Source organism: Paenibacillus sp. N22P23 (assembly GCF_059383735.1).
Map to the genome: position 1 here is coordinate 1,786,047 of NZ_JBXENT010000001.1, position 115,343 is coordinate 1,901,389.

101 protein-coding genes and 5 tRNA genes (1 of these 106 only partly in view) are annotated in these 115,343 nt (G+C 49.7%); 24 read left to right on the forward strand and 82 right to left on the reverse strand.

The features are described 5' to 3' along the window. The 4 genes from AC506A_RS08400 to AC506A_RS08415 form a co-directional block, all read right to left on the reverse strand. A protein-coding gene (locus AC506A_RS08400) for a glucose PTS transporter subunit IIA (RefSeq protein ID WP_495460490.1) crosses the window boundary here: on the reverse strand, positions 1 to 72 show its beginning. Its footprint begins 1,812 nt before the window's first position; only the first 72 of its 1,884 coding nucleotides appear in the window; the start codon lies at positions 70 to 72; its stop codon lies off the left edge, out of view. A 133-nt stretch (positions 73 to 205) separates the two neighbouring features. Next, positions 206 to 643: a CoA-binding protein gene (locus tag AC506A_RS08405; RefSeq protein WP_495460491.1), complete on the reverse strand. Its 438-nt coding sequence runs from the start codon at positions 641 to 643 to the stop codon at positions 206 to 208. 54 nt (positions 644 to 697) lie between these two features. Further along, entirely contained in the window at positions 698 to 1,990 is a 1,293-nt protein-coding gene (aroA, locus tag AC506A_RS08410) for a 3-phosphoshikimate 1-carboxyvinyltransferase (RefSeq protein WP_495460492.1), read from the reverse strand. Between the two features lie 29 nt (positions 1,991 to 2,019). Continuing rightward, entirely contained in the window at positions 2,020 to 2,547 is a 528-nt protein-coding gene (locus tag AC506A_RS08415) for a shikimate kinase (RefSeq protein WP_495460493.1), read from the reverse strand. A gap of 150 nt (positions 2,548 to 2,697) precedes the next feature. On the opposite strand from AC506A_RS08415, the gene AC506A_RS08420 reads away from it, so the two are divergent. Further along, a complete protein-coding gene (locus AC506A_RS08420) occupies positions 2,698 to 3,000 on the forward strand; it encodes a hypothetical protein (RefSeq protein ID WP_495460494.1) in 303 nt (100 codons plus the stop codon). Here AC506A_RS08420 and gnd read toward each other — a convergent pair. From gnd to AC506A_RS08440, 4 genes are all read right to left on the reverse strand, one after another. Beyond that, positions 2,981 to 4,393, reverse strand: a complete 1,413-nt coding sequence (gnd, locus tag AC506A_RS08425; RefSeq protein WP_495460495.1) for an NADP-dependent phosphogluconate dehydrogenase — start codon at positions 4,391 to 4,393, stop codon at positions 2,981 to 2,983. The genes AC506A_RS08420 and gnd overlap by 20 nt on opposite strands. 225 nt (positions 4,394 to 4,618) lie before the next feature. Then, the gene (locus tag AC506A_RS08430; protein WP_495460496.1) at positions 4,619 to 5,215 is read right to left on the reverse strand and encodes a YkzI domain-containing protein; all 597 of its coding nucleotides are present in this window, start codon (positions 5,213 to 5,215) and stop codon (positions 4,619 to 4,621) included. Between the two features lie 230 nt (positions 5,216 to 5,445). Next, entirely contained in the window at positions 5,446 to 5,646 is a 201-nt protein-coding gene (locus AC506A_RS08435) for a hypothetical protein (protein WP_495460497.1), read from the reverse strand. A gap of 120 nt (positions 5,647 to 5,766) precedes the next feature. Further along, positions 5,767 to 6,198, reverse strand: a complete 432-nt coding sequence (locus tag AC506A_RS08440) for a hypothetical protein (RefSeq protein ID WP_495460498.1) — start codon at positions 6,196 to 6,198, stop codon at positions 5,767 to 5,769. Between the two features lie 192 nt (positions 6,199 to 6,390). Between AC506A_RS08440 and AC506A_RS08445 the strand changes: the two genes are divergently transcribed. The 7 genes from AC506A_RS08445 to AC506A_RS08475 all read left to right on the forward strand — a co-directional run bounded on the left by AC506A_RS08445 (position 6,391) and on the right by AC506A_RS08475 (position 10,083). Further along, positions 6,391 to 6,627 carry a spore germination protein gene (locus tag AC506A_RS08445; RefSeq protein ID WP_090978156.1) on the forward strand — a complete coding sequence of 79 codons (237 nt, stop codon included), beginning with the start codon at positions 6,391 to 6,393 and terminating at the stop codon, positions 6,625 to 6,627. After that, positions 6,627 to 6,842: a spore germination protein GerPB gene (locus tag AC506A_RS08450; protein WP_091215337.1), complete on the forward strand. Its 216-nt coding sequence runs from the start codon at positions 6,627 to 6,629 to the stop codon at positions 6,840 to 6,842. The genes AC506A_RS08445 and AC506A_RS08450 overlap by 1 nt, the downstream gene beginning before the upstream one ends. 21 nt (positions 6,843 to 6,863) lie before the next feature. Further along, positions 6,864 to 7,625 (forward strand): spore germination protein GerPC, encoded by a 762-nt coding sequence (gerPC, locus tag AC506A_RS08455; RefSeq protein WP_495460499.1) that lies wholly within the window; start codon positions 6,864 to 6,866, stop codon positions 7,623 to 7,625. 17 nt (positions 7,626 to 7,642) lie between these two features. Then, positions 7,643 to 7,897, forward strand: a complete 255-nt coding sequence (locus AC506A_RS08460) for a spore germination protein GerPD (RefSeq protein ID WP_495460500.1) — start codon at positions 7,643 to 7,645, stop codon at positions 7,895 to 7,897. Further along, a complete protein-coding gene (locus AC506A_RS08465; protein ID WP_495460501.1) occupies positions 7,894 to 8,364 on the forward strand; it encodes a spore germination protein GerPE in 471 nt (156 codons plus the stop codon). Before AC506A_RS08460 ends, AC506A_RS08465 begins: the two co-directional genes overlap by 4 nt. 190 nt (positions 8,365 to 8,554) lie before the next feature. Next, complete coding sequence (locus AC506A_RS08470; protein ID WP_495461002.1) at positions 8,555 to 8,680, forward strand: YjcZ family sporulation protein; 126 nt, start codon at positions 8,555 to 8,557, stop codon at positions 8,678 to 8,680. Positions 8,681 to 9,231: 551 nt separating this feature from the next. Further along, on the forward strand, positions 9,232 to 10,083 hold the full coding sequence (locus tag AC506A_RS08475; RefSeq protein ID WP_495460502.1) for a methyltransferase domain-containing protein: 852 nt from the start codon (positions 9,232 to 9,234) through the stop codon (positions 10,081 to 10,083). Positions 10,084 to 10,175: 92 nt separating this feature from the next. On the opposite strand, the gene AC506A_RS08480 is transcribed toward AC506A_RS08475, so the two are convergent. The 8 genes from AC506A_RS08480 to AC506A_RS08515 all read right to left on the reverse strand — a co-directional run bounded on the left by AC506A_RS08480 (position 10,176) and on the right by AC506A_RS08515 (position 18,101). Next, the gene (locus AC506A_RS08480; protein ID WP_495460503.1) at positions 10,176 to 10,628 is read right to left on the reverse strand and encodes a GyrI-like domain-containing protein; all 453 of its coding nucleotides are present in this window, start codon (positions 10,626 to 10,628) and stop codon (positions 10,176 to 10,178) included. 153 nt (positions 10,629 to 10,781) lie between these two features. After that, positions 10,782 to 12,701: a threonine--tRNA ligase gene (gene thrS, locus AC506A_RS08485; RefSeq protein ID WP_495460504.1), complete on the reverse strand. Its 1,920-nt coding sequence runs from the start codon at positions 12,699 to 12,701 to the stop codon at positions 10,782 to 10,784. 375 nt (positions 12,702 to 13,076) lie between these two features. Continuing rightward, positions 13,077 to 13,916, reverse strand: coding sequence for an MBL fold metallo-hydrolase (locus AC506A_RS08490; protein WP_495460505.1), 840 nt, complete (start codon positions 13,914 to 13,916; stop codon positions 13,077 to 13,079). Beyond that, on the reverse strand, positions 13,910 to 14,182 hold the full coding sequence (locus AC506A_RS08495) for a hypothetical protein (protein ID WP_495460506.1): 273 nt from the start codon (positions 14,180 to 14,182) through the stop codon (positions 13,910 to 13,912). The genes AC506A_RS08490 and AC506A_RS08495 overlap by 7 nt, the downstream gene beginning before the upstream one ends. Before the next feature lie 14 nt (positions 14,183 to 14,196). After that, a complete protein-coding gene (locus AC506A_RS08500) occupies positions 14,197 to 14,745 on the reverse strand; it encodes an aromatic-ring-hydroxylating dioxygenase subunit beta (RefSeq protein ID WP_495460507.1) in 549 nt (182 codons plus the stop codon). A gap of 16 nt (positions 14,746 to 14,761) precedes the next feature. Continuing rightward, positions 14,762 to 16,132 carry an aromatic ring-hydroxylating oxygenase subunit alpha gene (locus tag AC506A_RS08505; protein ID WP_495460508.1) on the reverse strand — a complete coding sequence of 457 codons (1,371 nt, stop codon included), beginning with the start codon at positions 16,130 to 16,132 and terminating at the stop codon, positions 14,762 to 14,764. 27 nt (positions 16,133 to 16,159) lie between these two features. Further along, on the reverse strand, positions 16,160 to 17,077 hold the full coding sequence (locus AC506A_RS08510; RefSeq protein WP_495460509.1) for an NAD-dependent epimerase/dehydratase family protein: 918 nt from the start codon (positions 17,075 to 17,077) through the stop codon (positions 16,160 to 16,162). 13 nt (positions 17,078 to 17,090) lie between these two features. Further along, on the reverse strand, positions 17,091 to 18,101 hold the full coding sequence (locus tag AC506A_RS08515; protein ID WP_495460510.1) for an ABC transporter substrate-binding protein: 1,011 nt from the start codon (positions 18,099 to 18,101) through the stop codon (positions 17,091 to 17,093). Between the two features lie 114 nt (positions 18,102 to 18,215). Here AC506A_RS08515 and AC506A_RS08520 point away from each other — a divergent pair, with 114 nt between their 5' ends. Then, a complete protein-coding gene (locus AC506A_RS08520; RefSeq protein ID WP_495460511.1) occupies positions 18,216 to 19,073 on the forward strand; it encodes a MerR family transcriptional regulator in 858 nt (285 codons plus the stop codon). Positions 19,074 to 19,091: 18 nt separating this feature from the next. Here the strand turns inward: AC506A_RS08520 and AC506A_RS08525 are convergent, their stop codons facing one another. From AC506A_RS08525 to glgB, 5 genes are all read right to left on the reverse strand, one after another. Beyond that, entirely contained in the window at positions 19,092 to 21,059 is a 1,968-nt protein-coding gene (locus tag AC506A_RS08525; RefSeq protein WP_495460512.1) for a glycoside hydrolase family 15 protein, read from the reverse strand. Next, the gene (glgA, locus tag AC506A_RS08530) at positions 21,041 to 22,507 is read right to left on the reverse strand and encodes a glycogen synthase GlgA (RefSeq protein WP_495460513.1); all 1,467 of its coding nucleotides are present in this window, start codon (positions 22,505 to 22,507) and stop codon (positions 21,041 to 21,043) included. The genes AC506A_RS08525 and glgA overlap by 19 nt, the downstream gene beginning before the upstream one ends. 69 nt (positions 22,508 to 22,576) lie before the next feature. Then, complete coding sequence (gene glgD / locus AC506A_RS08535) at positions 22,577 to 23,689, reverse strand: glucose-1-phosphate adenylyltransferase subunit GlgD (protein ID WP_495460514.1); 1,113 nt, start codon at positions 23,687 to 23,689, stop codon at positions 22,577 to 22,579. Beyond that, complete coding sequence (locus AC506A_RS08540; RefSeq protein WP_495460515.1) at positions 23,686 to 24,852, reverse strand: glucose-1-phosphate adenylyltransferase; 1,167 nt, start codon at positions 24,850 to 24,852, stop codon at positions 23,686 to 23,688. The genes glgD and AC506A_RS08540 overlap by 4 nt, the downstream gene beginning before the upstream one ends. A gap of 67 nt (positions 24,853 to 24,919) precedes the next feature. Further along, positions 24,920 to 26,854, reverse strand: a complete 1,935-nt coding sequence (gene glgB, locus AC506A_RS08545; RefSeq protein ID WP_495460516.1) for a 1,4-alpha-glucan branching protein GlgB — start codon at positions 26,852 to 26,854, stop codon at positions 24,920 to 24,922. Positions 26,855 to 27,294: 440 nt separating this feature from the next. Here glgB and AC506A_RS08550 point away from each other — a divergent pair, with 440 nt between their 5' ends. Further along, entirely contained in the window at positions 27,295 to 28,461 is a 1,167-nt protein-coding gene (locus AC506A_RS08550; protein WP_495460517.1) for an iron-containing alcohol dehydrogenase, read from the forward strand. Between the two features lie 82 nt (positions 28,462 to 28,543). Here the strand turns inward: AC506A_RS08550 and AC506A_RS08555 are convergent, their stop codons facing one another. From AC506A_RS08555 to AC506A_RS08635, 17 genes are all read right to left on the reverse strand, one after another. Further along, on the reverse strand, positions 28,544 to 30,334 hold the full coding sequence (locus AC506A_RS08555) for an ABC transporter ATP-binding protein (RefSeq protein WP_495460518.1): 1,791 nt from the start codon (positions 30,332 to 30,334) through the stop codon (positions 28,544 to 28,546). Positions 30,335 to 30,494: 160 nt separating this feature from the next. Further along, on the reverse strand, positions 30,495 to 31,403 hold the full coding sequence (locus AC506A_RS08560) for a helix-turn-helix transcriptional regulator (RefSeq protein WP_495460519.1): 909 nt from the start codon (positions 31,401 to 31,403) through the stop codon (positions 30,495 to 30,497). An 81-nt stretch (positions 31,404 to 31,484) separates the two neighbouring features. Next, positions 31,485 to 32,096 carry a DUF4269 domain-containing protein gene (locus AC506A_RS08565; RefSeq protein ID WP_495460520.1) on the reverse strand — a complete coding sequence of 204 codons (612 nt, stop codon included), beginning with the start codon at positions 32,094 to 32,096 and terminating at the stop codon, positions 31,485 to 31,487. Continuing rightward, a complete protein-coding gene (gene lplT, locus AC506A_RS08570) occupies positions 32,086 to 33,300 on the reverse strand; it encodes a lysophospholipid transporter LplT (protein ID WP_495460521.1) in 1,215 nt (404 codons plus the stop codon). Before lplT ends, AC506A_RS08565 begins: the two co-directional genes overlap by 11 nt. Positions 33,301 to 33,448: 148 nt before the next feature. Then, positions 33,449 to 34,186, reverse strand: a complete 738-nt coding sequence (locus AC506A_RS08575; RefSeq protein ID WP_495460522.1) for a DUF4247 domain-containing protein — start codon at positions 34,184 to 34,186, stop codon at positions 33,449 to 33,451. Positions 34,187 to 34,201: 15 nt separating this feature from the next. Further along, positions 34,202 to 34,708 (reverse strand): DUF4178 domain-containing protein, encoded by a 507-nt coding sequence (locus AC506A_RS08580; protein WP_495460523.1) that lies wholly within the window; start codon positions 34,706 to 34,708, stop codon positions 34,202 to 34,204. Positions 34,709 to 34,733: 25 nt separating this feature from the next. Beyond that, on the reverse strand, positions 34,734 to 35,138 hold the full coding sequence (locus tag AC506A_RS08585; protein WP_210654515.1) for a DUF350 domain-containing protein: 405 nt from the start codon (positions 35,136 to 35,138) through the stop codon (positions 34,734 to 34,736). A 142-nt stretch (positions 35,139 to 35,280) separates the two neighbouring features. Next, positions 35,281 to 35,952, reverse strand: a complete 672-nt coding sequence (locus tag AC506A_RS08590; protein WP_495460524.1) for a PspA/IM30 family protein — start codon at positions 35,950 to 35,952, stop codon at positions 35,281 to 35,283. Positions 35,953 to 36,053: 101 nt separating this feature from the next. After that, complete coding sequence (locus tag AC506A_RS08595) at positions 36,054 to 36,833, reverse strand: helix-turn-helix domain-containing protein (protein ID WP_495461003.1); 780 nt, start codon at positions 36,831 to 36,833, stop codon at positions 36,054 to 36,056. A gap of 113 nt (positions 36,834 to 36,946) precedes the next feature. Then, the gene (locus AC506A_RS08600) at positions 36,947 to 37,834 is read right to left on the reverse strand and encodes a phytanoyl-CoA dioxygenase family protein (RefSeq protein ID WP_495460525.1); all 888 of its coding nucleotides are present in this window, start codon (positions 37,832 to 37,834) and stop codon (positions 36,947 to 36,949) included. Positions 37,835 to 37,971: 137 nt separating this feature from the next. Continuing rightward, positions 37,972 to 38,211 carry a hypothetical protein gene (locus tag AC506A_RS08605; RefSeq protein ID WP_495460526.1) on the reverse strand — a complete coding sequence of 80 codons (240 nt, stop codon included), beginning with the start codon at positions 38,209 to 38,211 and terminating at the stop codon, positions 37,972 to 37,974. Between the two features lie 132 nt (positions 38,212 to 38,343). After that, entirely contained in the window at positions 38,344 to 38,565 is a 222-nt protein-coding gene (locus tag AC506A_RS08610; RefSeq protein ID WP_495460527.1) for a hypothetical protein, read from the reverse strand. A 9-nt stretch (positions 38,566 to 38,574) separates the two neighbouring features. Next, complete coding sequence (hydA, locus tag AC506A_RS08615) at positions 38,575 to 39,984, reverse strand: dihydropyrimidinase (protein ID WP_495460528.1); 1,410 nt, start codon at positions 39,982 to 39,984, stop codon at positions 38,575 to 38,577. Positions 39,985 to 39,989: 5 nt separating this feature from the next. Then, the gene (gene preA / locus AC506A_RS08620) at positions 39,990 to 41,264 is read right to left on the reverse strand and encodes an NAD-dependent dihydropyrimidine dehydrogenase subunit PreA (protein ID WP_495460529.1); all 1,275 of its coding nucleotides are present in this window, start codon (positions 41,262 to 41,264) and stop codon (positions 39,990 to 39,992) included. A 26-nt stretch (positions 41,265 to 41,290) separates the two neighbouring features. Then, the gene (locus AC506A_RS08625) at positions 41,291 to 42,634 is read right to left on the reverse strand and encodes an NAD(P)-dependent oxidoreductase (protein WP_495460530.1); all 1,344 of its coding nucleotides are present in this window, start codon (positions 42,632 to 42,634) and stop codon (positions 41,291 to 41,293) included. A gap of 3 nt (positions 42,635 to 42,637) precedes the next feature. Further along, on the reverse strand, positions 42,638 to 43,909 hold the full coding sequence (locus AC506A_RS08630) for a M20 family metallo-hydrolase (RefSeq protein ID WP_495460531.1): 1,272 nt from the start codon (positions 43,907 to 43,909) through the stop codon (positions 42,638 to 42,640). Between the two features lie 21 nt (positions 43,910 to 43,930). After that, positions 43,931 to 45,292: an aspartate aminotransferase family protein gene (locus tag AC506A_RS08635; RefSeq protein ID WP_495460532.1), complete on the reverse strand. Its 1,362-nt coding sequence runs from the start codon at positions 45,290 to 45,292 to the stop codon at positions 43,931 to 43,933. Positions 45,293 to 45,439: 147 nt separating this feature from the next. On the opposite strand from AC506A_RS08635, the gene AC506A_RS08640 reads away from it, so the two are divergent. From AC506A_RS08640 to rbsK, 4 genes are all read left to right on the forward strand, one after another. After that, on the forward strand, positions 45,440 to 45,898 hold the full coding sequence (locus AC506A_RS08640) for an N-acetyltransferase (protein ID WP_495460533.1): 459 nt from the start codon (positions 45,440 to 45,442) through the stop codon (positions 45,896 to 45,898). A gap of 64 nt (positions 45,899 to 45,962) precedes the next feature. Beyond that, positions 45,963 to 46,038: transfer RNA gene (locus tag AC506A_RS08645), tRNA-Thr, on the forward strand. 7 nt (positions 46,039 to 46,045) lie between these two features. Beyond that, positions 46,046 to 46,122: transfer RNA gene (locus tag AC506A_RS08650), tRNA-Pro, on the forward strand. A 175-nt stretch (positions 46,123 to 46,297) separates the two neighbouring features. Then, positions 46,298 to 47,206: a ribokinase gene (rbsK, locus tag AC506A_RS08655; protein ID WP_495460534.1), complete on the forward strand. Its 909-nt coding sequence runs from the start codon at positions 46,298 to 46,300 to the stop codon at positions 47,204 to 47,206. Positions 47,207 to 47,370: 164 nt separating this feature from the next. On the opposite strand, the gene AC506A_RS08660 is transcribed toward rbsK, so the two are convergent. Together AC506A_RS08660 and AC506A_RS08665 are read right to left on the reverse strand one after the other, a co-directional pair. Continuing rightward, complete coding sequence (locus tag AC506A_RS08660; protein WP_495460535.1) at positions 47,371 to 48,828, reverse strand: amidase family protein; 1,458 nt, start codon at positions 48,826 to 48,828, stop codon at positions 47,371 to 47,373. A 554-nt stretch (positions 48,829 to 49,382) separates the two neighbouring features. Then, entirely contained in the window at positions 49,383 to 50,774 is a 1,392-nt protein-coding gene (locus AC506A_RS08665) for a HEAT repeat domain-containing protein (protein WP_495460536.1), read from the reverse strand. A 180-nt stretch (positions 50,775 to 50,954) separates the two neighbouring features. Here AC506A_RS08665 and AC506A_RS08670 point away from each other — a divergent pair, with 180 nt between their 5' ends. After that, positions 50,955 to 51,785 (forward strand): AraC family transcriptional regulator, encoded by an 831-nt coding sequence (locus tag AC506A_RS08670; RefSeq protein WP_495460537.1) that lies wholly within the window; start codon positions 50,955 to 50,957, stop codon positions 51,783 to 51,785. Between the two features lie 65 nt (positions 51,786 to 51,850). On the opposite strand, the gene AC506A_RS08675 is transcribed toward AC506A_RS08670, so the two are convergent. From AC506A_RS08675 to AC506A_RS08695, 5 genes are all read right to left on the reverse strand, one after another. Next, positions 51,851 to 53,521, reverse strand: a complete 1,671-nt coding sequence (locus tag AC506A_RS08675; RefSeq protein ID WP_495460538.1) for an ABC transporter permease family protein — start codon at positions 53,519 to 53,521, stop codon at positions 51,851 to 51,853. A 124-nt stretch (positions 53,522 to 53,645) separates the two neighbouring features. Beyond that, complete coding sequence (locus AC506A_RS08680) at positions 53,646 to 54,758, reverse strand: stalk domain-containing protein (RefSeq protein WP_495460539.1); 1,113 nt, start codon at positions 54,756 to 54,758, stop codon at positions 53,646 to 53,648. Between the two features lie 135 nt (positions 54,759 to 54,893). Next, positions 54,894 to 55,787: a cation diffusion facilitator family transporter gene (locus AC506A_RS08685; RefSeq protein ID WP_495460540.1), complete on the reverse strand. Its 894-nt coding sequence runs from the start codon at positions 55,785 to 55,787 to the stop codon at positions 54,894 to 54,896. 50 nt (positions 55,788 to 55,837) lie between these two features. Beyond that, a complete protein-coding gene (locus AC506A_RS08690; RefSeq protein WP_495461004.1) occupies positions 55,838 to 56,437 on the reverse strand; it encodes a phytanoyl-CoA dioxygenase family protein in 600 nt (199 codons plus the stop codon). Next, positions 56,430 to 57,710, reverse strand: a complete 1,281-nt coding sequence (locus AC506A_RS08695; protein ID WP_495460541.1) for an adenylosuccinate synthase — start codon at positions 57,708 to 57,710, stop codon at positions 56,430 to 56,432. Before AC506A_RS08695 ends, AC506A_RS08690 begins: the two co-directional genes overlap by 8 nt. Positions 57,711 to 57,816: 106 nt before the next feature. Between AC506A_RS08695 and AC506A_RS08700 the strand changes: the two genes are divergently transcribed. Beyond that, a complete protein-coding gene (locus tag AC506A_RS08700; RefSeq protein ID WP_495460542.1) occupies positions 57,817 to 58,704 on the forward strand; it encodes a LysR family transcriptional regulator in 888 nt (295 codons plus the stop codon). Positions 58,705 to 58,746: 42 nt separating this feature from the next. Here AC506A_RS08700 and AC506A_RS08705 read toward each other — a convergent pair whose 3' ends face one another. Continuing rightward, entirely contained in the window at positions 58,747 to 59,172 is a 426-nt protein-coding gene (locus tag AC506A_RS08705; RefSeq protein WP_495460543.1) for a DUF1284 domain-containing protein, read from the reverse strand. 21 nt (positions 59,173 to 59,193) lie between these two features. Then, positions 59,194 to 59,934, reverse strand: a complete 741-nt coding sequence (locus AC506A_RS08710; protein ID WP_495460544.1) for a GNAT family N-acetyltransferase — start codon at positions 59,932 to 59,934, stop codon at positions 59,194 to 59,196. Positions 59,935 to 60,073: 139 nt separating this feature from the next. On the opposite strand from AC506A_RS08710, the gene AC506A_RS08715 reads away from it, so the two are divergent. The 4 genes from AC506A_RS08715 to AC506A_RS08730 all read left to right on the forward strand — a co-directional run bounded on the left by AC506A_RS08715 (position 60,074) and on the right by AC506A_RS08730 (position 64,914). Beyond that, positions 60,074 to 60,862: a hypothetical protein gene (locus tag AC506A_RS08715; protein WP_495460545.1), complete on the forward strand. Its 789-nt coding sequence runs from the start codon at positions 60,074 to 60,076 to the stop codon at positions 60,860 to 60,862. A 206-nt stretch (positions 60,863 to 61,068) separates the two neighbouring features. Further along, positions 61,069 to 62,907 carry a DEAD/DEAH box helicase gene (locus AC506A_RS08720; RefSeq protein WP_495460546.1) on the forward strand — a complete coding sequence of 613 codons (1,839 nt, stop codon included), beginning with the start codon at positions 61,069 to 61,071 and terminating at the stop codon, positions 62,905 to 62,907. Further along, positions 62,904 to 63,851, forward strand: a complete 948-nt coding sequence (locus AC506A_RS08725; protein WP_495460547.1) for a YqhG family protein — start codon at positions 62,904 to 62,906, stop codon at positions 63,849 to 63,851. Before AC506A_RS08720 ends, AC506A_RS08725 begins: the two co-directional genes overlap by 4 nt. Positions 63,852 to 63,993: 142 nt before the next feature. Beyond that, positions 63,994 to 64,914: a hypothetical protein gene (locus AC506A_RS08730; RefSeq protein WP_495460548.1), complete on the forward strand. Its 921-nt coding sequence runs from the start codon at positions 63,994 to 63,996 to the stop codon at positions 64,912 to 64,914. A gap of 9 nt (positions 64,915 to 64,923) precedes the next feature. On the opposite strand, the gene AC506A_RS08735 is transcribed toward AC506A_RS08730, so the two are convergent. Continuing rightward, complete coding sequence (locus AC506A_RS08735) at positions 64,924 to 65,124, reverse strand: YqzE family protein (protein WP_495460549.1); 201 nt, start codon at positions 65,122 to 65,124, stop codon at positions 64,924 to 64,926. Between the two features lie 134 nt (positions 65,125 to 65,258). Between AC506A_RS08735 and AC506A_RS08740 the strand changes: the two genes are divergently transcribed. Then, positions 65,259 to 66,017 (forward strand): N-acetylmuramoyl-L-alanine amidase family protein, encoded by a 759-nt coding sequence (locus AC506A_RS08740; protein WP_495460550.1) that lies wholly within the window; start codon positions 65,259 to 65,261, stop codon positions 66,015 to 66,017. Here AC506A_RS08740 and AC506A_RS08745 read toward each other — a convergent pair. From AC506A_RS08745 to AC506A_RS08865, 25 genes are all read right to left on the reverse strand, one after another. Continuing rightward, positions 65,985 to 66,803 (reverse strand): divergent polysaccharide deacetylase family protein, encoded by an 819-nt coding sequence (locus tag AC506A_RS08745; protein ID WP_495460551.1) that lies wholly within the window; start codon positions 66,801 to 66,803, stop codon positions 65,985 to 65,987. The genes AC506A_RS08740 and AC506A_RS08745 overlap by 33 nt on opposite strands. Positions 66,804 to 66,936: 133 nt before the next feature. Then, the gene (locus AC506A_RS08750; protein ID WP_495460552.1) at positions 66,937 to 67,350 is read right to left on the reverse strand and encodes an exosporium protein C; all 414 of its coding nucleotides are present in this window, start codon (positions 67,348 to 67,350) and stop codon (positions 66,937 to 66,939) included. Positions 67,351 to 67,572: 222 nt separating this feature from the next. Next, positions 67,573 to 67,659: transfer RNA gene (locus AC506A_RS08755), tRNA-Leu, on the reverse strand. Between the two features lie 94 nt (positions 67,660 to 67,753). Then, positions 67,754 to 68,812 carry a glycoside hydrolase family 18 protein gene (locus AC506A_RS08760; RefSeq protein WP_495460553.1) on the reverse strand — a complete coding sequence of 353 codons (1,059 nt, stop codon included), beginning with the start codon at positions 68,810 to 68,812 and terminating at the stop codon, positions 67,754 to 67,756. A 15-nt stretch (positions 68,813 to 68,827) separates the two neighbouring features. Beyond that, complete coding sequence (locus AC506A_RS08765; protein ID WP_495460554.1) at positions 68,828 to 71,446, reverse strand: transglutaminase domain-containing protein; 2,619 nt, start codon at positions 71,444 to 71,446, stop codon at positions 68,828 to 68,830. A 6-nt stretch (positions 71,447 to 71,452) separates the two neighbouring features. Beyond that, positions 71,453 to 72,481, reverse strand: a complete 1,029-nt coding sequence (locus AC506A_RS08770) for a carbohydrate-binding family 9-like protein (protein ID WP_495461005.1) — start codon at positions 72,479 to 72,481, stop codon at positions 71,453 to 71,455. A 209-nt stretch (positions 72,482 to 72,690) separates the two neighbouring features. Continuing rightward, positions 72,691 to 73,830 (reverse strand): GntR family transcriptional regulator, encoded by a 1,140-nt coding sequence (locus AC506A_RS08775; RefSeq protein WP_495460555.1) that lies wholly within the window; start codon positions 73,828 to 73,830, stop codon positions 72,691 to 72,693. Between the two features lie 90 nt (positions 73,831 to 73,920). Then, positions 73,921 to 74,871 carry a carbohydrate ABC transporter permease gene (locus AC506A_RS08780; RefSeq protein ID WP_495460556.1) on the reverse strand — a complete coding sequence of 317 codons (951 nt, stop codon included), beginning with the start codon at positions 74,869 to 74,871 and terminating at the stop codon, positions 73,921 to 73,923. A gap of 16 nt (positions 74,872 to 74,887) precedes the next feature. After that, positions 74,888 to 75,787 carry a carbohydrate ABC transporter permease gene (locus AC506A_RS08785; RefSeq protein WP_495460557.1) on the reverse strand — a complete coding sequence of 300 codons (900 nt, stop codon included), beginning with the start codon at positions 75,785 to 75,787 and terminating at the stop codon, positions 74,888 to 74,890. A gap of 2 nt (positions 75,788 to 75,789) precedes the next feature. After that, positions 75,790 to 78,390 carry a DUF5696 domain-containing protein gene (locus AC506A_RS08790; RefSeq protein ID WP_495460558.1) on the reverse strand — a complete coding sequence of 867 codons (2,601 nt, stop codon included), beginning with the start codon at positions 78,388 to 78,390 and terminating at the stop codon, positions 75,790 to 75,792. 37 nt (positions 78,391 to 78,427) lie between these two features. Continuing rightward, a complete protein-coding gene (locus AC506A_RS08795) occupies positions 78,428 to 80,494 on the reverse strand; it encodes a YIP1 family protein (protein WP_495460559.1) in 2,067 nt (688 codons plus the stop codon). Positions 80,495 to 80,512: 18 nt separating this feature from the next. Further along, positions 80,513 to 81,385, reverse strand: coding sequence for a carbohydrate ABC transporter permease (locus AC506A_RS08800; RefSeq protein ID WP_495460560.1), 873 nt, complete (start codon positions 81,383 to 81,385; stop codon positions 80,513 to 80,515). A gap of 5 nt (positions 81,386 to 81,390) precedes the next feature. Further along, on the reverse strand, positions 81,391 to 82,299 hold the full coding sequence (locus tag AC506A_RS08805; RefSeq protein WP_495460561.1) for a carbohydrate ABC transporter permease: 909 nt from the start codon (positions 82,297 to 82,299) through the stop codon (positions 81,391 to 81,393). Between the two features lie 20 nt (positions 82,300 to 82,319). Continuing rightward, on the reverse strand, positions 82,320 to 85,271 hold the full coding sequence (locus AC506A_RS08810) for an extracellular solute-binding protein (protein ID WP_495460562.1): 2,952 nt from the start codon (positions 85,269 to 85,271) through the stop codon (positions 82,320 to 82,322). 100 nt (positions 85,272 to 85,371) lie between these two features. Beyond that, entirely contained in the window at positions 85,372 to 86,796 is a 1,425-nt protein-coding gene (locus tag AC506A_RS08815) for an ABC transporter substrate-binding protein (RefSeq protein ID WP_495460563.1), read from the reverse strand. A 455-nt stretch (positions 86,797 to 87,251) separates the two neighbouring features. Then, positions 87,252 to 87,338, reverse strand: a tRNA-Leu gene (locus tag AC506A_RS08820). A gap of 92 nt (positions 87,339 to 87,430) precedes the next feature. Continuing rightward, positions 87,431 to 88,582, reverse strand: coding sequence for an SGNH/GDSL hydrolase family protein (locus AC506A_RS08825; protein WP_495460564.1), 1,152 nt, complete (start codon positions 88,580 to 88,582; stop codon positions 87,431 to 87,433). A 55-nt stretch (positions 88,583 to 88,637) separates the two neighbouring features. After that, positions 88,638 to 91,094, reverse strand: coding sequence for a glycoside hydrolase family 27 protein (locus AC506A_RS08830; protein ID WP_495460565.1), 2,457 nt, complete (start codon positions 91,092 to 91,094; stop codon positions 88,638 to 88,640). An 81-nt stretch (positions 91,095 to 91,175) separates the two neighbouring features. Next, entirely contained in the window at positions 91,176 to 92,849 is a 1,674-nt protein-coding gene (locus AC506A_RS08835) for an extracellular solute-binding protein (RefSeq protein ID WP_495461006.1), read from the reverse strand. A 155-nt stretch (positions 92,850 to 93,004) separates the two neighbouring features. Further along, on the reverse strand, positions 93,005 to 93,904 hold the full coding sequence (locus AC506A_RS08840; RefSeq protein WP_495460566.1) for a carbohydrate ABC transporter permease: 900 nt from the start codon (positions 93,902 to 93,904) through the stop codon (positions 93,005 to 93,007). Positions 93,905 to 93,919: 15 nt separating this feature from the next. Next, positions 93,920 to 94,843: an ABC transporter permease gene (locus AC506A_RS08845; protein ID WP_495460567.1), complete on the reverse strand. Its 924-nt coding sequence runs from the start codon at positions 94,841 to 94,843 to the stop codon at positions 93,920 to 93,922. A gap of 910 nt (positions 94,844 to 95,753) precedes the next feature. Next, positions 95,754 to 96,422, reverse strand: a complete 669-nt coding sequence (locus AC506A_RS08850) for a copper resistance CopC family protein (RefSeq protein WP_495460568.1) — start codon at positions 96,420 to 96,422, stop codon at positions 95,754 to 95,756. A 132-nt stretch (positions 96,423 to 96,554) separates the two neighbouring features. After that, positions 96,555 to 98,204 carry an extracellular solute-binding protein gene (locus tag AC506A_RS08855; RefSeq protein ID WP_495460569.1) on the reverse strand — a complete coding sequence of 550 codons (1,650 nt, stop codon included), beginning with the start codon at positions 98,202 to 98,204 and terminating at the stop codon, positions 96,555 to 96,557. A 14-nt stretch (positions 98,205 to 98,218) separates the two neighbouring features. Next, a complete protein-coding gene (locus AC506A_RS08860) occupies positions 98,219 to 100,516 on the reverse strand; it encodes a helix-turn-helix domain-containing protein (RefSeq protein ID WP_495460570.1) in 2,298 nt (765 codons plus the stop codon). Between the two features lie 178 nt (positions 100,517 to 100,694). Further along, complete coding sequence (locus AC506A_RS08865) at positions 100,695 to 103,019, reverse strand: glycoside hydrolase family 95 protein (RefSeq protein ID WP_495460571.1); 2,325 nt, start codon at positions 103,017 to 103,019, stop codon at positions 100,695 to 100,697. Between the two features lie 157 nt (positions 103,020 to 103,176). Here AC506A_RS08865 and AC506A_RS08870 point away from each other — a divergent pair, with 157 nt between their 5' ends. After that, positions 103,177 to 104,040, forward strand: a complete 864-nt coding sequence (locus AC506A_RS08870; protein ID WP_495460572.1) for a helix-turn-helix domain-containing protein — start codon at positions 103,177 to 103,179, stop codon at positions 104,038 to 104,040. Between the two features lie 70 nt (positions 104,041 to 104,110). Here the strand turns inward: AC506A_RS08870 and AC506A_RS08875 are convergent. From AC506A_RS08875 to AC506A_RS08895, 5 genes are all read right to left on the reverse strand, one after another. Beyond that, a tRNA-Leu gene (locus tag AC506A_RS08875) sits at positions 104,111 to 104,197 on the reverse strand. 110 nt (positions 104,198 to 104,307) lie between these two features. Then, positions 104,308 to 104,691, reverse strand: a complete 384-nt coding sequence (locus AC506A_RS08880) for a TFIIB-type zinc ribbon-containing protein (protein ID WP_495460573.1) — start codon at positions 104,689 to 104,691, stop codon at positions 104,308 to 104,310. Between the two features lie 71 nt (positions 104,692 to 104,762). Next, positions 104,763 to 104,972, reverse strand: a complete 210-nt coding sequence (locus tag AC506A_RS08885; RefSeq protein ID WP_495460574.1) for a hypothetical protein — start codon at positions 104,970 to 104,972, stop codon at positions 104,763 to 104,765. Positions 104,973 to 105,062: 90 nt separating this feature from the next. Next, positions 105,063 to 105,383 (reverse strand): hypothetical protein, encoded by a 321-nt coding sequence (locus AC506A_RS08890; RefSeq protein WP_495460575.1) that lies wholly within the window; start codon positions 105,381 to 105,383, stop codon positions 105,063 to 105,065. Positions 105,384 to 105,472: 89 nt separating this feature from the next. Beyond that, complete coding sequence (locus tag AC506A_RS08895; protein ID WP_495460576.1) at positions 105,473 to 106,042, reverse strand: xanthine phosphoribosyltransferase; 570 nt, start codon at positions 106,040 to 106,042, stop codon at positions 105,473 to 105,475. A 190-nt stretch (positions 106,043 to 106,232) separates the two neighbouring features. On the opposite strand from AC506A_RS08895, the gene AC506A_RS08900 reads away from it, so the two are divergent. Then, on the forward strand, positions 106,233 to 106,952 hold the full coding sequence (locus AC506A_RS08900) for a hypothetical protein (RefSeq protein ID WP_495460577.1): 720 nt from the start codon (positions 106,233 to 106,235) through the stop codon (positions 106,950 to 106,952). Here AC506A_RS08900 and AC506A_RS08905 read toward each other — a convergent pair. Next, complete coding sequence (locus tag AC506A_RS08905) at positions 106,926 to 108,212, reverse strand: ArsB/NhaD family transporter (RefSeq protein WP_495460578.1); 1,287 nt, start codon at positions 108,210 to 108,212, stop codon at positions 106,926 to 106,928. The genes AC506A_RS08900 and AC506A_RS08905 overlap by 27 nt on opposite strands. A gap of 110 nt (positions 108,213 to 108,322) precedes the next feature. Here AC506A_RS08905 and AC506A_RS08910 point away from each other — a divergent pair, with 110 nt between their 5' ends. Next, positions 108,323 to 109,363 (forward strand): YkvI family membrane protein, encoded by a 1,041-nt coding sequence (locus AC506A_RS08910; RefSeq protein WP_495460579.1) that lies wholly within the window; start codon positions 108,323 to 108,325, stop codon positions 109,361 to 109,363. A 91-nt stretch (positions 109,364 to 109,454) separates the two neighbouring features. On the opposite strand, the gene AC506A_RS08915 is transcribed toward AC506A_RS08910, so the two are convergent. From AC506A_RS08915 to AC506A_RS08925, 3 genes are read right to left on the reverse strand one after another with little or no spacing between them, the layout of a single operon-like run. Continuing rightward, positions 109,455 to 112,829, reverse strand: a complete 3,375-nt coding sequence (locus AC506A_RS08915) for an AAA family ATPase (RefSeq protein ID WP_495460580.1) — start codon at positions 112,827 to 112,829, stop codon at positions 109,455 to 109,457. Next, positions 112,826 to 114,163, reverse strand: a complete 1,338-nt coding sequence (locus AC506A_RS08920; RefSeq protein WP_495460581.1) for a metallophosphoesterase family protein — start codon at positions 114,161 to 114,163, stop codon at positions 112,826 to 112,828. The genes AC506A_RS08915 and AC506A_RS08920 overlap by 4 nt, the downstream gene beginning before the upstream one ends. A gap of 17 nt (positions 114,164 to 114,180) precedes the next feature. Beyond that, the gene (locus tag AC506A_RS08925; protein ID WP_495460582.1) at positions 114,181 to 115,323 is read right to left on the reverse strand and encodes a glycosyltransferase family 4 protein; all 1,143 of its coding nucleotides are present in this window, start codon (positions 115,321 to 115,323) and stop codon (positions 114,181 to 114,183) included. Positions 115,324 to 115,343: the final 20 nt, after the last annotated feature.

Sequence of the window (115,343 nt, forward strand, 5' to 3'; positions counted from 1 at the left end):
TGCGCCGGGCAGCACGATCGTCGGAAGCATGAACGAACGGCCAAGCTGCTGCAGTTGCCCCATTATGTTCATAGGTTCCCCCCTCTCTTGAATGTGACATTTTCCGAAAAACCTCTACTCCTGATCGTAAGGGTTGCAACCGTCTTTGTCAAAATAAAACGGCAGACCCAGTGGTCCGCCGCTTCTTCTATTATGAGCCGAAAAATTATCCTTTGGACTTCCCTTGCGGCAGCAAGATGGAGTCTTCTACCTTGATGCAGCGGTCCATAATGACCTGCAAACCACCGCTCTCCGCGATTTGCGCCGCTTCATCGTTCGCGATGCCGAGCTGCAGCCATAAGGTCTTCGCCCCGATCGCCACCGCTTCTTCTGCGACTGGAGGCGTATGCTCGCTGCGACGGAAGACGTTGACGACGTCAACCGGAAACGGAATATCCTTTAGCGAAGGGTAATTCTTCTCGCCGAGAATCGTATCCGCCCCTGCAGGATTAACGGGAATGATTCGGTATCCTTTCGCTTGCATCGCTTCCGAAACCATATAAGAGGTACGGTCCGGTTTGTCGGATAAACCGACTACCGCGATAATTGAGCTTGCTTCGAGAATCCCTTTAATTTCATCTCTTGAAGGATTAGTAAAGGCCATGTGAATACCTTCCCTTCTAACATTCGTTTTTTCTTACCTTAGACTGCCAATTTCCTACTCAATCCATTCGACATTCGCGCCGAGTGCCTTCAAATGATCGAAGAAGATCGGGTAGGACTTCGCCACATGATGGGCGTCACGGATGCGAAGCGGCTGTTTGGCACGAAGACCAACGACTGTAAGAGCCATAATAACCCGATGATCGTAATGCGCGTTGATTTCTACGCCGCCTTCGACGCCTTCCGGACGACCGTGAACGATAATTTCGCTCTGACGCTCTTCCACGTTTGCGCCTGCTTTGCGCAGCTCATTCAAGTAATCCGTGATGCGGTCGCACTCTTTGTAGCGCAGATTCTCGACATCATAGAAACGAGATGTTCCCTCTGCGAATACCGCAGCAGCAACCATGGCAAGTACGGCATCTGTCGCTTTATCGCCATCGAACTCAACGGCCTTCAGCTTGCCGTTCCCTTTCACATGAACGATACCATTCTCGTGTGTAAGCGGTACTTCCATCATACGCAGCACATCCACGATCGCGCGTTCGCCTTGCTTGCTGTTCTCTTCCAAACGATGCAAGATGACATCGGATTGCGTAACCGCAGCAGCGGCAAGTACAGCGGCAGAACCGGGATAGTCGCCTTGTACGATGTATTTCTTCGCTTCATAACGTTGACCGCCTGCGATGCGATAGTGCATGAGGTCGTCGCTTGCTTCAATCACGATGCCTGCTTGTGCAAGAACTTCAAGGGTTTGTCCCACGACAACCTTGGATTTAAGGTCATGCAGCACTTCGATCTCGCTGTCTTCCTCAAGCAGCGGCGTCAAGAACAGCAATGCACTCAAGAACTGCGAGCTCACATTGCCGGAAACTTGAATCTTGCCGCCTTTGGCAGCGCCACCGCGAATCGTGATTGGCAATCTGCCATTATTATGTTGAACATCCACTCCGATTTGGCCAAGAGCGTCGATAAGATCATCATGGGGACGTTTGCCGAGTGAATCCGGGTACCGGTTGATGAACGTAACATCAGGCGCAAGCGCAGCAATCGCCATAAGGAATCGAAGCACAGCTCCTGCATTGCCTACATCAAGCTCTTTAACGTCCTTGGGATTGCGACCAAAGCCTGTAATCGTAATTTTCTCGTCATCTTCTTCAATAACTGCGCCAAGATCGCGAATACAACGGCGCATCGCATCGCTGTCCTCACTATGTGCAGGGTAATAAATCGTGCTGGTGCCTTCTGCCAGAGCGGCAACAAGCAGGTAACGCGTCGTGTAGTTCTTGGAAGATAGCGCTTGAAGCTCGCCTTGCAGCTTCGGTGTCGGGGTTACGAGTACATCCATCTTTAGTCGGTCTCCTTTATATGTAAGTGTTAGAAACGCATCTTGATGCCGTGCTCAATTTGCTCTACAACCTGATGTACGCTGAGATTCGTCGTATCGATCGTCAAATGTGCAAAGTCATACGCATGTTTCCGATCTTCGAGCAGTTTAAATACGCGTTCGCGCAGATCGCCTTGCAACAGCGGACGCGCAGTATCTTCGCTGACGCGGGCAATAATTTGTTCCGGATGGGCGGATAAAGCGACTACAAAGCTATCTTGAAGCATCATGGTACGGTTTCGCTCCGATAAGACGGCTCCGCCGCCTGTTGCGATCACAAGAGGCTCCGATCTTTCAAGTACATCTGCCAGAGCAGCTGTCTCCGCAAGCCTGAAGTCCACCTCACCGCGAGCTGCGAAAATGTCCGCAATCGCCTGGCCTTCACGCCGCACAATTTCGGCATCAATATCGGCAGTACCGCATTTCAGATGGGCTGCTAATTGTTTGCTGACCGTGGACTTACCGGTTCCCATAAATCCGATGAGTACGACATGATGAAGCGACTTTTCCTTATGCATCGAAAAAACACCATCCCAACCTTTACGTTAACAAAAAAACATTTTCCCGTGATTATATCATTATTACTGATTAACGGGTATAAAAAATTGGTTTCTTCCGTAGAGTTGATAGTACCGATGCCCACAAATCCATGAAGGAGTGACCTCGATATGGCTCCAATCCCCGAGCCCTTCTCCGTCCAGTACCGTGTGGACAGGATCTTCAATCCGGATTATCCGCTTTCCCGTGAAGATGTGCTATGGACCTTAGAGTATATGAAAAAGAAAATGGCTGACGAAGCACCTGAATTACTCAGTCTCCCTCAGCCACTCTTATTAAAAAAATTTCAAAGCTTTGCAGAAGCTTCGTTGTTCCTGCTCAAGCAGCAACGCAGCGGCTGCGGCCAAGAGTCCGACCGACTACGAAGCTGCCTGCAGGATGTTATATCGGGTCTTACGATTGAATCCAATTAAAGTGGAATGAACCTTCTTTGTCCACACGCTTGAACGTGTGTGCGCCGAAGTAGTCGCGCTGCGCTTGCAGCAGGTTCGCAGGCAAACGCTCTGTGCGATAGCTGTCGTAGTACGACAGTGCACTGGAGAATGCCGGTACCGGAATACCTTGCGTTACCGCAGTTGCGATTACTTCACGCCATGCACCTTGGTACGATTCCACGATTTCTTGGAAGTGGCCGTCAAGAAGCAGGTTAGTCAAACCTGGGTTTTTGTCATACGCATCTTTGATGTTCTGCAGGAAGCCGGCACGGATGATGCAGCCGCCGCGGAAAATCATCGCGATATCGCCGTAACGCAGGTTCCAGCCATACTCGTCGCTAGCTGCGCGCATTTGTGCGAAGCCTTGCGCATATGAGCAAATTTTACTTGCGAACAATGCTTTGCGAACTGCTTCTATGAAAGCAGCCTTGTCACCTTGGTAAGGAGCCGATTGTGGTCCTTTCAGCAATTTGCTTGCTGCGACGCGCTCGTCTTTAAGGGCAGACAAGAAACGGGAGAAGACGGATTCTGTAATGATGGAAAGCGGCACGCCAAGATCAAGCGCGCTTTGGCTTGTCCATTTACCAGTACCCTTCTGGCCAGCGGAGTCAAGGATAACATCAACCATCGGCTGTTTGGTTTCCGGATCGTATTTGGAGAAAATATCAGCTGTAATTTCGATTAGGTAGCTGTCAAGCTCACCTTTGTTCCACTCGGTGAAGATCGATTGCAATTCTTCTGTGCTTACGCCCAGAACGCGTTTGAGCAAGTCATACGCTTCGCAGATCAATTGCATATCGCCATACTCGATACCGTTATGCACCATTTTCACGTAGTGGCCGGCACCGTCTGGTCCGATGTATGTGCAGCAAGCGTCGCCGCCGACTTTCGCGGAAATCGCTGTAAGAATGGGCTCAACAAGTTTATAAGCAGACTCTTGACCGCCAGGCATGATGGACGGTCCTTTCAGTGCGCCTTCTTCACCGCCGGAAACGCCTGTGCCGATGAAACGAAGACCGCGTGCTTCAAGTGCTTTGCTGCGGCGCTGTGTATCTGGGAAATAAGCGTTGCCGCCATCAATAATAATATCGCCTTGATCTAGAAGCGGAACTAGTGCATCAATCGTTGCATCTGTACCTGCGCCAGCTTGGACCATGATAAGAATTTTGCGAGGTACTTCAAGCGATGCTACAAACTCCTCGACAGTATATGTACCGACAAGGTTTTTGCCAGCCGATTCATTCAAGAGATCGTCTGTTTTCTCACGGGAACGGTTATAGACCGATACCGTAAATCCTCTGCTCTCAATATTAAGTGCAAGGTTCTTACCCATAACGGCAAGACCGATAACGCCGATTTGCTGCTTAGACATTTGATTCTCCACACCTTTTCTCTGTTATAGTAATGACACAGTACGGCGAAGCATGAACCTTCGCTTGCGAATACAATACACATATTTTACTCCTTTTGAACAGGAATGAAAACCTTCTTCTCCAGAAAAATGTCGATTCCCCCCATATCTTGCCGCACAAACAAAATAAACCCCCGGTTTGCAAGCATCCCGGAGGTTTATTTTCTATCTTTAATCTCGGTTATTTCAAAGCTCAAGCTGTATCATCTCAGTTCTAAGGGATTGCAGTCTTTCCTTCGACTGCGTGATGTCTGCGTCTCGCTCTTCCGTAATCGCTTCATGGAGGACCGAAAGCTCATAATCAAGCTCATACCGTAGCACTGACGCTCGCTCCTCAGCCCTTTTCGACTGAAACGCCTGAATGACTTCCTCTACCGTAACAAAAGGTTTCTTCTGATAGATGATGCGATGTTCCATGCCGGACACCTCCACAAGTCGGATGATTTCACCAAACATAATGCTCTCAATGACGATTTGCCTGTCTTTGAACCGTTTGACAACTGCATGACCGCGGGAATCGTTAATCAGTTTCTCCAATAAATCCGACAGCTTCTCATCTTTAATCAGATAATCACCGACAATTTTGTAACGGTTGCGGACACGTTGAAACCGGAGCTTCACAAGCTTGCGCCCGCTGCGTACTGAGATGAGAAAATAAACGTCCGTTTCGCTCCAATAAAGCGAATATCCCTCCTGGATCAAATCCCGAATGAGATTTTGGATTTGCCGCCTGTCGAAACGCAGCTCCAAATTGCAGTATTCAACTTCATAACTTTTGTTCATCGGCAATCCCTCCCTCCGTTTGGCTTCATTGACGAAATGTTCTGAATATTCTCTCATATGATTATCTTATACTCCATCTTATGTTCTGGCAACTTGGATTATTGACTATTTTTCGCCTTTTCGAGCCCAATTGGACAAACAAACTTTTTCGCGCAAAAAAGCTGCCCCAGACTTAGTAACTAAGTCGCTGTGACAGCCCGCTTTGTACAATTATTCCACCTATTTCTAGATCAGACAAACCATTGTTTCAGAATAATTCCGAACGAAATGGCACTGACAGCCGCTCCAGCGAAGCTGTACACACCGGCGCGAATACGCTGCTCGAACATCTTCACGATGCCAAAACTCAGCAATCCAAATATCAGCATAATAAACACCGCGCCTGTAATAAACAAGGCTGCAGATATAGCACTAACGTCAACCAGAGTCACGAATAACACTCCCTATGCAAGTCTTTATTTGCATTATAGCCAAGCCTGTGACGTATAGCCAGCAGGGGAACATAGGAAGTTCAAACAAATTCGTGACATTTCTATTGGAAAAGGGCTGCTTTACAACCCTTGAATCGTTGCAGTATGCGTGCGTTTGCTGGATGGACGCTTACGGAGCTTGATCTTGAGTGCCGCGCCATCATAGACGGCATGGCATGTCTTTGGCAGCACCAGCTTCGGCAGTTTAATGCTTTCATCATTCTTGCCGGCCATACCGCTTAGCTTCACGCGATCCTCCTTCACGACCAGGCGGACAGCCGAAAGGTCAGCAGATTCGCCGAGCGGATACGTAATGATGACATATCTCTTGGTTTCTACAATATTAGATGAAGTAGGATTCAGTGCCGAGGTTGCTGCCGGCAGTGCTTTGTTCATCATGCCGCGAACGTAGTTCTCGATCCAATCGGACTGACGGAAGATGTCGAAGCCTTTAGGCAGCTGCTGCCCCTCCATCCAATCCTCTAATTCTTCCCACTTCGATTTCGTTGACATGCAAACACACCTCCGCCTAATGGCGTTATAGCATTTAGTTTATGCGGGCAGCTTTATAGGCGCTACTGCCGAATCGCGATTTCCAGCCACCAGCAGGCTAATGACGTATGCGCCGCAAAGTCACACCTAGGCATTTGCCGCATACGATGTAATAACTGCTCGCTGAAAACAGTTTAGGGAGAGTGAGACATCATGCCCGCTATAGTAGGCTTCGTCAAAGTAATCAGTGTCGGCTCCAGTGCTGTCGTTCAATTCGGTGATTCCGTTCAGATCTCTCCGTCCAGCTCATCCAAAACGTATGCGGGATCAGGCTCATTCCTCACTGGCGGTTTGACCAACTCAAACAATGCTGTCAGTTCGACGAATACAAGTGATCCGGATGTCCAAGACAATACGAATAATGAAGTTGCTAACGGAGTGAACATCTAATGCAGCTTACGGTTCATCAAACCATTACGATCCACCAGCTTCGTGTAGACAGCGTAGCAAACTCCTCCGTCCTGCAAGTTGGGACGGCTGGAGCGATTTCCTCCCTCTCGCAGATGTACAATTCAGGGGGCTTTAAAGAACCGGCACCTATGCTTAACGAAGAGCTTAGCACGGAGAATCCGCTGAACTTCGTTCCGCTGCCAAATCCGAATTAACAAGGAGGTGCCTCCGAGCGTATGCAACCGGCAAACACACCGCCTACTCCTTGGCAACTATGGACGGCGTTTAACCAGCATTTTCATAGGCTGCAATGTCAGCTCGATGAGCAGCAGGCTGTGATCAACCGGCTTAGCAAGCAGCTCGAGGCGCTGAATGTCCGTTTGGATGCTGCAGAGTCCAAGCCAAGCTATCATATTGACACGATTCAGTATCATTTTGACCAATTGAAGGTCGAGAAGCTCGATGGCACGCTGAACATTGGTCTGACGCCGCCTAACGAGGAGCAAATCAAAGAAATCGGCCAAATTGTCATGCCAAACGGCAACAGCACGGTAGTCGTCAACGATCCCGGACCTAAACCGAATAACGACAATCCGACTGTGAACAATCTCAAGCCCAATGTATTCCCAGCGCATCCTAGCAATGCTGGACCCGGAGGGGTATTACCCGATTCTCCCTATCCGGAAATCCGCTTAGTTATTGATCGCTACTTAGATCAGAATGCTCCGCAGCAGCTCAGTGAGCTTGAAGCAGAGCTCGGCCTTTCGCTCGACCCTTATCACCGCAGGCTCATCATTGAAGATATTCGCAAGCAAATGAGTGCCAGAATTCAGTTCTATATTCAAGCCGCGGATCGTGAGGGAAAAGGTGACGGTTCCTCCTCTGAAGGAGGTCACACGCTCAGCGATGCACAAATTCAAGAGACCATCATCGGGAAGACGACGCGCGACATCCACGCTGCGCTTCGCAGTTACTTGGCCCGATTGCAAAATTCGTGAGAAGGAGCCGCCTTACTATGCAGATGAATGTAGTGAACCACGTGCTTGCTGTCGGCAGTATTCAAATAACCGGGGTAGCGAGCGCAGCGATGCTTCAAATCGGCGATACCGAAGAGATTACGCTCATCTCCATGTTCGATACGCCTCCGGAATCGGTTATCGTTGGCCCGCTTGCACCGCTTGATGAACCGCAAGGTGCAAGCCGCGCAGAAGGAGAAGCCGATGTGTTCAAGAAAGAAACCATCGAGAAGCTGGAGGAGATGGGGTTATGAGAAGCCGTGCCCCGCTTCCGGCTGACAGTGGAGTAATATCGGACTACCCAGTGCGTGTATCCGAGGTTGGCGGATTGTACTTAACGAGCGTAGGCGGTGCTTCCGTAGTGCAAATCGGTGATCGCGCAGAAGTGAACGCTTCTCTTCGCGCATTAGCCGTACAGCGCGCCGCTGATCATGAGCAATCAGGTAAAGTTTATTTTGAGTCTTATTCCATATTCGATCGCAAAACGCCGACCTGGGACCCGCTTGGAACTGCGTCCGATGACGTACCAGCATTCATTCGGACAACCAACCTTGTGCCCACCATCAGTGTTGGTTGTATCGAAGTAATAGCCGTCAGCAGTGCGGCGACGGTACTAATCGGGAACGGCCTGAAAGTGCGCGGTGAATCAAGGGTCAAACATATCCGCCAATATGCCCGTGAGATGCCTGGCCGCAAACCCTTTGCTGCGCCTCCGTGTTGAGGCTATTGTAGGCTGCTGTACCGCAAGGCACATTACCCCGCATTTCCACTGCAGTCCCTTCTGGGCGAATGCGTAATTACAAACGTACCCCGTACAAACGTCCAATCGATTCCGTCTCAAAGGCATATATTACAAATGTGATATGAAACATCACAAATCAACCACTCAGGAGGTATGTACAGTGGGATATATGCAAGGTGTAGGCGGCGCAGGAGTAGGTTGCGGTGGCGGACCAGGCGTGCTTTGGACTAGTGCAGGCGTAATTCTTGTACTTTATATTTTGCTCGTTATCGTTCTTCGCGGCGGCTTTTTATGATCTCGATCTCCCAATAAACAAAAACCGGTCTTGCCTTCGGGCAGGGCCGGTTTTTGCTTTCACAGCGCTGCAGTCACTCCTTCGCCTTCTCAGACCAGACGCCGCTGCAGCAAGCACCTGCATCTGTAACGACAGCCTCAGACCGCCATCTCAATCAATGGACCGACACTGGAAGTGGTCGCCTCCGTACGTGTCATCGTGGATGAAGAGTAATTGATATCCAGTCGAAAATCCTAACCTGGATGTTGCCAAACGCAAACCTCATCTCACACTCCTCATTTTGCATGCCGCGAATATCTAACGAACCGTACGGGCGTCAGGCAGGTTTAGGCGATCTTGTTGTATGATATGCGATAACCTTCTCATTTCTTTTGGCCCGTCAACAGACAAAGCCCCAGAACTGAGGCTCTGTCAATAAATAATGCATACTGCAAATCTACTAAGTCTAGCGAACAAAGATAGGCCGCCAGAGGAGGACGAATACATAGACATGAAGTTTCCATGCGGAATACCATAATAGAATAAAAGGATTCAGGGAAAGAGGAAACGAGATGAGACTTCACCTTGGCCGTACAACTCTCAAATTCCAAGACAATAAAGCGAATGATGATAGAGTTTCGCATTCGTATAAAGAATTGGAGTGGGATGGCACCCAAAAGCTTCCATTGGAAGATGCCTCGGTAGATTTGGTGATGGCTTCGCATTGTCTTGAATATATGGAAAATCTTCAAGGCATATTGCTAGAGTTATATCGCGTTTGCCGGCATAAAGCAATCGTCTGTATCGTTGCTCCGTATGCGCAAGTGAGTTCTCATTTAGTCAATCCGCAATACAAGCAGCTATTCAACGAACATTCGCCTCGGTACTGGACCCGCTGCCTTGATAGCATCATCGATCATGAAGAGATTATGTTGTCGAAAAACGAAACTTGGACGTTGGTAGAAGGCAAGGAATCGCCAATAGATTATAGGGTACTTCGCATGGAGTTTTTTTACTTTCCAGCTTTTCAAACCTATGACCCTATTGAATTGTCACTTCTGAGGCAGTCTCAATTCAATGTAGCCTATCAAATTATGTACCATCTGTTAGTTGTTAAACAGCCCGTATCTAATGAAGAATTGCGCATCGTAAGCGAAATCGAACAGCTCGAAGAGCCGGAATACGTGCAAGATCAGCGGTTTACACGCGTAGTCGAAGATAGATCGCAACCCTTATTTTATACAGACCACATGTCGGCCATGCTGCCCAACCATAAACGCGATCAATCGCCTATAATAATCCAGAAGCCTTCCGTTTTGCCTAGTAAAACGAATAAAACAGAACGTGGAATGAGTAAAACCGGCGGGAATAAGAAACGGGGCACCAGCACTAAAAAATCGTTAGCCAAACGTACAGTGAAGTAGATTTCGTTGCGCAAGCTCGTCCGGGCAGAAAGTAAACCACATACAAAAGCCGACCTTCACGCGAAGGCCGGCTTTTGTATATTACTTCCACATCAGTCCAGCAAAGGAATATAGACATCCACCTCGGAAGGCCAATGCGGCTTATGCACGTTATAGATTTCAAGAGACATACCGCATTTATTATTGTTAAGAGCTTTCGCCTTCAGATAGGCATGAAGCAACTCATACGGGTCACCGTCTTGCACCCGAACCGTTACATAACGCTGTGATGGAATCGTGAACCCGATCATGCCTTCCGGTATCGCAGGCAGCGAATGAACCTCCATGCAGAACAAATACGTAAACAGCTGATCGCAGACGAACGAAGGACAAACGTAAATTCCGGCGTCCACAAGCTGTTTGATTTCGAATCTGCGGGCGATAAATGACTTCTTTAGCTGCTCGACCCGCTTCGGATCATGATCGGCAAAAACGGACGTGATCGCCATCCCTACATAATGCCGCTCGGGAAGCGTAATCTCCTGTACATCATCAATTGAATTCACAGCATCGTTCCCCCATCCACGAGATAAGCCGAGACTTTCCAATCTTTGGTGTTCAGCAATAGACTAGCCTCCCGCTACCCCACCGTCAAGCTAAATTTACCATATGTCCTTTCACGCACACCTAGGTCCTGTCTGCATTCGCTTCCCCTCAAACTACTTCTTCGAAGCGATCTCTTCGCTCAGCCGTTCGATGATGGCATCGATACGCATTGAACCGATATCCCCTTGTCCTCGCTGCCTCACTGCAACCATGTCAGAATGGCGCTCCGCTTCACCGATCACCAGCATATACGGCACTTTCTCCAGCTGTGCCTCGCGAATCTTATAGCCAAGCTTCTCACTGCGAATATCGACTTCGACTCGGACAGCGGATCGTTCAAGCACTTTTTTTAGTTCATACGCATAATCCAGATCAACACCTGAGACAGGTATAACCTTCACCTGAACCGGCGCCAGCCATAGCGGGAAAGCCCCGGCATAATGCTCTGTCAAGATGCCGATGAACCGGTCAATCGAACCATAGACGGCTCTGTGGATAACGATCGGTCGATGCTTCTGCCCATCCTCCCCGATGTACGACAACTCGAATTTCTCCGGCATTTGAAAATCAAGCTGAATTGTCGCGCACTGCCAGCTTCTCTTCAGCGCATCGAGAATATGGAAATCAATTTTTGGTCCGTAGAACGCGCCATCACCTGCATTTACGCGATAGGCAATCCCGCGATTGTTCAGTACCTGCGCAAGCGCAGCTTCCGCTTGATCCCATAACTCCGGCTCCCCCATCGAATCCTCCGGCCGAGTGGAGAGCTCTATCCGATACTCGAAACCAAACACTGCGTAAATGTCGTCGATGAGCGAGATGACGCGGCCAATCTCATCTTCAATTTGATCCGGTCTCACGAAGAGATGGGCATCATCCTGGCAGAATGTCCGCACTCGCATCATTCCGTTCAGCGCACCGGAATACTCATGACGATGCACTTGGCCGAATTCAGCGATCCGGATCGGCAGTTCCCGGTAGGAATGCAGGCTGTTTTTGTAAATTAACATATGACCCGGACAATTCATCGGTTTGAGCGCAAAGTCAGTCTCATCCACCTTAGTGAAATACATATTATCTTTGTAATGGTCCCAATGTCCGGATTGCTCCCACAGCCGCTGGTTCAGCATAAGAGGTGTCCGCACTTCGTCGTAATCGCGCTCCCGCTGCAGCTCTCGCGAGAACTGCTCAAGCTCGCTGCGAATTGTCATTCCTTTAGGCAGATAGAACGGCATTCCAGGCGCTTCTTCCGAGAACATGAACAGTCCGAGCTCCTTGCCGAGCTTGCGATGATCCCGTTTCTTCGCTTCCTCAAGCATACTCAGATGCTCTTCCAGCTGCGACTTCTTCGGAAACGCTGTACCGTATACTCGCTGAAGCACCGCATTCTCGGCATTCCCCCGCCAATAAGCTCCTGCGACAGACAACAGCTTAAATGCCTTTATCCGGCCAGTGGATGGCAGATGAGGTCCACGGCATAAATCCGAGAACTCCCCTTGATCATAGATGGAAATCTCCGCCGAGTCCGGTAAATCGCGAATCAATTCCACTTTCAAGGACTCTCCCTGCGCTTCAAAAAAGGCAAGTGCATCCTCTCGATTAACCACTCGCCGTATAATCGGCAGGTTCTGCTGGGCGATGCGCTCCATCTCTTTCTCAATTGTGAGCAGGTTAGCAGGTGTCAGCGGCTGCTCGATATCGATGTCGTAATAAAATCCGTCTTCAATAACAGGGCCTACGCCTAATTGCACGGCCTCATCGCCGTATATCCTCTTAATCGCCTGCGCCATCAAATGTGCTGTACTGTGACGAAGAACCGCCAACCCTGCATCACTATCGAGCGTAATCATCTCTACCTCACAATCCGCTTGAAGCGGATAACTGAGATCGACCACTCTACCGTTCACTTTGCCTGCCACCGCATTCTTCGCAAGCGCGGAGCTGATTGCCTTTGCCACATCAGCTACCGATACGCCTGCATCAAAACTTCTTACACCACCATTTTGCAGCTTCACCTTAATCCCATTTTCCACGAGTCTTCCTCCGATCTTGTAATTGAACGCAAAAAAACGCACATGTCCCAAGGGACGAGTGCGTTCAGACTCGTGGTTCCACCCTAATTCGACCCAGCCGATCACGATCAGTCGCGGGGTCCTTCTTAGCATCCGGTAACGGGGATAAATCGGTGCCATTTACAACCGCGACACAGAGTCGGACGGGTTCAATGTTACGGCTGCAAAGGGGTAACTCACATCTCAAGGCAGAAGGAGCTTGCAGCAATCGCCCCTCTCTCTGTGCAGCCTGACGTATGGGAATCATGTCTTTGGTCTTCGCCTGGTATGTTGCTGTGTTCCATATTATAGAGTCCTTCGGCACAAAGTTCAAGAGGAATATGCCCAATATTCAGATTATTGCAAGTTATGCAGTAATTTACGTTCGTTCGCAAGCAGTACCATATTCGCTTCATGCCGCTTTCGGAATCCGATTTTGTACCGATAGTCTTGCAGATTCATAAATGCTTCGAACACGCTCGATAACACGCCAAGATCATGCTGCTCTTCGCACAGCCTCAGATAATCCTCCGAGGCTTCGGCACGATGCATCATTTCATCTTGATCTGACGTCACACTGCCATGACTAGGGAGCAATAGAAGATTGGGAACCGACCATGCATACGCTGTGATTTTCTCCAGTGTGCTCCGGTATGTCGCGAAGGTGTCAAACACGAAGGGGAATTCAATGTCCGATACATAATCACCGGTAATGAGCATCCGGCAAGGCTCCACTAGGCACATCAATCCATCTCCGTTATGTCCATATGCGGTTCGGAAGGTCAGTACCGTTTCGCCAATGACCAGTTGCTCGCCATCTTGCTCGATGACATGGTCCACACGCGGAAATAAGATGTTGTATGGCCGGCTAATATAGAATTCATCATCCAGCCGCTCCACAACCGAAACCCGCTCCACTTTGTCCGGGTGATTAGCGAATGCCGTTCCCGCAATAACGCTGCAATCTGTGAATGAACCATAACCGACGATATGGTCAAAATCTGAGTGTGTAAAGAACAGATAAAGCGGCCGTTCACCTTTGACAGCATCGACATGCTTTCGAATCACAGCAAGTTCCGAAGGCAAATAATTCGGATCTACAATCAGGACAAGATCCTTTGTCTCGATGACAAAGCAGTTGGTCTGATAGAGTTCGCTTTGAAATACAGAAATGCCTTTCGATTGATAGGTTAGCATTGCTCACTCTCCTCCTTACAATCACATTTCGCGGGAATTGGAACTTCGGAGCCAAACGGATACGGTTCAAGTGGTGTCTGAAGCAGAGAAGAATACATCTCCGCATGCTGCCACGTCAAACTCTCAAGGGACAGTGGATCAAGGCTTACTTGCAGGCCGAGCCCATTGGATATGATCTCCAGCCGCTCTCCGTTGCGCGTTCTAATCTTCCGAACTGTCACGCTGGCAAACTCATTGGCAATCCGAATCTCTTGTTCTACCGACATCCTGCCGCCCCCTTCTATAAGAAAATACCTAAGCTACTGATTCCCATCGTCGTATGATCCAGTCGGACAAACCGTTTCGCCAGCTTCCAGACGCCAGCGTCGCCGCATTCCCGGATCGTATCTTCACGTTCACCTGACACCAAATCGTAGGCCGGGCTGTCAAAGCGGCTGCGAAACAGCAGCAGATTGCTGACGATGACGATTTCCACAGCACCTTCACTGCTCGCTCGAACATCGGCTATTCGGAAATTCGTCAGAAAATGTCTCGTTCGAGACGGAGGATCCTCCGCCCAGTTATAGTCAGAGAACGTCCGCTCCACCCGCATCTGGATGGATGCCAGATTCTCATTCATATGAAAGGCCTGATCGCTGAACGGGCTCGGTGCATGACGCTCACGAGTCAACCTGATCGGGATTTGATAGCGGATATCACTCGTCAGCAGTGCCATCCATTCCGTATAGTTTCCGTTGTCCAGCAGCTCAGCCTCATGGATCAGAAAACGCTGCCCCTCCTGCAGCAGCTGCTCTGTTCCTTGTTCAACAATTAGCGTTTCATTCCCCATAACAGTCCCGCTCCTCTCAAACGCCGCTAGGTTCATCTTCATCATCCAGCATCGTATTTACATAGGATTCATAGAAATAGCGCTGATTGCCTTCACCATATCGCGGATAGTAGGCAATGCCCGGGAGCGGCCATTCTTCGTCTCGTTTTGCTGTTCCCATCCCTTTCATGCCCATTTGAAAATTCAACTTCAAGTTGTTCTTCGCAAACCGATTGCCTGCCGTCTGCGTAATCGTCTCCCATGTCATCGAATCATCCATCTCGAATATCCCCGCCAAGCTGAACGTCGCTGAACCAGCGCGATAGGAAGCTTCCTTGAATTCCTGCGGCGTATTCTTGAACATCAGGAACCAGTTCCAAATTTCGATTTGATCCGGACCTTTCGGTCGCCACTGGCGCATGCTGATGAACGGCACCGGTGGCAAATCCCGCTCCGGCGTGACGGTCATAAGCAGAAACGAGCTGTTCGGAAAAATATTGCCAAGCATTTCCTTGGAGTCCCGAACGATCTCGAGTCCTTTCGGCTCCAGTCGATCCAGCCGGAAGGTATCAACGATTTCCTGCGGAAAATTCCAGTACGGCATTTCGATGACCTGTTCGGTTTTATCCAGCGAAATGTCGACGCAATGCCCGTTGCCGGCAAGAATTTGCTCGCCGTTCATATTGGCCAGCATGGAGAATGGCGAGGACCCCACTTCATAGGCCGAGTGGTGCAGGAATATCAGATGATACGCATCACCGCTGAAGTTCTCCGCCGCAACTTTCCAATTGGCGTTCACAATCCAGCGCTGAGGCTCACCGATAACCTCGAGCCCTTCATCCTGCAAACCAAACAGCAGATCCAGGTAGTACTTGCTGTCTGCCAGGTACTCCTCAAGCGGCGGTGTCTCCTTATCCAAACAGGCGAAAATCAACCCATGAATCGTATCGCACCGCGCCGTAAGCAAGCCCCAATCCTTCTTGTTCAACCCATTGTACGCATGCTTCTGGGCAGGCATTCCGATCAGATTCCCGTTGTTTTTGTAAATGAATCCATGATAGGGACAGCGAAAATGCGAGGCATTTCCTTTCTCCGCCCGGCATACCCGAACGCCGCGATGGACGCAGGCATCCAGCATGACTCGGATCTCTCCGGACTCATCACGGTTCACGATGAACGGATCTTCGCCAATATAGCGGAGCACATAATCGCCTGCGGATGGAATTTCCGATTCGTGGCCGACATAAATCCATTTTTTCGTAAAAATCTTCTCCATTTCAAGCTCATACAGCTCGCGGTCATTGAAGATGCCTACGGGGATAATACCTTCTTTCAAGCTCTCTCTCATCTCGCGGAGCAGCGATTTGGCATGGCTGTATGCCGGCGCACCTTTTGTCTCTGTTTTCATCGTCTCGCACCTCGCTCTTCTAATGGATTAGTAGGGATTGAACGTAAGCCAGTTCGCGTATTCACGCACGCTTTCATAGAATGGCCGCGAAGGCTCGTAGCCGATTTCTTCACGCGCTTTCGTAATATCGAAGGTGCCGTAATGGTCCAGCTCAGAGAAGCGGCCATCCCCGACTTCAATCACGGCGTCCGGGTATAGCTCCTGCACGAATGCGATGAGCTCACCGAACGTTGTTTTGTAACCAGCAGTAATGCTGTATACATAGCTCTTCATATCCTCTGCTTCCATCGCACAAATGCAGGCTTGTGCCACGTCCTTCACATGTACATACTGAAAGCCGTAGTCGCGTCCTTCCTTCAGGTATGTCGGCACTCCTTTGATCGCATTCACGATCAGATCCTTCATGTAGCACTGCATAAACTGTCCCGGCCCATAGAGCCAGCCCGGTCGCAGCGAAGGAATCTCCAAGCCGTACAAATTGCGATAACCATAAGCCAGCTTCTCCGTAAATACTTTCGTAGCACCGTACACCCCGCTCGGATGGAGCGGTACATCCTCCGTCACCGTACCCAGCTCAGCATTGTTGCCGTAAGCGTACTCGGAACTCAGATTGACCACTCGTTTGATACCGGACAGCCTAGCTGCTTCGAACATATTCGTCGTGCCAACTGCATTGGTCATGACTGTCTGGTACGGGATATCAATGGCTGTGACCGGATGGGAGATTGCAGCCGTATGAATAATTCGGTCGATCTTATAGGTGCGAATAGTCTCCAGAATAAGAGGCAAATCAAGCAAATCACCTTGTATATAGGTGAGGGATTCATCTCCCCCGTTATCCTTCACTCTGCGATCGTAGCTTACGACGCGGTAGCCGCGCTCTCTCAGCATCGGAACCAAATTTGAACCTAAGAAACCCATACCGCCGGTTACTAGAATATTCATTTGCTATTCCTCCCTATTTCTCGTCTGCCAGTTGATTGATAAATGACGGATTGTACAGCTTGCTCATATCCGGAAGCTCATCGATAAATTTCAGTTCCTTCAGAAAAGCACCGACCTGTTCGCCGTTATACTTTACGGATGTGTACGCCTCTTCTTCTTTCTGCGATTCCACGTTGTCGTTCAGATCGTATACTTTCACACCTTCAAGGGAGATCTTGAATTCCTCCGGCGTAATCTCCGCGTGTTTCGCCATAATGGCGATCGCTTCGTCTGGACTGTCCTTCAAGAAACTTACGGCATCGAACCAAGCAGCCATCACATTCTTCACATCTTCTGGACGATCCTTGATAATACTTTCGCGGAAAGCGATGGTGTCCATGAGCAGTCCCGGCGTCTCCTTCGAGGAGAAAAGCAGCTTCCCCTTGCCGGAGCTCAGCGTTTCACTCAGGAATGGCTCCCAGATGACAGCGGCGTCGATTTTGCCTGCAAGGAAGGATGAGCCTGCATCGGCAATTGCCATGTTGAAGTAGTTAATATCCTTCTCCGATAATCCATGTTGCTTGAGGACCGTCAGCATGAAGAATTGATCCACCGTACCAAGTTCAGTCGCAATTCGCATGCCTTTCAAATCTTCGAAGCTTTTGATCGAGGGGTCGACGACAAATCCATCAGCGCCGTCGGAGTAATCGATAATCATCGGAATTTGCAGCTTAATGCCTTTGCCCACCGGCGGCAGCGTGTCACTGAGTGTTTGGCTGTTGGCGTCTACATTGCCGGAATTCAGCGCCGATAAGCCGTCGCTATAGCTAGGGAACCATTCGAGCTCCACATCAACGCCGTGTTTCTCGAAGAACCCTTTCTCCTGCGCCACATACCAGAGAAAATAGGTCGGGAACGGATTCAGGCCGATTTTGAGCGGATCACTGGATTTCTCCGTGCCACCGCCATTGTTGCTTGCGCAGCTGCTCAGCAGCAAACCTGCCATTATGCATGTTGTGATGATGGATAATACACGCTTTTTCATGGTTCGTTCCCTCCACTCGATTAACTTAAAGCGATTGTAAACCTTTGTGCTACACAAAAGTCAATCGCAATGTTATATTTTATAACATGAGTAGTGAAGTGAGGTGATTTACCTATGAAAGAACGGCTGTCGATTAGCGAAATGGCGCAGCTGCGCGGGATTTCTGCCGAAACGCTTCGTCATTACGACAGAATCGATCTGTTTAAGCCTCAGCAAGTCGATCCTCATACCGGCTACAGGTACTATTCGATTTTTCAATATGAGGTTCTGGGTACGATTAAAGAGCTGCGACAGCTTGGGATGAACACGAACGAAGTAAAGCAATATTTCAATGAGCGCAATATTAAGAATTCAACGGACCTTTTGGCAGCCAAACACGAAGAGCTCGTCCTTAAACTACAAGAAATGACAGCACTCGAGGAGAATATCCGCGATAAGCTGGCTTTTCTACGAGAGGTTATTGCCGAGGTTGGCAGCCCTGCCGTCACTATACGTCAGCTGGAGCGTCGGAAATTATTCACGCTGCATCAGAAGATTAACAGCAACCTGGAGCTGTGTTATGGCGTGCTGGGGCTGGAAAACAGGCTTACGGAGACGGCTCCGATACTGGCTAGCAACAGGCTAGGCGTCTTGTTATCACAGGAAGACTTGGAGGCTCGTCAATTCGAGTCGCCGTCTACGATCTTCGTTGTGGCTAAGCGTGCTACTACTGTTCCGAAGGGGAATCTGATTACAATTCCAGCCGGTTCGTTTGCCTGTATCCGCTACTATGGGGAGTTGTGGAATCGCAGTGAAAGTCTCGACACATTGTGCCGCAAGCTTGAAGAGGATGGATATGAGATAACAGGGGATGCGCTGCAAATTATGCAGGTGGACATTACGATTACCGATAATCCGAGCGAGGTTATGTTTGAGATTCAAGTCCCTATCCAGAAGAAAACAGCAGCTATCGCGGCGCATGAGCCGCAATAGCTGCTGTTTTCATTCGTTCTATTCTTTAGCGGAAAGCTCAGCATATTTCTCTGCGTACCGCGTCACCGACTGCACATAAGTCGCATGAGACCATGTGAGAGGCGCTACGGAAAGCGGACTGCCGTCAAGCGGATGCAATTGCTCTGGCAGCACACCGCTTGATAGTGCGTGTTCGACTACCCAATTGATCGTTTCGCGAGGACGGACCAGATCGCTTAACTGCTTCGCCGATTCAATCTCGAAGTTCGCAATCCACAGTGTACAGATGATCCATGGATTACCCGGCACATTCTCAATATCCCCGGATTGCTGGAAGTAATAGTCGTTCGTGTAACGCGCAACGCCACCGACATGTGTTCGGATGGTCAGCCCATCACGAATCGCATTCATTGTCTTAATGACGCGTTCATCCTCAACAGGCAGCACACCGAATTCCCAGATGCCGAACAAGCTGCTCTCCAAGGTCATATCCTTCACCCAGCGGTTATCCTTCTGAATTAAACCGCGCGCGAATCTGCCTGACTCTTCATCCCAGAGATGAGTAAGCATTCCGTGCTTGATGGATTGCGCCGTATTGCGAAGATGATCGCTGCGTTCGTAATCCCCAAACAGCTCTGTGAAGAATGCTGCCGCCATTAATCCGCCGTACACAGAGGCAACGGTATAGGTCCATATGCCGTAACGTTCTTCCCACAGATCATAGCTAGGCTTCGGAAGCGATAAGCTGTGCTCCATATACTGACTCAAGAAGGCTGCGCCTTTGCGAATCAGGTTGTTATAGAGCGACTGCGGCAGCTCGATGACTTGATGCCGCGTATAATCCCTCCAAAGTGCGAACAGCACTAACGCTGTTTCGTCCTCTTGAATCGGCAAGCGCCTGCTGCCCTGCACGATATACGGATGCCAGCTGGAGCCTACCGTTCCGTCGGGATTGTATTTGTGAAACAAATACCCGTCCGGTGACAGCGTCTGCGCACAGAATTGGAAGAACGGCGCGATTACGCTTTGGAAACCTGCAGCAGACATCGCATCGGCAATCAATGCTCCGTCACGCGGCCACATATAACTGTAGTGGTCGCGATTGTATTGCAGAATATCCGTATCGTTCGCTGCTACAATTGCTCCCCGCTCATCGGTTTGCGTCCGAACGAGCAGCAAGCTTAATCGGAACATGTTCGCCGCTTCTTCATTCAGATCACCCAGATTATTCTCTGCGCGATGGAGCCAGTGCTTCCAATAGATCACAATTCGGCTCAGCAATTTCTCCGGATGGCTCTCCTGCACGTACTGATTAAGCGATTTGACCTCTTCCAAATTCTTGCCGATCGACATCCAATAATAGACCGTCTTCTCCCCGCCAGCAGGCACAACCGTACGGAAGCTGATCGTACTGTCAACAGATCCTTGCGCGATGGAGTTGCCCATCAGCGTTCCGTCCTCAGCATCCCGCCAGGTTCCTTCTGCGGATTGGAATCGTTTGATCCCCGTCGTATATTGCATGATGCCGCCTTCGTCCGAGAAGCCGTTGAACATGAAATACGAAGACCGTTTGTAGTGGTAAAGCGTATGGTTCTCCGGATAATAGGCCGCCGTGTCTCCTACCTCCGAACCGTCAATCATGAGGTCATGATGAAAGAACAAACGGAATTCACGCGGATCCGAACCTAGATTTCGCACGACGACGCGTTTGATGTAGATGCATTCCCGCTGATGAATGCCGTCATTCATATGCAGCTCCACAGCAAGTCGTTCGTTACGCGCGATGACATTGGTTACAAGTGAATCCTCGACGTAAGACAGCTCAAACTTCCATTCCGGATCTTCCAGCCAGGAAAACTGTCCCCCTGCCCATATCCCAAATCGACAATATTGGCCGCCCACATGATTCAGTTGACCGACGAAAGGATAGTAAATGTCTCGGATGTAGTTGTTTCGGTCCAAATTAATCAGTATTTTACCATTGCCAATTACGAGATGACGGGCCATGGATGACTCTCCTTTCGATTAGGCGCAATTGCACTATACAACGACATATAGGCTTTCGCTGAACGCGTCCAGCTGATATCTTCTTTGGCGCCATTGGCCACGATTCGCTGCCACACTTCTTCATCCCGATAGAACTCGAGTGCTCTGCGAATCGTAAAGAGGAGATCATGCGCGTTATAGTTTGTAAAGCTAAATCCGTTTCCTTCGCCTGTAAACTCGTTATAAGCCTGAACGGTGTCCTTCAAACCGCCAGTCTCACGGACGATCGGAACAGACCGGTAACGCAGAGCCAGAAGCTGGCTAAGTCCACAAGGCTCGAACTGCGAAGGCATCAAGTACATATCACTGCCGGCATAGATTCTGCGAGCCAGACCGTCGTTAAACCCAAACCAAGTCGTAACCTGACCAGGCTTCTTCAGCTCTGCACGGCGGAACATTTGCTCGAAGTTCCAATCACCGGAACCTAGCACGACCAACTGTACATCTTCCTTCAAGATTTGCTCCAGCACCGCTTCAATCAAATCAAACCCCTTCTGATCGACCAGCCTGGAAACGATGCCGATTAGCGGCGTCGACTCCGATTCCGTCAGCCCCAGCTCACGCTGCAGTGCAAGCTTATTCTTCCTTTTGCGAGGCAATGATCCTCGATAGGGAACGTCCACGGCAGGATCATTCATCGGATCGAACAGCACCGTGTCGATACCATTCACGATACCGACCAAATCTTCCGAACGGTAACGCAGCAGCCCTTCAAGCTTCTCCCCATACGCTTCCGTCTTGATTTCCTCCGCGTAGGTAGGGCTCACTGTCGTCAGCTTGTCCGCATACCGCAGACCACCCATCATGCAGTTGCCTGCACCGTAGAAATCAATGCCTTCCGAGCCAAACAATTCATCGCCGGAACCAAGCAGATCCTTCAGCAGCTCTCGGCCGAATACCCCTTGATATCTTAAATTATGAATCGTGTACACAGAAGCGATGTCTCGGCATGCCGGGTCGTGTTTGTATCTGGTTTTGAGCAGGAACGGAATAAGTCCGGTTTGCCAATCATGGCAATGAATAATATCAGGCCGGAAATCCATGTGATAGAGCGACTCCATCACAGCAAAGCAGAAAAATACGAAACGCTCCGCATCATCGCCATATCCGTAAAGAACACCGCGCTTGAAATAAAACTCGTTATCAATCAAATAGTAGACAATGCCGTCAATCTCGGCCTTGAGCAGGCCGCAGTACAGGTCTCTCCAGCCCAGCCGCACGTTGAAAGTAGCAATGGTCTCGAACTGTTCCGCCATAGCAGCCGGAATCGTATCGTACTTGGGCAGAATGACGCGTACATCCGCGCCGACTTTAGAACGCAGTGCTTTCGGCAATGCGCCGGCCACATCAGCGAGGCCGCCCGTCTTAACGAGCGGCACCGCCTCAGAAGCAGCGAATAAAACATTCATCGTATGGTTTCACCTCTACTCAACTTCTATCTCTCTAGATTCGCAATCGAACAGTTCTTCTTGCATGCATTAGATCACTTTCCGCTTAACCGCAAGGAAAGGAGATACTTCGGCACCGCGCAGCTCGCGGCTGCGTTCTACGGTAACATCTTTGTCGAGGATGACATGATCCACGAAGCTATGCTCACCGATTATGCCGTTTTGCATAATGATGCTGTTGCGCACAACAGCTCCTTTTCGTACATGTACGCCCCTGAACAAAATGCTGTTGATCACTGTGCCTTCGATGATACAGCCGTTTGCAACGAGTGAATTTGATGTCTTAGCGCCTTCCGCGTAGCGAGCCGGCGGCTCATCCTTAACCTTCGTATAGATCGGACCCGGTTCGAAGAACAGGCTCTTCCATACTTCCGGACGAAGAAGCTGCATGTTGTTCTTGTAATAGCTGTTCAGCGTATTTACTACACCGAGATAACCATCATAAGCGTAGCTTTGAATGTGGAGTTGGTTCACTCGCGACATAATCGCATGGCGCACAAGATGATCCTGCCCTTGTGCAAGCGAAGTGTCTACCAGCTCAAGCAGCAGTTCCTTGCGCATTAAGTACATTTCCATCGAGATCAGATCGCTCTCCAGCCGGCCGTAATGATCCTGCATAGCCGTGACGCGCCCTTTCTCGTCCGTTTGCAGCTTACGAGCTTTCCCGCCAAACAACTCCGTTTGCTCTTTCGTAACGACCGTAATATCCGCGCCGCTTGCTTTGTGCGACGACAACATGGCGTCATAGTCCACATTGCAAATCATATGACTGCGTGCAACAAGCACGTACTCTTGCGACGAGCGCGTAAAGTAGTCGCGGTGCTGATAGAAGTGATAGAGATCACCGCGCCGTACCTCATTAACGTCATCCGTTACAGGCGGCATGATGAACAAACCGCTCTGACGATGATGTAAATCCCAATGCTTGCCGGAACCCAAATGGTCAATAAGCGAACGATATTTGGTTTGCGCGAACACGCCAACTTTCGTAATGCCTGAATTGACCATGCTGGAAAGCGTGAAATCAATTAGCCGAAACCGTGCACCAAACGGGACAGTAGCCAAGCAGCGGTTAGCGGTCAAGGTCTCCATCTCATCGGATTCGTGAATTAGATTAATGACACCTAGTATGTTGGAGTTCATGACTGCTCTACCTCCTGCAATGAATGAGAAGCCGTAACGAGTTCATCACTTCCTATAACAGTAACCGCACTCTTATCCGGATTGCCGATGATAACACCTTCACCAATGATCGCTCCTTCGCCAATAATAGCACGGTAGATACGAGCCCCTTTGCCGATCTTCACGTTCGGCATAATCACGGATTCACGTACTTGACTGTCAATGCCGGACTGAACGCCATGGAACAATACCGATCGATGTACGAGTCCTTCAACCAGGCAGCCCTCCGTAATGAGCGAGTCTACGATATCCGCTGTAGCCGCAGAGTAATGCGCCGGCCGATTCGGGTTGACGGAGTAAATGCGCCAATCACGGTCGTTCAGATCAAGTGCCGGCTTCTCCGACAGCAGATCCATATTGGCTTCCCACAGACTTTCGAGCGTACCGACATCCTTCCAATACCCGTCAAACGTGTACGACTGAAGCTTCACGCCGTCTTGCAGCATGGCCGGAATGATGTCTTTACCGAAGTCATTGCCGGATAACCGATTCGCTTCATCGCGAACCAAATACTGCTGCAATACCGGCCAGGAGAAAATATACACACCCATCGATGCCAAATTGCTCGTCGGCACTTTCGGTTTCTCTTCAAACGAAGTGATGGCACCTTCATCATCGACATGCATAATCCCGAAGCGGCTCGCTTCCTTCCAGCCCACTTCAATGCACGCAATCGTAACATCGGCACCGCGCTCCTCATGCTCTCGCAGCATGAGCTCATAATCCATTTTATAAATGTGATCACCTGAAATCACTAATACATAATCAGGATCATACCGATCGATAAACCCCATATTTTGATAGATAGCATTTGCGGTGCCTTTGTACCACATACCGCCCTTTTGCTTCACATAAGGAGGAAGTATTGCCATTCCGCCGTCGCGTCGGTCAAGTCCCCATGGACTGCCGATTCCAAGATAGGTGTTCAGGACCAGCGGCTGATATTGCGTCAGAACGCCGATTGTGTCGATGCCCGAATGTGCACAGTTGCTTAGAGTAAAATCGATAATTCGGTACTTCCCGCCAAAATGGACCGCCGGCTTTGCTACATCTTTCGTTAGCACGCCGAGCCTTTTTCCTTCTCCTCCGGCAAGAAGCATGGCCACCATACGTTTTCTGCCCATGGACACACTCTCCTTCTATACTGCAACGGCTTGCTGCAGTAGGTGTAATGATTGCTGTCAATCCGTGCTACGTTGTAAAGCGATCATTGCGGTCAAGTGACTCCTTGGCAAATACCAGTAATTGAATGGATAGCGGCGGAAGTTCCAGCGAAATGCTGCTAGGCCTTCCATGCCATGGTGTCGACTTGCTATATAGAACTTCCGGGATGTCCGTTAAGACACCACCGAAGGTTGCCGCCTCACTGTGCAATGCGATCCGGTATTCACCGGATTCCGGTACGCCGATTCGATAGTCGGAGTAGTTGTGATAGGAGAAATTGCAGACAACAATCGTGAACTCGTTCGTCGCATGTCCGCGGCGCATAAAGACGATGACGCTCTGCGCGGCGTTATGAACGTCAATCCATTCAAACCCGCCGGGGTCACAATCCCGCTCCCACAGCGATGGCTGCTCGCCATATATATGATTAAGGGATTTTACGTAATGGTGCATGCTCCCGTGAGCACGATAGTCAAGAAGCTGCCAATCAAGTGCCTCAGCGTCTTTCCATTCGTCAAACTGACCCCACTCACCACCCATAAAGAGCAGTTTCTTGCCCGGATGCGTCATCCAATAGCCGTAGAATAAGCGGAGCTGCGCGAATTTCTGTTCATAGTTGCCTGACATTTTGTTCAAGAGCGAACGCTTCCCATGAACGACCTCGTCGTGTGAAAGCGGCAATACGAAATTTTCAGAGAATGCATAAACGAGAGAGAAGGTGATGAGATTGTGATGCCGCATGCGATCGTTTGGATCAAGCGCCATATAGCGCAGCATGTCATTCATCCAACCCATATTCCATTTGAAGTTGAAGCCAAGGCCGCCCATGTAAGTAGGAGAGGTAACGGCTGGCCAAGAAGAAGAGTCTTCGGCAATCATTAAAGCATCCGGAAAATACTGAAAAACGGTTTCGTTCAAACGTTTCAGAAAACGGATGGCATCGGTATTCTCCGTGCCGCCAAAAGCATTGTAGGTGTAAAGCTCAGGAGGTTTGTCAAAATGAAGATCGATCATACTGGCAACGGCATCCACGCGCAGACCGTCGATATGGAAAACGTCCATCCAATAGATCGCATTGGAAATTAGAAAACTTTGCACTTCCGTACAGCTAAAGTCGAAAGCAAGTGTCCCCCACAACGGTTTCTCAGCCAGCTTCCAGTTCTTCCCTTCGAAGATCGGTGTCCCATCAAACAGGCGCAAGCCATGATCATCCTTACAGAAATGACCGGGAACCCAGTCCAAGATGACTCCGATCCCGCGCTGATGGCAGCGATCGATGAGATGCATGAGCTGCTCAGGTGTTCCGTATCGACTCGTAGGTGCATAATAGCCAGTCGCTTGATAACCCCAAGATTGGTCAAGCGGATGCTCGGTAATAGGGAGCAGCTCGATATGGGTATACCCCATCTCTACGACGTAATCCACAAGCGCGCCTGCCATCTCTTCGTAGGTCCAGAACAGCTCCTTGCCCCAATTGCGCCATGAACCAAGGTGAACCTCGTACGTGAGCATCGCTTCGTGATAAGGACTGTCTTCTAGCTTACGCTGATGCCAGTCTCCATCATTCCAGTTAAAATGGAATACTTCTGCAACAACCGATGCGGTGCTTGGCCGCAGTTCGGATTGAAACGCATAAGGGTCCGATTTAAGCAGCAGAGCCCCATCATGGGTTTGAATTTCGTACTTGTACACCGTCCCCGGCCCAATACTTGGAATAAATAAGCTCCATACGCCGGTTTCGCCAAGAAGCTCCATCTCATGTTGATACCCATTCCATTCGTTGAACAAACCAACAATTCGAACATGCTTGGCATTGGGAGCCCAAACGGTGAATCGAACGCCGGTTTCATCGCCGAGACGAATCGGGTGCGCGCCGAAAGTACGGTAACTATGAAATAAATTTCCTTTGTTAAAAAGATATAAATCGCGCAATGAAAGACCGATTGCAGCCGCATTAGCCATAATGGCATGCACCTCCCCTAGTGTAGCTATTGTTAAGGTATTGTCATGTTTACTAACGCAGGCGCGATTTTTATTTCATTATACACTCTCTTTTTAAAGTTGGCACCCTATTTTCTGAAAATTTTGATTCGTTCGCTATTTCATCCTTTGTTATCTAGATGTCATATTTGTCAAGAAAAATTTTTGTCAGATTTTGGCGTAAAATAAAGAAAAAACAGTCCACTAGGGACAGTTAGTAGATTCGTATATTATGACTGATTATGACAATATTTTCTTCATCCGATATTCACGCGGCGTCGTGCCGAAGCGCTTCTTGGACAATCGGAAGAAATGGCTCTGGTTGATTACGCAACGTACGCGGCTAACTTGCCGTCACCTTGACTTCACTAACCCCATCTCGATAAGATAAGCATGGTGTAACCAACTTATGGAGGTGCGATATGAATTCCTTTTCCTTTCAGAACCCAACGAAAATCGTCTTCGGCAGCGGTACAGTCAGTCAATTAGGCGAGCTGACTGAAGCTTACGGCAAGACGGTTCTTCTCGTTTACGGATCCGGCAGCATCAAGAAAACCGGCCTATATGATGAAGTCATCACGCAATTGAAATCCATCGATGCGAAAGTCGTGGAACTTTCCGGTATTGAGCCGAACCCTCGTCTAACCTCCGTTAACCGCGGAATCGAGCTGTGCCGCAGCGAGAAGGTCGACCTCGTGCTTGCAGTTGGGGGCGGCAGTGTACTGGATGCAGCCAAAGCGATTGCAGCAGGCGCGCTCTACGACGGTGATGTTTGGGATTTCATGATGCAAAAGGCCGCTGTTGCCGACGCGCTCCCAATCGGCACTATTCTGACGCTATCGGCTACTGGCTCCGAAATGAACGGCAATGCCGTCATTTCAAACTGGGAAACTAAGCAGAAACGTGCATTCAGCAGCATGCACGTCTACCCGCGTTTCTCGATTTTGGACCCGACGCTTACGTTCTCCGTACCGCGTGACCAAACGGTAAACGGCGTTGTCGATATCATGTCACATGTATTTGAACAGTACTTTACACTGACGCCTAACGCGCCGCTGCAAGAACGTCTGTGCGAATCAATTCTCCAGACGGTTATCGAGAACGCGGAGATCGCGCTAGAGAATCCGGAGAATTACGATGCGCGCGCGAATTTGATGCTCTGCGGCACAATGGCCTTGAACGGCGGCCTAATCAGTGTCGGCACCCAGAACGATTGGGCTTCACATGGCATCGAGCATGAAATCAGTGCCATCTACGACATCCCGCATGGCGCAGGATTGTCCATTGTGTTCCCGAACTGGATGAAATATGTGCATCAGGAGCGGATTGACCGCTTCACGCAATATGCTGAACGCGTATGGGGCATTGAACGCGGGGACAAATCGGACGAGGAACTGGCGCAGGCCGGCATCGAAGCAACACGTGCCTTCTTCACACGCATTGGCGCACCGGCAACACTGGCTTACTACAACATTGGCCGAGACAATTTAGACACGATGGCTAAAGAAGCCGTCCTCTTCGGGCCGCTTGGCAACTTCAAGAAGCTGCAAGAAGCAGATGTCCGTCAAATTCTAGAGCTATCGCTGTAACGTACCACGAATTCCTAAACAAATAGGCTGTCCCTAACCCTTCATCCGTATGGATGTGGTTAAGGACAGCCTTTTTCCGCCGTTAAATCTGAAGCTGCTTCAGGTTGTAGAATTCGCCTTTGCGCGTAATCAGCTCATCGAATGTGCCGATCTCTGCAATACGCCCTTGCTTCATCACGACGATCCGATCAGCATCGCGAATCGTGGACAACCGATGAGCGACGATGAACGTTGTTCTGCCTTTGATCAGCTCCTGCATTGCTTTCTGGACATGGTACTCCGATGCATTATCGAGTGCTGATGTTGCTTCATCCAAGATAATCACTTTCGGATTACGGATGAGTGCCCGCGCAATCGCAATCCGCTGGCGCTGCCCGCCGGACAGCTTGCCGCCGTGCTCGCCTACCTTCGTATGGATGCCATTCGGCAGTCGCTTGATCATCTCTGACAAGTTCGCCATTTCGATGGCTGCATAGATTTGCTCATCCGTAATATTCGGCAAGCCGTACACGATATTATCGCGGATCGTACCGGAAAACAAAATGTTCGTTTGCGGCACAACCGAAATGAATTTACGATATTCCCGAAGATCAATATCATCAATGTTTACGCCGTCGATCGTCAGCTTACCGCCTGTCGGCTGCAAGAATCCTGTGACCAGATTAAGTATCGTCGACTTCCCTGCCCCGGATTCCCCGACAAAGGCGATGCATTCGCCGGCTTTCACCTTCAGCGTCACTTCTTCCAAGACATGATGCTCAGAGCCCGGATAAATCAGCTGAATATCTTCAAAAGCAATTTCCCCGCTAATCTCGCGCAGCTTGAGCTTGCCATCGTTGCGTTCGATCTCCTGCGAGTTCAGAATTTCCGTAATCGAATAAATCGACTCGAACCCTTTCGCCATATTCGGATAGGTCGTAATCAAGGCAGATACCGAACCAAGGATCATACTGAAGAAGCCTTGATACATGACGATATTGCCAACCTCGATCTGCCCTTTGTAAGCGAGAAAAGCAGTGAACAACAAGCAGAACACCTGGAACAGCTGGAACGTCACCCAGTTGGAAGCTCCAAAATAAGCTTCGGCGATATCGAGCCTTAGTCCTTTCCCTTGCAGCTTGCGCAGCGTTCCGTCAATGCGCTCGATCTCCACTTCTTCCAAGCCGTGAGCTCTCGTGACCGGAATCATCTCGACCATCTCTGACATTTTGGAAGACATCTTCTCGATCTCTTTGCGGAATTCTTTATTGGTCGAACTGATTTTCTTGCGGAATATCCGCACGAGCAGAATGGCTGCCGGAATCGTCATCACGAAGAAGAGCGAGACCGACCAGCTGTTGCGCACAGTAATGATGATCGACACGATAATATTGATAAGTGCAGGCATCAGTGTCAGCATCACTTGCTTGGACAGCTGCTCAACCGCCTCAACATCCCGAAGCACCTTCGACTGAAGCCTGCCCGCTTGCAGGTCGCGATGGTACGTAATCGACAGCTGCTGAAGCTTACGGACAAGTGCGCTTCGAATACCGGCCTCGACATGTCTGATGGCACGGCTCATGTACGAGACGTACCAAGTATGTGTCGGAATATTTTGCAGGATAACAACTACAATGACGGCGAAGTTTATCCATAATTCGCGTTCCGAGTGTGCGCTTGGCTGGCTGACAATGTTGATAATGTTGGCCGTCACAATCGGCAATACAAAGATCGGCGAGCTCTTCACGATGTAAAATAACAACGAAAACAGCAGGTTTGTAAAATTACCCCGATAGAGTGCAATCAGAAATTTTACGGGACTTTTCTCTTCCAGCGTTGCAGCCTGCTGAAAGGTGTGTTCATAATTTAAGCGGGCTTTCTCTATTTTCTCCAATGTGCTCCCATCCTTCATGCAGCAACAAATACTAAGACGTCTTTGGCTATCTTAAATGAAAAGTTCTGGTACGTAAACAGGCAAAACACAAGGTAACGCGAAGATAAAAAAAACTGCCAGCCACCGCATAAGCGAGGACCGGCAGACTGCCGCATGTCTATTAATCCCGATCAAGCGCGTGATTGCGCATATCCAGCATCGTTTGCTTATCCCTGCTGCTGCCGGTAAAGCGCTTCCGATAGGAAAGCGGCGTAATCCCAACATGCTCTGCAAAGGAGCGGGAGAAATGCGGGGTTTGCTTAAATCCGGTTTCATCCGCGATTTTGGAAATCGGCCAATTGGTTTTCATAAGCATCAATTTCGCTTGATCCATCCGATAAGAAAGCAAGTACTGCTGCGGCGTACAATCAAACACTTCGCCCATACAGCGCGCAATATAGTTCGGATGCAATCCCATCACTTCGCCGAGCTTCGAATTCGTCACCGTCGTACGGAAATGCATCTTCAAGTAAGCGGCTGCCTCTTCGGCAACGGCTATCGGTGCCTTCGCCGCGTCGCTGCGCCAGCCCTCGTCGAATAGCTGCAGCAGATGGAGGAACCACTGCTGTCGCTGCCAGAACGCCGCATGCGAAGTACCCATAGCTGCATCGTGCAGCTTGCTGAAGAGCGAAATCGCTTCATCCGGATAGGAGAACGTCATCGTCTTCGGCAGCCTGATAGCGTAGGAGTAATAATCGCCGCGAAGCGTGCCGCAGTTGGTATCGTTTAACTCTTCCCAAGGACCTGCAGTCTGAAAATGAACCCAATCAAACACGGTTTCTTCCGTACATGGTTTCGTTGGATAATGCCATAAATCAGGTCTTAATATTAACATCTGACCTGGACCGATTGCCCAGGAATTCGATTCTTCGCCAATGTATAACGTTCCGCTATGCACAAACAGCAAGTCGAAAACGCCGATATTCCGGCGGTTAGGATGTTCGCCGCCCGGCCCATAAGAGCCGCGGTTGGATTCAATGAAGTAAGGCAGCGGCGGGGATAGAAATGTGAGCAGCGGTTCGGACGACAAGGTAAGGCCTCCTAGCAAAAGTGTTGAGTCCGTATATTTTACCAGACATTCGCATATGGAGATACATCTTTTCTACGATTCTTAATAATTGTCTGCCTGGTCAGCCACATTCAACGCAAGCAGCTGCTCGTCAGTCCAATCAGCCAGCTCCAGCAGCTTGGAATAGGGATCTCCTTCCAGCTTGAGCGCCTTCGCGAAAGCCGGTTCTGTTTTGAACCCCTTCTCTTTAAGACGTATGATTTCAGCTTGAAACCCATGACCGAATAACGCCAGAATCCGCGCTTCCACTACCATGTGGCGGTAACCGTTCTGCTGCGTAGTCACGATCGATTGAGCAAATATTTCGATTGGCCAACGCTCAATCGTGAAATTGACTTTGATACGTTCGAGTCCGGCGACGTGTCTTCGGACAATCGCAAAGTGATCCTCCCGTTCGAACTCTGCAATCATCGCAGCCTCGAAGTCATCGAAGTCAGTCACTTCACAGATCAAGTCCAGATCACTGCTTCCGATGTGAATCCCAATCGGTACAGTTCCCACAAGAATCGGTGAGTAGGGTCCAAGCTTCTCTAAGAGAAAGTGTTTCTTCAGCAGGTTATACACTTCGATTTGAATCAAACTTCCTGCCAGTAGATAAGAAGGATCCTTCCAATCCACGGAATGGAAGAATCCTTCGACATGTCTATTGTTCATGTCTCTGTTTCAATCGAGCAGTCTTCCCAACTTCTTTAATGCCGCTTAACTGCGTCGCGAGGAACAGAATAAATAGCAGCAGTACGAGACCAATCCCAATGACAGAGCCGTTAACGGACACATCCATCTGACTAAGCGTCAAATAAATCACAAGTCCGCTGACCGTGAGTATGTTCTCTACGAAGTTCTGCACCGCAATCGTCTTGCCTGAACCGATCAGCGCCTTGCCTTCTTCCTGCAGCATCGTATTCAGCGGAATCACGAAGATGCCGCCGAAGACGCCAATCAAGAAGAGAAGGAGAATGGTCATCCATAATACATAGGTTAACGATGCCACCATAACGGATGCAACCATAAAGAGACCATAATAGAATGCGCGATGCAGCTTGCCCGCAGGCACCAGTCTTGGCGTCAGGAATGCACTGAACACGACACCGATCGCCGTAACTCCGATCATCAACGACTGTTGATCCGTATCTTCGATTCCGAGATTGAGCGGCAGCCATGCAATAAGTGCGATGCGCAGCACTGCAGCCGTGAGCCAGAATGATCCGGTACCGATCAAGGAAAACCGAGCACGGGCGTTGCGAAACAGCAAGGTGAAGTCACGCAGAAACTGCACCGCTTCTTTGCCGTAACGCAAGGAGCTGTTTCCTGCTTTGGCCGGGATCATAAACGTCATGAACAAAGATAGTAAATACACGCCTAAACAAGTCAGTACTGCCGGCAGATCCGAATTTCGAGCAAGGAACCCACCTGCGACTGTGCCAAGCAGGATTGCGAGAATCGTCGAGCCCTCTACCTTGGCATTTGCCCGCAGCAGCTCGCTCTCATTCGAAGTAAGTTCGGTAAGGATGCCGTATTTACCAGGCGAATAAACGACAGCTCCAATCCCGACAAATACATAGCAAAGTGCAGGCGGTAGACCGAAGAGCAGCAGCCCAATCCCGATTGCTTTCAGTACATTGCCTAGAAGCAGCACATTCGATTTCGCCTTCTTATCCGCATATGCGCCAACGATCGGAGCGAGTATTACATAAGCACAGAGGAACGCAATCTGTATGTAATTGACGGCGATATCCGGATTAGCGACTCCTTGTCGCTTCACCATGCCTACAATAAGAAAAAAGTTCAAATTATCCGCGAATGCGCTCAAAAATTGGGTAAGCACGACCGTATTCAGCGGTGACAGCAAACGTTTCATTCTAGTTCCCCTTCCTATTACAAGCAGCAATTATGATCTCTCCATCATACCTAAAGCCGCAATCGAATTAAAGTAAGAGTAGGCCATCTATGCAAAAAAAAGACCGGATAAGCAGCTTAAATTCCTCTGCTTACACCGATCTCTTTGTTTATCTTCGCCTTGATATTTTGCCAAAACCGACTCTAGTCTTCGGCTTGGAGGATTTACGCGGCGTAAGCCAGCTGCCCGACTTCTTGCTGCCGCCGGAATCACGCTCAATTTTACCGGATTTGGGGGGAGCTTTGTTGAAGAGGCCGCCTTCACCTACCTTGCTGGTATCCGCGTTCTTCGACCGCTTAAAGATCGATCCGGTGCGGCTAACTGTCATCGGCGGAACGGCTTTCTTCTCCTGAACCGATGGCGCATGGTAGGTGCCGCCCTTCGGCTTGTACTTATCCCGGTCGGTATAACCACGATATGTGCCTTTCCCATAACGACCGTTATCGAACAAATCCCCTAATAGGCTAGCAAGCAAGTAACCTTGCAAGAAACTGGAGCTGTAGTTGTTGCGGACATACTCTTTCGAATCCACTTCGATCAGTGTATCTTCCGGCTTAGCTGCATCCTGCTGCAGATGAACAATTCGGTCCGAGTAAACAAGAAACATATGATCCGTTTTCTCGGGCGATTGCTGCTGAGGCTTGGACTCATCGACAAGCGCCTTCGCTACCTCAGGTACGCTTACACCTGTTGCGCGATACACATAAGACGTTTCATTACCGCTGCCATTAACTGACTCGAGCGGATAGTTCTCTTCAATGGTCTTGTTCATGCCGCAAGCGGCAAGAAGAGGAACAATGAGCGTTATAACAAGCAATAATTTGATTAAATAACTGGCTTTGCGCATCCCACTCATCATCTCCTAACTGCCGCGGAGAACGCGAACATCGGCCGGAAGCACATCTTCACCTTCATAGAGCATGAATCGGCCATCCTGCCATTCAATACGCAGCAGCTTCATATCATCAGATTGATACTGCCAGACGTACTGCTCTCCGCCTTGCACAAACGGCGTCTTACCGGATGCGGTAACGAGGCCGGAATACTGTTCCTCCAAATGGAACATACGGTCATCCAATTCAATTTCCGTCGGTACTTCCTCAACCGAATCGAGACGCCCGTCAATCGAATTGTACAAAGCATATTCGGTACGTTCCCGCTCTTCAATCGTTAAGTATTGGATCGCAGATCCGTCTTGAAGTGTTAATACAATCAAATTACGCTGGCGGTTATGCAGTCTGCCAACAACCTGATACGTAACGAGCGATACCTCAACTACATCTCCGGGGCCGATTGTCAGGACGCTTTTCTCGACCTTAGGCGGCTCCGGTTTGGCCATAATATTCTTAATACGTTTGAATAAGCTCATGACGATAACTCCCTATTGATCAAGTTTACAGACACGAACCGATGATTAGTGCACCTGCAACGTGAAGCGATCCCGCTAACAGCGCATGCGACAGCTTGTTGTCTTTCGTGCCTTCACTCAGGTCGAGTCCTGCCGTTGAACGCAATACGAATTCCACCAAGCTCTCAACGAGCAATAAGATGACAAACGAAATGACGGATACGAGCAGCGCTTCTCCGAGATGATTCGAAGTCGAGATCGACTGCGACAGGATATAAGCCTGCGCGAGCAGCTTCATAACGAAACGACTCGTCACCGCCACGTTGCCCTTCTTGATTTCTTCCAAATCCTTATACCGGGTAAACAAGGAATCCACCGCCATCAGTACCACTAGCAGCACCGCTCCAGCCCCGGTCCATACGAATATTGCTACCATCTCATTCAATGTCATTCGATTATTCCTCCGTCATCCATTGTGCCGCAGCCCATCTGCAAAGAAAAAACGCCGCAGGTCGTGGAATCAAGCATATTGCATGATTCCGGCCGGCAGACGTTCTTCCCTAGGCAGCCACTTGCGGATAAAGCGCCATCCGTTACTCTTTGTTCTCGTATTTCTTCATCAGGGCCGCGAGCTCATCGTCAACCGCTTTATTCTTGCCGAGTGCTTCAAACTCATCGTCCAGCGACTTGGCTTTGCTGTTCATTTCATTGCTTGCCTCGGCTTGTGCTTCAGCTTGCAGCATTTTCTCTTCCATGCGCTTCAATCCGGACATCGCCGTATCGGAGCTGAAGCCTGCCATCGATTTGTTTATCTCAGCTTGTGCTTTCGCTGCTTTGTAACGCGCAACGAGCGTTTCACGCTTGTTCTTCATTTCAGTCAACTGTTCGCGCATTTCACCCAGCTTGGAGCGAAGATTGTCCGCGGATGCTTTATTCGTGTCGTAGCTGACTTTGTATTCATCGCGTTTCTGTTCAGCCGACTTCTTCTCTTCCAGCGCACGTCTGGCCAGCTCGATATTTTGCATCGAAGCAGCTGTGTGCGCCTGCTCTTCACGTTTCTTAACGAGTGCATCCTGCTCCTCGTACAACTGTTTGAACCGCTTCTCGATCGCGATTTGGGATGCTACGGCTTTCTCCGCATCCTCAAGATCCTCTTGCATATCGCGAATATATTGATCGGTTAGTTTAATCGGGTCTTCAGCTTTCTCAATAAGTGAATATACATTCGATAACGTCAGGTCGCGCAATCGTTTAAATACAGACATGTTTCGTTTCCTCCTCAAAATGGTGTTCGCATGCGTTCATGTTCTCTAATACGACAAGTGAATTCATTCGTTTCACAAATATTCTGACTTGTTTATTTTACCTACAGACCCTGCTGCAATTTTCGCCAATCCGACGGCGAAGCGCCTTCCTTCTTCTGGAACCAAGCGCTGAACGAATGAATGGTCGTAAACCCGACATGCTCGCTGATTAGTTGAATGGATCTACTGGTGGAGCGAAGCAGCCATTTGGCCTCCACGAATCGGCATTGCTGCTGGTACTGCTTCGGAGAAACCCCGTACGCCGCTTTGAACAAAGCGCGAAAAGCTGACTCTGAAAGTCCACATTGCTTCGCTAAAGTACCGATCGATATTTCCGTGCTTACGTTTGCTCGAATAAAATCCGCCGAGGAAGCAACCGACAGACTTATTTCGCCGCTGCTCTGATGCTGAAGCATGAATAAGAGCAAGAGATCCACCCATGTCGTGTAGCATCTTGCTGCATCCTGAAGCGGCTGGGAAATCATGCGAAGCCACTGTCGATACAGGCCTTCGTATTGCTCCAGCACCATTGGTGAAAGCATGAGGAGCTTGGGCTCGTTCGAGGACAGAAGCTGATGAAACAGACTTGTCGTTGCATCCGGCATGTCGAATGCTTCAAGTACCGCGAAGCGGATATCCGTCGTTCCCGCATAATCATGCAGTAACCCTGCCGGAATAAGTACGACGTTACCAGGCCCTAGTGTGTAGGTCACGCCATTGCAGTTGAAGCTTCCACGCCCTTCAAGCACAGTCGAGACTTCGAATGAAGGATGTGCATGAGGCTCCATTGCCCACCCATTACTATGGACGATAATCGCAGCTTTCACACTCGGGCAAACCATTGTTTGCACATCATTCCAACCCTTCCTCGCAGCCTTACCCTAATTTACCATAGTCCTATCAAACAAGAAAAGAGCCTTTCGCAGCCACAGCCGAGAAAGACTCCATTACCCTTTTATAAGCCCCACTTCTCTCTTGCTTCCTTGATGCTCATGGTCGGTCCTGAATAGGCTGTATCATGACCTTTGACCTTGCTGCCGATCCAGCGTTCATCCACCGGCTCTGACTTTAACTGATACCTCGTATCCATGCTGCAGCGGTAACGATTCGTTTGATTGGTGAGCGAGCCGTGCATCGTATACATGCCGAATAGAATCGCATCTCCAGCTCTGAATTCTGCAGTCGCCCAACGTCCGCCGTACTTCTGTACCATTTCAATCGGATCTACCGAGAACCACCCTTCGACATGATCGCGATCAACGTCCATTTGTCCGTAGGTTTCTCGAATGCGATCAAAGTGCTGAGAGCCCAGCAACACGGAAAGACCGCCTAATTCGTAGGATATATCGTCCATTGGCGTCCAAAGCGTATACAGATTTTTGGTTCCGCGTCCCATATAGACGATATCGTAATGCGCCCCTGTAAAACCGCCTTTCTCGACTGCACGTACCCATTTATGGTCATAGGTGATGCACTCACCGCCGAGTAAGCGTTCGAAGAACTGCATCGTTGAATCGCTGTTTACAACATCAAGCAGCTCTTCCGGAACCTTGTCTTTCCCTTGGATGCCTGCACCTTTGTTGGCCTCACTAATAATAGCTTCTTCAATCGCCGTTCCGGCCATCAGCTTGCCTTGAGCGGCTACCTGCTGCAGGAATGCAAGCCTAGCCTGCTGTACTTTCGAGCGCTCATGAAATCCTCTTATAAACAGGTAGCCGTCTTCTTTCAGCCGTTGTCGAAGGAGCACCTCATCCTCCAGAATATCATTCGATTCTCGCAGCTCCGTTAAATAAGGTCCGTTCAGTTCAAGATCGCGTTCACCCATTTTTACCGTTACCGTCATCTATTGCGCCTCCCAAAGTGTTGTAATTGGCGTGCTTCTATAGATGTAGTATAGAGAATGCCGCTTGAGCCTGTCTTTATTGAAACCGCTTTAACATTTATGCAAAACATCGCGCAAGTCCTGTACAGAACATCGTACTAATCTCGTTTGCTGTCCTTCTCGTTGCCGTGTTTGAAATTTCCTGTCACCTTCGCCATAACGAGCTGAACGGTTTTAAAATCCTGACCGCTGATTCGGGACAGAAACTTGTCAGCTTCCTTACCAGCTAACGATGTTACCTGCCTTCCCTTGTACGAAATGAACACTTTGTTATCCTTCGTCACCCGATAGGTGAACACTTCCTCATCCAGACGCTTTCTTTTATCGATATTGCCCATTGCGATCACCTTCTCCACATTTACATGTTTGCGAAAATACGTACAGTTAACGATTTCGATCCTCGTTTGTCAAATTCCTTGAACGAACCGCAATAAAAAAACGCCTCGGAATCATCCGAGACGCTGTGCAAGCTATCCTTGTCCTTGTGACAATAAGAGAGTAGACCAATACTTCCGTGCATTGGCATTGCGCAGGTGAAGCGTCGTTAGCTTCGCTTTCCCCGCTTCACCCGGAGGTGCAAGCAGAAGTTTGTCGCCGCTTAAATCCTGGGTAACGCCTGCAATGCGATACCCCTGCTCCATATAACCATCGATTGCCGACTTCTCCGCCAGAAATTCGCTGTGCTCCGACATTGTGCCGATTCACCCTTTCTCGATCTCAGTAGCACTTCCGAATTTATTGCGGCGCAGATAGTGCCCGCTGCCCGGACTGCCAACAAACTGCTGATCTCGGATAATAAACTCCCCGCGGCTAAGTACAGATACCGGGACGCCTGTTACAGCTACCCCTTCAAACGGATTATAATCGACATTCATATGATGCGTTTCGGAAGAAATAACCCGCTGCACAGTAGGATCGAAAATGACGATGTCCGCATCGCTGCCGACGGCAATCGTCCCTTTCTGAGGGAAGATTCCGAATAGCTTCGCAGCTCTGGTCGCTATAACGTCAACGAACTGATTGAGGCTGAGCCTGCCTTTCTCGACTCCCTCGGAATAGAGCAGGCTGAATCGATCCTCTATGATCGGTCCGCCGTTCGGTATTTTGCTGAAGTCGCCTAAGCCGAGCTCCTTCTGACCGCTGAAATTAAAGGAGCACTGATCCGAGCCGACCGTCTGCAGCTGTCCGTTCTTGAGCGCATTCCATAACACCTCTTGATGTTCCTTCGCGCGCAGCGGAGGTGACCACACGTACTTGGCTCCCTCGAAATCCGGCTTCTCCAAACATGTGATATCAAGCAGCAAATATTGCGGGCATGTTTCTCCCCACACGCGCAGTCCATCCATCCGCCCTTCCGCAATTTGCCGCACCGCTTCCTCGCATGTCACGTGCACGACGTACAGCTGCGACTCCGCAAGTCCGGTCAGCCGAACGGCTCGCCCTGTCGCCTCGCCTTCCAGCACGGAAGGACGCGTCAACGCGTGGTAGATCGGCTCCGTATGCCCCTCTGCCAACGCTTGACGGATCAAATAATCGATGACATCGCCATTCTCCGCATGCACCATAACCAAGGCACCGTGTTCCTTGGCACTAAGCAATGTGCGGTACAGAATGCCATCATCGGCTTGCAGTACATTTTTATAGGCCATGAACACTTTGAACGAGGTGATCCCTTCGTTATTTATGATCGATGGCAGTTCATCCAGAACCTCTTCCGTAATCTCACTGATCATGAGATGAAAGCCATAATCGATGACGGCCTTCGCTTGCGCCTTCTCATGCCATGTACGAATAGCGCTGCTGAGCGGCTTTCCCTTGTCTGTCAGGCAGAAATCGATAATCGTCGTTGTGCCTCCATAAGCGGCGGCAATCGTACCGGTCTCGAAATCATCTGCTGTGATCGTGCCGCCGAAAGGCATATCCAGATGCGTGTGCGGATCAACGCCTCCGGGAAACAGATAGCAGCCCGCAGCATCGATGACTTCTGCCTGAGGCGCCACCCGAAGCAGATCGCTGCCGATTGCGGTGATAACCCCGTTCTCAATAAGCAGTTCCGCGCGGCTAATGTCCGCCGCGGTTACGATCGTGCCGTTTTGAATGATTTTGGCCATCCTGCTCACGCCTCCTTTCGCCCAAGCGACGCAATCGCCGCCTGACGTTCATTCCAAGACATTGAGATGCCGGATGCAGGCTGCTCGATCATTTCGATCGCGCCTTCGACAGGGCAGACAATCGCGCATAAATTGCAGCCAACGCAATCCTCTTCCCGCACCTTCAAGTAACTCCTGCCCGCTTCATCCGTTACTCGGTCGATACATTGATGAGAGGTATCTTCGCAAGCGATATAACACTTGTTACACGAGATGCACACTTCGGTATCAATCTTCGCCGTTACCGCATAGTTCAAATCCAGGTTTCCCCACTCGGTGTAACGCTCCACCGAACGACCGGTCAGCTCGCTGACGCAGGCAATCCCTTTGCTGTCGAGATAATTGTTCAGTCCATCGATCATATCCTCGACGATCCGGAAACCATGGTGCATCGCAGCCGTGCAAATCTGCACGCCGGTTGCACCCATCAGCATAAATTCGGCCGCATCCCGCCAATCCGATATGCCACCGATGCCGGAAATCGGTACATCAATGCGCGGATGTCGCGCACACTCCGCTACCATATTCAGCGCAATCGGCTTCACCGCAGGACCGCAATATCCGCCATGCGATCCCTTCCCGCCGACATGAGGAATCGTATTCCAGCTGTCAAGGTCGACGCCTGCCAGCGAGTTAATCGTGTTGATCAGCGATATCGCATCCGCACAGCCTCGAACGGCAGCGAGCGCCGTCGCCGTAATATCGGTAATATTCGGCGTCAGCTTCACGATTACCGGCGTACGTGCCGCTTCCTTTGCCCAGTAGGTTTGCTTCTCAACCAAGTCAGGCTGCTGACCTGAAGCGGAGCCCATCCCCCGTTCGGCCATTCCATGCGGGCATCCAAAATTCAGCTCCAGCCCGTCGACGCCGACTGCCTCCACCTTCTTGACGATTTCATGCCACTTCTCCCGCTTCGGCTCCACCATCAGCGACACGACCAAGGCCCGATCGGGGAATAACTTCTTCGTCTCCGCGATTTCCTTCAAATTCACTTCAAGCGGCCGATCCGTAATCAGCTCGATATTGTTAAAGCCTGCAACTCGTTGTCCGTTAAAATGAACGGCGGCGAACCGAGATGACGTATTAATAATGGGATCGCCTAGTGTCTTCCACACAGCCCCGCCCCAGCCCGCTTCGAAGGCACGCTGCACCTGATACCCGGTATTCGTAGGCGGAGCAGATGCAAGCCAGAACGGGTTCGGTGATTCGATTCCAGCCAAATTAATCCGCAAATCAGCCATTCAATCGCCCTGCCTCTCATTGGAATTTAGACATTGTCTGCCACAAGCTGACGATACATTGCATAGGCAGCAAGCTTCCCTTGCTGAGCCGCCGAGACGACCATCGCTTCCCCTTGCCCATCGCCAAAAATCATATCGCCTGCCGCATATATTCGAGGGTTGGATGTTAAATAGGTCGCTGGATCAACCGTCACGATTCCCCGTTTATGCGCCAGTCCAAACTGATCGACCAATGACGCATGTCTGGACTGTCCGATCGCTTTCACAACCGCATCTGTCGCTATGGTAAACTCACTGCCAGGCACCGCTATAGGGCGCGCTCTTCCGCCTTCCTCAGCGGCTTCGAGCTTCATGCGGATACATTCCATTCCCTTCACACGGCCCTGCTCGTCTCCAATGATGCGAAGCGGCGCGGTGAGCCAGCGAAAAGCAACGCCGTCGCTCTTGGCAAACTCATACTCAAACTCGTAGGCCGTCATTTCCTGCTGCGAGCGGCGATAGCATATTTCCACACGCGAAGCCCCCATGCGCACGGAGCAGGTTGCGGCATCTATGGCCGTATTGCCTGCGCCGATAACAATGACATTGCGGCCGCTAAGCTCCGCAGTGAGCGAGACTTTCGTAGACTCAACCAGCTCGATCGCATCATAAACACCTGCCAGCTCCTCGCCGGGGATGCCTAGCGCCGGCACTTTCGACATGCCTGCAGAGAGCAGAATCGCATCATAATCGGCGAGCAGATCCTCTGCAGCTATGTCGCGGCCGATTGCCGTGTTTGTGCGGATATCGACACCTAACCGGCGCACTTGTTCGACCTCCCAGAGCGCAATGGGCTGCGGCAGCCGGAACGACACGATTCCATACGTGTTCAGTCCTCCTGCCTGCTCCTTCGCTTCAAACACCGTCACGGCAAACCCGAACCGGGCCAGCTCACGCGCAGCAGACAATCCTGCCGGTCCGCCCCCGACGACAGCTACAGATCGTCCGTTACGCTCGCCGGCAGTGAATAACTGCTGCTCGTTCTTAATCGCCCAGTCGGTTGCATACCGCTGCAAATCGCCGATCCGGATCGGCTTGGAGGAATGATTAAGCACGCATGCGCCTTCGCAGAGTTCCTCAGTCGGGCAGACACGCGAACAGCTGGCCCCAACAGGGTTGGCATCCATGATGGTACGAGCCGAGCCGGTCAGGTTGCCTGTTGCGATTTTTTTGATGAAAGAGGGGATGTTGATGCCAGTCGGACAAGCTTGGATGCAGGGTGCGTCGTAGCAGTAGAGACAGCGGTTGGATTCTTCCAGCGCTTCCTTCGGTCTCATCCCTGCCTTGACTTCGGCAAAATTGCGCTTTAACGCTTCAGCAGAAATAAACAAGGCTTATCCCCCTTCCCTTACTCCCATAGACATGCGTACCATCGTGCGATACAGCAGCTCTACGCCTAGCTCGATATCTTCCGGCGTAGAATACTCCAGCGGATTATGGCTAATTCCATCCTTGCATCTGACAAAAATCATGCCGTAATCACACACATGCGACATGGCCAGCGAATCATGGAACGGCCCGCTCATCAGCTCAGGCGGCGTATGTCCCAGCAGCTCTGCCGCCTCTTCCCGCATCACTTGTTTGATTCGCTCCGCGCAATATCTGGCCTCGCTGTTCGTATCTTCGCGCACCGAATAAGTCAAGCCATGCGCACTTGCTGCTTCCTCGAGAATTCGCCACAATTGTGTCTCCCTCTCACTCCGACGCTTCATATCGATGTCCCGAAGATCAATTGTGAACGTGACTTTCTCCGGAATGATGTTGCGCGAGTTCGGGAATACCGTCAAAGCGCCAACCGTCCCAACCGTCGAAGCCCCCGGCTCCGAGCGAGCCAGCGCATTCAGCGCCGTAATGACACTTGCGGCCCCAACCAGCGCATCTCTACGCATTGGCATCGGGACGGAACCTGCATGTCCTGCAAAACCGGTCATCTCCACTGTTAGCCATAATGGACCGGATATCCCGCTTACAATGCCAATCGGACGATCCATCGCTTCCAGCACCGGCCCTTGCTCAATATGCAGCTCAAGAAATGCGCCTACGGCTCCTTCACGATAGCGGGCTGCATCGAATCCTTCCGGGTCACCGCCAAAAGCAAGCAGTGCCTCGCGTCTCGTCACACCCGCAGCGTCCGTCCGTTCAAGCTCCCCTTCCTCCAGCTTCCCGGTGATGCCCCGGACACCAAACAAGCCTTTGTTGAATCGGCAGCCCTCCTCATCGCAGAAGGCAGCTATTTCGATAGGCATTTCAGGTACAATTCCTTGCTCCGTCATTGTCTGCACCGCCTCCAGCGCGCCAAGCACACCGATGACGCCATCGAATCTTCCGCCATAGGGCTGCGAGTCAATGTGCGAGCCGGCCATCAGCAGCGGTGTACCGGAATCCTTGCCCGGGAGACGTCCGAATAAATTGCCGAAAGCATCGATTCGTGCCTGTAAACCGGCTTCTTCCATCCATCGTTTCACAAGCAGCACACCTTGCAAATCCTCTGGTGACAGCGCGAGCCGGCATACACCGGTATCGCCAAGCTTGCCGATTTGTGCCAATTCTTCGATTCTGCGATGCAGTCGCTCTCTGTTGATCGCCAAGCTCCCGGATGCCGTCATATTCCTTCGACTCCTTCCTAATTAGCTTGTTAGTGCCTCGATTGAAGCAATTACGGTTCCTGCTATAAATTCAAGCTCGTCATCCGATGTAATCAGCGGCGGACAAAGCGTAATAATGTTGTTGAATCCCGGAACTGTATCGCCGTTCTTCCCAACGAGGAGGCCGCGGCGCCTGCATTCCCCGATGACGCTAAGCACCTTGTCTGGTGCAGCCGGGAGCTTCGAAACGTGATCCTCTACAAGCTCAATGCCGCATGCCGAACCGAACAATCGAATATCGCCAACATGTGGATGTGACCGCAGTAGCTGCAGCCGCTGGCCCAGCTCTCGCCCCAAATAAGCCGACCGCTCCACCAGCCCCTCCTCTTCCAAAATCGCTAAGTTCGCCAATGCAACCGCGCACGATACCTGATTGCCGCCAAATGTGTTCACATGCCGGAAATGACTGTTCGCTTCCTTTGCTTTAAAACTGTCATATAAGCTCGCTCGCACAGCCGTTGCCGAGAGAGGTGAATACCCGCTGGTCAGCCCTTTCGCCATCGTGACGATGTCCGGCACAACGCCGAAGTTGTGATGACCAAACCGCTCACCTGAGCGACCAAATCCGCAAATAACCTCGTCCATTATGAGCAGCACGCCATACTTGTCACAAATCTCGCGCACCTTCGGCAGATATTCAGGCGGCGGCACAATCATGCCCCCACCGGTAATAACCGGCTCCATAATGACGCCTGCAACAGAATCCGCGCCTTCCCAATTAATCGCATCCTCGATCGCCTCGGCACATTCCAGCTTGCAGCTGCCATAGGTTTGTCCATATGGGCAGCGATAGCAATAAGGCGGCGGGACATGTTCGAAGCCTGCGCCAAGCGGTTCGTACTTCAGCTTGCGCTGCGCCTGACCGGTGGCGCTGAGTGCGCCGAAAGAGCTGCCGTGATAAGCGCGATGCCTGGCAATGAATTTATGGCGAGTCGGCTCCCCGTTTTGATGAAAATGCTGCCTAGCAATCTTAAAAGCTACTTCGTTCGCATCAGAGCCGGAATTGGAATAGAAGATTCGATAATCGCTGCCGAGCCATTCATTGATCTTCTCAGCCAGCTCAATCGCCGGAATATGAGACTGCATCATCGGCGAGTAAGCGATCGTCTTCATCTGCTCATAAGCAGCCCGCGCAATCGTCTCTCTGCCATGGCCGACATTGACGCACCAGAGGCCCGACATCCCGTCGAAATACCTTTTTCCATCCGCATCCGTTATCCAGCAGCCCTCCCCGGAAACAAAAATCAGCGGATTGTCATTATGAGGCGATATATGATGCCATACATATTTCCGATCCTTCGAAAGCAGCTCCTCCGTGCCGGATACCGATTGATCGCCGCTCATATCCCCACCCCTTTGCCCATCTCAATCTACTTCTTAGTTCAGTTTATTCCGCCTCTCTCGTCGATATGGCAATAGAGTGTCATTTCTCATTCTTTTGGACAATAAAATGTAGACACAGGATTGCTCATCCATACCAGGAGGTCATTGATGATGATTGAGGACTGCATTCGTAAGCAGATAGAGCTCATTTCCATAGACAACTGTTACGTACACCGGATTGTGCAAACGAGGCAGGGCGATTCCGTTATTCTGTACTCCCCAAATAAGAGATTTGATATCAATGCCAGAATTGTGTTTCCGTCTGGTATTGCGACCAAACGTCATCTTAATGACCTCAATATGTACATCACTCCTATTGAAGGTCGGCGAGCTTGGAATTTGCAGTACATCCGCATATTAGGGGAGAAAATCAATCAAGGTTACGGCTCATTAATGATGGAACAGCTTCTGATGCGAGCTGTGGAGGAGAATATTCGGTATATCGAGGGACGCATGCAGGCCGCCGAGCATAAGGAGCATCTGGAGAGGCTCCGTCATTTCTACACCAAGTTCGGCTTCACGATCGATGAGCGGCTTCAGCTTCATTGGGCCAATAAAAATTTTTAAAAAGGGACTTGCATAAATTATTTTTTCTGTGGTAAGATACGTCTTGTGTTTCGGTAACAGGCGCGCCGGTGTAGCTCAGTTGGTAGAGCAACTGACTTGTAATCAGTAGGTCGTGGGTTCGACTCCTATCGCCGGCACCACTTACCGCGGGACGTAGCTCAGCTTGGTAGAGCACCTGGTTTGGGACCAGGGGGTCGCATGTTCAAATCGTGTCGTCCCGACCATATATACATAATGTATCATAGAATAGAGTTAGAGAAGAGAACCTTGAGCCCCATGCTCAAGGTTTTTTTATTGCCTTCATGTCACGCTGACGCATTGACGCTTCAATTTAGCACATGCTATATTCAGGAAATGATAGAAACGCTCACATCAGCTTCGCATGAAAGGATGACCATTGTGGCAAAGCAGCCCAAGATATCGGTAGCAGGAAGCTTGAATATGGACCTCGTTCTGAAAATGCAGCGGATGCCGAAGGTTGGCGAAACCGTGCAAGGCGATGAAATTCACTACATTTCCGGAGGCAAAGGCGCGAACCAGGCTGTTGGCTGTGCACGGCTCGGTGCTGAGGTTAAGATGATCGGAGCCGTTGGCGGTGATGCCTTCGGATCGGAAATTATGGAACGGATGAGGAAATTCGGCGTACATACCGAAGCCATTTCCGTGCTGGAAGGTGCTTCGACAGGTACTGCGACCATCATGCACACGTCAGAGGACAATTGCATCGTAATCGTCCCTGGCGCAAACGGGCAAAACACGGCAGAAAGCATTACGGCGCATGCTGAACTCATTCGCCAATCGGATTTGCTCATCGTGCAGCTGGAAATTCCGATGCCTGCCGTAGATACGGCACTGCGGATTGCACGTGAATCCGGCGTTCGTACGGTATTGAACCCGGCTCCTGCCCTTCCGCTTACGGAAGAGCAAATTGCGATGGCGGATTATTTTACGCCGAACGAGACGGAGTTCGAGCTCTATTGCGGCACTTCAATCACATCCGAGGAGCAGCTGTTCGAGCGCATGACTGCATGGCAGCAAAGATACCCTGAGCAAACCTTGATTGTGACGCGCGGGAAGCATGGCATTTCGTGTGCGAATGCCGATGGCATCGTCACCGTTCCTGCACCGATCGTGAAAGTCGTAGATACAACTGGCGCGGGAGATTCATTTAATGCAGCGCTATGCTTTGGCGTCGCAAGCGGCTGGTCGCTCGATCAAACGCTGCCGCTAGCTGTAAAAGCGGCATCCTATTCCGTGACGGTGTTCGGCGCACAAGACGGTATGCCGACACTACAGAACTTGAATTAGTTTGATTGATGAAAAGGAGCTAAGCGGCTAGGTGCGCTTAGCTCCTTTTTGGCTTTAGCTCGCCCCTCTCCCGTTTCTCGAACAAATCAAACCATTCTTGCCAACAAAAAGAGACCATCTCAAAAGTCGCCAACAGTACTTTTGAGACAGCCCCTCTTACAACCCTATATAAAGCTTTTTAGTGAAGGTGCCCTGCGCACTTTGCTGCGCTGCTCATAGGCATATGCCAATTGGATCAGTTTTGGTTCGCTGTAAGCTTTGCCTGAGAAGGTAACGCCAAACGGGACACCGGCAGTCGTATAGCCAGCCGGGACAATAATGGATGGATAACCGGCCCGAGCCGTTATGCGCGAGCCAAAGTCTGCGGGAAACAGCAATGCATCAAGCCGATGCTCGTTTATGGCGGCATCGATGCCTTCAACCTGGCAAAGGCGAAGATCCGTTAGACGATCCTTTAAATACTGGGTCTCCGTTAATGTGCCGGAAGTGTTATTTTCAGCGAGAAGCAGTAAGGATTGGCCGTATTTCAACGTTTCCTCCGGATGCGCTTCATTGAATGCGATGATATCAGCCAATGAGTGTACCGGCGCACCTTGAGGCAGCGCGGACAAATACGCATGAAGAGAAGCTTTGAACTCATTTAAGATGACAGAGGAGTATGCGATTTCCCTTGCTGTTGGGATGTTGGCAGGATCGATAATTTCGGCCCCAAGCTCCCGCATCGTTTGGAGAGCTTGATCGAAGATGTCCAGCTGCTCCGGCGTTAGCTCTTCAAAATAATAATCGCGCGGGACACCGATTCGAGCCCCTTCCAGTCCGCCCAATTGAAGAAACGGAGCATAGCTCGTTTGACGTTTCCCTAAACTGCTGCCCATTGCCGGATCCGCCTCGTCAACTTGCACAAGCGCGTCCAACAAAACGACAGCATCGGTAACCGTTCGAGCCATTGGGCCGGCCGTGTCCTGACTATTGGAGAGCGGGAGAATGCCTGTACGGCTAACTAGTCCGACAGTCGGCTTGATTCCTACGGTTGAGCTTAAATTGGCCGGATTAATGATGGAGCCCGACGTCTCCGTGCCGATCGCTGCCATGCAGAAATTGCATGAGACCGCTACCCCTGAACCAGAGCTCGATCCACCGGTTGGCGCCGAAATATTGTACGCATTCAGTACTTGTCCGCCTCGCGAGCTGTATCCAGAGGGCATCCCTTCTGTCATGAAGTTCGCAAACTCGGTCATGTTCGCTTTGCCTAGAATGACTGCGCCTGCTTCACGAAGCTGCTTCACGATGAAGGCATCTTCTCCGGCATAGAGGCTAGCAAGCGCGAGCGAACCTGCGCTTGTATGCATTTTGTCACCGGTATTAATGTTGTCCTTCAGCAGAATGGGGATACCGTGCAGCGGTCCTCTTGACCCGCGAAATGCCCGCTCGGCGTCCAAGGCATCCGCGATAAACAACGCATCCGGATTAAGTTCGAGCACAGAATTGATGGTGAGGCCATTCTTGTCATGATCAGCAATGCGCTCCATATAGAGCAGAACTAAATCTCTGGAGGAAATTTCACCTTGTTTCATCGCAGCCTGCATATCGGCTATGGTTGCTTCTACGATTTCTATGCTCATCTTCTTCCCCTCCGGATTAGCTATGGATAAACGCCATTCACACACAATCTAGTTCTATTGTACATGATCGCTATGAAACTTGTGGGAAATAAAAAAGCCTAGATTCGGTAGTTTACCGCACCTAGGCTGTATGTTTCGAGGGATTTTTTTACCGTGTGTCGAGAAACCCACGTTTGATACAACGTCGTTTTTTTGCTTCCGGCACGGCACGAGAGCAAACTTCTATATGTTCTTCACTTCCGCCATGAGCGCGTGTTTTATCGCATTCCTTACTTTAACGGTTGTGACAGTGGTTATTTGGCATAAATTCACCCTTCTTATATTCTAACGGTTGCCAGCTTTCTTATTGGAACGTTTTCCACTAGAAATCGACCAATTTGCTGCAAATAACGTCTGTCACAACCGTTAGAATTTCAAAAAGGCTTATTTCCATAAAATAGCCACGCTGACAACCGTTAAAGTTTTTACATGAAGCATAGACAAAAAAAGGCTGCCCGAGACTATCTAGGCCAGTCAAAAAAACTCCCTCTTGCGAGGGAGTTTTGCTCAATGATTTAGAACGTGCTCGCAGGCGTTGTATCCGAGCACCAGCGTGTATTGAACAGCTCCTGTATCAGCACTTCATGTGCTTCTTGCGTGCCGATATAACGCAGCGCTTCCAGGGCATGGCCGCGAACATAGCGGTTCTCATGCGTCAATTGCTCTGCAAGAGCTGGAACGGCAGCTGCAGCATTCGGACCGATTCGGACTAGCGAGAGTCCTGCTGTGAAACGAACCTGTGTATCTTCATCCTGCAAGCCTTTGATTAATGCAGGAACAACAAGACTTGCATCTGCGCTGATAATACCAAGCGCATCAACTGCAGTACGTCTTATCTTCGCGGATGGATGATCCAATTGAGCAGCTATGTGAGACACTGCCCGATCAGCGAAACCTCTGAGCTCAGACAGAGCAAAGATGGCATGGTTCACCACGTCTTCATTCTCGGCGCGAAGTGCTTGCAGCAATCCTTCAACAGCTCCCTCACCGGCTACGGATAATCCATATGAAGCGACACGGGAAATCTTCTTCTCTTGCTCAAGCGCACCTAGCAAAGCTTGAATGCCCGCTTCTCCTCTGGTTGCAAGCTCGTAAGCTGCATTCAGTGCATCCGGTTCGTCGCTTCCGCTCAAACGTGCGGAGAGGCCGGCAATTTCTGCCGCATCAGCTGGTTTGGAATTGGCCAGTGCCGCGCTGCGGCCGGACATCCAGTTCCAAATCTCTTCTGCGAGCGGATTGCTGCTTTCATCCCCTGCAACAGCTGCCCAGGACTGCTCTTGATTGTTCCAAGTCGGCGATTGCGGAGCTTCGGTACGCATGAATTCGAATTTCAACATGAAGCGCGGCTTACCGATCAAGTTCGGCGTCGAACGATGCCAAATATCGTAATGGATCAGCGCGAATGTACCTGCTTCTCCGTTAGCAGTAGCTTCCTCTGCCATTTCATCGGATTCAAAGTTGCGTCTGTCTTGATATTGCGTACCCGGCATAACACCTGTTGGCCCAAGCTCAATTGGCGTATCTTGCGGGAAGTACATAATCATCGCCCACCATGGGTGATGGTTGCGCAGACGGTTATAACCCCAGTAGCTGTCTTTATGCCAGCCGCCCGGCTTTGGTACGGAGTTATAATGACCATGTCTGTGCGTATGGAGCAAATAGTTCGGGCCAAGCACGCTTGTCAGCGCCCCCGTGATAACCGGGTTCTCAAACACGCGCTGTAAATCGCGGATCCGCGGCAAAATGTTGTTGCCCGGATTGCCTTCTGTATCATAAATCGTATTTAGTTGATCGACTAAACGCTCGTGAAATTCACGCGGAAAATCCGTTTTCAAAATAAGAAAGCCATCTGTAATAAACGATTTGATTTGTTCATCCGTCAACAAAAGTGGTTGCGTAGTCGTCATTTCGGTCGTGCCTCCTATAGGATTACTTCTTCAACTTGATTATAGGAGGATGCTGCTTGCGATGTAATGGCTAGAAATAAGAATGAAGGTGCTAAAACTAAGATTGCGGTTTCATGAACCGTCCAAATGCTCTATGATAAGAGAAAATCATTCAAATGCCTAACTGCTGGGAGACTTCCAATGACGATATTACGTGCAGATCATGCCTTAACCGATCTCTTGCGCGCGCTTCAAATCGACGTCATCACCGCTCACAAAACACAAGTGAACACCGAATGGGTCGATATGGATTACGTGCCAGAATATAATAAGCTCTATTACATAGTAGATGGAGAAGGCTGGCTGAAGGTAGACAATCAGGAGATGCTTCCATCACCAGGTGAGATCTGCTTGATGCCTGCTTTCACGAAACAATCCTATTCCATTATCAAAGGTAAGAAGCCTTTCCTGAAATATTGGTGCCACTTCACGGCATCAATCGGACCCTTCGACTTATTCCAATGGATCGGCGTACCGCTGCGCATTGGACTTGCCGATCAAGAAGAAATGACCGCATTGTTCAAGCTGCTTGTCAGCCTGCGCCAAAGCGATTCGGTCATCTCACGGCTGCGCGAGAAATCGATTATGCTGGAGATTATAGCGCGGTATTTGGAGCATGTACCGATCACGATTTTGCAGCATCGCTCTGAGGATCTGAAACGAATTCAATTCATTCAGGAGTATATCGACATCCATATGGCCGGCCATTTGCGTATCGAGGATATGGCGAAGGCGGCTCATCTGCATCCGAATTATTTTATCGCTTATTTCAAGAAACATTTTGGAGTGCCGCCGCTCAAATACGTCAGCCGCAAGCGAGTTGATAAAGCGAAAATCTTATTGTCGAGCACGACGCAGAGCATAAAGGAAATTGCCGATCAGATCGGATTCAAGGAAACGAACCATTTCGCCAAATTTTTCCGCAAAGAAACCGGGCAAAGCCCGACGGAATATCGTACGCTCCATACGTAAATAAAACAAAAAGGCGTTCCGCTGCAGGTTTGAAGCTGCAAATCGGATCGCCTTTTTTTATTAAGCTATAGATTCTTCATTGTAGATACCATTACCTCGCCTGTCAGCCATCTGCGCATAAGCAGTAAGATGAGCAGCGTCGGCAGCGATATTAGGGCACCAGAGAGGAGCAGGTCGGCCTGCGAATATACGGGTCCGGCTTCGCCGATCTCGTTCATCGCGTTAACAAACGTCATGAGCGGCGGAAACGTCTGCGGATTCGTCAGGTGGATGAGAGACTGCGTGAACGAGCCCCACAGCATGACGAAATGAAGGGCTCCGAGTGCAAGAAGCGGCTTCCAGATGGAAGGTATATACACGTTGAAGAAGATGAACGTCTCTCCTCGGCCGGATGCTGCCGCTTCTTCCCTGCGACTGCTATATTTGCTGTTAAAGATACTCTTCAAGATGAAGATGGGCAGAATCGAGAAGAATCCCGTGAAGAATAACGGAAATATCGTATTGCTCATATATAAGTTTCGATAAAACAAATATTCATGAAACGTCGAGCTGCTGATGGTCAGCAAAGCCAGCAGTATGAGCTTATACAGCCCCCTGCCCGGTAGATCCTTGACGGTCAGCGGGAAAGCAAGCGCCGCCGTAATTATCATGAAGATGGTGACTGCCCCCAAGTCCATGACGATGTAAAGCACATAGCGATAAGGAGAAAGCAGCGTATGCAGTGCGGTTCCGGACAATTGGAAAGCGAACGGATAAATGAACAGTAAGTACAGCATGATCAATACAGCAGAGGTAAGCACGACGCTGATAAGGATGCCGGCGATATTTTTCCCTTTTCCGGATGATTGGATGGAAGCAACGCCGCTAGATGAAGTGAACATATCACGTGCGAACAGCCCTCGAATGAGAAAGTACGCAAGCAATGAGCAAGTAAACTGAACGATAAACTGAAATACTGCCAGCGGACCAGCCATGTTGAATTCGCCATTCATAAACACGGTTCGGAAGCCAAAGCTATCCAACGTATCCCCTGCCTCAAATACGAGCGGATTGACGAGCAGTCGCTGCAGCTCCGAATCCAACGTGAGAATCGAGCCAAGCTGCATTAGCATGAAAGCAGTAACCGCCTTCATTGCGGGGATGACATTACGGTGCAAGTATGTACTGCGGATTCGAATGCTTCCGCCATCCATCGCCGCTTGTCTTGCGCTAATCGCCGTAAGCGCGATGAGAATAGGAATGCCGCAGGTTTTGAGCACTTCGACTGCAACAAGTACAGTTGGAAACAGCTCCGCATGGGCGAGCGGCATGGAATGGATCCCAAACGGAGAACGGCTTTGGGATAACGTGAGCATCGTGATATAGCCGATAATCGCAGATGGGATGAAATAGGGCATCAGAAGCAAGGTAGTTAGACCGCTTCTGAGTCTGCTGAACTTAATGCTGCTAAGAGCGAGTGATGCAGCTAGTGCGAAGATACCGCTGACGGCCGTATAAGCGAGCTTCATGGATAACGTATTGCTAAGTACGGATGTAAATGCAGGCAGGTTGAATACATGGCGGAAATTCGCCAGCCCGACCCATTCACTGCTGAACAGCCCCTTATAGATCACGAAATTGACGAATGAGCCGTACAACATCATGAAGAATGGAATCCCTTTGAAAATAAACCAAAGCAGTAAAGGCGGGATGACGAGCAAATAATGCATCCGGTACTTCCAAATTCTCTGCAGCATGGCGATGACTTCCTCCTAATTGTTATCCTTCTTATTTATCCTCTCCCCTTCTATTCGATAAAAAAGAGGATTGTCCCTCTGTCACCTTCCGGTGACTTTGGAACAATCCTCTTCTCTATAACAACTATCTGCGAATACGGTTACCGAAGTATTCTTTGGTATCGGAGCTAAAGCCCAGTGTTAGCGGCCCAAGAAGTTGGTCATCGTCTGTTTTATAAGTAACAAGAACTACGTTGCCTTTCTTAGCTACATAATCCTCGTATGCTTTCTTCTTTCCATCTTGCGGGAAGAGTGCTGCATCGGAAGCAGGAACGATTGTTACTTCTGCTTCGTCTTTCTTCGTTACCACATGCTTCTTCTGATCATCGGAAAGCTGTTTCCAAGCAAGCTCGCGATATTCAGTTACTTGCGCTGGGGACAATGCGGCAGATTGCTCTGACACTACCAGGAAGTGAAGCGGGCTGATTGGCGGAAGGCTCTTCGTCATTGCAGGACCATAGTAAGCACGAACTTTCATGCCAGCTTTCAAAGCAGACCATTCCAGCGGTTGACGCTCGTTATCACGAATTGTTGTTTCTTTACCGGAGTTAAGTACAAGCGTTGTTTCTTTTCCGTCACCGAATTTAACTTGCCAGCCATCGGTTGTTTTCTCAACGGATTGAATAACATCTTCTTTAACCAAGCGCTCTGTTCCAACTACAACCTTCACAGCATGCGACTGACCTGGGTAGCTCATCGCCACGATTGGGCCGTATTCAGATGTAAGCTCCAAGCCTGCTTTCAAATCTTTAGCAGCGAATGGCTTGCCTTCTTGATTCGTAAGTACGGTTTCTTTATCGACAGTAAGTACGATCCAATTGTTTTGGCCTCTGCCAAGTACGCTGATCTGAACGGAACCGTCTTGAGTAGGACGAACATCTTCGATAATGCCGGACACATGAATCAAATTGGATTCGCCTTCCTCCGGTTGATTTTTAGATGTCAGTTCCAGAACCTTGGTTCTTGCGTTATAGTGCAGCTCGTAACCTAGCGCTGCCGCTTCGGCGCGTGCTGGGAGATAGGCTTGACCATTAATAAAAACGGGCTCCAAGGAAGTTGCTTTTCCGTCTACAGTAACATCAATGTCACCGCGGAGGAATCCATTCACTTTCTTCATAAAACCGGATGCCTCTACCGCTGCTGTTGTTCCAAGTAGCCCCGCTATCGTTGCTACAATGATGAGTTTCTTCTTATTCATTATTTCGTGCTCCCTTCGCGATCTATTCTATTGGTTGTAGGGCCCTACATGTTCTCTCAGACGTGCCTACCTACAGAAAGGTTGCAATAAAAAATAAAAAACGATCTGGACGCTATCATCCAGACCGGAGCAAGCTTAATTATGATCATCCTCATACCATGGATTTAAATGGACCAACACTTCATCTACTTCCGGATGTGCGTCCATCAATTTCTTCTTAATGGTTCTAATGATATCATGTCCTTCTTGTATGGTAAGCGTCCCGAGAACCGCAACCCTGGCATCCACCAATACGTAGTGGCCATGCTCTCTCGCGCGCAGTCGATCAATGCGTTTCACTTCGGGAACCTCGCGCAAATGTTCCGTAATATCCTCGATTTTCTCCGGACTTAGACTCTTGTCCATCAAGACATCTGCTGTCTCACGAGCCATATCGATCCCAAGCTTCAATACAAGCAGCGATACGATGACCCCTGCGGCGGGATCTCCATAGCTGAGCCAGCTAATATCAAACTTCTCACCCACCCAGCCAAGACCAATCCCGACTGTAGCCGCCAAGGATGCATAGACATCTGCTAAATGGTCGTACGCTGTAGCGAGCATCGCCTTACTCTTCGATTCCTTACCTATACGCATCGTATACATATATAGGATTTGCTTGGCAATCAGTGAAACAATCGCTGCGGCAAGTGCGATAAGATGCGCTTCTGTCGGCGGCTCGAAGAACGTGAGAACGGCATGATACCCCATATATAATGCTGCTGCTATGAGGATAAAAGCAACGATTCCCGCTCCAAGCACCTCAGCCTTGCCATGTCCGTAAGGATGATCCTCATCCGGCGGCTTGCCCGAAACGCGCATCGAGCTGTACGCTGTAGCGGTTGCAATAACGTCGCCGGCATTGTGAATCCCGTCCGCAATGAGAACCTGACTCTGAAACAAGATCCCGACAATTAACTTAATACCAGTCAGAAGCACATTGCTGATCAGAGAGATCCACATCGCGACGATTGATGCTTTGCTATCCATGCGTCCCTCTTCATTCCCCTCTTCTGCCTTAGTTCATAATAATGGAGATATTACACTTTATGACATTCAAACGCAAGGTACAGAACGTAAAACAGGCTCTTCCGAATTAGTCGGAAAAGCCTGTTTTGCATGAAGCGATTATTGCTGGCCTGCTGCTGCTTTCGCTTGTCTGGCGAGCTCAGGCAGATGTGCTTGATTCTCTTGAATTTGTCGCAGATGGCGCATCCTTTCACTGCGTTCCCCCCGCCAAAAGCTGCATGTTTCATATAATTGTTAAAACCGAGCAAGTCCCCAGGCCTAATATCGAGAGGTACAGCCGGAAGATCCGAGCGACCTATTCCCCACTGTGCCTGCATATCTGCCGTATGAATCTGTTCCTTCAGGATTTCGGTGAACTGATCACCGATATAATGGCTGCCCGGAATGACTCGCAGCGCACCTGTTTCCTTCGTTACCGGATCTAAGTAGAAGGCTACATTGAGGCTCTTGAGATTACCCGGCCAACGCTTATCTATCGAGGTGGCGGAATGCCAGCCCGTGTCTCCGACATATTTATTGCCAGCACTCGTCAAATAATTGTAGTCCTCACCAAGCAGCGTCGAACAACAATAGTATTCCTGCAGCTTGTCAGCTTTTCTCCGTTTAACGATGAATTAACTGCTCTCTGCGCGGCCCCACGGACACGGTCGACACACGAACACCAATCGAAGTTTCTACAAAATGGACATACTCCTGCGCCTCATGCGGCAGCTCGTCAAAGGTTCTCGCTTCCGATATCGAGCACTTCCAGCCGGGCAGCGACGTCCAAATCGGCTTGGCATGTTCAAGCTGCGACGTAACGGGAAACCGCTCTGTCATCGTTCCATCTGCCAGCAGGTAACCGGTACAGACCGGAATTTGTTCCAGGTAGCCGAGCACATCGAGGTTAGTAAGCGCGGCTTCCGTTGCACCTTGCACCATGCAGCCATACTTTGTCGCAACAGCGTCAAACCAGCCAACACGTCTCGGGCGCCCGGTTGTCGCGCCGAACTCGCCTGCATCCCCGCCGCGGAGCCGCAGCTCCTGCGCTTCTTCCCCGCTTAGTTCAGTAACAAACGGTCCAGCACCTACACAGCTGGAGTAAGCTTTCGTAACCGCAATGACATGGCCGATTGCGTAAGGCGGAATTCCAGCACCTACAGCTGCAAAACCGGATAAGGTAGAAGAGGATGTCGAATACGGATAGATACCATGATCGGGATCACGGAGGGCACCAAGTTGACCTTCGACCAGAATGGACTCGCCTCTCATCCATGCTTCATGCAGCATGGTTGTCGTATCCGCCAGATAAGGACGAAGCTTCTCTCCATACGTCATGAGCTCCAAGATGAAATCATCTGCTTTCACAGGCTGATGCCCATATAAGTGCTGCAGTGTGACGTTCTTTGCTGCGAGCATCTGCTCCAAGCGCCGATAAAGACGATCCTTATCGAACAGCTCTGCTGCTTGAATGCCCAGCTTCGCGTACTTATCCGCATAGAAAGGCGCGATTCCGCGTCTCGTCGAACCGAAGCTGTGCTCACCAAGTCGATCTTCTTCTAGTTCATCGAATTGTACATGGATCGGCACCACAACCTGCGCCCGCTCTGAAACGACCACTTTCGGTTTCGGCACACCACGCACTTGCAGCTCTTCGATTTCTCGCATCAGCACGTTCACATCAACAGCTGTGCCTGGGCCGATTACATTCGTCACATTCGGATAAAACACACCGGATGGCAGCATGTGCAAAGCAAATTTCCCATAGCTGTTAATGATCGTATGACCTGCGTTGCTGCCCCCTTGAAAACGAACGACATACGAAGACTGCGCTGCCAGCACGTCAGTTAGCTTCCCCTTGCCTTCATCTCCCCAATTTGCACCTACAATGGCCGTTACCGTCATAGAGCCACGCCTCCCAAATGTTGATCCTTCCTTGCAAATTTGATTATAATGGAACTACTCGCATCAAAATAATTGATATTACTTATATCAGATATTAGGTGAACGAATGACTATTAATTCGGAATGGTATCGAAGCTTCTATTGGACAGCCAAGACAGGCAGTCTGTCACGCGCTGCGGAGAAGCTGCATATTACGCAGCCCGCAGTAAGCCATATTATCAAGCAGCTGGAAGGCGCACTCGGCGGCCAGCTATTCTTCCGTTCAGCTAAAGGCGTTATTCTGACAGCAGAAGGTGATGTGTTATTTCGTTATATCGAGCAGGCGTTCAGCTTCATGGAAGCAGGCGAGAAGCGAATCGCGGAGATGCATGACCTAGAGAGCGGAGAAATCCGAATCGGGGCGAGCGATACATTATGCAAGCATTATCTAATGCCTTACTTGGAGCAGTTTCATGAGCAATTTCCGCAAGTTCGCATCCATGTCACCAATCGGACTACCCCGGAAACGATTGACTTGTTAACCGATGGCAAGATCGATTTCGGCATTATTAATCTGCCGGCTGACAATGCCAAAATCGATATAAAGCGAAGTCTCCCCCAACAGGACTGTTTGGTAGGCAGCAAGAAGTACGCCGATTTAGCGAGTTCTTCGCCGCTTGCCTTACAAGAGCTGCACCAGTATCCACTCTTAATGTTAGAGCCTGGAGGCAGTACAAGACGCCATCTCAGCGAATGGGCTGCCGAGCAAGGCATCCAGCTGCAGCCGGAGCTTGAGCTCGGCAGTATTGATCTGCTCTTGCAATTCGCAATCCGAGGGTTCGGGCTTGCCTTCGTTATCCGTAACTATATCGAGCCTGAACTGGCTTCCGGCGAGCTGGTAGAGATCCCGCTTCAACCACCGTTGCCGGAGCGCTACATCGGTATCGGTACATTACGAGGCGTACCGCTTTCGGCGGCATCCAAACGGTTTCTAACCTTACTGCCCTTAACATAAAAAAAGCCACCTAACGGTTGCAAGAACCGTCTTAGGCGGCTTTCATTTTGGCGGAAGCGGTGGAAGCCACTCCCCTTGTTTAATTAATCGAACCCCTGCTTCGCAAACACCGTAGCTCCGCCACTGGCAGGTATAACACAGCGTATTAATATCTTCCGGAACTACGTTTGCCCTTACGCGATCAACGACGTCCGACCAGCGCAATTCCATATCGTAGGTAAAGCTAAGCTTTTGCAAGATCCGTTCATCATGTTTCGCAACGGAATCATTATGACAATGCGGCTCCACATCTGACGGGAAGCACGCGCATAAATCGTCAGGACCTTTGACAATGGTAATACGTGAATCAGGCTCATCTCGCAGCTTGTTGTACACGATCGTCATATTCTCTGCGAAGTCCGCTGAATACCCCATCCCTCGAAAACCTAATAAACATAATAAATGATGCCCACGTAATTGAATCGTCATTTTATCCCACCTCAACAAGGCTTACCTATTCTTGACCCGATACCAGTACGAATAGCTCTCTTGATAGTTCAGCTTCCGATTCAAGCGATTCGCAGGCCCATTGCTCTGGACGACAAGCAAATACCCCTTCGCAGCCCCATTCTCTCTCGCCCAATGAAGCATATGACGGATCATCTGCTCCCCATACCCCTGATTGCGATGCGCTTCCGCTGTTACGATATCATACAAACCTATGTAGCCTCGTTCTAGTACACCTAGCCCACAGGCGACCGGCTCATTGTTTACTACTAATGTGAAAAAGCCTTGCTGCTGTTTCGAGCTTGTTATGATTTGAGCTGCGAGCTGCTTATTCGTTCCTGTTAACCGATTCATCTCGCACATCGTTTCAAGCCACGTTTCGCTCATCACATCTTCAATGATTACTCCCGGCAACTCCGGTACTGGCACATCGGCTAAGCTTTCTATTATCATAACACGGGATGGGTCTGCGATGGCATACCCGCGACGCTCCAGATTTTGATCCAAGGCTGCAGGGCCGAAAGGCGTTATTTTGAAAATCGTATCCAGACCTGCGCTGTCGTACATTGTTTCGCATGCTGCAATTCGTTCTTCTAATTGGTGTTCATCGCCGGTGTAAAGTGCGGATACGGAATTGGACCGTTTCGTATAGCCTGCAGCAAACCGGAGCAGCCATCCGTCATAAACGACCGTCTGCAACGATGGCCAGGCATTGAGCGTCAATTCTTCTACTATTTTGTTCATTGGTTATGAAGGCTCCTTTCGGCGAAATAAGTATAAATATACAACATAGTGGTTAATTATTCAATAATTCTTCACTTCATCCTACTCATAATAAATGTTAAAATGAGACAAGCATCCACTTAGAAAGGCGGAGATAAAGATGGCACAGCTAATCGCACCTAGTACATATACTCCCTTCGAGAATGAAGAAGAGCAAATACAGAAATTGAAAGAATGGGGCCTGCTCTCCGAGAAAGCCTCCAAATCCAAACCATTTCTCTATAAAAATAACGGCGTTCATACCGTCTGCTCTATTGTCGGCTATGTTGATAAAATGACAGCCGTCCTAGAGCTGGATGACAAACAGCATTGCATTCATCCTTCCTACTTGAAGGAGATGCAAACGGGAAGCTTCGGACAGAGACAGACGACAGCAGCAGAAGATGAAGCTGGTGAAGCGGAAGATGTCCCAGCAGCAGCAGCAATTACCGATCAAGCTGTTGAAGTAGAGTTGAAAGATACGCCGGAAGCAGCAACTGTAGTGGTAGCAGCCGCATTGGCTGTTGAAGAGCCCGCAGCCGAGAGCCCCGCCAAGTCAGAGGAAAAACCTGCGAAGAAAGAGAAAGCAAAGAAAGAGAAGGCGCCGAAGCTGGAGCTCCCTGAAGAGAAAGTGAAGATGAGAGCGACGGTCAAGGAATTTACAACCGTTCCGAACAACTTCTCTGATACGGATGACGAGGTTGTCATTTACGAGGAAGTGTCGATCGCAGAGCCAGCCCTTGAACTAGGCGCAGCCTGGTCCAGTCATAGCAATACGCTGAAGAAACTAGAGCTTGAAGTTGGCGACATCATCACGTTCGAATGCAAAATCGTCGCCAAGAAACTAACGAAACATCCCGTCGCCTATAAGATCAACAATCCCGGCAAAATTACGAAGGAAGAATCCTAATCGAGCGATTCTTTCATAAAGCCTACAGAGAAGCCATGAATCAATCATGGCTTCTTTTTTCGTTTTACAGATAATTCGACCTTTTTCAAGCTTTATCTTATGAAATTACAGCTGTAAGGAAATACTACTACATACGAAGAATACTCATTTGCAAGCCCGTAAATCGATGCTTTACGATCGGTCAGAGAAAGGAGCTCCTCCAACCTATGCAATCGAACTATGATCCCGTAAACGGAGAAAATCTTTCAGGCCCCGCTTCAAACCCGGGCTCAGCTTCTACTGTGAAGCGCAAGCTGCACCCGAGTGTAGATTTGCAATTTGATCGCACATGGCTTCATCAATTGCAAGAACGCGTCGACCGTAACGGTCCTTGGGACGAGTGGACGATGTACCAACTGGCTATTGAAGCCGAACAGTCGAAGCTGGTTGAGAGCTTCGATGATTTGCAATGCTTGCGCAGCCTCCCATCCTTCGAGCCGATGCCGCATCAAATCAGCACTGCCCGCAAGGTGCTGCATGAAATGAGCGGCCGTGCCATTCTCGCCGATGAGGTTGGACTTGGCAAAACGATAGAAGCTGGCCTAGTGCTGAAAGAATATATGGTTCGCGGACTTGTGAAACGTGCTCTCATCTTAGTTCCGGCTTCACTTGTCTTGCAGTGGGTGCGAGAGCTGAACAGTAAATTCGGCATCTCTGCCGTTGCGCAGAAGAAGGACCATTCCTGGGCCTATGATGTCGTCGTAGCTTCGATGGATACTGCTAAACGTGAGCCTCATCGGGAGAAGCTGCTCGGACAAGATTACGATATGATCATTATCGATGAAGCGCACAAGCTGAAGAACAAGAAAACAACCAATTATCAATTCGTGAATCTGCTGCGCAAAAAGTACTGTCTGCTGCTTACCGCTACGCCGGTTCAGAACGATTTGGACGAATTATTCAACTTAATTACATTGCTCAAACCGGGGCAACTGGGCGGACAAAGCGAGTTTGCGGCAAATTTCGTTGTGGACAAGCGGATACCGAAGAATGAGGAGCAGCTGCATGAAGCGCTCTCCTCCGTCATGATTCGCAATCGTCGCGGTGATGGCGGCATTCAATTTACGAAGCGGATCGTAAAGAACATACCGCTGTCTCTCTCTACGGAGGAGCAGGCGTTATACGATGCGGTCACCAAATTTGTGCATGATCGCGTCGATGAAAGCCAAGGGGATTGGTCCAGCCTGCTCTCCCTCGTCACGCTGCAAAGAGAAGTTTGCAGCAGCCGGGATGCCGTATTCCTTACCCTGGTCAACATGTTCAAGAAGACGGCAGAAGACTCTCCGCTGAGGGCGAAAATCTGGGAGCTCGTTGAAGTTATCCGCGGCATTAACGCCAATACGAAAGCAGAGAAAACGATGGAGCTCGTTCGCGAGATGAACGATAAAGTGATCATTTTCACGGAGTATCGAGCCACGCAGGAATATCTGCTTCAATATTTCCGCGCCAACAATATAGTGGCGGTCCCCTATCGAGGCGGGATGAACCGAGGCAAGAAGGATTGGATGATGGACCTGTTCCGCGGACGAGCGCAGGTGCTTATTGCAACGGAGGCCGGCGGCGAAGGAATCAATCTGCAGTTCTGCCATCACATGATCAATTTCGATCTGCCTTGGAACCCGATGCGAGTCGAACAGCGAATCGGACGCGTCCATCGGTTAGGGCAAACGAGCGACGTACGCATCTATAACCTTTGCACGATAGGTACCATTGAGGAGCATATCGTCAGTCTGCTGCATGAGAAAATCAATCTATTCGAGCTCGTAATTGGGGAGCTTGACCATATCTTGGAGCGCTTCGAGAAGAGCGAAACGCTGGAACAACGGCTTGCCCGCTTGATGCTGGAGTCTGGGGGCAATCAGGAGATGCTGCGCAAACAGATCGACGATCTGGGCAATTCACTTAGTCAAATTCGGGACGAGGTCGAATTGGAAGATCCTATTGATATGGGCGCGATTAATGCCGTCATGAACGCCGTAGGACAAACGATTGAGGTGAGACCATGAATGAACGTCAAATACACAAGTTTGTTCAGCGCTACTTAGAGACGACCAGCTGCCAGATTATCGAGAAATCGCCGGCTCACTTTCAGGTGAAGCTTTCGCCGCGCGCAGACCGTGATTTGACGAATCGGCCCTATTATTGGAGCTTCGTCGACCGCACAGGCGCCGATCCGGAAACGATGTCCATGCTGCTCGTGACGGATAAGCAGAAATACGATCAGGTACAGGCTGCAGCTGCTGCAGCCCCACCTCCACCAGCCGAAAGCGCAGCGAACGCTGCTGCAAATGCGGCATTAAGCCGCTCCTTCGGTCATATTCACGGTACGCTGAATACGAATGTCCGCGTTCCGCGCGAGGATTTGTATTATGGCTCACGTCGATTGAATCAGCTCTTCGAATCTGCTCGCAGCGGCGGCAGCTACTTATGTTTGTTCCAGGAACCGGAGAAACGAAGCGCCCACCCGCTTCATTCAACTGCTTACAGCGCTTGGCTCGGGGTTAATATGAAAGTAGAGTTCGCCTGCGACATGAAACGAGAAGAAATCCATTCGTTCGGCGTTTCGCTGGCAACCGGACAATGCGTCGAGCAATTTCATGATCGGCTGATGACACATCGCATGACTCCTAAGCTGCCGCCTAATGTGCACACAGCCAAAAACGCGTACTCCCTTAATAAAGCGGCTGCCATTGCAGAGCAAACGCTCGAGCGTAAGCTTCGCACCTATGATTACTCGTGGGCACAGGCAGCAGCTGAGCGTTTGACTGATGAGCTGTCGACCATCAATCATTATTATGAGCCTCTTCTGGCATCGGCCGAAGAAGAGAACAAGCAGCTCATTACCGAACAGTTCGAACGCAGACAAGAAGAAATCCGCTGGCAGTATGAGCCTCGGGTCACGGCTTCTGCCATTAACTGCGGTATTTTCTATCTCCAAGGCATTGGCTAACAAGATCCCTCTTAATCCGGCAAAAATAGAACGGAGCTTGTCCCAATCCCGTGACACGTTCCTACATCCTTTTCAACGGAAGGTACGGTACAATGACGGTGAATCGGCTTTCCCATTCTACAGGAAGCAGCAGGTGATGCAGATGAAGCACTTAAGGTGGATATCGCTTTTTGCCCTAGCAGCCGCTTTCCTCTTGACGAGTACACAGGTTTCAGCCGCCGCACTTTCTTTCCAAACAGCCCCTAGTGAGCAGCATGCAGCCAAGCTCGAGCAGCAAGTTGAGGCATGGGCGGACGCGCTGTCGGCTCAGCCTCAATTTCAATCATGGAAGCAAGCAAACGCCTCCATCGTTCCCCTCGGACCGGGTACGCATGGTTGGCTGGTCACGTTTCGGCTTAATCGTCTGCCTGTTGGCTATATGATTGTTCATGCTACTGCTGAAGGCGGGTACATCCTTGGCGAATACGGCACAGGCGCGCATCCCGCTTTCGACGCCAATACGCTGTATAATTCCATGGTACGACAAGGATTGTTCACCACGTTCGCAGACGCCATAAAAAAACCGCTCCACTTGGAACGGCTCTACGTATCACCTGTACTTGCGGTTTGGAAGTATGTGGATGCCAATCAGGAAACTTATTATTTGGATGCATGGACAGGTGAAGCTTTGCCTATAACAGATCAGCTGTGGCAAGAGCAAACCAAGGCAATCGCTGCTGCGGACAAGCCTAAATTAAGTACGGCGTCGACAACAACTTTGAAACCCCTCTCGAAACTGTCCGGTGCCAAAGCCAATCAAGTTTTCGATCCTTACGAGCGATTGCCCTGGCTGACCAAATCCCCTTTGTCAAAAGAGCAAATCAAACAATTGCCTGACTTGCTTGACCATCGGAATCAAATTCGATTCACCGCAGAATTGTTTCGCGAAACGGTGCTGTTCGTTTATCCGGCCATCGGGTACCATAACTGGGATAATCACAGCCTATTTGTAGCATTTGATTCTGTAGGTACCCGCTATATCCCGATCGACCTGCTTAATCAAGAAGGCCATTTCTATAACTAACGGAGTCGATTAGCTTTCTTCTCGAGGCTTAGAACGGATGAGCTGCATCACGCCTAATCCGCCCATACCAAACCAACGTGTCAGCCAAGGCTCTCTTGATGCTTTGGCTTTTTGTCTTTTTTCTTTCCGTACTTCCTGCGGCCTGTCAATGATTTCGATCATTTTACCGGTCATAAACTTAATGTATTCTTCGGGTTTCTCAACAGCCATGTCCTTCATCTCCCTTTAACATTTCTAGTGTACCTACAGTGTCCCCGTTAATCATTTACTTCAAACATGAATGAGTTTCCTTGGTCTGTGCCACGCTAACGATAGCCATTATGGAATTGGAGGTATGGTACAGCATGCTGGAGTACCGATCTAGACGAGCACGGACTCGGTTGTTCCTGATGATCTGTTCTGTTGTCTTTTGCTCGTATATCCTAAGTCCGACTGGCATCCTGGCGGCCTATCCGCTGGATGCGCCTGCTGCCGATATTCATCTGCAAGCAGAAGCACCGCCAAGTTATCAACGAGCGCTTCCAACTGCAGAAGTCCTGATTGATGTAGGTCATGGAGGAATCGATGGCGGTGCGCACCACGAAGATATTCTGGAGAAAGATATTAACTTAGCCGTAGCCAAGAAGCTGTATTTGCTTCTGAGCGCAAACGGCATCCGCGCCATTCTTAATCGCGATGCTGACTATGCCCTTAGTGACGATAATCGCTGGAACCCTTCAGGCTCCAGGCATCGCAGGGATTTATCTCAGCGCAGCCAGTTAACGAAAGAAATTCAGACAAAGATTCTCATCAGCATCCATGTCAATTGGGCGCCGGACAGAACAGAGCACGGACCACTCGTCCTCCATCAAAACGAGGGAGAAAGCGCGCTGCTTGCGTTTTGCATCCAAGATGCACTGAATCGCAAGCACAATACGCGCCAACTCCCCCGTGTAGGTTCGCCGTTTTATTTGCTGAATGTCGTGAAACAGCCTGCCGTTATCGTGGAAATGGGATTTCTAAGCCATGAAGGTGACCGAACCATGCTGATGAATCCTCGTAAGCAGTTTCAACTGGCTGAGGCGATTTCATCAGGAGTGCGGAATTATATCCTTCTCCGCTGAAGGCACCACCATCTCAGATAACTTCACGAAGCTGGTCGTGGACTGCAGCCGCGGGATCGCATCTTTGAGTACCGCGGCTGTCAGTTTACCCGGAGGTCCAACATGACCGATAATGACGCAGCTGTCATTAGTCTCTAGATATTTTCGAAGTACCCCTACCTGCTTGGAGATATGATTCGTCGTATACACATCATCCAAGAAAACTTGATTGGATAACAGCGGCACACCGAGTTCTGCTGTCACCTTTGGCAGCACCGTCTTATAGCTTGTTCTGCTGTCCAAGAAGAACAGGCCATGTTCCTTAACGACAGTCAGTACAGCTCGCATGACACGCTCATCCGCCGTTACTTTGGAGCCCATATGGTTGTTCATGCCTACCGCATGCGGAACGGCGGCGATCGCCTCCTCCACCCGTTTGCGAATTTCAGCGTCACTCATACTCGTCGTAATGGCACCCGGTCCCAGCCATTCCGGCTTACCGCGCACCGGCTCCATCGGCATATGGACGATCACGTCGTCTCCTCTTTTGAAAGCGAGTTCTGCATCTTCCTTTGTTGTCGGCAAGAACGGCATTACGGCAACGGTAAAATGTACAGGAAGCTCCATCATCTCCGGCGTGCCCGTCATTCCGTTGCCAAAATCGTCGATGACGATCGCTACTTGTCGATGCCCCTTTAATTCTACGTGTTTCTCGTTAACGGGAGCGGCTGTTGCTGCATCGGTATGTGGAGCCAGTAATAATACTGCGGCCATGACGATGCCTGCTAGCACAGTTCTATGTTGCATCTTTTTTAGTTCTCCTTCTGTACATAAAAGTAATTACATACCTTCATCATTTGTAAATTAAGGGAAATATATGTAGCTGTTCCAAACAAGAAAGACGAGGAGGTCCTCGTCCTTCAAACCTATTGAAATATCTTTAAACCGCATAAACGGTTGCGCTAAGATTGATTGGACCAATAACAGCAGCTTCACTAGATGCAGTAAGTTTCTCCACATATAGCGAATAACCGTGTGCACCAATAGGCACGTTGATGTCGATGACTTGAAACGTGACGACACCATAATGTTCGTATCCTGCTTCTAAGCCTTGGAGTGTATAAAAGATTTCTTGAGTGCCCCGGAAAACACGGAACAGTACATCTACCACACCATCGATTGCTGCCGCGCCAATTGTCGCAATCAGCTCAACACGATTGTTAGGATGCTCATGTGCAATAAAGATGCCCAGCTCGGCTAGGATCGTTTTGGCAGGCGTTTGCGGAACCGGAATATGCACTTGGTTCGTAACGACTGCCGGCACGCTAACATTATAGTCAATAATTTTCACCATGAATGATCATCTCCTTTCCTACCAGATAGACTATTCTATGAAAATCAATATGCGTTGGTGTGGACGAGTTGTTGAAACCTATTTACGATTAACGTTAAAGAAACAAAAAACTGCCTCGTCCATTAAGACGGGCAGATTAGTTGCTTTTCTCTCGATTTCATTTTGAATTGCAGCTATATAAAAAAATAAACCCCAGAATCATCTGGGGTTGGTTTGTAAGTATGGTGCGGTCGAGAGGACTCGAACCTCCACGGCTGTTACACCACTAGAACCTGAATCTAGCGCGTCTGCCAATTCCGCCACGACCGCATCTGGCAATTACTGTTTCATTCTATCGTTTGAAGCAGTAAAAATACTTTACCATGAATAGAATAAAAGTGTCAAACATGAAGATGAATCCCTATTATTTTGCCACAACACAATTATTTCCTAATCCCTTGTCTATTGCATCTAACAGGCGGAAAGTTGTATCGCAGCAGTACTCCCAGAACATGACCCCGCGTAGTCCTTCATTCTTAACAAACTGGCATTTGTGATGAAGTGACTCCTCATCCTCATAGGTAATAAATTGATTGCCATTGTACAGGAATGGAGCTTTCGCTTCATCATCCCAGAATCGTTTATAACCATTCTTCTCAATATAGTCGGCAGCCAAACGGCTGAAATCCGGCCCGTAGCCGCCAGCTCCCGCAGTCATCTGAAGGAAGCCGTTATTGATGTCCGGTACATCCTTCCACATGCGCGAGTAGAATGCGGCGCCGATGACGATTTTCTCCCGAGGCACACCTGCTGCAACAAACATGCGTACAGAAGCCTCAACGCTGATGCGGAATAAATCACCAGTCGATGCAAACAGATTCGTATGGTGGCCGGTCAATGTCTGGAACCCGCCGCGCATGTCATAGGTCATCAATTGCACATAATCCAAATAGCGCTGAACCTGATCCATCTCGGTCCCGTCTATGTAGTATTGGTCTGCTCCAGCCGCGATGGTCAGCAGATAATGCCGGTTGTTTCGTGCGCCTAATTGATCCAGCGCTTCTCGAAGTTCTTTCAAGAGCAGCGTGAAGTTCGTTTTGTCTGCAGGGCTCGATGCGATCCCCGCAACGCCATAACACGGGTATTCCCAATCCAAATCAATCCCGTCAATCGCGTAGCTGCCTAGAATGGCTACAGCGGTTTCAGCCATCCGCTTCCTCCCGGCCGGCGTAGAGGCCGCTTCGGAGAACCCGCCTGCACTCCATCCTCCAACGGACAACAGAATCGTTAAATCAGGATTATAGGACTTAAGCGTCGGCAAACTGGCCAAATGCTTCAAATGGCCAATGCTGATTTCATCGTTGACAACATGACCGAAAGCAATGTTGATATGAGTCAGCTTCAATGCATGTTCTTGTGTTAGTTTTGGAAGCCATGAATCGCCTACGTAACCTACCGAATAATAGTTAGATGTTGATTTCATATCCATAATTCCTCCTTATTTCTTATCTACTAGCTGCGTGCCAACTTGAAGCACCTCTCTACCAATTCCCAGCTTGTAACCCGCAGTTACATAGCGTATACCACTGTTCTCATCGAGGACCAGCACGAATGGCAGGGAAACCGTACCCGACTCTACTAGTGCGGGAGCTGCCTGCAGCATGACTAAATCACGGTCACGAACGAAAGTGAAATCGACAGGGAAACCTTCATAGGCAGCGGGGTCAAAGGATGCTGTCCATCCTTCCTCGCCTACAGCCATAATAATTGTCATGTTAAGTGCATCAAATGTGCTAGTCAGCTCTTTGATCTCTCGAAGCAAATGCTTGGAAGGCTCGCGTTCCGGTTCGATCCATGCCAGCACCGCACTTCTGCCTTGTGTGAGCTCTCCCAGCGAAGTAGACGTTCCATTCTGGCGAGTAAATCTCCAAGCCGGATCTGCTTCGCCGATTACAGGCAATTCACGAATTGGATAACGGAATGTCAGCGGCAACTCCTTACACTTGTCACCTTGTACTTTAAAATAAGTGAAACGAACAAGCACGGAGCCGTCCTTCTGTCTGGTCCCAGCAGTCATGCGATAGCAGCCCGCATCAAGCTCAAACGGCTTCCCATATACATCGGTTAAACCATGTGGATAAAATAACGATTGATACCAGCCATTCTCCAGTTTTGCAAAGGAGAAGTTTCGAAAATAAGCCGCTTCCTCCGCCTCAGCCGGAGCTTCCGGATCACGCTTCAGAAGCACTTCTCCCATTACTGCAGCAGATGTAGGCGTGCTTACTAGTTCGAAACGAGCATCATACCACTTGCCGTCCAGCCAGTACTGTGGCTTACGCTCGCTCGGATGAAGCCGCGCTGGAATGCCAATACTCCGACAGACTGCTACGAACAGAATATCACGCGAAATCCGGTCACCTTTCAGAAGGCGATAGCTGCCTGAAGGCATTGCGGATCCCTGGTAGTACGTCATATCCTCCACAACTTCAAACTTCTCAAGAAGATGGCCGACTAGCCCAGCTGGGTCCAACCTGTAGCGCGCGATGTCCTCAACAAGTAAACTTTCTTGAAAAAGCTGCTTATAAGGACCGATCATTTCGAACAAAACACGCGGACAAAGCACGTAACGCGAGAACAAATCTACATCGAATAACGCTGCGTACGGCAGCGAGCCTACCAAATGATCGTACAGCGCGGGGCGGAACGTATCGGTCAAATCTTTATCGTTTAAGCTCTCTAGCAGCCGCAGCGGCCATTCTCCATATGAATCCGTTTGCTCCTGCAGAAATGCAGCGATTTCATGACTGTTCCCACGCGCCTTGCGAAGAACATGCCATACTCGTTCAACCGGAAGACCAAGCTCCCCAGCAATCTCGCCCGATCGCGCCTCACTAACAAACGTATCCTCGAAGCTTTTACGAATAGCGGCTCCTTGCTGCAGTCGGTTACGATGTTGTTGCAGCACCTCTTCAGAAACGGCAGACGCTCCATCGACAGACAGCTCCGGTGGCGGCACCATCTCGAACTCGGAAATGCCTTCGGGCTGCTCGTGGTGATCAATCGTAATGGTAAAGGAATCCCGTTCGGAAACCGATATTTTACACTCGCCCCATCTCGATCCCTCTACTGCGCGAACGAGCAAATCGCCATAGCCTGTCGTAAGCGTTACTTCACCTTTGGCATCTGTAGTCAGTTTAGCAATAGGCGTAAATTCAGCGAAATTATAGACCTGGAACGATACGGCAGCTCCTGGAACCGGCAGCCCTTCACGGTCTTGAATAACTACAACTATTTTACGACTAGGTGCATACCCATCCAGTAAATTGATTTCTGTATACCATTCATGCGCGAGCGTAATGGATTCCGGCCCTGGATATTTCGAAGGTACCCGTGTATTAATGAGCATCGCTCTTCGAGCCGGAGCACTGAACCAGCCTTCATTCAGCTGCGCCTCAGGTTCACAAGCACCGATAAAATGCCAGCTGCCTTCGGCCCAAGCTTCAACCCAAGCATGGTTCGAGTCCGAATGTGCCCAGCGCGGCGTATAGCACTGTCTCGCCGGAATGCAGAGGCTGCGCAGCGCAGCAACGGCTAAAGTCGATTCTTCTCCGCAACGTCCCAGCGTTGTACGTATCAGTGTCAGCGGCGAGACCGTTCGCGGATCATTGCCGACGTATGTTGCCTTCTCGTAGCACCAATGATTCGTTTCCAAGATCGCATCTTCCATGGAGAGCTGCTTCACACGACTAAACAGCTCATCGAACAAAATCCCCCTGCTGTCCTCGATGTTCTCGTTGTTCACGCGATACGGCAGAACAAAATGGAGGAACAGATGGTCCGGCACCTGATTGCCCCAAGGCATCTGACGACGAATCTCCAGTGTCTTCCGGACATGGCTCAGGAACAGGCTGCCCTCGTAATCAGCCAGGTCGTTCAGCGGCATATAGGCATAGAGAAACTTAAGCGCTAACCGTTCTTCCTCGCTCAGTTCTTCCTCAAATACGCTGAAGAGCTCTCTCTTTCTCGCATTTGCCAGCTCCTGCTTCTCTTTGAACTTGCGCTCAATCGTAAGGAGGGTTTCTTCATCCAATGAAAAACCTGCGGCTGTTAAGGACATACCGCCTCACTCCTTCCATAGCTTCCCGTCTTCTCGAATATAGAATGTCGAACTGCCATCTGCAGACGGCGCTGATATCTGAAAGAGCCGCGAAGTCAATTCGATTTGAGGCTGGATCATCCACGTGTCTTCCCCCATAAGCAGAGACAGATCCGCACTAAACACGCCGAATTCCGCAAAATGATTGCGCTGACGATAATACAGCATGCGCAGCTGCCACTTTATCGTTTCATCCTGCGGCAGTGTAAAGTTTTCCGTGCTCTCTTCATCGGCAAACACGACATATCCCCATAATTCCGGGTAATGCATATTGATGATTCCCATCGGAGACCATACCCAATTGTCTTCCGGGTATGACTTGCCTGTAGCAGGATTGATGACTTTCTCATATCGTCCATCTTTATTCACTTCAGCCTGCCATTCCACACGAGAGAAATTGACGCGCCAGAATTGTCCGACTGTCGGACGACGCCCTTCAGCAGCACATTCCAGTAAGCTCTTCCATGGCATGGCCACTTCTACGCTCCAGCCGCGATTGGCAGCAAGTGGATTGTTAAGCTCCCCATCGATATGAACCGCCGTCTTCAGACCTGCGATGTCCCATGCATTGACTGCCGGCCCGCCGTCACGGTATGGCTTCACCAGCAGCAAATCCCACACCGTATTGAGTGCATTAATTTCAAATTCATAGTATTGGTGCGAATCACCATCAGGATCGATGAAAATCTCAAAATCATTATCGTAGAAAATAACGGAGTCCCGCTCCGTCAGCGTAGCCCAAATTTGGTCTTCTACCATTTCAGCTCCGAAATAGAAGTACTCGTCATCCCATAACATTTTGACTCTTGTACGTTTGCTTGGCTTCGGTCTCAGGTCGCCTTCGATATCAACGAACTCTGCCGTCCAAGGCGCATCCGCCCAAAATGGTTTATCCAATCTGCCATCCAAGACGAGCGGTTCAGTCGCTCTGCGGCACATGTAATGCTCCGGTGCATACTTCTTTATGTGTGGTTCCGGTACTCCGTTAAAGTTCATTGACATTGATCCAGCCTCCAACTCCATTTATGTTATATCTTCTTCGAACATGGATTCCATTTTCCACTCACATTATACCGTTCTTACGTCGAATGTGTAAATATTAGATATAACAAATAATATAACCTCGAAGCATGAATATATCTTAAACGCAAAAAAGCCTCCCTGCGAGTATGGAGCTCACAAGAAGGCGAATACCAAACCCGGACTTAATCGTTCAGGTCAGGCCCAGGTCCGATCGACTGTCTTGAGATCCATTTGACTGGAATAACAGCACGTTCCCGTTGTATAACATGGTTCTCCAATTGATCAACAATCATCATCGCAGCCCGCTTACCGATTTCCTCGTAATTCTGTTCAATTGTAGTAATCGGAATATCGCCTTGCTGCGACATATCGTTGTTATCAAAGCCCACTATCGACAATTCCTCCGGAATCTTGATCCCCAGATCAATAGCCGCTTTCATACAATCGTAAGCGACCATGTCATGTTCGGTCTGAATCGCCGTCACGCGCAGCTTCATCAATTTCCCAAGCAAATCCTTGTAAAATTCCCGCCGAGTCGCCGAAGCACCTTCTGCTTCCCGAGGCAAGTCGCTGAAGATCAGTTCAATATCCACTGGAAATCCGTGATCACTTAGCGCTTTACTATAGCCGAAGAAGCGATCACGCACTGTACTGCGGTACTGAATGCCTATCGTGGATATGAAAGCAATTCGCGAATGACCCAGCTCAATCAGCTTGGATGCCGCTTGATAACCACCTTCATAATTATCCGATACTGCGCTTCCCATTGTCAGCAAGCTGTAATATTGATCGACCGTTACAATCGGATACTCGCTTAAATGAAGCGCATGAACAACATCCAAATTCTTTTGCGTGCTGACCGGATACAAAATAATACCCGACGTACCTCGCTTGGGCAGCGAATGCAGCAGCTCACGCTCTCGTTCACTGCTCCAGTCACTGTTATGAATACTTAGGTAATATCCCTTGGATTCTACGTATTTGGCCGCACCTTGCATATGCTCAAGCGTATTGTGAGCGTTAACAAATGGAAGGATCATGGAAACGATTCGGCTGGAAGAAGAGGTCTCCCTCACTTCCAATTCAGGACGAGCTTCGTCTTGTTTCTTAACGAAGCTTCCGCTGCCCCTTCTCCGATAGATCAGACCTTCTCTTTCGAGTTCTATCAATGCACGTTTGGATGTAATGCGGCTGACGCCGAACTGCTCCGCTAGCTCAAGTTCCGTCGGAAGCTGCTGACCGGTAACGTATTCCCCTTGAGAAATGCGTTCGCGCAAAACTCCGAGTATTTTACTGTATAACGGCTTATTGTCGCTCAGCACAGAATTCACACCTCAGCCTAATTAGTTCTATTTTTTTCAGTATATCGATTATTGTCTTACTAATCCAACAGATTTTATACGGATTATGAACTAGCCTGTAATCCCCGTCCGCTCTACGCTTTCTACAAAGTACCGCTGCACAAACAGATACATGGCAATAAGCGGCGCGATCGTTAAGAGTACGCCTGTATTAAGCAGCATGGAGGTATATACAGGGTCCGGCTCCTTGATGCCAACTCCCATATCCATTAGACTTGTGGACAGCACTTTGACCTGCTTCAGGAACAAGCTGACATAATAGCTGTCATTCCACTGCCAGACGAATGAGAACAATAACACCGTAATGATCGCAGGAATGGCATTGGGCAGCATGATGCGGGAGAACGTGCGAAGCACCCCTGCTCCGTCAACCAGTGCAGCCTCTTCGACTTCCTTCGGAATCCCTCTAAAAAACTGCCGGAAAATATAGATATAGAGTCCGTTCTTGAGTCCCATTGCAGTTCCAGCCGAAATAATGAACGGCCAGAAGGTATCGATCAAATTCAGCCCTTTCTTGCCCGTAAACAAGTGAATCAGACCAAACAGATCAAAGTAGCGGTAAGTCAAGTACAGCGGAATCATGATCGTTTGCGGAGGCACAACGATAGTGAAGATGACAAGTGCGAATAAAATCTCACTGCCTTTAAACTTCAGTCGTGCAAACGCATATGCAGCCAGCGTACAAGAAGCCATCTGGATGATCGTTGTGCTGGACGTGATGTACAGCGTATTCAGCAATGAAGTCAAGTAATGAGCGGATTCCATTGCGATCTTGAAATTATCGAGCGTAAAGTGCCTTGGTATCCAGAGCACGGTCGGATCGTAGATGTCGACCTTGCTGCGAAATGCGATGGAAATCCGCAGGAAGAGCGGAAACAGGATTACGAAGCAAAATCCGAGAATAAGGACAGCTCGTATCAATCTCCATACGAATCCTTTCGTTTTCTCCACCGGATTGTACCGTCTTACGAACAAATCGGCGTAAGCCGTAGGCGATTTCATAGACTCACCTCCCCATTTAGTCATAGTAGAACACTTTGCGTGAGATCAGGCCGACTGAGACAGCAAGAATCAGGCCGACGCATAGGAAGAACACCCACGACATCGCGGCGCTAAGACCGAAATCGAATACTTTGAAGGCCGATTCCGAAATAAGCAGATTGATCTGGTTGCTGCTAAACGTATCGGTTATCGAATACACCATGTTCGTTAGAATGAGCGGCGTAACCATCGGAAACGTAATTTTCCAGAAGCTCTCGTAACCTGTCGCGCCTTCAATCTTGGAGGCCTCATACAAGGATGGAGAGATCGACTGCAAGCCTGCCAGGAAAATAAGGATTTGCACACCCGACGAACTGATAATCTCGTAAATCCGGTCGACCGCGCCCGTAATATAATTCACAATGACCGGCGATAAACCTGATTCGATCATCATTCTGCTTAGCTCAAAGCTTTGCAGTGCATTTGATCCCTCTTCTCCTCCATTGCCTGCCGGAATCGCCCCGCCTCCGACGAAGCTGCTGATATCCAGGTTCGCGATTGCACTCGAAGCCAGAATAACCGGCAGGAAGAAGATGGCTCTGGCGAATGGACGCCCCACGAACTTCTGATTGAGCAGCACTGCTGCGAACAAACTGAAAATAAGGATGAGCGGGACGTTCACTACCATGTTTCCGAGCGATTCCGCGAGCGTCCGAGGAAAATCCGGATTGGACGTAAAGAGGCTCGTATAATTATCAAAGCCTTCGTACGTTACCTTAAATCCGCCATCAACCATATCCAGTGAGCTTAAGCTGTAGCGAAACGATTGGATCAGCGGCAAAATGAACAGCAGGATCATACCGAACATGAGCGGCGATGCAAACAGAACACCGAACCATGCATTTTTCTGTTTTAGTGTCATTGGTTTTTTAAACATCGTCATTCACCGCCTAACCGGTAGCTTTCGGCGCCGATCGTCATGCCGTTCACCTGTACTGCCGTTTGATTGTAGTTCACGATAATCGAAATGCCGTTCTCAAACGTGGTCTCCACGACTTGATTGGCAAGTGTGCGATGGCCGGTAATGATTTGATTACGCACTTGTTTCAATACGGGGTTTGCCTCTTTGTATACGCTCGTCGCTTCGTCAAACCAATCCGCGTAATGGAGCGCGTACAGATCGTTATAAGCGGTATCTTTGACAACCGCTGCCTCGTTATAGTACCAGGCGTAATAGATATTGGAGCCGGTTTCCAGCGCTTTGAGCATCGAGACGCGCGGGTTCTGATATTCATCCATATTGAAGGGTGCACCTGCCAGATCTACATAACCATGAAGTGCAATTTGATAGAACATGACATCCTCATCGGTAATGTTTAATCGATTGCTGGAAGTAGGTGCATGTACGACGATGTCGGCATATGGAAGCGTATAAGCATTGCCTCCGCTTACCATGAGCTGACCGCTTTGCTGCTTCAGCTTGTCCGTTTCATGCAGGATCGTATTTCGCGCAGCCTGACGGTCGACCGATGCATCCGGGTCAAAGTCCGAATTCACTTCATTCCCCATATCCCGCAAGGATAAACCGCTTATCTTGAACTTCTCATAATCTGCCATAAAGGCATCTACCGTACTCGGAAGCTTGTTCGGGGACAACTTGTAATGGGAGAATGAAGAGCTGTCCTTTACGTACATGACTGGATCGTAATGATAGACGGCTGCACTGCGACGATCAAGTAAATCCGCACTGTCTTTGGCCCCCTTATATTTCTCGAGGAAAGCCACGTCTGGATACAAGCCAATCTCATTTTGCTTCGTGTAATCGATAAGACGCTGAAGATCTTTCTTGCCTCCGAGAGCACCTTCGAGCTCGATATCCTTAGGAGAGCTGTGACGGATGCCATCATTAAACCAACCTACATAACGCAGTGCAATATCATCGATATCCTGCGTCTTCAGCAGCTTAAGCAAGGAGCCTGCCTCATCATACGTCGTTAACGATTCCGTTGCCGAATAAGGCAGGCCAAGGAATGATTTCTTCTTACGGAACGCTCCTTCAACCTCGAGGATGAATGGTGCATTTGCCTTCTCATCAAGCTTCTTCAGCTTGTATTTGTCGGTTAAATAATTCCGATAAGCACCTGCCATCCCAACATAATCGGCTGAACCGCCTGTAAGGAAGCTATAGCGGACACGTAGATCGCCTTGATAAGTCTGCTGTTGGAACATGGGAACCGAGCTGGTCTTCGTCCCTGAGCTGAGCGTATAATAGTCCATCGATACAAATTGGAACTCGGAATTGACACTATTATATTGATCATGTCTGCCGCTAATATCGGCGAGCACACTAGACAACGCATCCCCGTCCTCAATAATACCAAGCAAAGCATGATCATTCTGCTTCAAGCCAAACACAGGCAAACGTACCGGAGAACTTGTTACCACCCGCTCCTTTACATCAAAGGTGCCATCTTCACCATAAACCGGCATTTTGTAAGGTTCGGCACTTAACTTCTTATTATTAAGTTGAATTAACGCACCTGAACCATCCGGAACGAAGATATATCCCTGCTTCTTATCGTCTGCCGCTCCGAAATGCTTTAGCACCTGGACGGAGGCAAGCGGAAAGTCAGGACTGTAGTGGACATCCTTCGCAGAGATGGATACAACGAATTGTTCATCGTCCAAAGCGTATTCTACCGGAATCGTGAAAGTAGCCTGCTCATCGGCAGCTTCTACTTCGGCACCGTTCTCCTTGTTATCCTGAGCAGCATCTTCTTTCGTATATCCCGCTTTGGTTAAATAACCTGCAAGCTCCTGCTTCACGTTATCTTGCAAATTGCGGACCTCGTAGACCTGCTTCTCTTGATTAAGACGGAATTTATAAGTGACCTGCTTACGGGCATCGTCATCCGGCAGCTTGTCCAAGATGAACTTCTCGAATCGTTCCTTGCTGATTACCGCCGGAATGTTATCCGTGCCGCCGGAAGCTTTACCGAACTGGTAGACGATTCTTACGCCATTCTTCGCAGCCGTAATCTCGAACTGTTTCTTCTGGACACTGTCATCATAGCTGTTGAAATGATAGACTTGGCCCTTCTCGTTATAATACGTAAGCAGCAGCTGCGATGAGAGCTCCGACTGATAGAGTGGTGATGCGAGCGAATCCTTCTGATGACCGACAGGGTTCGAGAACCATACGTACCCGTCTCGCTTGTCCTTCACCGCAATCTCTGCTGTCTCTTTATTGATGAACAAGGCGAGTGTTTCTGTCTCCGATAGCTGCTCCATCTGTTTAAGTACAGCCAGTTCTTCTGCTGTATTCGTTGTACGTTCGGTAGAATCCGCAGCCAGAACCGCAGAAGCGATCGTAACCTCGTCTTTGAGAGACTTTCCTCCATCTGAAGCTGCCGATGCCGATGCCGCGTCTCCCGTCAAGCCAATATCCTCTTTATCCCCGTCAGCGTAATTGATAATGGCAGTACCAGCTGCCAAGCATCCGCAGAGGGCAGCAATGACGACATGCTTTCTTTTGATCACAACCGTTCCCCTCCAAATAAACATGATTCCTCGGCAATCATCGTACTCTAAACGAAAGCTCGTGATAGAGTGACATGATGAAACTGATCATCTGCTGCAGCATACTGAAGAACAGAACGCCCAGGAATAACATGATCCCGATGACAACGAGCGTGAGCAGCATCGTTAGCACAGTTTTGCCGGCCGAGTATTGATGAATCGTCATTGTTCCAACGAACAGCAATGCGATAAACCAGACAATCGCAACGGTATCGAGCAAATAATAAAAGGAGCTCTCATCTGCTGTGATGACCATACTGTACAGCGTTTGCGGCAAATAAATAAGAACGAACGGCATCAAGGAGTACCCGGTAGCCATTATAATTTCTTTAAATTTGCCTTCACCGTCCATCAACGTTGTGAGCGACCAGTTGGCCACACACCAGAGCAGGAACGGCAGTATGATGTATTTCAGTTCATTGATGCTGTTCAAGTCGGCGGGATTGTTGAAATTCACAACAAATCCGCTGTACTGACGCTTCACGATGGTGAGCAGAACAAGTAGAAACAAGATCAAAGTTGCGATCTTGATCCTTCCCTGCTTCTCGAACTTCATCTCCCAGAAGCCATTAAACGGATGCAGCATCGTATAGAACGGGTTCTTAAGCGGGCCAACTTCCTTATAATAGCCGCTCGCAGCCCTTCTTCTAGCAAGCTTGACGATCGCGAAAATGATACCAATTGCAGCTGCTATACCGAGAACGATCGACCCGAATCGATTCAAAACGATTTCTTTCCGGTAACGCTTGAAGGCTTCCGAATAATTCTCCCGGTTATTGCCAAGCTCGAAATACTTCATCGCTTCTTTGTTCTCGCCTTGCTTAAGCAGTGATTTACCGATACCGATATAAGCGACTTCGAAATTACTGTTCAGCTTCAGCACTTGCTTCCAAGCGTCCGTTGACTGCTCCACTTTGCCGTTGAATAGCGACGTAACTGCATCCCGAATCAAACGCCCATAACGAGTCGGCTCAAATACAGTCAACCGATTGTTATCTTTATCCAGTACGATGACGCGGTCACCCTGCAAGCCCATGGCCGAAGGCGTACGGAATTTCCCTTGCTCCGCGCCTAAACCACCGAACATGTAGAGCAGATTACCGTCTTTGTCATACGTGAAAATACGTCCGCGTTTGGAATCAAGCGCACTGTACATGCCGCCGGCATCCTGTGCAACATCGACAAAGATGGAACTGCCAGGGAAGCTTCCGACCTCCATCGTGCCTATATCCCCTTTAGGGGGAAAGTATCCTTTACTCCGCAAAATATCGACACCGGAAGGATTCAATTTCTTGATCGGACTGTTCGAGTTTTCTTCCACCGTTGTCGTATACATAAAACCGTCATCGTCGATGGCGATATTATTGAACTCGAGCGGAATAAACTGTTCCATCTGATCACGCTGTTTTTTGGTCGAGATGCGCTTCCAGAACAAATCCATTGGACTGAATTTCACGCGATTCGTTCCGATAAATCCACTGAATGCACCGTCTGAATCAAATTCCATGATCCCTTCATAGGAACCGCGGCTGATTAGGTACAACCTCTGAGCTTTATCTACGACCAGTTTAATCGGTAAAAATTGAAACCCCTCGCGGATGAGCGACGATTTGGGCTCATTGATCTCACGCACAAACTCGCCTGCGGCTGTGAGCTCAATAATTCTGCGATTTTGCGTATCTGCCACGAAGAGATGGCCTTTGGCATCCGCGAAAACCCCTTCTGGCTGATTAAACGTATCTTTCTTGCCTTCATGGTCAAATTCGGTAATGACGCGCTCTACGCCCAGCTTCTTGTCTAGTACAACAATACGGCTGTTGCCTGTATCCGCGATATAAATGTTGCCGGTACTCGAAATATACATATCCTGCGGCGAAACCATCGGTCCGATATTCAAATCCGGCCCATAGATAACTTCAACAGCTCGGTATGGATCCGGTGCCGGCACCGCTTCTCCCCAATAGGAGTAGTTGTACCCTTCCGATGAGGCAGCGGACGCAGGAGCGCATACACCGAGCATGAGCATAACCAGCATTAACGTTACGATCGTTCTTTTGGCTGTCAAAATCCGGCTCCCCCCTGCTTACTCTTTCAGCCCCGATGTGGACATCGTTTGAATGACTTTACTTTGCGTTAAGATGAATACCGCAATCGGAACAGACATCATCAGCAGCGTCACAGCCGCAACAGGCCCCGTTCTTGCGATTCCCCCGCTCGCAATTTGACTGAAGACGGCGTCCACCGTACGAAGCTGTTCGCTGTAAATATATTTGTGGCTCGTTACGGATCCATTCGTCCACAAGCTTTGCAGCGAGAAGATAATGAGCGTCATCCAAGCCGGTTTAACGATCGGCATCACGATTTTCCAGAAAATCCGATATTCTGTCGCGCCGTCGATCTTCGCAGCTTCAATTAATGCATCCGGAATTTGTTCCATAAACTGCTTCATCAAGTAAAGACCAAGCGTGGAACCGAATGCCGGGAGCAATATCGCCCAATACGTATTGATCATGCCAAGCCAAGAGATCGTCATATAGTTCGGAACCTGGGTCACGTAAGGCGTGAACATAAGCGACATGACCACGAGACTGAACAGCGCATTCCGAAAAGGAAATTTCACTTTCGCAAGCGGGTACGCAGCTGCCGAAGCAATGATAACGTGCCCAGTCGTTCCCGTTATCGCGATAAAGAAAGTATTGAATACATACCGCGAGAAAGGGACCCAGGAGTCAGCGAAGATGCCGACTAAATCCGTGAAATTCTTCATCTCCGGGTGACGAACGATAAATCTTGGCGGGAATGCAAAGATTTCGTCCAGAGGCATAAAAGCTCTGTTAATCGTATACACGAGTGGAACCGCCATAAATGCAGCGACACCTGCCAGCAAAATAAAGAGCAGAATATCGACCGACCAGGAGCGATTAAGCCGTTTTCTCAATAGGAATTTCAGTGCCATCGCCCTTATTCACCTACTTTTTTCAGAAGCTTCTGCGTAATCAAGTTCGTTATCATCATAATCGCAAACAATATCGTGGCGATGGCCGATGCATAACCCATCTGGAAACGGATCGTTCCATAGTCAACCAAATGCGTAACAATCGTATGAGCGGCGTAGTCCACACTCGGGAATCCGATCATATAAATCGAAATTTCTGCTACCGCAAACGCTGATGTAATCTGGATAACGGCACCGAACATCAATTGCGGACGCATAGCCGGAAGTGTAATAAACCACAGCTCTTGCCACCGATTACGGATTCCGTCGATCGCTCCTGCTTCATACAAAGTCCGGTCCACGTTCTGCAAACCGGCGATAAAAGCAAGGAAGGATGTGCCCAAGCTAAGCCACAATTGAACGGCCATCAGAATCAGGAGCATATACCGCGGATCCTGCAGCCATTGGATCGGTTCCAGAATAAAGCCCCATTTCATTAGAAACGAGTTCATGAAACCGTAGGAATCGCTGGAGAACAGGGTCTGCCAGATTAAATAAGTGTTACCCGCAATGGATGGTGCGTACAGAATGAGTGTCAGCACAGCTCGCAGTTTAGGCGGTAATTCATTGATCAGCCATGCGAATATGAAGCAAGCCACATAACTGATCGGTCCTGTAATAAAAGCGAATAAGAACGTGTTCTTGACTGCGATAAGAAACACATCATCCGAGACGAATAGTTGGGCATAATTGTCCCAGCCTACAAAGCGCGGAAATTCAAGCATATTGAAATACGTAAAGCTGAGAATAACCGACATGAAGACCGGTATGACGGTAAACACCGTAAATATTAGAAAATAAGGAGCCATCAAAACAAGCGCATGCTTGTTCTTGACTAATTCGGTCTTGATATGGCCTAGTTTCTTAAACGTCATCGCACTAATTGGAAATCCCCTCACTTCTCATAGGGAAGATTGAATTCTTTTCTTCTGGCGCTGATCTCTTCGTTCATATAACGGACATAGAAGTCCATCGTTTCTCGCGGATCTTCGCCTTGTACAACAACGCGACGGAACGCATTATCGATGTTCCGGCCGGTCAAATACCCGCCTGGCACTTCAGGAATACCTCTCGTCCATTTCAATTGCTCGAGCAGCGTATTTAAATCCTGCACAGGCCATGAAAGCAGCTTCAATGCTTCGATATTAGCGGTTGGGTAACGAGCAGACGTCCCTAAACGAACTTCCATCTCGCGGCCAAACGCCAATTGTGTCTCTTTGCCGGTCCACCATTTCATAAAGGACCAGGCCGCTTCCTTGTCTTTGGTATGCTCGAACATGACGGCCGCGGTGCCTCCCGTACCGACATCTCGGCGAATGGTTCCGTCTGTCTGCTTCGTACCGGGAACAGGTGCAAATCCCCACAGCCCTTTAATTTCCGGGGCATACACCGAAAGCTTGTTATACATCGTATAGTCCACAATTCCGATTGGCATTTCGCCGGTACGGAAACGGTTCGCAAAATCCGTCTGGATCGGCAGCTTGTAGTTCACGTACAGATCCGTCCATTTCTTGAACTGCTCGATAGCCGTTTCCTCATCCAATCCTGTGGCCATATCATTATTCTTATAGAACTGTCCATCATTCTGATAGAGCAGCATCGCATACGTAGGGCTTGGCGGAAGGGTAATGATATCTGTCGTGACGACATCATTGCCTTGTGCGTTAAGTCCTCTCTGCGGCAAACCGAATTGCAAGTTATGCTTCTGCAGCTCCGGAATGAGGGCATATACATCATCCCATGTTTGCGGCACCTTCAGATGCAATTCATCCTCGATGATGTCTTTCCGGTAGAACAATACCGGGAACGTCTGCTGCTCAGGCAGCCCATAATACTTCTCGTTATACTCATACGGCACCATCACACTGCTCTTGAACCACTCGGTAACCTCACGGAAGTCAGAGAATACGGACAAATCCTGCAGCGCATTACGTGTTGCGAAATTGACCGGGACCTCGTTACCGACCTGCAGCGCAACATCAGGACCTTTACCCGCAACCGTGGAAGGGAGCAAAATATCCGCTGATACCAGCTTCAGGCTCACTTTTATACCCGTGTCATGCGTAAAATTGTCATCGACCAATCGTTTCAAGATTTGCGCTTGGTCGCGTCCGGATGTAACCCAGACCGTGACAACCCTCTCCCCTTCTTCATCGCCGCTGAAATCGTCATAGTTCTCATAGAACGATGCCGTGAACGAAGCAAGGCTTGATTTGAACTTCTCCCATGTAGTCGCTTCCGGATTCGGGAGCTCCGCACCAGGTTCCGAAACGATAACATAATCGATCGCAACCGGTTGTTCATTAATCATCAGCATCCAGGAGCCCAATGCACCGACATTGCTCTTGAAAGCATCGATTCGGCTAGGCACCGTATCCGGTCGGTCTGCCATGTCTTTCAACTGATAGGCCAGCGTATTCAATAGGGCAGAACGGTCGTTGCCTCCATCGTCAGGACCTTGAATCATACGGGCAATGGCATAGAGCCGATCGCTTTCTTCACGGAATACTTTAGACATCTCCGGTATCCGCTTGTCCAGCGCATAATCCCGGAATTGATCCGGCACAACGCCTGTAAAGCTAATCACCTTCCGATACATCGCATTCAAGTTCAGAACGCTGTTCTCAACCGTCCGCAGAACAGGCGCTAACTCGCCTAGTGTTACTTCAAGCCGGATCGTATGTTTGCCAGCAGCCAAATAAAACTGATAAGGCTTATCGTTCTGCTTGCCCAGCACCTTCATCTGCCAATTGCGGTCGTATGCGAAACCGATACGCTGCGCTTCCTTGAAAGGAAGCTGCCCGTCGATCGTAAGCGTGCGCAGTGCCGACATCGCTGTCAAATAATTTTGTCTGTTCTTGAAGGCGATTTGATACAACCCGTCCTTCTGGACTTCGACTTCCCATTCTATCCACTGTCCCGGCATGCGCCAGGTCCAGCCACCCATCGCATTGTTACGCAGCTTTGATGCGTGGAAGGGCTCGACAGCCGGGCTTGAGCGGTCATTGTAAGGGAGGAGCATTGGCGTTGATTTCAGCGAAGAGGCTTCCCCTTGGATTTTCATAAATGAGCCTTCGACGGGTTGATAGCCCTTCTGCTGGTATTGCTTCTCTAGTTCATCGTAGGCAATGATCTTACTCGGATTGGTTAGTTTCAGATAATCAATGACCAGCGGTTCTTTACTTGAAGCCAGCGTCAGTTCATGTTTCCCCTTGCTAAAATAAAACTGATACGGCTGCTCATAGTAACCACTTGCATCCTCAAACAGCGATTCCTGCCACATCGGCACCTCGATCTGCTTCGGCGCCAAATCATTGTTATTATCATCGCGATCAAATACGGACTTCTCATCCTTCCAAGTGCGGCTGAAGACAAGGCTTCTCGCTTCATTGAAAGGTGTCTCTCCGTCAATCTTCAGACCTCTTTCGATGTCCGAATCTTTGCCCTTTACGGTAAAATACTTCATGACAATCTGGTATAAGCCACTTTGCTCGACGTCAACGTTCCATGAAATCGATCCCGTCTCTTCAGTCAGGACCATCGTCCCTTGCTCGCCTTCGTAGTCCTCGATAACGGATGCATTCATGCCTTGTGCTTCATGAAAGCTTTCGGCCTCTATCCGTATCTCTGCGTCTGGCTCTGGCGTGTCTTTGTACTTGGACAAATATTCATCGTAGCTCCCCTTCTTAAAGGAAGACGACAGCTTCATTAAACTTGTGCTGTCCAGCGGGCGATCTTCGGCGGAAGCCGAAAAGTTGGAGCTGCCCCCGATCGTCGTTGCTGCAAAATAGATGACGGCAGATAAGATAACGAGTATCGAAATAAGTTTGATATAGGATCGCCTCATAGTTCCCCTCACAAAAACGGACCCCCAAATCGCCTTATCGTTACAATAAAAGCCGATTTGAGGGTGTCCCGTTCAAATTACATGAAATATGCTGATTGCGTTACTTCGAATCCGCTTGCAGCTTCTGGATGCCTGCATCAAATTGATTTTTGATTTTCTCAACGGCAGTAGCAGGTGCTACTTTGCCTTCCGTAATATCTTTCAACACACCGTCAACCAGTTTGTCTGCATCCGGAATGGCGATATAGCTGCCGCTGTAATCGATTTTGTCGTACATTTGGGTACGAGTATCAAGCGCATCCGGTGTATATTGGTTTTTCCAGCTTTCTACTGCAAGCTCTTTGTTTTTGCCGTGCAAGCTGATTTCGTCCATGATTTTCATAGCGATTTCAGGATTCTTGGAGTATTTCGAAACCATGTACATGTTGCCGTAAGGCGTGTAGGACGTGTAATCGGAAGCATTAGGCGCTTTCGGGAAGAATACATAACCAAGCTCTGTATCTTTCATGTTGTCCTTCAAGCCGCCAAGCTCCCAGCTAAAGCCGCCATACATCACGCTTTTGCCTGCGATAAACGCTTTGTCATTGCCATCTTTCGGAGCTGGCTGCAGGATCGACTTATCCACATTGTACATATCCGCTACCAGTTGCAGGCCTTGGATCGAGTTTGCGCTGTCCATCGAGAATTTCATGGCGCCGCTCTCGTCTTTGTCGAAGGAGCCTTTGTTGCCGTATACGAATTGTTCCGTACTTACCTTCATGTCGCCGATATAACCGAACACGTCTGTTTTGCCATCGCCGTCTTGATCTTTCGTAGCAGCTTTAGCTAACTCGCGGAATTTATCCCATGTCCAAGCGCCGCTCTTCTGCAATTCGTATGGATCCTCAACGCCGAGTTGTTGAACCAGCTTCTTATTATAGAAAATGCCGTATGGAGAAGGAGGAGAATCAATGAATCCGTATTGTTTGCCTTGGTAGCTGCCGCCGTTCTTCATCCAAGCAATGTACTTGGAATCGCTCATATCCAGCATATCGTCGATTGGCAGGATGAAGTTCTTGTTTACGAGTCCTGGGAATGACCAGAACAGTTCAAGAACGACTACATCTGCGAACGGATCGCCTGCAAGCGAGGTCGTTGTCAGGTTCTCTACATATTTACCGTAGTCGCCGAACTTCACGAATTCGATTTTGCCGTTATATTTCTTCTCAGCTGCTTCGATTAACGCGATTTGCTCGTCATCTGCCGGAACGCGGTCTTTCTCTTCTTTCAGTCGCGGGTCAGCGCCGTCCCACCAAAGACCGATTTTGATTGTTGCGCCTTTAAGATCGCCTGCACTCTCCGCTGGAGCAGTTTCAGCTGTGTTCGTGGCATTGGTTTCGTTCGTCGTTGCCGCCGTGTCCGTATTTGCTGCTCCTTCAGAAGCGGTGTTGTTCGTTGTGTTGTTAGCGCCACATCCTGCTACCGAAAAAGCTACCATCAATGCTGCTGCCGAGACCATCAAACTACGTTTGTTTCCATTACGCATTTTGTTTTGTCCTCCCCTTGGTTAGAAAAAGTAACTTGCATCTAAACCCTTGCTGAGCTGCTAAAGTATGGATTGCCTCCTCTCTGGACGCTCTACTGAAGGTATACCTTGATTATATTAAATAGGTATAACCTGACATTTGGTTGCGTTTTCATTTTATGACTAATTTACATAATTGTAAATAGTGAATATATCTTTTTATGAAAAATTTAATAGATTTGACAGATTCGAACTTGAAAATGGCAAAAATATGCAGTTTTTGACGATAAAGATATACTCCCTTTACATTTTCTCCATTTAGATATGGTATATAGATCGTTTGTATTAGAATCCTTTGTCGGCATACTTTCAGCTGGAAGGTGAGGAGATAACATATCCACTATTCCTACAGAGGCAACAAAAAAAGGGCTCGGTCAGCTCCATTGAGCTTACCGAAACCCTTGTTCGTTTATGTTTGGTGCGGTCAAGAGGACTCGAACCTCCACGTCATTGCTGACACTAGAACCTGAATCTAGCGCGTCTGCCAATTCCGCCATGACCGCATCTGGCAAATGTCGCTTCATATATCAGAAGCGGCGTTTATTAAAATACCATAATTGTTAAGGTGAAGTCAATATTTTCTTAACACAAGCTATCAATGCTCCAGCAGCGCAAGTACTCGGAGCCATGTCCCTATGCTTCGCCCATCTTTTATTGCCGTATTGCGCACTGAGATCCGCATCGTTCCGATCTGCGAACGCCGCACCAGCTGCACCGGCACCGGCCGCCAGAATAGCGGGCACCACTCATCGAACGGGTTTACAGTCTGGAATGGCCCGCCATTAACGGCGAATTCCAGCATACCTGTATCCGGTCCGCATATGAGCAGTAAACCTGCTCCATACCCATTTACGTTGAAGCTGAATTCTGCCCCTTGTGCATCAGAAGCCAGATGATCGGCAGCATATCGCCAGTTGACCATCTTGTCCGGTCTCTCCTGCTTCTGGAGCAGCAACACATCGTAAACACTGGACATGTCTCTCATAGCAGCCTGTTCATAGGAGTCTTCCAGCAGAGGCACTGGCAGATCAAATGAAATTTCATCCGTGAACCCTGCCGTATTATTCTCCAAAGCACGCTCCAGAAACGCCTGCAATAGATCTCCATAGAATGCATACCCGGTGTCATTCGGATGCGTACGATCAGGCGCAAGCTCTTCCAATGTCCCTCCGCCTGCCCATAGCCAATCACGTACTCTTCCAAAGAACGAGATGGATGGCAGACCATAATGTGCAGCAACTTCTTCATGTGCAGAAATGAAGAACGGTTCCTTCTCCTTCAAGTTGTTCTCGTCCGCGGAATAGAGAAACACAATGTCGGCTTGCGGCGACAGCCTGCGGATCTGCCGCACGATTCCCTCCATACCTCGGATCGTCTCCGCTCTGCCTTCAACGGCATGTTCACGGTGCTGGCTGTCATTCACCGCGAATTCGAGGAACAACAGGTCAATGCCATGCTCTACCATGACATGGGATCGCAACCGATGTGCACCGAGTGTGGAATTCGTTCCTCCAACCCCGGCATTGATGAAGGTCCATTCAACAGAAGGATGTGCAGTTTGCAGATATTGCTCTGTGAGCGCCCGCCAACTGGAACGATCGGGATCGGAAGCGCCGTAGCCTTCGGTAATCGACCCTCCGAGAAAAGCGACGGTAACGGGTTCGTTCATACTCAATTTGTTCCGGAAACGCGGTAAACCTTCACGCGCTGTGCAGTATTGATTGATGTTCAGCATGTTATTCATCATTAATCCTCCAACAAGGCGGACTCTCCGCAATCGCGAAGAGCCGCCTGCTTCCCTATTAAGGTGTAACTCGGAGTGAATCCACCAGCATATACGTGCCTGTTTTCTTCACGGCTTTGAACGTGTGGTTGCCCGAGGTTAGACCAGTAATTTGATAGACGACTTGGTTCGTAAGCCGTGCAGCATTATACGTACTAACCGTCGCCTTGAAGACGTTATCGATGTAAATATCGACGTCGCCCTGCCCCGATTCCTTCTCCGTGATGTACTCAATGCCTGTTCCTGTAAACGTAAACTGGACATAATCGTTGTTCGTTTGCGTAAAATGCACGTCGTTGTTGTAATCTCCGAATCCTCGGTTTCCGTTCAATGACCATGCGCCGGAATAGGTGAGGCCGGCGTCCGTATCATTGATTTGGATTTTATTGCTGATGACCTTGAACGCGTCAATTAGCATATAAGTGCCTGACTTCTTCACCGCCTTGATTGTATGGCTACCGCTCGTTAAACCGGATATCCGATACACGCTCTGCTGCGTCAGCCGAGTTGCATTATAGGTACTTATTGTCCCCTTGAAGACATTGTCGATATAAATATCGATATCTCCTTGCCCCGCTTCCCTCTCCGTTACGAGCTCAACGCCGGTACCGTTAAACGTGTACTGGACATAGTTGTTATTCGTCGACGTGTAATGGACATCGTCCTGATAATCGCCAAAGCCTCTGCTGCCGTTATACGTCCACGCGCCAGAGTAAGTGATTGATGTATCCGTATCATTGACTGCGATATCCGCCGGAACGCTGAATCGTAATTTATCCAAGAGCATATACGTGCCTGATTTCTTGATTGCTTTCAGCGTATGCGCGCCGTTCGCGAGTCCACTAATCGCGTACACGGTCTGCTGCAGCTGCCTAGTAGCGTTAAACGTACTGACCGTCCCTTTAAAGACGTTATCAACATAAATATCCATATTGCCTTGAGATGAGTCCTTCTCCGTAATCAATTCCACGCCCGTTCCGATGAACGCGTATTCGAAATAATCATTGTTTGTTTGTGTGAAATGAACATCGTCTTGGTAATCTCCGAGTCCGCGGTTATAGCTGCGCTGCCAGCTGCCCGTATACTTGACGCCTGTATCGTCGTCATTGGCCGTTACCGAGCCGCCTGCCGCCCTCACTTTCAGAAGCCGCGAGCCATGTGCCGGCAAACTGACTGAACTATAACCGGAGTTGAACGAGCCGAGATCGGTGTGTGTCCACAAGTCACGAACGTTCGCCGCTCCGTTCAAGCCGATGTCGCTCCAGTTCACACTCACGGTTGCTGCAGCGCTGCCGAGATTCACCAATCCGACCGTGTAACTACCGTCTCCGTTGTTGGCGTACCAGACCTGCTGATTCGTTGCCGTCGATACAGGATGCGCCGGACGGCCCGCTTGGTTAACGGCGATGACCTCATCATTCGTTAGTAAGCTAATACCGAAGCTGTCCAGATTCGTCAGATCGTTGCCTGTATACAGCTGGGCAGAAGACATTGCCCACAACGTCATCGCCGTTCGTCGTTCATCTTGTGTCAAGCCGTCCATTGCACCATTACCGACGTTCAGCGAATCAAAATCATTCCATCCGCCCGGGCCGGCGTCCCGCCACCACGTCGCCGCATCGGGGAATAACCGGGCGATATTCGGCCACGAGGTCAGCGCCGTATTCGTGCAGTAGCACTCCACGTCCCAGTCGACGCGCCAGCCGTTCGCATACTGCTTCCAGGTGTCGACGTAATTGTGATCGAGCGCCCAAGACAGCTCGAACCAGATGCCGTGCGGAGCAAGCGCCTGCGACCAAGCGGCAACATCGCCGCGGGAGTCGATGGTCGTATCGTTATGCCCGGAACCGGGCGTAACGCTGTCGAACTTCAAGAAGTCCACGCCCCATGAATCCAACAGATTTGCAATGGAGTCGATATACTTCTGCGCACACGGATTCGAGAAGTCAATCTTGTAGCCCAGTCCCCAGTAATCTGCCGTCGTCAGCGGCAGCACCGCGATGTCCTGCATCGAGCAACCCGGCGCGTTATAGATTGGCAGGTCCGCGGTATACGCTTGCGGTGACAAGCCCGGAATCATGTACAGCCCGATCTTCTGGCCGTTGTTGTGCACATAATCGATGACTTCACCCAGACCATTCGGATAAAGCGTCGTGCTCGGGACCGGTCGGCCATATCCGTCCATACCGCCGTTCCAGCCGGCATCAATGTTGATGTACTCGTAGCCATGCGATTGCAGCGTCGTATGCATCGCATCAGACTGTGCCTTAATCTGCGCTGCAGTGATCCACGAAGAATTGCCGCTATACACCTGCATGCTGTAACTGCTCCAGCCCATGTAAGGCTTAGCACCAAGCCCATTGTTAGCTGCGTACACTGTGTTTTCTCTAGGTGCGACTACGGCAAGCTGTGCAAAGATTAACAAAACAACAATCACCCATAAGCGAAATGTTCTGCCTGCCCGAACCTGAACCACATCATTCATCCCCTTTGCTTCATTAGCATAAAAAAACCGGGCGCTTATGCATCGATAATGCGCCCGGTTGTCTTGCCATGCTTATTTCGCGAACGTGGAGGCATCATATGCCTTTTGCAGAATTTCCAAGTAGCGATTAATCTTCAAATCTTCAAGACCTTTCACGTAGCTGTCCCAATCTTTGTCGAGACTCTTGTGGCCTGTGATGAATTGCAACGAGTTCTCATCGATGTACGTTTTAATGTTCGTTTGCAGCATCGTAGCTTCGTCTACTTCAGTCGGATCAAGCCAGATTGCCCACAGTGGGAACAATTCCTTCGGCTCATGGCCTTGATAAAGCAGCGTTGCTTGATACAGACGACGCTCATAGTTCGCGGAATCATAGATGTCTGTGCCTTGTACGTAGCTGTCACGGTATTCTTTCGGCATGTAGAAGTGAGCCATACCGCTCCAACCGGCGTTACGAGGAGCTTCGCCTTCTGCTTTCGGAATTGGAGCAACCATTGGTTTCACGCCTTCGCCAAGTGCAACTTCGCCGTCTTTCGGATCTCTCCAGTCAATGTCTTTCATACCGGATGCGCCGTTTGTTTGGCCTTCAGGGGAGAACATGTAATCAACGAGTTGAATCAGGGCGACTTGTGCTTCTTTGCTTGCATTGCTGGTTATTGCGAATTTTGCGCCAGGAGATACACCGCCGCCGTCATGTGTTGCCAGCGAAACGCCGTTTGGACCTGTAAGCGGCGGAACCGGGTTGTAGTCTTTGGAGTTTTTGTTGCCATGATCGATGTTTAAGAAAATAGCCGGGTGCATACCTGTGCCTGCACCGAGAATTTGCGCATCGCCGTTCTCGCCGATTTTTTTGAATGCTTCGGCATTTTGCGTGAACGCGCCGGGATCGATCAAACCTTCGTCAAACAACGATTTAATATACGTCAAGCCTTGTTTCCATTCGTTCGTTACAGCCGCTGAGCCTACTTTACCGTCTTGCATCATCAAGTGGTTGCGATCGTCGTCATACACGAATGCATCCATCAGGTAAGGGACGACGCGAACACCGAAATCTTCTGTCGAGCCGCTAAGCGGCACTTCGTCTTTCTTGCCATTGCCGTTAGGATCTTGGTTTTTAAACGCTTCCAATACCTTTTTGAAATCTTCCGTTGTTTTTGGCATTTCAAGCTTCAGCTTTTCCAGCCAGCTCGTATTCAGCCACATTTTGTTCGCGTAGGAACAGTGGAAACATTGCGAGTAAGCTGGAAGACCGTAAATGTTGCCGTCCGGTGCCACACTGAATGCTTTGAAATCCGCATTGCTGTCAAGAGCTGCCTTAACGTTTGGCGCATATTGATCGATCAGGTCGTTAAGCGGAATCAATACGCCTTGTTTGCCGTATTTGATCAGGTCTGCTTGCGAGAATTGATCGATATACGCTGTCAGCATGTAAGCATCCGGGAAGTCGCCGCTCGCCAGGGAAATTTGACGTTTCTCCTTGGCACCATCGCCTGGAATCGCTTCGAACGAGAATTTAATGTTGAATTTATCTTCCACGAATTTCGTGAACTTGTTTGTTTCAAGGTTGATGTCCTGTTCTTGAACGGCGAACAGCTTGATGTCGACCGGTTCCGAAGGTGTAGCCGTGTTTGTTTCAGCGGGCTCGTTCGTATTCGTCGATGCGGCATTTGTCGGTTCGGTATTCGATGATGTATTACTATTTCCGTTGTCTTTGGAGCAGGCCGACATTACCATGGTTGTCATCATGACAATTGCGAGCAAGCTTACCAATCTCTTTTTTAACACGTGTAATCGCTCCCTTTTAGTTGTATCTGCTAGGTTTGTTTCACCATCATAATCAAGCACGGCCTGTAAACAGACGCGCTTAAAACGGCATCCCCCCTTTCATAGCCCCATCCGATTTAGCCTTTGACCGACCCGACCAGCATCCCTTGAACAAAATAACGCTGCACGAACGGATAAATAATGAGCACCGGGAGTGTTGCGACTACAATCAGCGAATATTTCAACAGCTCGGCCAACTGCTGCCGTTCCACCTGCTTCATGGCGTCCATGTTGGAGCTGCCGCTGTTGTTCTGAATGATGATACTCCGCAGAATGAGCTGCAGCGGATACTTGCTTGCCGTTTTGAGATAAATAAGTGCATCAAAGTACGCATTCCATTGACCGACCGCATACATGATGACGAGAACCGCAATAATGGGCTTGGACAGCGCCAGCACAACACTGCGCATGAAGCGGATATCCGTACAGCCGTCGATTTCGCTTGCTTCCACAAGCTCAGCCGGAATGGACTGCTGGAAGAACGACCTTGCTATGATGACCTGCCACACCCAGACCGCATTAGGAATGATCAGCGCCCATCTCGTGTCGATCAAGCCCATGCTCTTCACGACCAGATACGTCGGAATCAGACCTCCGCTGAACAGCATTGTGAACGTAATGAGCATCATGATCACGTTGCGTCCGAAGAACGTCGACCGCGAGAGCGGATATGCCAGCATGATCGTCAGCGTTACACTGATTAATGTACCTGCAGCGGTATACAGCAAGGAGTTGCCGTAGCCCGTCAATACTTGCGGATTCTTGAACAGCGATTCGTAGCCCTTAAACGAGATATCGACAGGCCACAACCAGACACGTCCAGCCGACACGGCAGCCGGGCTGCTGAAGGAGCTGCTGAAAATGTAGATTAACGGATAGAGCACCGCCACCAGCACGAGGGCCAGAATGATGTAAATGACGGTTAGAAACACTTTATCACCGGATGATTCTTTGATTTTATTGGTTACCTTAGCCACGAAAACACCTCTTCATTACCAGATGCTGGATTTCAAAAACCGACGTGCCATTCCGTTTACCACAAACAAAAGGACTAGATTGATGACGGAGTTAAATAAACCGACTGCTGTCGCAAAGCTGTAGTTCGCATTCAGCAAGCCGATCTGATAGACATAAGTTGCGATAATCTCCGAATTGGCAATGTTTAATTTATTTTGAAGCAGATACACTTTCTCGAAGCCGATTGCCATCACGTTTCCGACATTCAGAATCAAGATAATCGAGATTGTGGGCAGAATGCCCGGCAAATCAATGTTCCAAATTTTCTGGAAGCGTGATGCACCGTCTACTTTGGCGGCTTCATACAACGTCGGATCCACCCCTGCGAGCGCTGCCAAATAAATAACGGCGGAATAACCGGCTGTTTGCCAAATATCCGACCACACATAAATGGATGTGAACATGCCGGGGTTACCGAGGAAGTTAACCGACTCCAGTCCCAAATGATTCATGAATACGTTTACAAATCCGAGTCTCGGTGCTAAGAAAAGCATAATAATAGAGACCATGACGACTGTGGAAATAAAGTACGGCGCGAAGGTGACGAGCTGCACGATACGCTTGAACTTCTGAGCACGTATTTCATTTAGCATTAGCGCGAGCACAATCGGAACCGGGAATCCGGCAAGCAGCAGATAGAAGCTAAGCGTAAGCGTATTCTTCACGATCGTACTGAACACCGGGTTTTCAAAGAACATTCTGAAGTTGTGAAAGCCCACCCATGGGCTGCCCCAAATGCCCTTCGTCACGTAGTAGTCTTTGAAGGCCAGAACAGCGTTCAGCATCGGATAGTATTTGAAAATAATAAAAAATAAAAGCGGTGGCGTGACGACGAGATACAATTGCCAATGTCTTGCGAAACTTCTTCTTGCGCCGAGACGTTTGCCAGCGGCTTCCAAAACAATCCCCTCCTATGAATCGAACCTTGATGTGTGACAGCGCTTTCTACAGGATCGATCATAGGTGATTTTCTGTACCTCAGGGTAGGTACAATTACGTCTTTTAGCGTACAGATCTCCCGAATTCAGGGGGACATTTCCGCATAATACGGCCACTTGAACGGAAGACGAGAATATATATCATTAAAGGACTAGAACATAAAAACGCTGCCAATCCAATTGGCAGCAACCGACTACCTCGGTGGCCTGTTGTTTTCTGATAGTGTGGAATGCGCTAACGAACCGTACGGCGCTTATTTACCCATTTTTGGCTCCAAAAACCTGCTAACGAACCGTAGGGGCTCTATTTGACGGTTTTCAATTATCGGGGAGCCAATTTTCCCAATTAACGCCTCTACCGTTCGTTAGATTTTCGAAGCCTCAAAATTCGGACAAATAACGCCTCTACCGTTCGTTAGATTTTCGCGGAATGTAAGATGAGGAGTGCGAGATGAAATTTTCACTCTCTAGTACCAAGCATTGTCCTTAGCCAAACAAAAAAAGCCGCATCACAGCGGCTCCTCAAGAAAATCATTTCATTCTGTGTCTTTCCATCCAAAAAGTAATTTCTCGAATCTAGACATGTTGATTAAATAGACAACAGCAACAAAGAAAGGTACTATAGCAAGTTTTGGGTGAAAAGTGCCATCTGCTGTCATTAAGATGTCTAGAAACATAAATAACAACACATTAACGACAATATACTTTCGAAATAGCCCCATGGTATCCCTCTTAAACAATTATTTGAATTCGCTTCGATTTACTGCTTAATTTATTCGAAGACAAATAATTGGTGACTACATCAAGTAATAGTGAAAAAACAACGTATAAAATGAAAGCCACCTGAGGCTCCAGGTGGCACATTTCATCATCATTTCTTTTTCATAACCGCTCTAAACAACAGGAATAGCAAGACGATGCATCCGACTGCAGCTATAATAGTCCATGTTTTCTGAGTTAAGCTCTTTTCAGGAGAAGCTGCTTCTACGAAATCTTCAGGCAGAGCACTATCAGAAGTTTGATTCGTCGTATTGGATGTATCAACGTTTTCTGTACTATCTGTGTTTTCAGAGTCTGCATTTGGATCCGTTTGGGTGTTTGACTGCGAGTTGGCCGTTCCTATGTCAGCAGAATCAGGCGTAGTTTCAGGTGTAGTCGTATTAACAGGAGCCGGAGCAGGTTCTTCAGGCATAGCTACTGTGAACGAATAGTCACCTTTAATATTATGCCCGTCCTCCCCAATAATCCGCCAATTAACGGTATACGCTCCATCCACCAAGGGGGATTCGAAGACTCCTGTCATATTAGTTTTGCCTGTCTCAACTTTGACAGGGATTTCTTTATTGGATGCATCCGTGACCTTTAGTACTACAACTGGTTCAATCTCTGTTGCAAAAGATAATTTGATTTCTTGGATTGCTGCCGTGACCGTTTCCCCATTTGCCGGTGTGGCGTCTTTCAAATCTGTATGCGCTGAAACGGATTGTGGAAGTAAAAGGACTGTGAAAAGAATGAAGCATAGAGCAAGAAATTTGTTCATTTGCATATCTCCCTTTGAACTAAATCAGGAACAGTGTAACATGACTCGCCAAACTTGAAATGACTCTTTCGGGCTATAGAGGTTAAAATTTTGTGACTCCTCCTGCCGCATCTGCCGCGACGGTTCAAGTCCTTATTTGGTATTTTCTAGAGCAATCCAGCTGTTATACGCCTGCTGTAAAATTGTCACGTACCGGGTGGAGCCGAGCGCCTTAATCCCATTTACGTATGCATCCCAGTCCTTATCAAGGTCTAACTGACCTGTAATAAACGCCATTGCGCTTTCATCAATCTCATGCTTAATATTCGATTGCAGAAGGCTCGCTTCATCTGCATTAGAGGAGTCGATCCAGACCGACCACATCGGAAAAAATTCCTTAGGCTCATGACCTGCATATAATTCCGTCGCCTGATAGAGCCTTCTCTCATAGCCGTTAGGCGAATAGATATCCATGTCTTGCACCCAGCTGTTCCGATAGGATTTCGGCATGTAGAAATGGCCCATCCCGCTCCATCTGGTATTATGGTGAGCTTCCGACTCTTTCACAAAAATACTCGCGAACTTCGCCGGAATATTTGGGTCAAGCGCTTGTTCTCCATCGAGCGGCTTGCGCCAATCCAGGCCTTCCTTGCCTATTTCAGCATTAGCCTGACCTTCTGGCGTATACAGATAGTCAGCAATTCGAATGAGCGCGATGCGCGCCTCCGGACTCGCCTTGTCCGTGATAACAAACTTGGCTCCGGGCGTGCTGCCGGACTGATAGTAAACTGCGTAAGAAGCATGAGGTCCTTGAAGCGGCGGAACAGGCACATAATCATTGCCGCGTTCGTTGCCAAGTCCCGTGTCAACGAATATTGCCGGATGCATGGCCGTCCCAGATCCTAGCAGCTGCGTGCCGTCATTCTCGCCGAGCTGCTTATATGCATCCGCATTTTGCGTAAAAGCGCCTACATCGATTAAGTCTTCATCATATAACGATTTGACGTATTTCAAACCCTCACGCCATTCAGGTTTGACTGCTGCCAGACTGACTTTCCCATTAGCAACCTCTACGTAGGTGCGATCATCGTCATAAACAAACCCGTTCATCAAATACGGAAGCACGCGCACACCGAAATCCTCTGTCGATCCGCTTAGAGGAATCTCGTCGGCTAATCCGTTGCCGTTCGGGTCACCGTTCTTGAACGCCTTGAGTACTTCGCGTAACTCTTCGGTCGTGTTCGGCATTTTCAGATGCAGCTTCTTCAACCATTTATCGTTTAGCCACAGTTTATAAGGATAGGAACAATGAAAACAATCGCTGAATGAAGACAAACCGTATATATTGCCGTCCGGAGCCGTATTGAGCGCGCGAAGCCCAGGCTCTTTATCGAAGGCTGCCTTGATATTCGGCGCATATTGGTCGATCAGGTCATTCAGCGGATAGAAAATACCCTGTTTACCGTACCGAAGTACGTCCGCCTGCGTAAATTGATCGATATAGCTCGTCAGAATATAAGCATCCGGATAATTACCGCTTGCTAACGAAATTTGCCTCTTTTCCTTGGCGCCTTCATATCGAATCGTTCTCCAATCGAAGGAGACGTGGAACTTTTGCTCCAATGATCGCGAGAAATCATTCGTTTTCAAATTTTGATCCGAATCCTGCTGCGCGAAAATGCTGATTCGCAGCGGTTTATCTGCGGACTTGTCCTGCTGCTTGGCATAATCGCAGGCAGGCAGTGCTAAGAGGAGTGCGCATAGTGAAATTGCGGCACAAACGGACCGAGCAAACTTCTTCAATGCAAATCCTCCCTTCAACCCTCGGCAATCTGCCGGTACGAGCTTGGCGAAACACCTGTAACGCGTTTGAAAGCTCTGCGGAAAGAGTGAGAGCTGTTATAGCCAACACGGGATGATATTTCATCAACCGTATACCCATTTTCACGCAATAAGGAAACGGCATGCTCCATCCGAACTTGCTCCAAATAATCGGATAGATTGGAGCCGGTCACTTCTTTAAACAGCTGGGAAATGTATTTCTCCGGCCGCTCCACTTGCTCTGCAATTCGGTATAGGGTCAGCTCGGAATCCGAGAAATGATCGCCAATATAAGCTTTGATACCGTCAACCGTTCTTGTGTGACTGTCATTCTTGCGGCTGACGACAACCGCGCACATTGCATCTGCAATATCCTCAATTTCCGTCTGGAAGGTCCTCTTATCCAGCGCTTGAATAGCAATAATTCGGTCCTTCAGCTGCTCAAATATACCGGATTCCATGAATGTTTTTTGATCGAGCAGCTTCAAGAGTGTTCCTTTAACCTCTCCGACCAGCTGCTGCCACATCTCGACCGACAGCTCTCGCTGCTCGGTATTAAGCGATAAAACAGAGCGGACTATACGCATTGCTTCGTCCGTTTCCCCTGCCCTGATCGTGCCGATCAAACGAAGCTCCAGTTCAAGCGGATAATAGTACGTTGCACTCTCCATGCTCGTTTCATCGTACCAAACGACGCCTTTGCGATCGGCGTGCAGTGCATGCTCCAGCGTTTGCTTCGCCTGTTCGTAGGATACACTGACTTCCGTTTCCGAGCTGAAAGGGTCTCCGAGTGCAGCCGTAAATGTAATCCGGTATTCTGCAAATGCTTGCCGAGACAGTTGCTCTAATAACACGGCAATCTCACCTCGTCCGAGTGTATTACCGGTTTCTGCTTCTTTGGACGCGAACACGATGACGATGCGGTCTGAGCCCCAATCGGTCGTCAGCATAAAGCCGGCAATATCGAGAAGCGCTTGTTTTAGGATAAGCCTTGCAGCATGCAGCTCATTCAGCACCTCAACACTGTCCATGCCGGTATAGCCTTGTACATGCAGAATGCATACATAACCGGAATGGCCGTATATCCCGGTATTTGCTTGTGAAGCAGCGGCGAAAATTTCCTCACGTGTCTGCAGTTCTCCTGAAATCAACCGCTTCAGGAAGGCATCTCGAATAAGGGGGAGTTGACGGTGCAGCTCAGACTCCAGCTGATTGCTGCTTCGGATCATTTCTGCGATGTTCCCTTGCAGGAAATCGTATTCATTTCGCTCCGCCGTCTCTACCTTGCCGAACTGCTCTTTCACGACCGACACCAGTTTATGAATGGGCACGCTGTTGCGGTAAGCCAGCAATAAGCCGACCAGCAGACCAATGGCAAGCGCAACGCCGGTAATGGTCCACGTCATGAACTTGATTTGATTCGCATTTTCCAATAAGGCATGTCTCGGAATACCCGAACGATAAACCCAGCCGTTCGACTCCGAATGGATCGTAATGACGAGGTCGTCATCGTAAAATTGGCTCGTTTGATTCGGATCGAAACGGGTGTCCTTGGACAACGCTTTCATGTCCGGTATACCGGAGCCCTGCGAAGCTATCGTTTGGCCGTTGGCATCGCTGATCTGAGTCCAACCGCCGTATTTGTCCGTAATACCCGATAATAAATTCGCGATCGTTTTCTCGTCGATAATGACGACAGCAACGGCAGGCGAGGAGCCGCTGAAGCTGTCTAATGGGAAGGACTGCATATAAGTAACAACAGAAGTCGCCGTCCCTTTGTTATTGAATTTACGAAGAGGCATAATTTCGCTGCGATGTGTTTTCCCCAGAATGGACTGCTTCCATTCCGCGAGCGTCTGGTCCGTATATCGGAAGTTGTCATAATAATGCTCCGGACGGAAATAAGCAGAGCCCGGTGTCAGGATCACATTGTAGTTGCCCAAATAAATATAAAACTGCTGCAGGAAATCATTCGTTTGTCCGAACGTCAGGACACTGCGCAGCATTTTCCATATCCCGTACACATTCGTTTGGTCTCCCACGCTCTTCTCATTCATCAATATACTTAAGTCCGGATTGATGGCGAGCTGTCTCGTGAAACCTTCAACCTCCGCCATCCGCCGCTCCAATAATTCTTTACTCTTCTGTAGCTGTATAACATTGTTCTGGATGGACAGCTTCTCTGTGACTGAGATGGAGGTGCGATAAGAAATGAATCCCGCGATGCTGGGAATGATTAAGATGATGATATAAGAAACTAAGAAGCTTCGAAATACGCTTGAAAATTTCTTCATCAAGGCCCCCCTCCCTTTATCTATGTTAGCGCTATCACGCCTCTGCACTCTATTATCGTATAAATTTCGGCTCACCGCACGACATTTATATAAAAGAAAAGCAACTGAAAGGATAATCCCCCTCAGCCGCCAACCTTCATTTTCCATCTATTCCGTTCATTTCCTCGCATCTTACAATTTAATCCAATACTCCGTTAAAAGTACGAGATTCACCGCCTGCTAAGTGCAAGTCTATGACCATGAGACCATAGCGCAGCTTTGTTTCGAGAGGCTTGTTCGCTGTGACGGTAACGGACACAAGGCTGCCGTTCTCCCATTGCACCGCGACCTCGGCGTCTCCGCGCGTGCGAAGTCCGGCGAATCGGCCATTCGGCCAAGATTGCGGAAGTGCAGGCAGCAGATGGATTTCGCCGGCATGGCTTTGGAGCAGCATCTCTGCAAATGCCGCAGCGCCGCCGAAGTTGCCGTCTACGACGAAGATATCCACTTCCGCTCCGGCGATACCGGATTTGGAGTAAGTCAGCATGTTGTCCAAGCAGAGCTGGCTGATCAAGTAAGTCAGATGCTCCTGTGCCTTGTCCCCATCATGAAGTCTGGCTCTTCCCGCTGCAAACAGCGCAAGCGTAAATTCCACGTCCTCCAAATCTGCGCCTCGCTGCCGGTTATCGAGTGTTTGCCTTGCTGCTGCAGCAAGGTCAGGCGTGCCATACGGTTTAATTTCGTTACCCGGATACAACCCGTACAAATGCGATAAATGGCGATGATCAGGCTGAGCCTCGCCATAATCCTGCAGCCATTCCTGCAGCTGGCCGCCTCGTCCAACTGCAAGTGGCGGGAGAAGCGGCAGTGCCGCCATCAATTGTGAACGAAACTCATCATCAGCTCCTAACCGCGAAGAGGCATCTATGAGAAATTCAAACAGCTCACGTACAAGCATCGTATCCATGACCGAACCCATCGACATCGTATACGATGTTGTTTGCTCCTCTCCCGGATAAAAGCTGTTCTCCGGTGAATTGGAAGGCCCTGTGACCAGTTGTCCAGTCTCCGGGTGAACCGCCATATACTCCAGATAGAATACAGCTGCATCCCGCAGTACCGGATACGCGAGATTCTTCAGAAAAACTTCGTCCCGGCTAAATTCGTAATGCTCAATAAGCTGTGTCGCCAGCCATAAGCCGCCGGTAACATTAAGCCCCCACGAGTAGTGCCAGCCCGGTGCCGCGAATCCCCAAGCATTCGTGAACACATGCGCTACCCAGCCCTCACAGCCATAGAAATCCTGTGCCGCTTGGCGTCCGGATTTCGCCAATTGCTCCACAAAGCGAAGCAGCGGCAAATGACATTCCGCCAAATTACCGGTCTCCGCCGGATAATAATTCATCTCGGTGTTCACATCCAGATGGAAATCGCAGCTCCAAGCCATACGAGCCGCTTCGCCATCATTCCAAATCCCTTGAAGATGCATGGGCAGCTTGGAGTCCTCGCGGGAACCAGCAATCATGAGATACCGGCCATATTGATAGAACAAGGCGAACAGCTGCGGGTCGTCATGACCGCCATTCTCGCGCATGTGCAGCATTCGCTTGTCGGTTGAAACGGTTGCGAGCTCCTCCGATAAAGACGATGCTGAAGCAAGCTTAATGGTTACACGTTCATACAGCTTTCTGTAATCTGCAATATGCGCTGTTTTCAAAGCATCGAACCCTTTGCGAGACGCTTGCTCCATTCTCCATGCAGGCTCTTCCATCCATTGCTCATCCACACTGCTGTAATCGGTTGCTGCCGTGAAATAGAGGCATACCTCGTCAGCTTGCTCTATGACTATCGCATCTCCTTCAATACGTACCGATCCGCCGCGTACGATTACGCTCACTACACCTCGTCCATTCACACCGCATGTGCCATCGCTGTGAACATTCTCGGTTGCTTTTCCGTTGAAATATAGTGAAACACTTCCTTCATCGCTCGCTTCTGCCCAGGAATGGAAAGTGGAAGATCTACCTTCGATTGCGACTGTAAAAGAAAGCGAGCCCGGCTGATCACTTCTATAACGAGCTGCAATAGCATGATCTGCATGTGTCGCAAACATTTCGCGTTCATATCGAGTGCCGCCTGAAGTATAGCTGGTGCGTACAATCGCTTCCTCCAGATCCAATTCCCTTTCAAACTCTTCCCCCGAATGGCCAAAATAGATCTTCACATCGCACATGGACACATTCGTTCCGAAATTACCTTTCGTCGGCATCAGCTGCTGTTCAACAAGTCGTTCGCCATTGGCGTAATCGCCGTCGAAGAACAGTTCTCTCATTGCTGCTAAGCCTGCTTTCCCCTCGGAACGGCTTGGCGTTCGTTCACTTTGGCCCGACCAATAAGTCGTTTCCGTCAAATGCCATGTCTCGGTTTCTGCTCCGCTGCAAACAACGGCACCAAGGCTTCCATTTCCGATCGGCAGTCCCTGCGTCCAATTCGAAGCGGATCGGTCATACCATATTCTCATCATCGCTCACTCCTTGAAGAAGTTGATGCTTTCATCCGTAAATGAAAGCAGATTTATATTTCGAATTCTCTCTATTTATCGTATCATTGAAAGGCATATTCGTATTTGGTCACTCATCCAAAAGTTGACGAATAATCCGGTAACGAAAGGAATTGCCGCGGTGAAGAAACTGACAGAAATCTCTCCATTCCTTGGGGACTACATGCCCTACCTATATGACGGCAGCTCAAACGAAGGGCTTCGGACCTGCAGCGTATACGCCATGCATCTCTTCCCGGACGGTCCCGGCGAGATGGAGGTAGACGGCAAACGATACCCTGTTGGCAGAAGAACACTGGTTTTCCTGCGTCCCGGTCAACCTCATGCCTTTCATTTTTCACCTGAGCATCCGCAATCTTCCTACAATCTCTACTTCGATCTATGGGGGCAGCAGGAACCGCGTTCTTTGAACCGCTTCTTCTTCCGATATCCCGAGAAGTTTCAGCCGCATACCGCCACACCAACATTTCCTTGCGAAGAGCTGGACAGCATGCCAAGTGTCTTCTCACTGCAGGCACATCCGCTGCTCTTCGATCTGCTGCATCTCATCTCCAAGTCATTCGAGGATTTAAGCTGCCATCGGCAAGAAACGGTTAACAGCTTGTTTTACGGCTGGATGCTGGCTTGGTACAATGCCGTTCATACGCATCAGCCGAGCGACTATCGGATCGTTCGGCTGCTCGCTAGGCTCGATGCCCACCCGGAGAAAAGGGAGCCTGTATCGGATTGGTGGAAGTCATGCGGACTGAAGCGGACGTACTTTCACGAGCTGTTCCTGCGCGAAACCGGCCTGACTCCTAAAGCTTATCAGCACAAACAATTAATGAAGCGAGCCTCGCAAATTATCCAGGAGAGCGATCTCAGCATTACGGCCATTGCCGAGAAACTTGGTTATACGTCGATCCATTCGTTCACACGGCATTTCAGTGCGTATTTTGGACTGAGTCCTAGGCAGTTCCGTGCTGGCCCCCGAGGCTTGCGTTAAGAGATTTACCCCAGCTTAAGCGCAAAAAAAGAAGCCTTGCACATGCAAGACTTCTCTGAGTTTATATAATTGGTGCGGTCGAGAGGACTCGAACCTCCACGGCTGTTACACCACTAGAACCTGAATCTAGCGCGTCTGCCAATTCCGCCACGACCGCATCTGGCAGATGTAATTGCAATATGACACCGCAATCACGTTTTTTATTATGGCATCCAGTTCTAGCGAAGTCAAGATGATGAGCTAAAGTTGAAATTTTCTAACTATAGTTCAGTCGAACAAGTCTCCGAAAACATCAAGCATCGTTTTCTTCTTGCGAGGTTTGCCGTATTTGTCATAGCCATTCTTATCATACCCATGCGAGTCATAGCCGTTCTGGCTATAGCCTTTACCTGTGTTGTAATTGTGATCCTGACTACGGTGGCGATCACGATCTTGATCGTAACGAGTCTCATTCGATGAGAAATCAGGATTGACATGAACGCTGCGTTCCAAGCGATCGTAATCATCACGAACCTCTCTGACACCGCGCACAAGCTTGTCCAGCTCGCCGCGATCCAACCATACCCCCTTACAGTCCGGGCAAACGTCGATTAGAACCCCGTCCTTCTCTACCTCGCGCATACGTACATCTGAACATACAGGACATTTCATTCAAATAACCTCCAGTATCGTTTGTATCAACAATACGGATGAACCTGCATTTTGTTTCAATTCTTTTTCGCTTACAGTTCAGTTCGAGGCGAAGTTACCGACTCGTACACGTAGCTTCTGCTCAGCTTCACTACTTTGCGGCTGCGCTTGCGTATCACTACGGAGTCTGCATCCCATGCGACGACAATCCCAAGCACGTCATTGGATTCCATCCCATCTCTCACTACGCGTACCGGGGTACCTGCAATCCGAAATTGATCCAGCTGTTCTTCCGTAATCATCTTCATTCTCTCCATTTCTTATAAAAAAACCTCAATACGGCAGATCATGCCAGCATTGAGGTCTTTCGATTATCTTGTTACGATCTACGCTCAGCTAACATGTTCCTTCGAATCATTCGTTTCATACCACTCATCAAGGACACGAGATGACATTACCCGGCTCATGACATACTCCGCTTGTTTCTCCGTGAACTGTTCTTTCCAATCCATCTCAAGCTCTGTAGAGAGCTTCACAATCGTAAGGAGTTCGGACCATGCGACATACCGTTTATACCAGAAAAACTGCGGATGCTCAATCATATAAGGGTACAAGTCATCAAAATCAGTATGCTTGCAGTCAAGAGCACGTTCGAAATGGTTCTTCGCTTCCGACAATTTGGTTACTAAATAATCAGCAGATAATTGTCCCATATACTTGTGCCTCCAATCCGTCACTTACGATCATTATAAGCCAATTCGTTCAACTCGAAAAGATGATGATCATGGAATTTATCTGGATACTATTCGAAGCGGATCTTTCCGCCATCAAGTGAAGCGACACGCACCAGCGATTCAACACGAATGCCTTGTTCGCGAATTGTACGTGCACCGGCTTGGAATGATTTCTCCACAACGATGCCAAGTCCTGCCAAGGTTGCACCGGAACGCTCGATAATTTTGATTAGCCCACGTGCTGCATCGCCGTTAGCGATGATATCGTCGATGAATAGAACGGTATCATCAGGCGTTAGGAATTGACGGGACACCATGATGTCCGTTACAATGCCTTTCGTGAATGAAGGAACCCGTTCGCAGTAAGCATCCGGATCAGCGATGAGCGTTTTCTTCCGACGTGCAAAAACGAGCGGAACCCCAAGAGCAAGGGCAGTCGTAAAAGCAACCGGTATACCGGAGGATTCTACGGTGATGACTTTCGTAATCGGCGATTCGGCATATAGACGCGCAAATTCTTTACCCATCTCTTGCGTGAGAATCGGGTCAACCTGATGATTTAACAGGGCATCCAACTTGAGTACATCTTGATTTAGAATAGAGGCTTCACGCAGTATGCGTTCTTTTAGCAGTTCCATTCGCTTTCCCTCCACCAAAAAAATCTTTTCCGTTAAAGGTATCATATGGGACACCAACAGCGCAACTAATCGTTAAAAATATCAGGGAACATCCTTCTTATCGTTGCAACTTTTTTCCATATCCAGCGTCTAACTGTATAACAACTAAAGTGGACGGCTGCAGGACGAACATCAAGGAGGTGTGACACGAATGATTAAACCCCTATCTACCAAACAAATCGCTTATGCAGCTGCTGCCTGCACGATGCTACTCCTGCTTTCAAGCTGCTCTCTTGGCATGGCTGGAATTGAACGTGCGAATACGAGCCGATTAACTGCCGAACAACCCGGATCCCTGGTCGATGACCACTCCGACAGTCCTCAGAAAGCGTATGTTGCGAAGGGCGACAGTCAAGAGTCTTTATTCCAGGAAAATCCCTCGCAAGATACAACGATCGCCGATGCGAAGACCGAATCCTCCACCGGTAAAGCCGGAACGAAACAGGCTGCAGCGAAGGATGAGCCGAAGTGGGATACCAAAGCACCTAAACTTCACGGTATCTCCATTGGTGATGCTAAGTCTGGTTTAGATACACGACTGGGCAAGCAATCAGACAGCTACACGATTGATGATGAGCAAGAGACGATTACTGTAATTGAATATACCGGGTTCTCCGTTGGATATGGTTCGGATAAGAAAGTTCGGTTTGTTGAAGTATTCGACAAAACAATCTCGAGCGGTCTGAGCGGGCTTCGCGTCGGGGACGGCGAGAACGCTGTCACTACAGCTTTAGGAAAACCGACCACGCATACGGCAAGTGTACTCGCTTATAAAGCAACCGGAGCCTTGTTGAAGCTGGACCTCGATCCTCAAAATAAACGCGTGCTTTCGATGAAGCTTTTCTTACTTCAAGATAAGCCACAAGGTTAAGAGTGCACTAAATAGAATCGGTACGGTCAGCAGCAGTCCGTATTTGGCATATTCGCGCCAAGACATTTCAATGCCGCCTCTGCGCAGCAGCTGCAGCCACAGAAGCGTTGCGAGCGAACCGATCGGCGTTAATTTCGCGCCGACCGAAGTACCGAGTAAGCTGGCGTACGGTAAATAATGCGGCCCTGCCGTCTGCTCAATGGCAAGCGAGGATACGAGCACTGCCGGCAAGTTGTTGACTGCCGCGCTAAGCAAGGAAAACAGCACGCCTGAGCCTACGATGCCAATCAATGGTCCTTGTTCCGTCAAAGGCTCGATGGCATGAGGAAACCAGGATACCGCGCCATGGAGGTACATACTGTATACGATAAGGTTCATCGACAATGCGAATACGACGATTAACCAAGGCGCTCCGCGGAGCGTCTTTTTCACATTCCCTTGGCCTACAGCCATACTTGCGAGCCACTGGACAGCCGCTCCCGTCAGTGCGATAGCCGCAACCGGAAGCCCCATTTTCTCCGCTAATAAGTAGCCTGCCATAATACCCGCTATGATGACCCAAGATAGATAGAATAACCCTGTATGACCGATTGCTGAAGTCGGGTCCGGGAAGGATTGAGGCGCATGAGGCCTCTCTTCCTCCGTTCGAATACTGCGGCCAAAGTAGCCTGCCGTTACCGCAATCGTCACGAGTATCGCAACGATTCCCGGAAGCATCATCGTTCGGGCATATTCCCCAAAGGACAGATCAAAGAAATCCGCGGTCAAAATATTCGTTAAATTGCTCATCATGAGCGGTGCGCTGGCTGTATCTGCCATTAATCCAACACCAAGCAAAAACGCGATACGGCTCCTGCGAGACAGCTGCAGCAGCGCCGTAACCTCCAGCACAATCGGAATCATGATCAGGATGGTACCGTCATTGTTGAAGAACACGGTAATCGCCGCGGCAAGCGCGCATAATCCGATTAAGAGGCGCAGCTGCTTGTGATGAAAGGTTCGAACGATATGGAGCGCCGCCCATCGAAAAAATCCATTTGCGTCCAGAAGCGACGTAAACAGCATAATGCCGATTAAGGAGAAGGTCGCATTCCAAACAAAGCCCCAAATATAAGCCGCATCCTCCGGCGTAAGAAGCCTGGCTACGAACAGCAAGGCCGCGCCTAGAAAGGCGACGATTGCTTCGTGAATCCCTTTTGGCTTCCATACAATCAGAAAGAGGGATGCAGAGAAAACACTAATGGCAACAACCATAGCCATACCAGCAAATCCACCGCTTTCTCTTATAAAAAGGATAATAGTCATGCCTGTCCCCAATCGGACATACCTTTACTAGTAGGTAATGTACGAAAGGCAGGTCATGTGGACGTATGAAAAGAGCGAGTAAAATCATGCAAATCGCGTTTACGTATATGGGTACGGTAGTTGGCGCCGGTTTTGCAACAGGACAAGAGATCTTGCAATTTTTTACTCGATTTGGCTTTCTGGGTGCCGTTACGATTCTAATGGCCACGATTATGTTTGTTTGGCTCGGTGCCAAAATGATGCTGATTGCCAGTGATGTCCGGGCTAAATCTTATGAGGACGTCAATAAAGTGCTGTTCGGCGATCGTTACGGCCGCTGGATCAGCCACTTCATGCTGATTGTATTATTCGGCGTTTGTGCAGTTATGCTTGCAGGCGCTGGCTCCATATTCTCCGAGAACTGGAATATTTCCTATCAATCAGGTCTCCTGATTACCATGGTGGGCTGCTTCTTCCTGCTGCGCAAAGGAATGAATGCGATTTTGACCGTGAATGCGATCGTAGTGCCGATTATGCTTCTCTTCACGGTGCTCATCATTATCGATACGGTCAAGACACCAGGTTCGGATCGGTGGCTGCTTCTCACAAGCGACCATTCACCGATCTCCATTTGGGCCTCCCCGTTCCTATATGCCGCTTTCAACTTATCTATGGCTCAGGCGGTGCTTGTACCGCTTGGCGCAGAGATGCGAGACCGCAAAACGATCGTATACGGCTCATGGATCGGCGGCATCGGAATCGGCTTTATGCTGCTTGCCGGCCATATCGCGTTGTCCGTCTACATGCCGGGCATCCAGCAATTCGCCATCCCGATGGGCGGCATCGCGCGCCAGCTCGGACATGGTATTCAGTGGATCTATATTTTTCTGATTTTTGCCGAAATCTTCACGACGCTCATTGCAGATGTGTATGGACTGACCCTTCAAATGCAGGAACGACTCAAACTCTCCCGGACCCTGCTCACGATCTTGACTCTGGCTTCTTGTTATGTCGCGAGCCAAATCGGGTTTGGCCCGCTCCTCTCCACGCTCTATCCGCTGTTTGGCCTCATAAGCCTGGGCTGGCTGGTGCTGCTGATTAAGCAGCGGCCGCCGGTTGGGGAGTAGCGAGTAGTCGTGCAGCGTACAGAACCAGTGCGGATCAAGATGATCAGAGCAGATCGAATACAGATGCAGAACAAGTACATACAACGATCTCTTAAGACAAATTAATGAGTTCGGCTTGCGGTAAAAGGTTGCGAATCAAGTCTCTCATATGATCATGACAGGTGAACAGCACAATTTGGCGGCGTTCTGCTAATTCTCCGAGCACTTCGATCGCAGCTTTCTGTCTTACAAGATCAAAATTAACGAGTGGATCATCCAGCAATAACGGGAGTTCATTTGAGGCTGCCGCCTCATCCGCGAGCGCTAAGCGCATCGCCAGATATAACTGCTCAGCAGTTCCTCTGCTGAGCAGTTTGCTGTCTACCAGCATTCCGTCCCTCGTTTCGAGCGAGATCGTCTGCTCTCCCTCCGGAATCGAAATCCGTTTGTAGCTCCCTTGCGATAGTCGGCCCATAATCCGCGACGCTTCGCGAAGAACGCCAGGCTGACGCTGCTCCTCCATGATTCGTTTGGTTCTGCGAATCATCGTCATGCTTATCGCACCTACCGCATATCGCTCAATCAGCTGTTCCAGCGCAGCCGTTGCCTGCTCACGCTCCATGATCAGCCGCGATCTGCCGCTGCTTTGCAGCAGCTGCTCCAGCTGCTGACGCTTGCGTCCGCTCTGTTCAATCAGCTCGCTTCTGCGATGCTCCAGCTGCTCCAACTCGCGACCGGCCTCTTCTTGCTTCTGCGCCAGCTGATTGCCATCACAAGAAGAATACCAAGTCTCCAGCAAATCGCGCTGTCCACTTGTTAAACCCGCCATAAGCTCCGCATCCAGTCGATAGCGCTCCGCTTCCATTTCAGCCAGCCGCTCGGAGTGCTGCAGCGCTTCCAGCCATTCCAGCTCCGTGCTCACCTTCGCGGCTGCGAACCACTGCTGCTGCTTCGCTTCCAAGTCGAGCGTGAGCTGGACCAGCTGCGATGCCTGCTGGTCAAGCTCCGCCTGCCGCGCTGTCAGCTCCTCCGCCCGGCTGCGTGCCGCCGCATGCCGGCTCGCTTCCGCGTGCAGCATTCGAACGGCAGCCGCCGCGTCACCATGCGCGCGATTCACTGCCGCGGGAAACGCTGCGCTGAGCTGCGAGGCCGCGTCTTCGAAGGCGGACACTTCCGCCTGAAGCCGCGCAGCCTTGCCCGCTGCGCGGTCATACGATTGCAGCCGCAGCAGCGCCTGCTCGGCAAGATCGAAGGTTTCCGCGGCTGCTTCCGGCGTGAGCGAAGCCGGTAGGCCGCAATCGTGCAGCCAGTCGCGCCATCTTGCCGCGATGGCTGCTGCCGCCTCGGCCGCGTGGTCTACCGCGGCGAGGGCGGCGTCTTCTTGCGCGCGCAGCCGCGCATGGCGGCGCGCAAGCTCTCCGCGGCGCTCAGCGGTGCCGGCGCGCAGGCGAAGCTCGTCCTGCCGCGCGTCAATGGCAGCGCGCAGTCGCGAGAGCACTTGCGCAGACGCGGCTGATGCACCGGCAGCGAAGTCCCTGCGAAGCGGCGGCGGTGGCGCCGAGGCGCGGCCGTCTCTGGCAGCGGCGGATTGCCGCCATGCCGCTGACAGCTCAGCCTGCTGCGCCGCAGGAGCTTCGTGCTGGTCTCGTGCCAGCAGTGCAGCTAATATGGCTGCAGGCTCGCGGACAAGCTGCTGCACCGCAGCAACGACGCGCTTCTCCGCGCCTGCAAGCAGTGCCTCGGCCGCAGCCGAACCCCTCATCGCTTCTGTCTCAATTACGCGCCTCCGTCCTGCTGATCGGCTTCTCCCTGCCGCAGAGCCGCGCGAAGTGGCGCCTGACGGCCTTGCAAGACTCATCAGAGCTGGCACCGCGAGTACAGCTGCGGCAACCCCTGCGATAGCAGCCGCGACAGGCTCGCCTATAGCGACAAGCACGGCAGCACCTGCGGCTGCAACCGCTACGGCTGCCCAATAGGCGCCGCCTCCAACTCGCAGCAGCGCAGAAGCAGAGCCTGCGCGATGCTGCATCTCCTCATCCGGACGCTGCGATGAAGGTGCATCATGTGCAGCACGAAGCTTTGCCAGATCCAGTTCATGCCACGCTTCCTCGAACTGACGAGCAGCATGCCGAAGCGCTTCCGAGGAATCCGGAAGGAGCTCGATGGCTGCCGAAGAAGCCCCAAACGAGCTTCCCATGCTGTCCGCGTCCAATTCTGAAAGCTGTGCAGCCGCCTCCTTAACCTGCTGCGATACCGCACGCAGTTCCGCTTCTACCTGTCCACGAGCCTTCATGCTTTCCAGAAGCGCGGCACGGAAAACCCGCGCCTGTTCTCGATCTGCGACCCCAATCGGGAACGAACGCAGATCCGTTTCGGTCCATGACGGAGAGATGCGGTGAATCAGTCGGCGAGCCGTCTCCTCGTGCTCACGCATTTCTGCCAGGAGCTCGGCAGCACTCTGCCTTGACGCAGCAATATGCTCCGCTGACAGCAATAATGCTTCAATTTCATGCTCACGTTCGATCAGATGATCATCGTAATGCATGGAAACCAACTGCTGCGCTTGCCTCTGCGCCAGCTCACGATTCTGCTGTCTTTCTGCATGCAATCGAATAAGCTCCGCCGCTATAGCCTCTGTCTTCGCGCGTGCGTCCGCCACCAACCGTGGCGCATCACCGTATGCCGCCTGCTCCTGCAGCAGAGCAAGCCGAGCGATCCACGCTTGGCGCAGGTGAACGGCTCTAGACAGCAGCGCTTCCTTCTCCCGCAATGAAGGAAGCCGCTCTTCCACATGCGTCTGTTCGCCTTCAATCACCGCAAGCGATGAGCTCAGCTCATTGAATACGACAATAGCATCCTCCGATTGACGAAGCTGAACGTCGATCTCTTCGAGCGTCTTAATCAGCTTATTCATTTGCTGCGTGCTGCCGCGCGGGCGATATAAACCGTCTAATTGCGCGTTCAGCTGCTTCTCTGTTTTCGCGATCGCGCTGCCGCCATTCCAACCTGCATGATACAGCTGCTTGCCCAGCTCATCGCCCTCCAGCATACCGATGGCCTGGAGCTCCGATAACGAGATGGCAAACAGTTCCCGGAACAATCGCTCGTTTACGCCGCCAAGAAACAAGCGCTCCCACATCGACTGAGTAAGTGACTCGATTCCGCCGCCGCTCCCGTTTTCTTCCATGTCAAGTCGGCGAATATTCAGCTTCCCCAGGGCACTGCTGTAACGCTCCAGCACATAGGGATGTCCTGCACCGTTTACAAAAAACAATCGTCCGCCATGTCGGCCGCCACTAACAGGCTCCTGCCGTTCAGCCGGATTGCCTTTATTAGCAAAACCGAACAACATCGCGCGAATGAACCCAAGCAAAGTACTCTTGCCGGCCTCGTTATGTCCATAAACAATCGTTATAGGCGAATCAAATTTGCAGTGAAGGTCGTTCAACTTGCCGAAGCCTTCTACATGAAGTCCTTGAAGCTTCAATTACGCTCGCCTCCTTGACCTGCTTCTTGCCCCAGTAACGACTCTCTCTGTTCATCGGCATCCTCGGTCAACATTCCAGCCGCGAGCTCTCTCGCTTGCTGAAACCACCCTGCAGCCCGTTCCGTCTGCATCGCACGCAGCATTTTACGCATGCGGGCATTGCTAGATAACGATTGAAGCGCTTCATCCAGCAGCTCCTGCATCGCAAGCTCGTCCGCTTGTGCGGCATTGCTGCATCGAATGAGTTCCCCTGTAAAACTATCCTCTTCTGATAGAACAGCCAGATCCAAGTCAGCTCCGGTTGCAGCCTCTAAACTATAAATCCAGCTCCATTGCGCCCCTGGTATGTACATATCACCGACTCGTTCTCTTAATCCACCTAACAGCTCCGTAATTACGACTGCATCCGTTAATACGCGATGCATCTGACCTCTGCCCTCTAATCGCAGCTTGATCATGAGCGATCTGCCCTCGCTGCTAGCCGCCGCGGACGTTACAGCTTGTTCCAAGGCGTGTAGCAGTGCCTGTTCGGACGTAATTCCTGCGATTGATACACGCAAAGTCTCCCACCGTATCGTGTCTAAAGGAAGAAATTTCAGCTTAGTCTCGAATGTATCGCTGACATCAACGAGATAACATCCCTTCGCCCCAGTCTCGTTCGCATGTCTGCCTTGTGTATTGCCGGCATATACAACATGCGGATAACGATGGAGCACGGCACGCCGATGGATATGTCCAAGTGCCCAGTACTGGAAGCCCGTGCCTACAAGCTCCGCCAAGCTGCATGGCGCATATGGATCATGACCGGGTTGTCCATCCACTGTGCCATGAAGCAGTGCAATTTGATACGACCCATCTGATATCGGTTTATAGCGTGCAGCCAAATTAGCGGTTACAACGCGTGTCCCATAAGAGATTCCGTGCACATGAGCTGCCAGCTCCCCTGCTTTCGTGTACACAGGCACTGCTTCCACGTTCTCCGCGCCGAAGAAATGAACAGATGATGGCCAATCCAAATTCGCCTGCGCACCAGACAAGGGATCATGATTGCCATGAATAACAAATAGCCGCACGCCTTGGGCATGCAGCTTCTGCCATTCCCGCTGCAACGATAATTGCGCACGGAGCGACCTGTCGGCCATATCATAGAGATCGCCGGAAATAACTACAAAATCAACGGCTTCGCGCAATGCCGCCTCGACCAGATGGCGTACAGCCTGAAAGGTCGAGGATTGGAGTCCCTCCCTTACATGGGGAGGCACCTCCGTCAATCCGCGGAAAGGACTGTCGACATGCAAATCCGCAGCATGAATAAATCGAAATGAGACTCCCATGTCATGTCCTAGCTCCCTTATACTGTCGCGTCCGCTTCCGGATTTATTTCTGTGTAGACTTGCTTCAATTGGGCGATTACCCGCTGTAAGGAGTAAACGCGCTTCGCTTTATTCCATGCCGCACGGGCCATATTGTATCTGAAATCTTGATCGGAAACGACCTTCTCGAGCGCGTTAGCAAGCGCCGTCGGATTCTCCGGTTCTACCAAGAGACCGTTGATTCCATCGTCGATTTGTTCTGCGATTCCACCTACGTTCGTACCGACCAATGCCAACCAGCACAGCGCTGCTTCGGCGAACACAGAGCCGAATGCTTCTGCGCGAGATGGCAGTACGAAGACGTCAAAGAACGGCATGAACTCTTCCGGATGCAGCATGTAACCGTAAAAGATAATATCGTCATACAAGTTGAGCTTCTGTGCAAGCTGCTCCAGCTCAGGTCGACTCGGTCCATCTCCGATAATATGGAGGACGAAATTATGTCCACGCGCTTTCAGCTGTGCACAGGCATGCAGCAGGATATCCAGCCCTTTTGCCGGAACAAGGCGACATACCGTAATGAGCTGCACGACCTCGTTCTCATGGGAAATCGGTTTGAACCGTTTCTCGTCAAACCCGTTCGGAATGACCTGAATGCGATCCGCATCGTTCACATAAGGACGCATATAGCTGCGGAATGCTTCTGATGGTGTCAAAATCCGGTCCGCTTTCAGCTCAAGCTCCTTATAGATGGAAGTTAAGAAACGATGCTCCATACCGCCTTCAATGATTTTGCCATTCAGAATCAGCTCTCGTTCATAACTGGAATGAATCGTCATGACAAGCGGCGTATCCGGATAAAGCTGTTTCATCACGAGTGCCGGAATAGGATGATGAGCATGAATGAGATCATAGGATTTCTGAATGCGCAGCTTCGTCCACCAGACGTAATCGCGGTAAGTTTGCAAATATTTATCGATAATGGGATTACCCTCGTAATAGCTAATATCGAAAGTTTCGAACGTAACAGGCTCTTGGCCTTTTCCCCTTACCCGTTTCGGAAGGGAGAATAACTCCATCGGCCAACCGATTTTATTAAATCGTTCTTGAATGTATGGAACCATTGAGGACACGCCGCCCGGTTGCTCCGGAGGAAAAAACAATGCCTGCAAAATGTTCATGTGCAAAGCCTCCTCAATCA

Coding starts and splice junctions, on each gene's coding strand:
- AC506A_RS08470 (WP_495461002.1), top strand. CDS start 8,555: ATGCAAGGTGTAGGCGGCGCAGGAGTAGGTTGCGGTGGCGGACCAGGC.
- AC506A_RS08550 (WP_495460517.1), top strand. CDS start 27,295: ATGAATTCCTTTTCCTTTCAGAACCCAACGAAAATCGTCTTCGGCAGC.
- AC506A_RS08700 (WP_495460542.1), top strand. CDS start 57,817: ATGACTATTAATTCGGAATGGTATCGAAGCTTCTATTGGACAGCCAAG.
- AC506A_RS08895 (WP_495460576.1), bottom strand. CDS start 106,042: ATGGAACTGCTAAAAGAACGCATACTGCGTGAAGCCTCTATTCTAAAT.
- AC506A_RS08760 (WP_495460553.1), bottom strand. CDS start 68,812: ATGAAATCAACATCTAACTATTATTCGGTAGGTTACGTAGGCGATTCA.
- lplT (WP_495460521.1), bottom strand. CDS start 33,300: ATGAAACGTTTGCTGTCACCGCTGAATACGGTCGTGCTTACCCAATTT.
- AC506A_RS08920 (WP_495460581.1), bottom strand. CDS start 114,163: ATGGGAGTCTCATTTCGATTTATTCATGCTGCGGATTTGCATGTCGAC.
- AC506A_RS08740 (WP_495460550.1), top strand. CDS start 65,259: ATGCTGGAGTACCGATCTAGACGAGCACGGACTCGGTTGTTCCTGATG.
- AC506A_RS08445 (WP_090978156.1), top strand. CDS start 6,391: ATGCCCGCTATAGTAGGCTTCGTCAAAGTAATCAGTGTCGGCTCCAGT.
- AC506A_RS08635 (WP_495460532.1), bottom strand. CDS start 45,292: ATGAGCGGCGATCAATCGGTATCCGGCACGGAGGAGCTGCTTTCGAAG.
- AC506A_RS08925 (WP_495460582.1), bottom strand. CDS start 115,323: ATGAACATTTTGCAGGCATTGTTTTTTCCTCCGGAGCAACCGGGCGGC.
- AC506A_RS08660 (WP_495460535.1), bottom strand. CDS start 48,828: ATGAGCATAGAAATCGTAGAAGCAACCATAGCCGATATGCAGGCTGCG.
- AC506A_RS08575 (WP_495460522.1), bottom strand. CDS start 34,186: ATGCGCAAAGCCAGTTATTTAATCAAATTATTGCTTGTTATAACGCTC.
- AC506A_RS08770 (WP_495461005.1), bottom strand. CDS start 72,481: ATGAACTTTAACGGAGTACCGGAACCACACATAAAGAAGTATGCACCG.
- AC506A_RS08510 (WP_495460509.1), bottom strand. CDS start 17,077: ATGAATATTCTAGTAACCGGCGGTATGGGTTTCTTAGGTTCAAATTTG.
- AC506A_RS08780 (WP_495460556.1), bottom strand. CDS start 74,871: ATGAAATCGCCTACGGCTTACGCCGATTTGTTCGTAAGACGGTACAAT.
- AC506A_RS08910 (WP_495460579.1), top strand. CDS start 108,323: ATGAAAAGAGCGAGTAAAATCATGCAAATCGCGTTTACGTATATGGGT.
- AC506A_RS08465 (WP_495460501.1), top strand. CDS start 7,894: ATGAGAAGCCGTGCCCCGCTTCCGGCTGACAGTGGAGTAATATCGGAC.
- AC506A_RS08540 (WP_495460515.1), bottom strand. CDS start 24,852: ATGGGCAGAAAACGTATGGTGGCCATGCTTCTTGCCGGAGGAGAAGGA.
- AC506A_RS08405 (WP_495460491.1), bottom strand. CDS start 643: ATGGCCTTTACTAATCCTTCAAGAGATGAAATTAAAGGGATTCTCGAA.
- AC506A_RS08900 (WP_495460577.1), top strand. CDS start 106,233: ATGATTAAACCCCTATCTACCAAACAAATCGCTTATGCAGCTGCTGCC.
- gnd (WP_495460495.1), bottom strand. CDS start 4,393: ATGTCTAAGCAGCAAATCGGCGTTATCGGTCTTGCCGTTATGGGTAAG.
- gerPC (WP_495460499.1), top strand. CDS start 6,864: ATGCAACCGGCAAACACACCGCCTACTCCTTGGCAACTATGGACGGCG.
- AC506A_RS08720 (WP_495460546.1), top strand. CDS start 61,069: ATGCAATCGAACTATGATCCCGTAAACGGAGAAAATCTTTCAGGCCCC.
- AC506A_RS08460 (WP_495460500.1), top strand. CDS start 7,643: ATGCAGATGAATGTAGTGAACCACGTGCTTGCTGTCGGCAGTATTCAA.
- AC506A_RS08505 (WP_495460508.1), bottom strand. CDS start 16,132: ATGAAAACAGAGACAAAAGGTGCGCCGGCATACAGCCATGCCAAATCG.
- AC506A_RS08890 (WP_495460575.1), bottom strand. CDS start 105,383: ATGGGACAATTATCTGCTGATTATTTAGTAACCAAATTGTCGGAAGCG.
- AC506A_RS08880 (WP_495460573.1), bottom strand. CDS start 104,691: ATGAAATGTCCTGTATGTTCAGATGTACGTATGCGCGAGGTAGAGAAG.
- glgD (WP_495460514.1), bottom strand. CDS start 23,689: ATGAACTCCAACATACTAGGTGTCATTAATCTAATTCACGAATCCGAT.
- AC506A_RS08665 (WP_495460536.1), bottom strand. CDS start 50,774: ATGACGACTACGCAACCACTTTTGTTGACGGATGAACAAATCAAATCG.
- AC506A_RS08605 (WP_495460526.1), bottom strand. CDS start 38,211: ATGGGCAATATCGATAAAAGAAAGCGTCTGGATGAGGAAGTGTTCACC.
- AC506A_RS08565 (WP_495460520.1), bottom strand. CDS start 32,096: ATGAACAATAGACATGTCGAAGGATTCTTCCATTCCGTGGATTGGAAG.
- AC506A_RS08640 (WP_495460533.1), top strand. CDS start 45,440: ATGATGATTGAGGACTGCATTCGTAAGCAGATAGAGCTCATTTCCATA.
- AC506A_RS08585 (WP_210654515.1), bottom strand. CDS start 35,138: ATGACATTGAATGAGATGGTAGCAATATTCGTATGGACCGGGGCTGGA.
- AC506A_RS08695 (WP_495460541.1), bottom strand. CDS start 57,710: ATGACGGTAACGGCCATTGTAGGTGCAAATTGGGGAGATGAAGGCAAG.
- AC506A_RS08420 (WP_495460494.1), top strand. CDS start 2,698: ATGGCTCCAATCCCCGAGCCCTTCTCCGTCCAGTACCGTGTGGACAGG.
- AC506A_RS08520 (WP_495460511.1), top strand. CDS start 18,216: ATGAAAGAACGGCTGTCGATTAGCGAAATGGCGCAGCTGCGCGGGATT.
- AC506A_RS08885 (WP_495460574.1), bottom strand. CDS start 104,972: ATGATTACGGAAGAACAGCTGGATCAATTTCGGATTGCAGGTACCCCG.
- AC506A_RS08715 (WP_495460545.1), top strand. CDS start 60,074: ATGGCACAGCTAATCGCACCTAGTACATATACTCCCTTCGAGAATGAA.
- AC506A_RS08525 (WP_495460512.1), bottom strand. CDS start 21,059: ATGGCCCGTCATCTCGTAATTGGCAATGGTAAAATACTGATTAATTTG.
- AC506A_RS08415 (WP_495460493.1), bottom strand. CDS start 2,547: ATGCATAAGGAAAAGTCGCTTCATCATGTCGTACTCATCGGATTTATG.
- AC506A_RS08430 (WP_495460496.1), bottom strand. CDS start 5,215: ATGAACAAAAGTTATGAAGTTGAATACTGCAATTTGGAGCTGCGTTTC.
- AC506A_RS08850 (WP_495460568.1), bottom strand. CDS start 96,422: ATGAACAAATTTCTTGCTCTATGCTTCATTCTTTTCACAGTCCTTTTA.
- AC506A_RS08765 (WP_495460554.1), bottom strand. CDS start 71,446: ATGTCCTTAACAGCCGCAGGTTTTTCATTGGATGAAGAAACCCTCCTT.
- AC506A_RS08835 (WP_495461006.1), bottom strand. CDS start 92,849: ATGATGACAACCATGGTAATGTCGGCCTGCTCCAAAGACAACGGAAAT.
- AC506A_RS08815 (WP_495460563.1), bottom strand. CDS start 86,796: ATGCGTAATGGAAACAAACGTAGTTTGATGGTCTCGGCAGCAGCATTG.
- AC506A_RS08590 (WP_495460524.1), bottom strand. CDS start 35,952: ATGTCTGTATTTAAACGATTGCGCGACCTGACGTTATCGAATGTATAT.
- AC506A_RS08490 (WP_495460505.1), bottom strand. CDS start 13,916: ATGCTAACCTATCAATCGAAAGGCATTTCTGTATTTCAAAGCGAACTC.
- AC506A_RS08595 (WP_495461003.1), bottom strand. CDS start 36,833: ATGGTTTGCCCGAGTGTGAAAGCTGCGATTATCGTCCATAGTAATGGG.
- AC506A_RS08440 (WP_495460498.1), bottom strand. CDS start 6,198: ATGTCAACGAAATCGAAGTGGGAAGAATTAGAGGATTGGATGGAGGGG.
- glgA (WP_495460513.1), bottom strand. CDS start 22,507: ATGAATGTTTTATTCGCTGCTTCTGAGGCGGTGCCGCTCGTTAAGACG.
- AC506A_RS08805 (WP_495460561.1), bottom strand. CDS start 82,299: ATGACGTTTAAGAAACTAGGCCATATCAAGACCGAATTAGTCAAGAAC.
- AC506A_RS08810 (WP_495460562.1), bottom strand. CDS start 85,271: ATGAGGCGATCCTATATCAAACTTATTTCGATACTCGTTATCTTATCT.
- AC506A_RS08630 (WP_495460531.1), bottom strand. CDS start 43,909: ATGACGGCATCCGGGAGCTTGGCGATCAACAGAGAGCGACTGCATCGC.
- AC506A_RS08450 (WP_091215337.1), top strand. CDS start 6,627: ATGCAGCTTACGGTTCATCAAACCATTACGATCCACCAGCTTCGTGTA.
- AC506A_RS08515 (WP_495460510.1), bottom strand. CDS start 18,101: ATGAAAAAGCGTGTATTATCCATCATCACAACATGCATAATGGCAGGT.
- AC506A_RS08710 (WP_495460544.1), bottom strand. CDS start 59,934: ATGAACAAAATAGTAGAAGAATTGACGCTCAATGCCTGGCCATCGTTG.
- glgB (WP_495460516.1), bottom strand. CDS start 26,854: ATGGCTAATGCGGCTGCAATCGGTCTTTCATTGCGCGATTTATATCTT.
- hydA (WP_495460528.1), bottom strand. CDS start 39,984: ATGGCCAAAATCATTCAAAACGGCACGATCGTAACCGCGGCGGACATT.
- AC506A_RS08495 (WP_495460506.1), bottom strand. CDS start 14,182: ATGTCGGTAGAACAAGAGATTCGGATTGCCAATGAGTTTGCCAGCGTG.
- aroA (WP_495460492.1), bottom strand. CDS start 1,990: ATGGATGTACTCGTAACCCCGACACCGAAGCTGCAAGGCGAGCTTCAA.
- AC506A_RS08680 (WP_495460539.1), bottom strand. CDS start 54,758: ATGAATAAGAAGAAACTCATCATTGTAGCAACGATAGCGGGGCTACTT.
- AC506A_RS08475 (WP_495460502.1), top strand. CDS start 9,232: ATGAGACTTCACCTTGGCCGTACAACTCTCAAATTCCAAGACAATAAA.
- AC506A_RS08685 (WP_495460540.1), bottom strand. CDS start 55,787: ATGGATAGCAAAGCATCAATCGTCGCGATGTGGATCTCTCTGATCAGC.
- preA (WP_495460529.1), bottom strand. CDS start 41,264: ATGGCTGATTTGCGGATTAATTTGGCTGGAATCGAATCACCGAACCCG.
- AC506A_RS08745 (WP_495460551.1), bottom strand. CDS start 66,803: ATGCAACATAGAACTGTGCTAGCAGGCATCGTCATGGCCGCAGTATTA.
- AC506A_RS08610 (WP_495460527.1), bottom strand. CDS start 38,565: ATGTCGGAGCACAGCGAATTTCTGGCGGAGAAGTCGGCAATCGATGGT.
- AC506A_RS08730 (WP_495460548.1), top strand. CDS start 63,994: ATGAAGCACTTAAGGTGGATATCGCTTTTTGCCCTAGCAGCCGCTTTC.
- AC506A_RS08860 (WP_495460570.1), bottom strand. CDS start 100,516: ATGAAGAAATTTTCAAGCGTATTTCGAAGCTTCTTAGTTTCTTATATC.
- AC506A_RS08825 (WP_495460564.1), bottom strand. CDS start 88,582: ATGATGAATAACATGCTGAACATCAATCAATACTGCACAGCGCGTGAA.
- AC506A_RS08675 (WP_495460538.1), bottom strand. CDS start 53,521: ATGCTGCAGAGAATTTGGAAGTACCGGATGCATTATTTGCTCGTCATC.
- AC506A_RS08725 (WP_495460547.1), top strand. CDS start 62,904: ATGAATGAACGTCAAATACACAAGTTTGTTCAGCGCTACTTAGAGACG.
- AC506A_RS08785 (WP_495460557.1), bottom strand. CDS start 75,787: ATGTTTAAAAAACCAATGACACTAAAACAGAAAAATGCATGGTTCGGT.
- AC506A_RS08800 (WP_495460560.1), bottom strand. CDS start 81,385: ATGGCACTGAAATTCCTATTGAGAAAACGGCTTAATCGCTCCTGGTCG.
- AC506A_RS08735 (WP_495460549.1), bottom strand. CDS start 65,124: ATGGCTGTTGAGAAACCCGAAGAATACATTAAGTTTATGACCGGTAAA.
- AC506A_RS08500 (WP_495460507.1), bottom strand. CDS start 14,745: ATGGGGAATGAAACGCTAATTGTTGAACAAGGAACAGAGCAGCTGCTG.
- AC506A_RS08865 (WP_495460571.1), bottom strand. CDS start 103,019: ATGATGAGAATATGGTATGACCGATCCGCTTCGAATTGGACGCAGGGA.
- AC506A_RS08905 (WP_495460578.1), bottom strand. CDS start 108,212: ATGGCTATGGTTGTTGCCATTAGTGTTTTCTCTGCATCCCTCTTTCTG.
- AC506A_RS08705 (WP_495460543.1), bottom strand. CDS start 59,172: ATGACGATTCAATTACGTGGGCATCATTTATTATGTTTATTAGGTTTT.
- AC506A_RS08580 (WP_495460523.1), bottom strand. CDS start 34,708: ATGAGCTTATTCAAACGTATTAAGAATATTATGGCCAAACCGGAGCCG.
- AC506A_RS08670 (WP_495460537.1), top strand. CDS start 50,955: ATGACGATATTACGTGCAGATCATGCCTTAACCGATCTCTTGCGCGCG.
- AC506A_RS08600 (WP_495460525.1), bottom strand. CDS start 37,834: ATGACGGTAACGGTAAAAATGGGTGAACGCGATCTTGAACTGAACGGA.
- AC506A_RS08750 (WP_495460552.1), bottom strand. CDS start 67,350: ATGGTGAAAATTATTGACTATAATGTTAGCGTGCCGGCAGTCGTTACG.